Origin of the sequence: Lysinibacillus sp. JK80 (assembly GCF_027557635.1) — a bacterium.
Taxonomy (GTDB): Bacteria; Bacillota; Bacilli; order Bacillales_A; family Planococcaceae; genus Lysinibacillus; species Lysinibacillus capsici.
Window position 1 is genome coordinate 2739690 of record NZ_CP058997.1, and the last position, 115343, is coordinate 2855032.

A 115343-nucleotide genomic window follows, 5' to 3' on the forward strand; every position below is an offset into this window, starting at 1 on the left:
AAACTACAACGAGGTAATATTAATTGGATATAGTGTAGGTGCAACTTTAGCCTGGAGATTAACTACACTCCCCCTACACCGTGTCATTTGTGTATATGGCTCACGGATCCGCCAATACCTTGATAACATTCCATCTTGTCCAACTTTGGTTGTTTTACCTAGCCATGAAGATAGTTTTGATATTCAATCATTGAAGGATACTCTTGTAAACATACCGAATGTTCAAATCAAACAATTTCAAGGCTTACATGGCTTTATGGATGCCTCTAACTCAAACTACTGTCAGTTGAGCCACTCGCAAGCACTCAACGACATTCAATACTTTTTACAAGCTAGCAAGCTATAGGAGGAATAAACGTGGAACAAAATATTGATATTCAGGTTGATCCATATATTGAAGCAGGCAATGTTATTTATCCAAGCTTCCATCTTTCTCTACAACCTGGCACGATTATAGGCATCTATACAGATGTTTCCAAAATACATACATTAATGCAATGGTTTATGAAACGAGATGATACGTATACTTCTTTTCGTGAAAGCTCGTTATATGAGCGACTCACAGCGCGCGAGTATATCCAGTTCATTTTAAAGCTTTTTAACCGCCCAACTAATGAAACAGAGAACATATTGAAGCTTTTTAAACTTACTGAACAAAAAAACAATAGAATTAGTAAGCTTTCTAATAGTGAAAAACAGCGATTAAAACTATTGAATATGTACCTACATCCGGCATCTATTCAAATTTTAGAAGAACCCTTTCAAAATATAGATGAATTTTCAAAGCAAACTATCCAACAGTTATTAAAAAATCTCGCAAAAGAGCATAAAATTATCATTTTGTTATCAAATAATCTAGAAGACTTAATGGTTGCAAGTACAACTATACATCGATTAGATGGGGCAGACTTACATCCTTTAGACGTAAAAGAGGGTAGCCTTGAGCAAGCTCCAAAGCCTCTTGAAGATGCACCAATTCGACTAGATAAAATCCCAACAAAGAAAAATGAAAAGATTATTTTATTTAATCCACCCGAAATTGATTATATTGAAAGTGTTGAAGGAGAAGTATCTATTTATGTAGCAGGTGAAGCTTATCCATGTACTCTATCGCTAAATGAGTTAGAGCAAAAATTGACACCATTCGGCTTTTTTAGAAGCCATCGTTCTTATATTGTGAACCTACAAAAGGTTCGAGAGATTATTACTTGGACACGCAATAGCTATAGCTTAGCACTCAACAGTACAGAAAAGACAGTTGTTCCACTGTCGAAAAATAAATTGGCAACTTTAAAGGAAATACTCGGAATTTAGTAGATTTCCCAGGAAATAATCGACTCCTGTCACCTTTAATAAAATTCCATTGAAGGTTCTTTTTCTGCCTTTCACATGATTTTTACTGTGAGCCTTACCCTTGTTGTTTATAGTGTAGACATCAACAACAAACAGGAGGTTACACATGAACGCAGTGATTGATGTGCAACATTTGAAAAAAATTTTTAATAATGAAACAGCATTACAGGATGTTTCCTTTACCATTAAAAAAGGGGAAATATTCGGCTTTCTTGGCCCAAGTGGTTCTGGTAAAACTACTACAATTAAAATATTAACCGCACAAACAGATAAATCGGCAGGTAATGTTCTATTATTTGGGCAACATGCATCTGAAATGAAGCAAAGTCAAAATCGTAAACGTTTTGGTATTTTAACAGATAATAGTGGCTTGTATACGAGACTATCAATTGAAGAAAATTTAATACTTTATAGTAATTTATATCAGCTATCTCAATCTGCTGTAAAAGAAGCTTTGGACTTTGTCAATTTATATGCAGAACGTAAGAAAAAGATCAGTCAGCTTTCCAAAGGAATGATTCAACGTGTTACACTTGCTCGTGCAATTATGCACAAGCCCGAATTATTATTTTTAGATGAGCCTACTTCTGCTTTGGACCCAGTAAATACACAACATATATATAATGGCTTACGAAAATTAAATGCTATGGGTACAACAATTTTTTTAACAACACACGATATGAGCGAAGCAGAAATACTTTGTGATCGTGTTGCTTTCCTGCATAAAGGGAAAATCCGAGCAATCGGCGCTCCAAAAGATCTAAAAAAAGAATTTGGCTCTGACACTATTACAGTAGAGCTTAAAAATGGTGAACAGGAAATTATAGAAAATGGTTCTCAAGATGCAGAGAAGTTATTTCAATGGATGCAATCCGATCAAGTTACACGTATCTATACAAACGAGCCAACACTAGGTGACATTTTTATGCAAATAACAGGGAGTGATTTAGTATGAATATTTCAATGACACGTATTCAAGCTATATTGATGAAGGATTATAAGGAATTCTCACGTAACTATGCCGTATCAACTATGGTATTACTACCACTTATAATGGCGTTTTTATATAATCAATTAGGTGCAAATACTATTAGCATGTATTTTCTACCAATTAACATGACATTTTCCATAGTGACTACTTACGTACAATGTAGTTTAATTGCAGAAGAAAAGGAAAAAAACACTCTTCGCAGTCTTATGCTCTCCCCTGCCTCACTTGGAGATATTTTAATTGGTAAAAGCCTGTTTGTTCTAATTGTTACAATTGTATCTGTAACAATGGCTATTTTTCTAGTTGGCTACGAACCTGCAAACCTTTTTATCTTAGCAATTGCATTATTGCTTTCTGCTGTGTTTTATATTGCTCTAGGTACAATATGTGGTTTATTTGCTAAATCTATTATGGAAGCATCTATTATTGTGTTGCCTGTAATGGTTATCTTCTCATTTGGTCCTCTGGCCTTAGCTCTATCTTCGGCATACCCAATCTTAAAATTAGCTGAATGGCTACCAAGCTCACAGTTATTACTTTTAGCAGAGGCGTTAGAAGGTAAGTATTCTATGGCAGATGTTCTTATTCCTATGATTACGATAATTGTATGGTCTCTTCTTTCTTGGATTTTCGCAGCAATTATCTATAAAAAAAGAATGGTCGATTAAAGACCATTCTTTTCTTCAGGTAATAATTCCTTCTCCCGTTTTTCAATTTCCTCTAACGTATCTGCATACCATACACCGACAAATCTTGAAGGGACGGACTCCTCAAAATAATCACCATCATAGAAAGATAAAGGAAATAACATACCCTTTTCTATATATTTCTTAATTGTTTGATAGAAATGATCATTCTGTTGTGGGCTTTGTGATGAATAGGAGCTAAATTTATTGATGGGCTTTCCTAAAGCATCATGAAACATCAGCATTGAGGTTGAACCATTTTGGCGGAAATTTAAGTCTATTGCTTGAACATCACCAGCTTCCGTGACAATTAAATCAAAGCCTGCCACACCGACAAAGCCTTCCTCAACGCCACGTTCCATAATATGCTTTCCTACTTCAATTACTTTTTCGGGTACTTTATCTACAATGATATTCCCTTCGTAAATGCCGTTATCATCCGTAATTTGCTGGGAAGCTCCTAAGTATTGAATCCCTAGCTCCTCTGAGTAAACAAATTGACAGCTATAGTTGTCCTTTGTCTGTAAAAGCTCCTCAATAATTATACTTTCAGTTCCTGTCATGCGAAATTGTCGTAAACCTTCCGTTAATTCATCTTTATTATGACAAATGGTAACGCCATATCCTCCCGAGGTTGGCGAATCATCACCAGGCTTTAATACTACAGGGGGCTGCCAATTTTTAATGGCATCTGAAAGTCTATACGTCTCCACATTTAGACGACTTGGCACATATTTACTATCGATTAAATGATCAATATAAGCTTTTGTATTCAACTCATTAAATTTCTCCGCATCCATCCAATAACATTGACGATCCATATGCTCCAGGTCGTGTATATATTGACATACAATGGTCTTCCCTTCCTTACACCATGTTTGGATCTGTGCCAGATATTCCTCTTGAGTCTCATAGCTATAAGGCTGTTCTACCCATGGTAATCCTGCTAATTGATGAAGCTCTTGCGCCTTTTCTGTTTGTGTTGCTCGATGTACTAGCACGGGGATATCAGCAATAGCAACTTCTCTTGAGGTTAAAGCATCTAGCTTATGAGGATCATCCATCATCCACGGATTATCGCTATACGGTGTTCTTGGTGTATACACAGCATTATCACCATAAATTTGTCTTAACGTGTATTTAGGTTTCAAGTAGATTACCCTCTTTCAATTTTTCGGTACTCTACTCTACCCTCCCCTTTATTTTTTGACACTTTTTATAAGAAAAAAGGGTTTTACGGGTTATATAAATCCCTTTTTATACCTATTAACATCCCAATTGCACTAGTAGACTTTCTAAATGCTTTTTCACCTGTGGCCATTCTTCTATTGTAATGCTATACATAACGGTATGCCTAGTTGTCCCATCTTTGCGAATCATATGGTTACGCAATATTCCCTCTTTTGTAGCACCAATTCGCTCAATTGCCTGTTGAGAACGAATATTTTCATGATCCGTTTTTATTTGTACACGTTGTAAATGAAGATGCTCAAAAGAGTATCGTAATAGCAAATACTTACAATTAGTATTAATAGCTGTACGCCAGTATGCGGGTGTTAGCCATGTATAGCCAATTTCTAATCGCTGATGCTTGTCATCAATATCCATAAAACGTGTAGACCCGATAATGTCCCCTGATTGTTTATCCACAATCACAAATGGAAATTCTGTTTTTTCGTTTTTTGCCTTTAATGCGTTTTCCACAAATTTATTCACATCTTCCTTTTTTTCTATGGTTGTGGACATATGTGACCAAATTTCTGGATAACTTCCTGTCTCTAAAATTCCTGGTAAATCGCTCAATTCTAAAGGCTTTAGTTTAACCACTTCATTTTCTAATGTTATAAATTCCATTACACTTCACTCCTTTTTACTTATTTAACGGTAAAATTGATATGATATATATAACCAATTACTAAAAAATCAACCATACCAGAGGAGGAGGAAATTATCTGGAGCTCTCCATTATATTTACAGGCAATCTAGCGAAATACATTCAAATCTATGAAGAAATAAAGCATAAGATTATTACTAAAAAATTACTTGCTCATGAACAACTGCCTTCTAAACGAGCTCTCGCCCTAACATTGAATGTGAGTGTACACACCATAAAGGAAGCCTATGAGCAGTTACTTGCAGAAGGCTATATTTATAGTAAAGAGCGTTCTGGTTATTTTATTGCGCCCTTTGAATTTGATTGGCTACAGCAAGTACCCCGGCATGTATCTGTTCCAAGTAACAATATCCCTAACAATATACAATTTGATTTTACAAATGGACATGTGGATAACGAGGCTTTTCCCTATGCTGCTTGGCACAAGCTTATAAAAAAGCATTTTAATAGTAACAACTTATCAACAAGCCCTTGGGAGGGAGAGACAACTTTACGCACAGAGATTGCCCGCTATGTAGAGCGTTCTCGTGGGGTTAGCTGTGATGCTTCACAGGTATTTATATACAGTGGTACACAAAGCCAGCTTCAGGCTCTTTGTCATTTTCTTGGGTCTGCGATACGCGTTGGGTTAGAGGAGCCAGGATTTAAAAGAGTGCGTGCCGTTTTACAGCAATGTGGATTGTCCACAGAGGCGATTCCTGTGGACTATTCAGGGGTTACACTCCCTGCAACACCAATTCACATGTTATACACAACACCTGCTCATCAATTTCCATTAGGCATGATTATGACCATAGAAAGAAGAGTGGCATTGTTACAATGGGCTAACTCGAACGCGGGGCTTATTATTGAAGATGATTATGATTCCGAATTTCGTTATAAGGGGCTACCAATCCCGTCTTTAGCAAAAATGGATCAGCTTCAGCGTGTCATTTATTTCGGAACATTTTCAAAAACATTGCTTCCATCCTTACGCATTAGTTATATGATCCTTCCAAAGTCTTTAGTAGTGCCGTTTATGACTTTTCATTCTGAGCAAAAATCGGTTGTCTCCAAAGTAGACCAACTTGTCTTAGCAGACTTTCTTGCACAAGGTCTATTCGATAAGCATTTGGCAAAAATGCGAACAATCTATCGTAAAAAACAACAAGCATTATTGACCGCCATCTCTTCACATTTTTCAAATGAATTTCAAGTAATCGGTGAAAAATCCGGACTTCATATAGTCATCAAGCTACCACAACATCTCACCGAGAGTAGAGCGATCCAGCTTGCTCAAGAGGTAGGGGTTCAAGTCTATCCATGCTCTACCTCCTATCAGAATGGAACAAATGAAACCATGATCATTATAGGGTATGGTGGACTGACACTTCAGCAAATAAATGAAGGAATTGCACTCCTTGCGTCCGTTTGGCAATAGCATGTGATTCATTAGTTTGTCGAAATCTCATTTAAATAAAGCGAAACTTTATATAGTTTTTTTCGTATTTAAAGTTAAATGGACACATAAGGGGATAAGACAATAATGGAGAATCGAGAGTTATTAGAGCAGCATTTACAAGAGATTCAAGTGTGGGAAAAAGATCAAAAAGATTTATGGTTTTGGGAGAAATTAGGGAGAATACCATTTAAATTATTAGATAAAATGACACCTGCCTTTCTCCAAAATAAAATTGCTTTATTGGTAGATGAACTAGGCAATTATATTCAGTCCGGTGGAAAGTATTTAATCAATGAAAAAGCCATGATACAAAAAATTCGTGACCATTCTTCCACTCAGCATATTATAACTATATCTGATATTGGTCAGATTCCTTTAGAGGACATGATCTCCCTCAGTGACAAATTACAAAATGAACGTGTGAAATTTGCTACTGTACAAGGAGCCTCTACTGGCTTTGGAGGCATCTTTACTTTAGCTATTGATATTCCAATGATTTTAGGGACTGCACTAAAAACTTTGCAAGAAATAGCAATTATTCATGGCTATGATCCGAACGATAAAATGGAACGTATTTTTATTGTAAAATGTCTACAATTTACCTCTGCTGATATTGTTGGTAAAGAAGCAATCTTACAGGAACTTTCTACTATGAATAGCTCAAAAAAGGCTTCAGATAACATGATTTCTCAGCTTCAAGGATGGCAGGAGGTATTTTACACATACCGTGATCAGCTAGGCTGGAAAAAGCTGTTTCAAATGATCCCTATCGCAGGGATGGTTTTTGGAGCCTATGCTAATAAAGGCATGATTCAGGATGTAGCCGAAACTGGTATTATGCTTTATCGTAAAAGACGTATTTATGAAAAACTTACTGAACTAGATTGTTGATCGACAAAAGATGACACTCCAAATATGGGTGTCATCTTTTTTGTGCTTTATATTTTAATAAGTATTTTTCCTTGGTGCTGACGACTTTCCATAAATTCATGAGCCTTTTTCATTTCCTCTAAGGCAAATATTTTAGCAATTGGCACCTGAAAACTGTCTTCGTTTACTAAAGAGAAAATATCCTGCGCCACCTGTTGTAACAGTTCTGGCTTCAAAGCTCTTGTCGTACCTAAGCTAAATCCTTTTATATTGCGGCAGCTATTGTGTAAATCTGCTGTTTTTATATTTCCTACTCTTCCTCCACTATTCCCGAATTGGACAAGAGTGCCATAAGGCGCTAAACAAGTTAAACTCTCCTCGGTGATAGCTCCTGCAATAGAATCGTACACAATATCAACACCCTGACCCTTTGTAAGTTCATTGACATTTGTACTAAATTGATCATATGTAAGTACATGATCCGCACCAAGCTCATAAACAATTGGGGCTTTTTCTAAATTACTCACCGTACCTATAATCTGTTTAGCTCCGAGCCTTTTGGCCATTTGGACAAGCATTGTCCCTACCCCACCAGAAGCAGCATGAATTAAGACGGCATCCTGCTGACCAATGGCCGCTATTTGATGTGTTAACATATATGATAAAAATAAAACTGTCGGTACAGCTGCTACCTTCTCGATTGGTACCCCACTAGGAATTTTAAAAACTAGTTGTTCCTTTGCTACTACAAATTCTGCATAAGCACCGTTTTTCGGGAATGCGATAACTTGGTCACCCTTTTGAAAACCACTGCTATCATTAAAAACTTCTTCAATTACCCCTGCAACATCTAAACCAAGAACCATCGGAAAATTTGCTTTAGCTTTATTACCTGTGCGATTTTTAATATCTGCAAAATTTACGCTTGTATGGGTTGTCCTTATTAAGACTTCACCCTCAGAAATAGTCGGTTTTGGACAATCAATAAAAGTTAAAACATCCGATGTACCAAATTCATTGATAATAATAGCCTTCATAAATTTCTCCCTCCTTGCTATGGTAAAATTATATACTATATATAGAAATGATGGAGGAATATTCATGAAAATCAAACCTAAGCACGCCATGTACAATGGTATATCCTACAATTTTTTTGATGGAACAAGCGATAAGGTATGTTTTATGCTCTCTGGCACGGGCTATACCTATGATAAACCTATACTTTATTATTCTACGGCATTACTGTTAGAACTTGGCTATGATGTCGTCCAAATCAATTATACATTTGAGCAACAGCAATTCGAACAGGACTCCCAAGCCATATCAAAAATGGTCTATCGTGTTGCCAACCCTATTGTAGAAAATAGCTTGCAATCAAAGCCTTATAGAGAAGTCGTTTATCTAGGAAAATCTTTAGGTACTATGCCTATTGTCGATTATTATATGCAGCAGACTCCTTCTATTCCTGCTCGTTATGTACTTTTCACCCCATTACTTTCTCTTCAACATACAATGACAAATCTATTAGACAAACATGCATTTTTGGCAATTGGTACAGCGGACCCTCATTATTCACAGGAGAAGCTAGCGCAACTTGCTACCCTTCAGCTTGCTGTTTTTGAGGACCTTAATCATTCACTTGAAATTCCTTTGAATGCTGTTTTATCCATACAGCACTGCCAATCGCTGATAACACAATTAAAAATCTTCCTACAAAATAATTAGTAATATTTTTATAGTACTATTTACCAAAATCGTGTACATATGCTACACTAGCAAAAATACATTGAAGAGAAGAGTAAATAAGGCTGTTCTTCCCAGAGAGCTCGGATTGCTGAAAACGAGTAAGAACGAATTATTGAAACAAGCCTCGGAGTAGCGCATTGGATTTTTTTTGAATGATGGTGCGACGGGAACTCCCGTTATAGAGTTACAGTATAAGCATAGGCTCTATGCCGTACTGAAAAGGCTATTATGGTGACATAATAGTGAACTAGGGTGGCACCACGTGAGTATATAAATTCTACAACCTCGTCCCTAAGACTAATCGTCTTGGAGGTGGGGTTTTTTATTTTGCAAATCGTCACTTTGCTTAAGGAGGAATTTATATGAGAAAAGCTTTAGAAAGCTGGCGTTATCCTGCCATCCTATTATGTAGTATTGGTGTTTCAAGTGTTGGCGAATGGATTTATTTTATCGCCTTAAATTTAATTGTGTTAAACCTCACAGAATCTGCTCTGGCTGTCTCTGGATTGTATATTGTAAGAGCGATCTCTTCCTTGTTCACTAATTTTTGGTCAGGAAGCCTAATCGATCGTTTTAATAAGAAAAAGCTAATGATTTTTCTAAATTTGGTTCAATCTATACTCATTGTCATACTCCCCTGCTTTTCTAGCCTCTTGTGGATGTATGTCCTTGTTTTTCTCATTACAGTAGCTAGCTCTATGTATCAGCCGACATCTATGACTTATATCACTAAGTTAATTCCTGTCGAACAAAGGAAACGTTTTAATGCATTACGCAGCTTACTCGACTCTGGTGCATTTCTAACTGGACCAGCAATCGCAGGTTTCTTGTTCACAGTCGGAACACCCTATATGGCCATATATTTAAACGCGATTGCTTTATTTCTATCAGCCTGTATAACGTTCAAAATGCCGAACATTGAAGCCCTTGAAAAATTTATTAATCGTACAGAAAAAGCATCCCTTTTTCGAGTATTGCTTCTGGATTGGCAAATGGTCATACGCTTTAGCTTAAAAAATTCCTATGTTATGGTAGTCTATTTGTTGTTTAGTGCTATCATCATCTTGATGACAGCTACTGATTCTTTGGAGGCTGCCTTTGCAACACAGATATTAGCTTTATCCGAAGGAGAATATGGGATTTTAGTCAGTATCGCAGGGGTAGGTGTTTTATTTGGCTCGCTAACCAACTCTGTTATTGTTGAAAAAATACCAACTTCTTGGTTAATAGGTATGGGGTCTCTCGTAACAGCACTGGGCTATTTAATATTTACCTCATCCTTTTCCTTTCTTATAGCTGCTATAGGTTGCTTTGTATTATCCTTTGCAACTGCCTTTGCGAATACAGGATTTTATACATTTTATCAAAATAATATTCCCTCTGAGAGCATGGGTCGTATAGGAAGTATTTATGGATTTTTTGAAGCACTTTTTATTATTATTTTTACTACTATTTTTGGGATTTTCGCTGAATGGATTACTATACGCTCAGTTGTCATTAGTGCATCCTTTATGATGGCATTTGTAGCTGTCATTCTACTATGGCTAAATATAAAACCTTCGAAAAGCCACTATTATAAAAGGTTGATAAGTAGCAAGCAACAGTAATCTCACTTTTCATATAAAAATTAACCATCTAATGTCTACTAATTACTGACATCAGATGGTTTTTATCGAAATAAGCAATTTTATATATACCCTAATTCAAAGGATAGCTGCTGTGCAGTTTTAAGGACTTCCTGTGTTATACTTTCTAATTTTTCAGCATCTGTATCATATTCAAAGCACTCTGCACTAATGGCTGCAATTATTTGTTTATTTGAATCAAATATAGGTGCTGCTATGGATACTGTCCCCTTTGTTTTTTCTCCAACGCTTATGGCAAAGCCTTTTTCTCTTACCTCATTGAGGCTCTCTATCAATTTTTCTTTCTCAGGCTCCTCAAGTTGTTGGAAAAATTGTTGCTGTACATCGCTTTTAGAAAACGCAAGTAATACTTTATTTGGAGCTCCTATAGGATATGGAATTTTTTCACCAATCATATCAATAATACGGACATTTTTAGGACTATCAATTCGATCAATAATAATGGATGCAAACTGTTTAGCAATACTTAAATAGATTGTTTCTCGAACATTATATGCAAGGTTTTCTAATAGAGGATGCGCTTTTTCTCTAATATCCGTCTCATGATACATTTTCATGCCAAGTTGCAGCCATGTATACCCCAATCGAAATTCTTTTTTATTCTCATTTCTCTCTACTAAATCAAAACTTTCTAATGTATATAATAATCTGTAAATTGTGCTAGTAGGCAAGTCTGTTTCATTAAAAATTTCTTGCACAGTAAAAAAACGCTTCGGATGCTTCGCCAGTATATTTATAACTAACATTGCTCTTTCGATTGATTGAATCATTACAATTACTCCCTTTCATTTCCCCATATGATCACTATCTTAAGGTTTTTATAGATCCATTTAGCTTTTACTAGGATCATTATGAAATTAAAATTCATGCAAATTATCAAATTTTTATGTACCTTCAATTTTTTACATGTAGCCCTGCTTTTAAATGTAGTTTCATTTTATTTTAACTAATTTTTATGCATATAAATAGATGCTACATGAAATATATACATAGTTCCACTCAATTAGCGCAGAAAATTACGAGTATTCATAAAAATCCAAATTGACAATTTGTTGTTTTGCATTTACGATGAATTTATATTCCACTATGTAGATTTAATTTCATATAGTGAAAAATATGTAACAGTAAAAATATGTATTTCTCTACTAATTATCTATTTATATCATCTTGAAAATAAAAAATTTTTCTATAAAAGGAGAAAAAATCATGAATACTTTTATGTGGGATACACCCGAAAAACTACGTGCCCTATTATGTGAACTTGTGAGCTGGGAAAGCCGTACATTAACGGAGGGTGAAAATAAATTTGCCTTTCGACTAAAAGATAAATTGTTAATGCTTCCATATTTTGAAAAGCACCCAGACTTGATTGAATTACATGATGCAGGACTTGGCAGAAATGCAGTGACAGCCTTCTATAAGCATCCAACCGCAACTGAAACCGTTGTGTTAATCAGTCACTTCGATACCGTGCATACAGAGGAATATGGTGAACTAGAGCCGTTAGCCTTTTCTCCAGAAGAACTAACGAAAAAGCTAATGGAACCTAAATACCTAAAAGATTTACCAGAGGCAGCTCGCATTGATTTGGCGTCTGGGAATTATTTATTTGGACGCGGCACAATGGATATGAAAATGGGTCTTGCCTTACACATGCAGTTGATTGAAAAGGCAAGCTTTGAGCAATGGCCGATTAATTTAATTTTAACTACGGTTCCTGATGAGGAAGTCAACTCTGCTGGTATGAGAGCGGCTGTTGTGGAACTGGTGAGACTGCGGGAACAGCATGGCTTAACCTATAAATTATTTTTAAATAGTGAGCCATCGTTTTCACAAGGGCCTTCGGATACGAATGAATATATTTATTCAGGTACAATTGGTAAAATCATGCCTGCTGCTTTGTTCTACGGAAAAGAGACACATGTTGGTGAGCCATTAAAAGGGATGACGGCTCCCTTTATCGCTTCCTATATGACACAGCATATGGAGTGGAATCCCCTTTTCCGTGAAACAGATTTAGGCGAAAGCACACCACTACCCGTCTCTCTACAATTAAAAGATTTAAAAATGGAGTATTCTACACAAACACCATACCGTGCGGCGGCACTTTACAATGTCTTTTTGTTAAAACGTACAGCGGCTGAGGTGATGGCTATTTTTGAGGAAGTTGCGTTACAGGCAATGGCTGCTTGCAATGCGCACTATCAGGACATTTGTACACGCGAAAATGTTCAGGGTGTGGGCAAGGTAAAGGTCTTACGCTACGAGGCATTATTGGAGCATGCGATCCATAAGTTAGGAGCTGAGGAAGTACAAGCGATTAAGCACCAGGTTCAGCAGCATCCTGCATGGGATGATCGTGAAAAATCCATTCGTATTGTGGATCAGCTCATGATTCGCTGTCAGGAATTAGCACCTGCCACAGTTCTGTTATATGCACCACCTTACTATCCAGCCATTAATTCATCCAACCATCCATTAGTGAAACAGTCGATTGAATTAATGAAGCAAACAGCTCAAACATTTGATATTCAGGTGGAGCAGATCCACTACTTTAACGGAATCTGTGATTTAAGCTATGTCAACTATTCAGATGTATCCAATGAGTGGCTAGCATTTGAACGGAACACACCTGTATGGGGCGATACGTATCATATTCCATTCAAAGAGATGGCGGCATTACAAGGTCCTGTCTTAAATGTCGGTCCATTTGGTAAGGATGCCCATCAAAAAACAGAGCGATTGCATGTGGATAGTGCGTTTAAAGAGATGCCTGTTATGATTGATACATTGATTAAAAGTTTATTTTAAATAAAAGAAACTTCATTCAAAATAGCTTTCATATCCTCTCATTTAAATTGTTACCTAATAATCTAAGATGACACAGTACAAAATAGAAAGAGGTTGTTATATGGATTTTGCCGCTTTAACAGGTAAAATAGCAGGGATTATCTGGAGTAACGCATTAGTTTATCTTTGCTTAGGAGCTGGCGTTTACTTTTCGCTTATTATGAGGTTTCCACAGCTGCGTCTCTTCAAAGATATGATTAAACAATTATTTAATAGAAAAACTTCGGCAAATGGCGTTTCATCTTTTCAAAGCTTTGCAATGGCATTGGGTGGACGTGTCGGAATTGGGAATATAGCTGGTGTAGCTACTGCAATTTATTTTGGAGGACCAGGGGCTATCTTTTGGATGTGGGTCATAGCCTTTTTAGGAGCTGGTGCTGCCTATATTGAGTCCTCGTTAGCCCAGGTTTGGAAACAAGAAATCGCAGGAGAGTATCGTGGAGGGCCAGCATACTATATTGAGAAAGGGTTAAAAAATAAGCCATTTGCTATATTATTTGCTATCGCTACAATTATAGCAACTGGTTTCACTGGTTCAGGTGTTCAAGCCTTTAATATTGCTGATTCAACTAAAAATGCCTTCGGGATTTCACCAATGATTACAGGTATTATTGTTTCTGCAATATTTGGATTTGCTATTTTTGGTGGTATTAAAAGGGTTGGAAAAGTTGCTGAATATGCTGTACCGTTTATGGCAACTGCTTACATACTTCTTGCATTCATTATTTTATTGATCAATATAAAAGATGTACCTGCAATATTTGCTTTAATTTTCAGCTCTGCCTTTAATTTAAATGCTGCATTTGGTGCTGTTTTTGGAAATGCAATTATGTGGGGAGTAAAAAGAGGGGCTTATTCAAATGAAGCAGGTCAAGGTACTGGGGCACAGGCAGCTGGTACCGCAGAAGTATCTCATCCTGCTAAACAAGGGCTTGTCCAAGCATTCTCGGTCTATGTAGATACACTACTTGTTTGTACAGCTACAGCCATTATGATCATCTCCACAGGCAGTTACAATATTGCCCATCCTAATGGGGGATTTTTGGTTGAGAATCTACCAGGAGTTGAAGCAGGTACTGCATTTGCACAAGAAGCAATTAACTCATTCATTCCTGGTTTAGGAAGTCCTTTTGTTGCTATCGCAGTATTTTTCTTTGCAATAACTACTATGCTTGCTTTTGGGGTATACACGGAAAGTAATGTTGCTTACTTATTTAGAAACAATAAAAACTTTGCTACTATTGCTATTGTCGTAAAAGTACTACTAGTTATCTCTATCTTTTTTGGAACGATTCGTTCCTCAGCAACTGCTTGGAATCTTGCTGATATTGGTGTAGGTATACTTGCATGGTTAAACCTAATTGCTATTATTTTATTAACAAAGCCAGGTATAGCTACATTAAGAGATTATGAAGAGCAAAAGAAGTTGGGGCTTGACCCAGTCTTTATTCCCGAAAGATGTAGAATTAAAGATGCAGAATTGTGGAATGAAATAACTGAAAAAAACTATCCAGATCAATTAGCCGCATTAAAAGAAAAAGTTGGCGACTTGAAATAATTAAATGAACCCTGTAGTAGTCACTAAGAAGTTGAAAAGTTGCTGCTATGCAGGGTTCTTGCTTTTTAAATTTCCATAGAATGAAGTTAAAATCTCTATCTTTCAGTTGGGAAATGCTTTACTTGATCAACTGCCTCTAATAATTTTTTTGTTACAATTTCTGATTCATCAATATGGCTTGTTAGAACGCGATTTGTTTCATCGAATAAGGCTGTCGTCCTATTAAATTTATGTATAACATCTTCGTTTGATAGCCTCTGATCTTTAATTGAAGCTAATAGCTCATTTATTCCCGTTTGAACATTTGTCATAATGTGCAGTAATTGATCAATTTTTACTGATGTTTTAGCACTTTTATCAATGCCTTCCGTTACTAGCTGCATGTTATTTTTATTATCCTCGTAAGCAAGTCCAATTTGTTCTTCGATTATCTTTGTTAAATTAGCAATATCTTCTGTGCTTGTTTTCGTATTTTCAGCTAATTTGCGAACTTCCTCGGCAACAACCGAAAAGCCTTTACCATGCTCCCCTGCTCTTGCTGCCTCAATAGATGCATTCAAAGCTAGTAAATTGGTTTGATTTGATATTTCTCCAATAACATTTACAATTTCAGCTATTTGCTTTGAGCGCTCACTTAAATTACTCATGCTTAAAGACGTTTTTTGAGACTGCTCTCCCAACGCATCAATCAAATGCTCTACTTCCTGAACAGCCTGCTTGCTTTCAACCGATAATGTCATCATTTGATCCGAGGAAGAGATTAATAAATTTCCTTTATCTAGGGCATTTTCAGAAATTTTATTGGAGTGAATTGTGCTATCCTCAACTTTATTAAACTCTCCTACAATATCTGCGACCATTTCTCCTAAAATAGTATGCTGGTCATTTACCTTGTTATGTTGTTCAATAGTTTCAATGATTTCCTTATGTAACTCATTTAAAAAAATTTGAAATTCATGATCTTTCTTATCCAGCTTTGCATTCAGTTCATCAATTTTAGCCTTAAATTGCTCTATATCTACTTTTTTTGATTGGAACATTGTTAACACAGCCATCACCTCAGAAAATAGAATATTGAATATGTATTTATTTTACTGGATTTAAAGTAATTAATATACATCTTTAGAAAAAAACAAACACTCACTACTAACAACGACATAGCGTGATAGTAGTGAGTGTTTTGTTTTTTAATAGGCTAAACCAAATAAAGCTTTAATATGTGTTAAGTAACGAATATTAGAAGCTTCTTTCATTAATGTTGCAGGAAGGCCTTTAAGCTCTGTGTTGCTCGCACCAATTGTAGCAACAGCATCTTTACGACCTAAGCTTGCAAGTGTGCCAGAGTTTACAGCTGAGAATGCTTTCATGTCTTGGTTTTTGTATTGTGCAAATACATTATAACCAGCACATTCACCCATTTGCCATGCAACTTGTGCTGTTGGAGCGTATAGTGGACGACCTCCATCAGCTGGTAGTGCAACAGATGCATCACCAATAACAAAGACATCTTCGTGAGACGTAGATTGTAAGAATTCATTAATAGTTGCTTTTCCACGATCAGCAGCTAGACCTGATTCGCCTACGATTGGAAGTGGAGCTACCCCACCTGTCCAAACAAGTGTATTTGCAACAATTGGTTCACGGTCTTTTAAAGAAATAACGTTGCCGTCAACACCTGTTACTGGTGTACCTGTAATAAATTCTACGCCACGTTTAGTTAAGCTTTCAGTAGCGCGTTGGATAAGTGTATCTGGAAGAACTGGCAAGATTTTTGGACCAGCTTCAACAAGTTTAATTTTAAGATCAGCAAAATTAACACCATGTTTTGCAGCGATTTTCGGGAAGTTGTCCACGATTTCACCAACAAGCTCAACACCTGTTAAACCGCCACCACCAATAACGATTGTTGCATCTGCTTCATCTTTAGATTGTGCATATGCTTTAATGCGGTCTTCAATATGTTTGTTGATTTTATTGGCATCATTTACTGATTTAAGAACCATAGAGTTTTCTTCTAATCCTGGGATACCAAAGAATCCAGTTTGGCTACCTAAAGATACTACAAGTGTGTCATAAGTTAATGTATAACCATTATCTAAATCAACTTTTTTAGTATCTACATTAAATTTTGATACTTTCGCAATGTGTAGGTCGATATCTAAACCTTTAAAGATTTTTTTAAGTGGTAATGCAACAGCACCTTCTGCAATTGTACCACCAGCTAAACGGTGAAGCTCAGTGATAATTTGGTGTGTTGGGAATTGGTTTACTACAGTAATTTTAGCTTCATCAGCTGATAAATACTTACGTGCTGTTAATGCAGTTAAAACGCCAGCGTAACCTGCACCTAAGATGACGATTTCTTTTGACATGATTAATTAATCCTCCGTCCTTACGAATTGAATTTACCTTGAGTCTTATTTGGCTTTGCGTTCTGAGCTTACTTGTAAGAAAGCATTAACAAAACGGAAAACATTTTGAACTTGAGGGTCTTTTAACATTTTCACAAGACCGAATAAACCAATTACCTCATGGCTTTCAGATGCACGGTCTTTCGCTTCAATTGCAGTTGCTGCAAGGTTTTTCGCAGAGCCCACTACAGGACCAGCGATTTCTGTTACTGCTCCAACAGTATCGTTTTTAAGCACTTCGTCTGTTGCAACAGCTTGAGCAAACTCATATGATTTCGTTAATAATGTCATCATTTCAGTTAACTTTGGTAATTGCTCAACTAAAGTTGTTAGTGATTCTTGAACTTCAGGCTTTAATAATTGATCTAGTACATCTAATTGCTCTTTACTCACAGTTACTTGTTCAGCCTGTGTTTGGTTATTCGTTTCTGACATTTTGAACTCTCCTTTGCCATCACTAGTACTATTTTTTATTGCTTACATGTAAAAAAGACCATTAAGGTAAAACTTAACAGTCGTTACAGCGTATATCTTACACAATCACCAGTCACAAGGGCTGGATAGCGATTCGTATGACTTGTTATTACAATGTTTACTTTAAATCGCAAAAAGCGCATCATAATACCATCCTTATCTTGTCTTGGTGACATTACAACCTTCATTATAAGACTGTTTGTACATTATTTCAATGAGCTATATCACAATTTCGACAATCTTTTCAAAATTCATTGATTTCATCAACTATTAACTGTCTTGCTATAATAAATTTTCCAACGCATCATAATTTTTATTGATAATTCCTTTTCCTGTCATCTCTATATCCCCTTCTCTTTGGAATAAACGACGGCTTTAGGTTTCTCTAGTAATATTCAATAAGGACGCTATATCTTTTTTGTTAGTGTCAATAGAAATGTATCCCTCTTGGCTAACAAAGTAGATTTTAGAATATAGGAGCTTTTTTTATTTTAATTTAATGACAATAACACGAACGTCTGTAACTGCTTCTAAGCTGTGCTTTTCAGATGGTTTTAAAGTTAAAATTGTATCTTGTGTTAAAATTTCTTCCACACCTTCAACAATAAAGCGAACTTCACCAAATTGAACAATAATTAGCACTTCATTGTCCGCACGATGCTCAGGAATTTTTTCACCTGCACGCAATTGAATGTTCAAAATATCTGCACCAGCGATACTCCCTAATTTACCAATATGTTTTGTCTTTTCTTCTAGCATTGCTTGGATTGGTATAATTGTCATTGTCATTCCTCCATTACACTGTTTTTATGCTATTATAGGTTCTTTTGATTTACGATGTTCCACTACTTTTTAGGCCACACCCCCACTATAATGAAGAATCACTCTGATTGTCTGTGACTTACATCACTAAAAAAGAAGTATCCCAAATGAATGAGATAGCTCCTTTTACAAACCTATTTTGTGTTAACGTTTTTCAACAGAAAGCCAGAAGAAATTTGTTACTTCCTTTGCCGTCACATCTACTGAGCCTAGCAAAGTTTTACCATCCCCATCTTTAAAATACCCTACAGTCATCAATGCCATAAAGTTATGAGCGAAAAACTTTGCATTTCCTTTTCGAATTGTGCCCTTTTCCATCTCTTTTTGCATAGCCTGCTCTATTGTTTGATACATACCATTTTCGGATGCTTGAACTTGTCTCAGCTGCGATTCCGATAAATTAATGGTAGCCTCTTTCATAAAATTTTTCATATCAATATCGATAGTGGCTGATAAATGAACCTCAACGAGCTGTTCGAGTCGTTCTTTAAATGGTTTAGGCTGCTCTAAAATTTGTAGAATAGATAGCTTGATACGATCCATCATAGCGATTAAAGCAGATGTATATAAATCCCCTTTAGTTGGGTAGTAGTAATAGACAGTCGCCTTTGTTACGTTACAAGCCTTTGCTACATCATCCATTGAAATATTTTTGTAGCCCTCTTTAATAAAAAGTCTTGTGGCCGTTTCAAGGACAATATCTTTTGTAGGTTTCGCATTTTCATCATGGCGAGGTCTCCCGAGAACACGCGGTGATTGTTTCAACAAGTTCGCCTCCTTAATTAAGCATTCTTTTTACGCATATTATAACATATTAATATTTATGGATTGATTAATTAACCTTCTAGTATATATAATTAAATCACTTACATGAAATGGAGGTCTTTTGATGAAAAAACATCCACTTGAGCAATGGGGCTCAATGGTTGCAAGTAAAAAGGGAAGATTATTAGCACTAGCTTTTTGGGTGCTATTAGTAGTTGTATTCTCATTTGCTTGGCCACAAATCAATAGTATAGAAAGTGAGTCAGGCAAAAACTTACCTAATACCGAAATGTCTGAGCAAGCTGCGTCCATTATTGCAGAGCAATTTCCTAATGATGCTGGAACACCTCTATTGTTGGTGTGGCATCGTGAAAATGGCTTAACACCTGATGATTTTTCGGCTATACAAGGTGTATACAACGAGCTGCAAGCAAAGCCCTTAGCCCATCAAACAATGGTTCCACCATTTGATCAAATGCCACCTCAGGCTTTAATGGCTTCCGCTTCTGAAAATGGTACAACAATTGTTACACCTGTGTTTTTTGAAAAAGGTGTCGCAACAGATATGCTACAGGATAGTTTAGATAAGCTGACAAAAATAATGGAAGGCTATCAAGTCCAATTAGATGATAAATTATCAAGCGATGCACTCCATGTGCGCTATTCTGGACCAGTGGGAATTGCCACTGATGCTGTCAGTTTATTTTCACAAGCAGATGTGAAGCTATTGATCGCAACTGTATTACTCGTTTTAGTATTACTTATTATTATTTATCGTTCTCCATTGCTAGCTATTATTCCTTTAATTGTTGTAGGGCTTGCCTATGGTGTGATTAGCCCGACACTTGGTTTTTTTGCTAAACAGGGATGGATAGATAAAGATTCACAGGCAGTCTCCATTATGACTGTTTTACTATTTGGTGCAGGTACTGACTATTGTTTATTTTTAATTTCAAAATATAGAGAAATACTCTTTGATGTTGAGGATAAGACGGTCGCAATGAAGCTAGCTGTTAAAGAATCGGGTGGTGCTATTTTAATGAGTGCCCTAACAGTAGTTATAGGTTTAGCGACCCTTAGTCTTGCCCATTATGGCGCATTTCAACGCTTTGCCGTACCATTTAGTTTTGGTGTGCTTGTCATGGGGGTCGCAGCACTTGTTGTCCTACCAGCAATTCTTGTCCTTATTGGGCGAGTAGCGTTCTTCCCCTTCACTCCTCGAACGGAGGAAATGGCCAAGAAAAAGGGCAAGAAACAGCATAAGCCTTCACATAAGGTTAGTCATAAAATTGGTCATTTTGTTACCCATAAACCTTGGGTCGTTATCGCTGTAACTGTAATCTTACTTGGAGGGTTGGCGGCATTTGTTCCGCGAATTCAATATACATTTGATTTGCTTTCATCCTTCCCAAAAGATATGCCGTCTAGAGAAGGATTTACATTAATAGAAGAGAATTTTTCGCCTGGAGAACTAGCACCTGTTCAATTAGTAATAGACACAGAAGGTACTGATATTAATATCCAGCAACAACTTGAAGCTATCTCTTATATTGATAGTGTGGCAGATGTACAAATTGGCGAAAAAAATAAGAATATACACTTGTATGAACTCAATTTCGATGCCAACCCTTATGCACAGGAGTCATTAGCTCATATTCCTGAACTACAAAAAGAGGTTATTAAAATACTAGAGGCACAAGGTCTAAACAACGCTGATAAACATGTTTGGCTTGGTGGAGAAACAGCTAGTCAATATGATACACAACAAATAACTAAGCGAGATGAAACAGTAATCATGCCAACCATGATTGCCTTAATCGCATTATTATTATTTGTCTATTTACGTTCTATTACAGCAACTGTTTATCTATTAGCGACTGTTATTATTTCTTATTTTGGGGCATTAGGCGCTGGATGGTTAATCTTACATCATATCATGGGGGCCGAGGCAATTTCTGGAGCTATTCCATTGTATGCTTTTGTGTTCTTAGTTGCTCTCGGAGAGGATTATAATATCTTTATGATTTCAGAGATTTGGAAAAAGCGCAAAACCACTGACCATTTAACAGCTGTAGAAGAAGGTGTTGTCCGAACAGGAAGCGTTATTACATCTGCTGGACTCATCCTAGCAGGTACATTTGCGGTGCTGGCAACATTACCGATTCAAGTGCTTGTTCAATTTGGTGTTGTGACAGCCATTGGTGTATTGCTCGATACATTTATTGTAAGACCATTACTTGTACCAGCCATCACAACAGTACTAGGTAAATATGCTTTCTGGCCAGGTAAGTTATTTAAAAAAGATGCCTAAATAGACAACACGGACATTAGCTAGGTATGATTGTCATACTTGCTCATGTCCGTGTTTTTTTATATTAATACTATAAGCATTTCATCATATAATTATAGTAAATTAACCTTATTACATTAAATAAGGAGTGGCATGTATGGATCTTCAAAAATTACAGCAACGTTTCCCATTATTAAGCCCCTTCTCAGGTAAAACTGATGGAAATTATGTATTTAATTTTGACAATCAGCTTTACGAAATTCCCATACACACAATGACACAAAATGAATATGAGCTATTGCGAATATTCTCAGGCCCCACTGTCTTATACGATAACAATGATATGATTTGGCTTGATTATTTTACAGATAAAACAGATATTGCTCCAACTAATCTTCCTATGCATCGTTTGTTATTTCTTCATTTTGATAAAGACTTTACAACACCTACATTATTGCGTTCAGTCTTCGAAGCTTTACTTGGGAAGGATATTATTCTGCTATCGCTTCAGCCACAATTATTTGTCATAATCGAATGTATCAACTACAATGAGGAGTTTTTAGATTTGACTCATTATGTTAATCCCATAATGGCAGACTTAGAGACTCATTTTAAAATTTTTGTTTCTGATATTATACACAACATCACCACGACCAAGGAACGATTTAACTGGTATGTTCACCTTCTACCATCCATTTGGACTTATACACCAAAGCATGTACTCACACAGCAAGAGCTTTTAGTGCCTTATATAACGCAGCATCTAGCCTATCATGAGAAAGAAATTTTTATCTCCTCTATCCTAAAAAAAGCCACTTCTCAGCCAGAATTACTCCATACAATTAAGAAATTGATTGAATGTGATGGAAACATTACATTAGCCTCTAAAAAAATGTATATGCACCGTAATACCTTACAAAATCGCTTAGAAAAATTTCAACAAATGACGCAAAAGGATATTCGGCAATTTTCCCATCGGCTAGAAGTTTATCTCGCAATTATTTTCTTAGAATCACTTTAAGACCAACTGCACAAATTATGCCTTCAACACTGTGCAAGCTTTCCATATCACTCTATTCTAAAGTCATTTACAATGAAAATATGACTTGTAAAGGGGTGCAGTATGTATGGCTGAATTACGGTTAAAGCATATCTATAAGATTTACGATAAAAATATCCAGGCCGTAACTGATTTTAATTTGCATATCCATGATAAAGAATTCATTGTGTTTGTAGGCCCTTCTGGCTGTGGTAAGACCACAACTTTACGTATGATTGCTGGCTTAGAGGATATATCAAAGGGAGAACTATACATTGACGATGTTTTCATGAATGATGTGGAATCAAAAGATCGTAGCATTGCAATGGTATTTCAAAGCTATGCTTTATATCCACATATGACAGTCTATGATAATATGGCATTTAGCTTAAAGCTACGAAAGGTTGATAAAAAGGAAATAGATCGTCGTGTTAAAGAAGCTGCTAAGATTTTAGGATTAGAGGATTATTTAAAAAGAAAACCAAAAGCTCTATCTGGTGGACAACGTCAGCGTGTAGCACTGGGAAGAGCAATTGTCAGAGATGCTAAGGTATTTTTAATGGATGAGCCTCTTTCTAATTTGGATGCCAAATTACGTGTACAAATGCGAGCAGAAATCCAGAAGCTCCATCAACGAATTCAAACGACAACGATCTATGTCACACATGACCAAACAGAGGCTATGACGATGGCTACCCGTCTGGTAGTGATGAAGGATGGCCTTATACAACAAATTGGGACACCTAAAGAAGTATATAATACACCACTTAACATGTTTGTGGCAGGCTTTATTGGTTCACCATCCATGAACCTCTTCCACTGTCGTCTAACAGATAACGAGATCCTTTTAGGCGAGCAAAGCTTCCCTATCCCATCCATGCATTTACCATTGTTAAAGGAAAAAAATTATTTAGGGAAAGAGATTATTATGGGTATACGACCTGAGGATTTACAAATGACTGATGTTATTTCCCCTTACACTTTCACTGCAACGATTGATGTTGCAGAATTACTAGGAGCAGAAACTTATCTCTATTGTTCTTTAGTAAATCAGAATTTTATTGCTCGAGTACAGGCTGATAACAATTTTCATCCATCCGACAAGGTTTTCCTATTTATGAAGGAAGAAAAGATCCATTTCTTCGACCCTCAAACAGAGGAATGTCTTTAAAGCCTGCTTCGAATCCATGAGTTCGGGAAGAGAAAGCCAGCTGTATATACCATTGATGGCAATCGAATTATGTTCAAACTTCTACATCTGGTAATTTAAATAAGAAATTAATTGATTTCTTCAAACGAATTAAAAGCACGCTAGGCATTATCCACCTAGCGTGCTTATTCTATTAATCTTATTTTGCCGCGGCTTGAATCTCAAAGTAAGCCCAATGCTCTTTAGGTATATCCTTGAAGATTTGTTCTGTGTCCTCAGTTGGTATTGGACGATTAAAGATTCGATTCAGTACCTTTACTGCCTGTGCACGTGTTAGTTTTTCTTCAGGTCTAAATTCACCATTGCCTGAGCCAACCATTATACCTATCGCACTTATGCGATTGATTTCTTTTGCTGCCCAATGTGTGACCGCCACATCACGATATGTTTCTCCACTTGTATTTATTTCGCAATACGAGGTATCTGTAGACCCTTCTACACATTGTTTATCAATCCATCTCACAGCAATAACCGCCATTTGGGCTCTAGTAATCATTTCATTCGGCCCGAATGAACGATCATGACGTCCTTGCATAATTCCTTCTTTACGAATATATTCAATATCGTTTTTTGCCCATGAAGTAGCTGTATCTGCATAAAATAGGTTAGACGCTTCTGGTACATGATTGTCACTTAGGTTTCTTGCCAACATTGCTGCCATTTGGGCACGAGTGACATTTACATTCGGACGGAAAGTGCCATCTGTATAGCCGTGAATATAGGAAGCAAAAGTGCTGTCTACCTCTATTGGTTCTTTCTCTGGTTGCACTTCTTCCTGCGCTTGTTCTACATAAAGTAGAGAAAATGTAGAAAAGTGCTCTACATCAAAGACTATACCTGTTTGCCCTCTCGTAAATTCTGCAAAACGCCCACGTATTATTTCAACTGTTCCATTACTATGCTCTACATAGACCATCATATTTTCTCGTTGAGCTGATGTGAGATTCGCTGGTAATGGTAGTAGCAATGTTACTTGACGGTTTTGTAGATTTGTGTCGATAGATATCGGCTGACCAACGAGTTTTATATTAGCTCCATTACCCTGTTGTAAAACTATTTCAGCTTGTTTAGCCCGATCCTCGATAGCTTTTTGTCGCAATGCATCCTTAATCGGTACAATTCGGAAGAAAATATCTTCATTGAAATCATTCATTGAAGTAAAAGGAACATCTATTTTGACCATTCCCATAGCTATACTAAAATGTGATTTGCCCTCTATTAATCGTTTAGCAGCACCTCTATCAAGTATCACCGTTGTTTCACTTGCTGGAGGTTCCATATTAGGGATCACAAGTCGAGATCTTTTATCTTCCTTATTCCCTAATATCCGAAGAAACTCGTTTGCATTTGCAACTGTAAAGTTTACTGTATCTTGAAAGCTACCGTTACTCAATACACGTGTTAACACGGTTTGGAGGAGCACATCATCTGGCATACTTTGATCTACAACATTTATCTTTAGCTGATTACTTGGTGCAACAGGATCAGGTGTTGGTGTAGGACTAGGCGTTGATGATCCTCCATCTCCTGGTACATTGTTTTTAGACCACAAAGCATACAATATCAAATTCCCTTTCCCCATTTGAATCGTTTGCCCAATTTTATAAGTAACACCTTTTCCATCAGCCTTCGTATTCCATCCTACAAATGTATAGCCTGCTTTCATTAAATTACCTGTATTGCCCAGTACTGTAATAGTGTCCTGGTTTTTATACTGCTTTGAATCTGTTGGTACTATCCCCCCATCAGACCCGTTACTGTCATACGTAACCGTATATGTTTGCAGTGCACTAGTCGTAAAATTCCAGGAAGTATTATTAGTAATACCTTTATACGCATTACCTGCTACATCAGTAAATGCACCTGTGTCAATTTGAATGCTGTAAGTGGTGTTATGGACTAAATCCAATGTAGGATTTACTGTCACAGTTTCATTAGTGATAGAAACATTTGCTTGTGTAACAGCAATTGTTTCGACAATTTGGTTATCTGTAGCATTTCTTATGACAATATTTTTACTAGTTACAGGTAAGACCTTTTCATCAAATGTAAATACAAGATTATCTGCAGGCTGTACATTAATTGCCTGATGCGCTGGGAAATAGGTTGTTATTTCAGGAGAAATTTTATCAAATATCACAATTGTCCCTGATGAAATCTCTGTTACCTGTAAGCCCTCATTCCCTGCTATATCTTGAAAATCAATTGTAAAACTGATAGGTCCATCTGAGTCTGTGGACTTTAACGTATAGCTTGCTTGCCATGTTTTAGCATCCCCATCACCTTTATCATTGACATTTGCTGTTTGTCCTAGGATTGATACATTCGGTGATTGAATGTCCTCACTTGTCTCAAAGTCGATTGTGATTACATCGTCTACCTTAGCAACTGTTGGGTTAGCATTATTTGAAGCCATTGTCACCTTTTTTACTGTTGGCTTTACGCTATCGACAATGACATAGCTTCCATCAGTTACATCCGTTACCTCTATTGCCGAATTACCTAACAGATCTTTAAAGTTAATTGTAAAAGGTGCTGTTCCCTCTAAATCACCATTATCTATAACATATGTTGCCTGCCAGTTTGTGGATGCTCCTGTTACAATAGCAGCTTTCCCCGAAATGGTAATTATAGGTGCTTGTATATTTTTATCTGTTTTCATTGTTAAGGTGATCGTATCTCCTACCTTAGCCTTTGTAGGATCCAGATTATTCGATTTGATCTCCACCTCTACAGCTTTTGGCAGAGCTTTATCAATCACAAATGTAATGGTTGTGGTATTCCCTGCACTATCTGTTGCTACCAAAGTATAATTTCCAGATGTACTTACAGTGGCTCCACTTGAAAAGGTTGCTCCATTCAGGGTAGCAGTTCCTTCATTAAAACTAATCGTTACATCAGTGTTATAAACACCGTTATTTGTAACCCCTGTTATGACTGGTGGAGTTGTATCTAGAACAATTGTATCTGAGAATGTATTTGATATATTGCCAGCAGTATCCCTTAGTTGCATATAAACTGTTTTACTACCTTCTCCATGGGATAAAGTCCAACTTTTCGTAGATATTTTTGACTCCCAACTGGACCAAGTAATACCATCATTCGAAAAGCGCATTTCTATCGCTTCTCCTTCTAAATCTGTTGCCGTCAAATTTAAGGTAACATTTATAGAACTTGTCGAGATTTGTCCACCGTTAACAATGATAGAACCTGATGGTGCATAATTTTTAGTAATCTGGATTGTAAACTCCTTATCCAACGTATTACCAGCCTCATCAGTTACTCTTATCGTAATTTTATAACTATTTTTCGTATCGTATGCAAACATTGCCTTTGTCTTTAATACATTCCCATCAATCGTAAAGAAGCTTGTATCTCCAGACTGTAATGAATACGTGAATGTTTGTGAGCTTCCTGTATCCACTGCCGCCAATGTTCCAACAGTTGTACCAATAGGTTTCTTTTCTTGTACAGTAGTATTATTGAGCTCAATATCAGTAGGTGGTGTACTATCATAGAATATTTGTAATTCATTTGATGCTTTATTTAATGCACCTCCACTAGTTGCAACAACCTTTTCAGGAATTTTGATTTTCACAGCTCCATCTGTAATAGGTGATACTAGGGCTGTATATGTGTTACCAATTCCTGACAGTGCTGTCACATTTCCATTTGTAACCTCTATATCCCCAACCGTAAAGCCTGTTACTGACCCACTGAAAACAATAGCTATAAAAATTGGAAGGCTATTTGTTGGACTAGGTTTATTTGTTGAAATTGTCACTGCTGGACGTGCATTGACGACTAGACTCATCGTATAGACAGTACTAAAATCAATACCATCGCTTACCTTAAATGTAAAAGATGAAGAAGAGCCACTTTCTGTAATATATTTTAAATTACCTGCATCTAAATTAGGCTTACTGATTGTCATACCATTTGTAATAGCTTCCCCACCATCAAATTGCTGATTATTATTGCTATCAAGAAAGAGCTGTCCGCTATTTGGGATAGTAGAGATTTGAATCTGTTGCAAAGTATCTCCTGCATCTTCATCAGAAAATGCGAAGGAAGTACTATTAAATGTATACACTTGACCCTCGTTTACATCTATGGTTCCATTACTGGATGTCGGTGGTTTATTTAAGGCAAGGGTTGTTATCTGCTGCATCGTATATGCACTCTTATTGCCATCGGTATCTTTGACAATGACATTAAAATAATAGGTTGTATTGGCTACAAGACCTGTAACATTAAAGGAGTTACTATCTTTGGTATAGCCGCCTAACGGTGTCCCATTCAATTCTATGGTACTAACCGTATCAATATTGTTACTACTAGATTGATAGACTTGATATTCTAAATCCTCTTGAGCTGTTATATCATCAGATGCTTTAGCCCAGTCCAGTTGTACGCCTGGGGTAGTAATATTTGAAGGAGTTATAGCACCATTTGTAATTGTTGGCGGATTATTATTTGGGATATCAATCGTAAATTGGGTAAACGTTAAATCCCATAGTCCCGCCTGTACAGTAGGTATAAAATTTACACTCGCAGTAATGACAAATGAGTTGATTCCTTCTATATTAATAGGAATATCATAAATAGGCTCATGATTTGCAACTGTCTTAAAAGTTACAGGATTTCCGTTTGGGTTTCCTGCCCCATCATACCCTTGAATTGTTAAGGACAATGCATCGTTTTCAAGATGTTTATTAATCGTATTAATTTTTATTGATTTTAAATCGAAGATCCCGCCTGCAAAGCTTTCCCCAGCAGAAATTCTAATTGATTTTGGTGGTGAATATTCATCTGCATCAAAATAATAACCAGCTGGAAATTGTGATCCATTGCTATACGTGAATAGATCAATACCATTATCACCAGGAATACCGCTTACTACAAAGCCATTATTTGTGTCATCTTTCCACGAAGCTTGACTTAAATCCTGTATACAACTTGGAAAATCTGGCGAATCGCATGCAGCCGCCTCCACTTTTAAAGGTGACACGAACCCTATTCCTACCATTTGACTATATGCGATTAACAGCAAACACAAGGTTATGGTTAATATCTTTTTTCCCATTCTATATTCTCCTTCTTGGTTTCACACCCTTCATTTAATGAATCGTTAACTCTTAGGAGGCCATTCACCATATAAACAAATAATAAAGTTCAGTCCTAAATATGGCTGCATATTATTATGTGGTTGACCTCCTCCAACAGCATTAACGGTCATTAGATTCATTGGTTTATTTACTTGAGGTGTATAAACAGGGATGCTGCCTTTCCCTTGCTGATCTGTCCATATTGCACCAGTTGGATCATTATTAGGGGGTTGAAGATTGTTACAATTTGCTAGATGGTTATGGCTAGGTATCTCATTTTCCAACAGTGTTACAGAGGATGCACCGCCCGTACTGCCTATAATTCTAGGCGTTAATCCTACACCTGTTCCTTGATGAATAGCTGCTCTTCCATTTAAATTTGGTAATGCAAACGTTGTTTTTCCATCTCCCCCATATCTGTTACCCAAAATAGCGTATAGTGCACTATTCGAGGCAATGTTTATTATCTGGCCATCGCACAAAGCCCAGTCTTTTGGTGCAAAATTACCGCCAAATATTCTAATTTCTCCTATATATGCTTCTGACACTTTGCCCACCCCTTTTTTCTAATTTCTTGATGGATAAATTCCTACTAGAGCTATGCAGTAATTAGCGACACTGTATGGCTGCATATTTTGATGTGACTGCGAATTTCCTGATGTTGACAATGCTTGCGTGTTCATATTAGTATTTGGTTGATTGACAGAATAAATATTATTAGCAGATGTACCCCACACATTTCCAGTAGCCACTTTCACCGTAGCACTTTCTGAACTACCATTAACAATATGTGTATGAGTTGGCATCTCATTAATTGTTAATACATGTACCTCTTCTCCTGCTTTTTGTCCACGTGTGATACTACTGCTTACATGAACTGGGACTCTTCCCCTTAAGTCAGGTAATGCAAATGTCGTAGAGCCATTACCACCATAAGTTGCTCCTAAAATTGAATACAGCGCTTGGTTTGTATTAATTTGTAATATTTGTCCATCACATCGCGCCCATCCGCTTGGAACTGTCCCAAAGCTAAATAATCGTATTTCACCTACATATTGTTCACTCATCCTTCAAACCCCCTATTCTGTTGGATACATACCGTAAAGAGCAATAATGTAACTAATTGTTAAAAACGGCATTACATTGTTATGAGAAGCGTTTCCTCCCACACTTGAAACAATGGCGGCATTCATTGTGCCATTTGGTGGTTGTGTCGAATATTGTATATTTTTTGCCCAAACAGCATTTTCTGGACTAGGGGTTGTGCCATCAAGAGAAGAAGCTTTTACCTGATGTGTATGTGCAGGAAGCTGTGACGAGATTAAAGTGACGGTTTCCACCCCTCCCATTTGACCATTGACAAAGGTAGTACCAGTAGTTGGATTCTGTCCTTGATGTACTACAACCCTGCCTTGAAAATTTGGTAATGCAAAGGTTGATTGACCATCTCCCCCATAGGTTGTGCCAATCAAAGAAAAAAGTATTTCATTTTCGGAAATAGATAATAGTTGACCATTACAAAGAGCCCAGCCGTCTGGGGCATAATCGCCAGCAAATAATCGAATTTCTCCAACATATTGTTCCATTCTTAAAACCTCCTTACAAAATATTGCTTTACCTAGCACATTACAATAACAAGGTTAAAATTAGGTTAAAAAATATATTTTTTCCAAAATGGACTAACCCACCTACCATTTAATCCAAAATATCAATACAATGTTGTTGCTTATAAGAAAGATTTAAGAGATAAAAGTGGGTAATGATATTACATCTATAAATATATTAAACTAAATACCTAAAACCAGAATTCGTTTTTATTTCTGAGAATAAAAATGTCAAAAGCTATCGAGAGAAAACTTCTCGATAGCTTTTGTCTACAGTCTGAACATACTAACACTAATATGTTTTTATTTTATTTTTTCTTTTAGCCACTTTTTTATGCAACCTTTGAATAACTGAACGTGTTTCATCTAAATGATCCACTGTTTGCTCATAGGCACTCGTCACTACCCCCATAAATAAAATATCAATGACGAGTAACTGCGCTAGACGTGAGGAAGTGGCACCACTTCTAAAAGTTGCTTCAACATTGGGAGAGATATATAAACAAATGTCTGCTAGGCTAGACACTAGTGAACTACCATAGCGCGTTAAACTGATTGTAGTGGCTGGTGTTTGGCTAGCTATTTCAAGGATTTTAGCCACTTCATGCGTTTCTCCGGAGAAGGAGATACCTACTACCACATCCCCCTTCTGTGTATTGACAACGGCTGTAGCTCCTAAATGCAAATCCACAAATGCCCTACTATTTTTATTGATTCGTAAAAATTTTTGATCTGCATCCATTGCTGCTATACCTGATGCACCCACTCCAAAAAATATAATTTTATCAGCTTGTGATAAGGCCGTTATGGCACGCTCTAATTCAGCAATATTTATTAAATTAGCTGTTTGTGTCAAAATTTCACTACTTTGCATCGTTACCTTCTCTACAATCGATGGCAGCGCTTCATTCGCCTCAATATCTCGATCTTCAACTTTAGCATGTTGTAAATCACCAGCAATGCGCAATTTCAGCTCTTGAACACCACTAATATTTAACGATTTACACAGCCGAATAACTGCGGCACTACTTGTTTGACTTGCCTCTCCTAGTTCAACCGCTGTCATTTTTATAGCCTGTGTTGGGTGTGCTAATATATAGCTTGCCACCTTTTTTTCGGAGAGTGGAAGCTTTTCGCACATTTCAGCAAGCATAATTAAACCCGCATTTATTTTTTCCATTTTTCCAGCTCCATCTCTAGATAAAAGGAAGTTATCCATGTACCTCCTTCATCAATATTTCTTTAGAGACACCGCTCTCCGCACATGCCCTTCTGATTGAGCAAGTAATTCCGTCGCTTCTTCAATCGTTGTATTCGTCAGTAGCACCACAATCGCGAGCTTTACTTGATAATTGTTTTGCTCCAGAACACTTTCAGCCTGATTATAAGAAACTCCCGTTACCTCACAGACGATTTGTTTGGCTCTCTCTCGCAATTTAAAATTACTAGCATGAACGTCCACCATTAAATTTTTATAGACCTTTCCAAGCTTAATCATGGTTGTCGTTGTAATCATATTTAATATTTGTTTATGAGCTGTTGCAGCCTTTAGTCTTGTAGAACCTGTTAAAATTTCTGGTCCTGTAATCACCTCTATTGCAATATCTGCATGCTTACTAATAATAGAATGAGCGTTGCTCACTAAGCTGATTGTTTTTGCCCCTAGTTGTTGAGCATAATTTAATGCTCCTTTGACAAAAGGCGTTCGACCGCTTGCTGCAATCCCTATCACTACATCTCGGTTTGTTAGCTGTTGTTTCTGTAGTTCAACCTCTCCTAATGAAAGATCATCTTCTGCACCTTCTATGGCAATCATTACTGCATCTGCTCCTCCAGCCAATATTGCCTGCACAAGCTTTGGTGATGTACTAAATGTAGGTGGACATTCTACGGCATCTAGCAAACCAATTCGCCCACTTGTCCCTGCACCAACATAAAATAATCTACCGCCTTTCTTTAGTGCATCCACAACAGCTGTGACAGCCTGCTCGATTTCAGGTAAAACCTTTGCTATGGCTAATGGTACTTTTTTATCCTCTTCATTCATCAGCTTTACAATTTCAATAGTGGACATTAAATCTAGATTTGTCGTATCTGGATGATAGCCTTCAGTCGTCAGTTTTGTCATTCGTTCCATTGAAATCAAATCCCTCCACACTATTTTTCATGGATACTCATCCAAGTTCCTTTTACCTTTCGTTGTAAAGCCTCTGTGATTGGAATTCCTTCACTGAGAAGTCCATTAACGAAAGCTCCTATAACAGGTGGCACCTCTGGTTGTATTAGTTGATTAGATATTTTAGCAAGCTGTAATTTTTCTCGAAAGCATTGAACAAAATAAAAATTTTCGAATAAACCTCCACATAGGACAATAGAGTCACCTTTTAGCTGAGGCTCTTTTTTCAACATTATTTGGATGAAATGAGTTAAATGATGAGCAGCGTGTTCAATAATTTTTTGTGCCCTATCATTATTTTGCTCTGCTAAACGCAACACCACACGAGCTACGGAGGCTATGAGTACACGTGGCTGTGGATGCTCATAAACATGCGTAATAATTTCAGTAGGATTCTTTAATGCTAGCTGCTCCATAATAGTCGCTGTAAACAGATCCTCATTCACGCCAATAGCATCATAATGTCGCGTAATCAATCGCAATGCCTCTTGCCCAATATAGTAGCCACTGCCCTCATCTCCTAATAAATAACCCCATCCTCCAACACGACTAACTTGATGATTTTTTCCAACTGCATATACGATGGAACCCGTTCCTGCTATCACAACGAGCCCTTGCTGTGTAAATGTGCCGCTAGTAAGTGCCGCTACCGCATCATTGGTGATGGTTATCTTACAGGAGCTAGCAGGGAAAAGGAAGCTAATCCATTGCTCCCAGCGTTCTTTATCTAACTGGCGATCGCCCCCTGCCACACATAAGAACACCGCAGCAATATCATTATTTGTTGCATCTATCTTTTGTAGTAACGTGGCAAGGAGCTTGATAATATGTAGCCTTACCTCGTCAGGTGGCGTTGATTTTATATTCGTTCCAGCTCCTTCAACAAAAGCCAGCACTTCCCCTTTTCTTGTCCCAATCACTGCACGAGTTCTAGTCCCACCACCATCGACCCCAATAATGTATTCCCTATTTAATGGCACCAGCCGTCAGCCCCTCCATAAATTGCTTTGAGGCAATAAAGAATAATAGGATCATTGGTAATGAAGCTAATGTTAAACCTGCAAAAAGAGAGCCCCAATCTGCCGAATGCTCACCAAAAAGTGACATCATTCCAACAGGTATCGTCCGTTTCATTTTTTCTGTAATAAAAATAAGTGGGAAGAAGAAATCATTCCATGAAGCAATAAAATTTATAATAACCACTGTTCCAAGGGCAGGTCTCATTAACGGTAACATTACATGCCAAAGAACTCTTAAGTTCCCCGCCCCATCTATACGGGCTGCTTCCTCTAATTCATAAGGCATTGTTTTAAAAAAGCCAGTTAAGATCAGCATGGATAATGGAATACCTGTCGCCATGTTCATCAAAATTAAAGACCATAAGGAATTTATCAGTCCTAAATCACGCATTAATATAAAGAGCGGGACAATCCCCAATTTTATAGGAATCATCATGCCTAATAAAAAAATAAAGAACAATGCATGATTCCAAGAAAATTTAAAGCGAGCAATATAAAATGCAGCCATTGAACAAACAACCACTATTAGTATCACAGATACAATACTGACAATTAGACTGTTTAGAAAGTATGTGGTAAATGGAATTTTTGCTAATAATGTACGATAAGTATCTAAGCTAAAGCTAGTCGGTAAACCCAATGGATTTTTATAGATATCCACGCTCTTTTTAAATGAAGATAAAATCATTAACAAAATTGGATATAAACTAATGGTCGCCACCGTAAACACCACAAGATAATAAAATGGTCGAACCCAAATAGCGCCTTGCTTCACTATAATCACCCCTTACATTTGAACATTCTTTTTATTGGCAAAGCGTAAAAATAGCGTGGTACAAACTAATATAAATAAGAATAGTACTGTAGCTAACGCCGAACCCAACCCAATAGCTGTTGCCCCAGAAGCGGTAGAGCTACCAAATGCTAAACGATAGAAAAACACAGCTAACGTATCTGTAGAATAGTATGGCTCTCCCATGGAGCCCTGCATTGCATATACTAATTCAAATGCTTCAAATGACTGGATAAATGTTAAAATGCCCATGATCATAATTGATGGCACCATTAAAGGCAAGTAAATCGTACGCAATAAAGTAAAACCCTTAGCGCCATCTAACTTTGCAGCTTCGACTAACTCACTTGGGATCCCTTGAAAGCCAGCAAGAAAAATTAAGACACCAAAACCTAATCCAAACCAACAATTGACTAAAATAATGGCGATTAACGCCGTGTTGGGATCACCAAGCCAAGCCTTTTGTAAAGTTTCAAGACCTAATTTCTCCAAAATGACATTTAAAGTACCAAAATTCGGATTTAGAATGAGCTTCCATAAGAAACCTACAACAATCACTGATAATAATCGCGGTAGAAAGAAAGCAGCCTTAAAAAACTCTGCACCTTTAATTTTTTGATAAATAATAAAGGCAAGAAAGAAGGCTAATCCATTCATAACAATCATTTGCACAACAAAATAAAGGACATTATGTTTAAAGGCATTCCAAAACATGGAGCCATAGGGTTCTGTCGTAAAAAGAGTCACAAAATTTTGGAAACCAATAAAATCACCACGAGCCATCCCTTTCCATTCAAAAAAACTATAGGATAATGCCGCTATTATCGGATAAAGCACAAACAACCCATAGATTATTAGTGCAGGAATAGGGAAAAGATGGATAGTCCACCTTACTCTCGATTTCCTCCTTCTTACTGATGGAGCTGTATATTCTCTTATCATGAGCAGCCTCCTTTTACTAATCATGAAACAACAAGACCCCTAAACTCCTTATAGCACTTCAGGGGTCTACTGACTTGATACTTTCATTATTTTTGAAATGGCGTAAACCAAGTTTTAGCGTTTTCCTGTACTTTTGTGGCAACCTCTTCAGGCGTTACTTTACCTAAATACATGCCTTGTAGCTCACTTTCAAGCAAGCTCTTTGTTGTTGGGTCCCCACCAGTAAAATTAGTTACCCACATATATGGCGTTGCTTCATTTGCAGTCGAATGACTAATAGCGTTTAACAATGCATCGTCAGAGGTAATACCTGGAATAGCGCTGATCATAGAAAACTCTTTTACAAACAAATCGCCAAACTCCTTAGTTGTTAAAAATTCTAAAAATACCTTAGCTGCTTCTTTATTTTTCGAATTAGCATTAATCGCAAATGAGCCATCTACCCAAGTCGTCACTGTTGTATTACTCTCTTTAGATGGAATAGGAAAATAACCTAAATCTAAATCTGGATTCATTTCTAATACAACAGGAATTTCCCAGCTACCTAACGGAAACATTGCCGCGTCTTCTAGTGCAAACAAAGTACGGATATCATCCATTCCTAAGCCTTCTGAATTGACAGGAAAATACTTTTTCAAGTCATTCATTACTTGAATGGATTCAATAAACTTCGGATCTGTAAAATCCTTTTCTCCTGCGAGCACTGCTTGGTAAAAGTCATTGCCCTCATAAACAGCAGGACCGACAATACCGTGTAGCAACGATAATAGCCAGCCTTCTTTTGTACCCATTGCAATTGGTGTAATACCCTTTTCTAATAATTGGTCATTTAATGCTATGAATTCATCCCATGTAGTAGGAATTTCAAGATTATTATTTTTAAAAATCTTCTTATTATAGAAAAATTGTGTAGAGCTTAAGTTAATTGGTACACCGTACTGATTCCCTTGGTCATCACGAGAAGCCTGTAATGCTTCTTCAGGAAATACATTCAATCCATTTAAACCGTTTATTTTCTCAACATAACCTGCCTCCGCAAGCTTCAATCCAGCTGCATAAGGACGTAAGTGAAAAATATCTGGACCCTCTCCAGCCTGTAATGCCGTATTGAGGACTGTATTATATTCAGTATTTTTAGTTGGGTTAAATGAAACATGTATTTCAGGATGTTGTTCATTGAATAAAGCAATCACTTTTTCATACTTGGCAACATCTTCTGTGCGCCAACTCCCTATTGTTAGCGAAACCTCTTCAGTTTTCGATTTCTCTTCATTATCAGGTGTTGTTGAGGTCGTTATTTTCTCGTTCGTGTTACAGCCTACCAAACCCACAACCAGTAATAAAAGAAGCAACAATAACCATTTACTCTTTTGTCTCATACCAGCAGATCCACCCTTCATATCAGTAATTTTTCATAAATCATCGTATGAAGCTTCTCTCTAATCCTTCCCATGTTTGTATTTCTCCCATAATGCACAGCATTCGTTAGTAAAATGACAAATGCCTTTTTTACAGGGTCCATCCAAATACTCGTGCCTGTAAATCCTGTATGACCAAATGAGCCCTTGCTCCACCTCCTACCAAAACAAAATGATGCTTCATCTCCTCCCCATACTTCAAACCCAAGTCCCCTCGTTTTAAAAGTTTTCGTATAGGCAAGCTCTAACCATTCATATGGAATTACACTTTGTTGCTTGATCCCCAACCAAATTTCCGCATACTTTGCTAAATCCTCTACACATGAAAATAAACCTGCACTACCAGCAATACCATCTAGTAATAAAGCTTTCTCATCATGGACTATTCCCTGTACAAATTGACCTGCCACCATTTCTGTAGATGCTGCAAGCCTTCTTGTATGCACAGGCAGTTGAAAACATGTATGATGCATGCCCCATGGCTTAAAAACCTCTTGCTCTACAAAACTTTTTAATGAAATGCCAGTAACTTCCTCAATCACCTTTCCTATAATAATCATACCTAAATCACTATATTGCACTTGTTCATTTGGCTGCCATACTACATCACTTGCCAGTACCTCCTGCAGGATGTCACGCTTATGATGTCTTTTAACTACAGGTGTTAAATCTGCTGGCAATCCTGAGCAATGCTGCAATAAATGCTGGATTGTAATAAGAGGATAATTAAAATCAGGCAAATAGGTTTGGACTGGATCTGTTATATAAACTTGATTTCGACTCATCAGGAGTAAAATAGCTGGGAGTGTTGCGACAACTTTTGTTAAGGAGGCTAAATCAAACAACGTATTACTTAAAATAGCTTGCTCGCTGCCATCCTCAGCAGTATAGGCTCCATAATTGCATGAAAATAGCCTTCTTTCTTGCTGCTGAACAATTAATACAGCACCTGGAATTTTCTGTTCTTTCACTAAGCCAGTTATATATGCATCTACCAAGGAAGCACCCCACTATTAAATATCTAAATTTTCTGTAAATTAGTATTATCATATAAAATAAAATGATGAAAAATTACACCAATCCTAAAATTTTTTTTCATGTGTACTCAATAAAAAAAGCCCTGGCTAGGGCTACTTTGATTATTTAGTTGGTTTTTTTAAATCCATTGACGCTGCTGCGCTTTCAACTTTTACGCGTTTCAAGAAGAATGCAAGTACCACTGCAATCACTGTTATACCAGCTGCAATTAAGAAGGAATGCGTAATACCATCTAATAAGGCGGTTTGCATAATCTGATCTTGCATTTGTTGCATTTGCTCTGCTGTAGGCGTTGCTCCTGATTGTGCAGCATTCGCTTTGGCTTCTGCAATTAATTCTTCCGCTTTAACTTTTGTACGATTATTCATAAATGTTACAAGGATCGCACTACCGATTGCTCCTGATACCTGCTGTAATGTATTGTTAATCGCTGTACCATGTGGATTCATCATTTGCGGTAGTTGATTTAAACCGTTTGTCATAATAGGCATCATGACCATCGACATACCGAACATACGAATTGTATACATCGATACGATATATGTGTAGCTTGAATCAATTTCTAACTTTGTTAAACCGAAAGTTGCGATTGTTGTAATCGTTAATCCAATAATGGCTAACACACGTGGACCAAATTTATCGAAAAGCTTACCAGTGATTGGTGACATAATCCCCATGACAAGTGCTCCTGGAAGCATCATTAAGCCTGCTTCAAATGGTTCGATACCACGGATAGACTGTACATATGCTGGTGTTAAAATCATCCCTGAGAACATTGCCATAGAGACAATAACTGAGATAACAGACCCTAAAGCAAACATTGGATATTTATAGATACGTAGTTCCAGTAATGGCTCATCCATTTTCAGCTGTTTAACAACGAAAATAATTAAAGCGATGAAGCCAATTGTAATTGTGCCATATACCCATGGACTTGACCAACCTTTATCTCCTGCTGTACTAAAGCCGTATAAAATACCACCAAATGCAACTGTTGATAAAAGTACTGAAAGGAAATCTAAGTGAACTTCACGTGTCTCCATCACGTTTCTTAATTTCCAAACACCAAATAATAAACTAATTAAAGCAAATGGAATAATCATTTGGAAAAGCATACGCCAATCATGATGCTCCACAATATACCCTGATAATGTAGGACCAATTGCTGGCGCCATAATCATAACTAAACCAAAGATCCCCATTGCTGCCCCACGCTTTTCTTTCGGGAAGCTTGTTAGCATAACGTTCATTAAAAGTGGTGACATACTAGAAGCTCCGGCTGCTTGCACCATACGACCTGCTAGCAGCACGCCAAAATTAGGAGCGAAACCTGCCATAATTGTACCAATTGTAAAGATAGACATCGCTGTAATAAATAAATGTCTATTTTTAAAGCGTGTCACAAAGAATGCTGAAGCAGGCACTAGAATACCGCTCACAAGCATATACCCTGTTGCTAACCACTGTACTTTTGAATAGGTGATCCCAAAATCTTTCATGATTGTTGGTAATGCCACATTCAACAATGTGTTATTTAGAAAAGCAACAAAAGCACCCACAAATAGAATAGCTATCATGCCATAAGGGGGCTTTTTCATTGTTTGCTCACTATTCATTTATATCCCTCAATTCTTTCTTGTGTTTTACGATAAAACTTATTTTATACTCGTAGTCTACTTTTTTCAACAAATAAGTTTATATTTTTTATAAACGTTGATATAAAAGCATTCCAAGTGTAGAATAAGAGTATAATATTATAAAAAAGGTGAGGTTATGAACAAAAGAAAAAGACAAATTATAACAGCAGCACGTGAACTTTTTATTGAAAAAGGCTTTCTAGATACATCAATTAATGACATCATCAATGCCGCTAAAATCTCTAAAGGTACATTTTATAATCATTTTACTTCGAAAAATGAATGCTTAATCGCCATCTTAGATGAAGGTCGCGAAGAAGCTAGTAATCGTCGCCATGAGCTCATTTATGGCAAAGACCCTACAGATTTAGAGGTATTGACGCAGCAAGTAGCTGTTCTCATGTATGTCAATCGTGAACATAATTTAGTACAGATATTCGAATCCATCTTCCAATCAAGAGATAAAGAACTAAAAAAAATTATTATTAATTACCATTTACAAGAGCTAGAATGGCTCGCCAATCGTCTAGTACAAGTCTTTGGAGAAGAGATTAGCCCTATTAGCTATGAATGTGCTGTTCAAACACTTGGAATGATTAACCTCACTCTACGCGCTGTCTTTATTGCCGATTATAAATATATCAATCGAGAAGCTATTGTACGTGTAGCATTGCGCAATATTAGCGTAATTATACCCACTATGCTTGAGTCAAAAGAGATTATCGTAAGTGTTGAAATGATCAATACCATTCAAAATGTCGTGAACTATAAAACGGTTACAAAAGGAATGGTTATTGAACAACTACAAGGATTTACAAAGGGATTATCGAATAACGAAACAATGGAAGGTTTGGAGTATGCACAATTCTTATTAGAAGAATTGCAGAAAGAAAAACCAAAGCTTTTTATCATCGAATCACTTCTTACACCTTTCCGTAAGGCTTTCGTCGGCACAGAACATATCGCAGAGGCCCGTGACATCGCCAATAACTTATGGCGTTACGTAAAAATTGAACAGCCCGCTGAACGATGTACGAAAAATAAATAAAAAAAGAGGTATCAAATGAACACTTTGATACCTCTTTACTCTGTTGAATGAAATTAAGTTCTATGACAGACCTTTGTACAGTCTTAAGAAAGCTCAGAGATTCACCTTAATGACATTGAAATTTTAGCACAAAGATTGTCCCATCCTGACCTGAACGGACACTAATTGTTCCATTGTGTAAATCAATGAGCTGCTTCGTTATGGCTAGTCCTAGCCCTGTTCCTGTTATATCGTCTGTTGTATTCGTACCTCGATAATAGCGTTCGAATAGATTATCGAGCTCCTCCTGTGGAATACCGGGTCCTTGATCAGCAATGGTAAGCATTACTTCTTTACCAGTATGTTGTGCTTCCACAATTACCTTCGTGCCTTCAGGAGTATATTTTTTCGCATTGGTAATTAAATTATCCATTATTCGCTTGAGTAAAAGCTCATCCGCTTGTAACAACACATCACCATACACCTTCACACACACCTGTTCGTCTGCAAATTGTGGTAGCCATGTTGCTAGCGGCAGTACCACTTTCTCGAGCTGTATGGCTTTATTTTTTAATTGATACGTATACGTCAAATCCTGAATAAGTGCATCCATATAGGTTGCCTTTTCCTGCATGGTCTGTGCAAAAATACGCATCTCATCCTTTGTCCACTCATAATCCTCCGATGCCAGCATCGTTGAATAACCGTAAATTGAGCTTAACGGGGTCTTTAAATCATGCGATAAACCTGTTATCCACTCCTCCCGTAATTGCTCTGCATGCTTGATTTGCCTTTCATTTGAATCAAGTCGCTCTGATAAGTGATTGAGTGACTCTTCTACAGGTTGGAACAGTTTAAATTTTCTTTTCAACTTACCTGTCTTTTTATGATGGATTTTTTTGTCACTAATCTCACTGTAATCGAATTGGGTAAGTCGCTCAATGCGCGATATCACATAGACAAGTGGTCGCACGAATTGACGTGAAATACTAATAGATAAGAAAATAACGCCCAACAGCAAAATAATATGTCCCCCAAAGAAGATAGAAACAAACAGTACCATTGCCTTATTAAAAGGCTCTTCAAATGGCTTATACGATGGATTAGGCATTCTTACAACAAATGTCCTATCGTTGGCTAAGGCTGTACTTTTCTTCAGCTCCGCATGCTCGAAAATATCGTATTTTTCCTCTAGTAATTGTGGCTTATTTAGCTTCTCATAACGTTCGCCTATGACCTCAATCCGATTCCATTGCTCGTCATAAATTTCAACACTAGCTTTATTTTCTTTTAGACGTTGCCGTGTTACAGCTGAAATGTCCCCTGTCGCTGTCCAGTTTTCAAGCGCATCCTCAAAAAGTGGTTGCACAGGAGTAGTTGGAAGAAATAATAAGTAGTAATTTGGCAATTCCCATGTATGCATGCCTGGTTGCTGCAATGCCAATATTTCACTATCTGACTTTCCACATAGACCACATGTATCTCCTGTATAATCAACAATCTTCATGGTTAGATCAAATAAATAAAGCTGTCCAACATTTTCTTCAGCTCTCTTCACTAAATAATCAGCAATTTTAACTGTCTTCCCTTGCTCTACAACTGCATCATCTTCGATTTCAAAGGAGCTCATCACATGAATGTTGTCACCAACACGGTCATTGATAAAAATAGCAAAAAACACCAAACTCATAATAAAACCTGAAATGATCAATAGATAGAATATGATGAAATACGAAACAAAGCGGAGTGTTAATTTTCCTGCAGGCTTCATGAAGAAATGTCCCCAACAAGCTTATAGCCAATGCCTCTGACAGTAATAATGCATGTCGGTTTTCCAGGATTTTTTTCTATTTTTTCTCGCAGCTTTCTTATATGTACCATCACTGTATTATCATCAAATAAACAATCACCCCATACACGTTCGTATATTTGCTCTTTTGATAACACTTGCCCTGCATTGTCACATAAATATTTTAATAAATGAAACAAGCGACCACTGATTATTTCCTTTACACCGTCTACCTCAATTTCTGCTGCATCAATGTCAAATGTAAAACGGCTGCAAGTAAATATGTGATTTTCTGGTACGCCTTTTTTCTTCATATAACGGACTAGCTGCACCTTTACTCTTGCTACAAGCTCTAAGGGGTTAAATGGTTTTGTAATATAATCATCTGCACCATTCATAAAACCACGAAGCTTATCTGCATCACTACTTTTTGCGGTTAAATAAAAAATAGGGGCATCACTTTTTTCTCGAATACTATTCGCAATATCCAACCCACTTCCATCTGGTAGCATGATATCTAATAGATAAAAATCAAATGTTTTAGTATTCATTTCATCTTTTGCTTCTTCAATTGTATTACATAAGGTAATATTGTTATTTCCTTCTTTTCTTAAAATGATTTCAATCATTTCAGCAATGGCACGTTCATCCTCTAACACTAAAATTGATGCTTCCTGCATTTCCTCACCTACTTTTAAGATTACTTTAAGGTAGTCATTATTTCACCATAAGCTTCCCTATTTATTATATGTATAAGATAACCAATTAAGGAGATAAAACGCAATGACAACTAATCGTGTTACTTTCATTGATACAATGCGTGGATTTAGTTTATTTGGCATCTTAATGGCAAATTTGCTAATCTTCCAATTCGGGATGTATGGCAAAGATGAATTAAAAAATCTTTCTACCTTAGATAACGGGGCTTTATATTTTGTAAAAGTTGTGATTGAAGGCTCGTTCATGCCCATCTTCACTATTTTATTCGGCTTCTCACTTATTAAATTAATTGAATCCATCCGCAGAAAAAAGAATAAAAGCCGTTGGTCTATTTTACGTCGTGCAACAGGATTAATTGCCCTTGGCTTATTACATTCTATTTTATTGTGGGAAGGCGATATTCTATTTTCTTATGGCTGTATGATGTTATTTTTAATCCCATTTATTAATCGTAAACCAAAAACTTTATTTATTTGGGCTGGTATCCTATTTATACTAACTACGGCGTTAACATACGGCTCTATGGAAACGTCTAAAAAAGAACAAAAAGAGATAGACACATACATCGAGCAAGCGGATGATGTTTACGCTAACGGTAGCTACTTAGAAATTTTTGATTTTAGAGCTAATGCCGAAGTACCAGGAATGGATGATTCTTCATTTATTTTCATTATATTAATTTTTGCACCTATGTTCTACGCACCACTATTCCTGTTTGGGATGGCGCTTGCTAAGAAGCAAGCCTTCGTAGAGATGAATAAGGAAATGAAATGGTATAAGCTTGGTGCTCTCCTTGTACCTATAGGACTCGTATGTAAAAGTGTAAGTTTTATAGAAAGTAAAAGTGCATTTTCTTCTATTTTATTAATGGGCGGCTCCCAGTTATTAGCGATTGGCTATGTTTGCCTCGCAGCATACATTTATAACACCCGTCCAGTTCAACTACTGGCTCCTGCATTTGAGAGCGTTGGCAAACTATCACTAACCAATTATTTACTACAAACCATCATTTGTACAACTGTTTTTTATGGCTATGGCCTTGGCTTATATGGCAAATTAGGGGTCTTTGGCGGAATCCTTTTCGGAATCGTTGTTTATAGCCTGCAATGTGTTTTCAGCCTTGCCTATTTAAAGAAATTTAAACGTGGTCCATTTGAAACAATTTTACGAATATGGACAAATTGGTCTTGGACTGGTCAAGTAAAATAAAACCCCTCAAACAAGCAAATTAGAAAGGAATATTTTTTATGAATAGTGACACAAAAGAAGACTTTACAGACTCATGGTGGTTTTTAGGCATTTGTGCAGCTGTAGCAGTAATTTTAACACTATTTGCCTTTTCATAGACAATATCGATTTCATTTGCCTCCTTGCTGTATACTAGTATTACAACTATACAGCCTAGGGGGTATTTTGTTGTTACATCGTATTATGATTACTGGCTATAAACCACATGAGCTTGGTATCTTTAATGACAAACATCCTGGTATTGTCATCATAAAGAAAGCACTGGAAGCTCATCTACGTACACTGCTTGATGAAGGACTCGAATGGGTTATTATCAGCGGTCAGCAGGGCGTAGAAACTTGGAGTGCTGAAGTTGTTTTAATGTTAAAAAAAGAATTCCCACTTTTAAAATACGCCGTGATCACACCTTTTTTAGAGCAAGAGAAAAATTGGCAAGATCATAAAAAAGAAAAGTATCAAGCATTAATTGCCCAAGCTGATTTTGTCACAAGCGTGACCAAAAAACCCTATGAAGCTCCTTGGCAATTTATTGAGAAGGACAAATTTATTATCCAAAATACAGATGGACTTTTATTAATTTATGATGAAGAAAATGAGGGTTCACCCAAATATATCAAACGGCTTGCAGAAAAATATATGGAGTCCCATGATTATAATCTTTTAACAGTAACTGCCTATGACTTACAATTAATAGCTGAAGAAATTCAACAGCAAAACTGGTAGAAAAATATTGATATAATTTTCTGACAATTATATACTAGAAGTAATAAAAGCTGATTGTTCTTATGGTTTTTACCTATAATTTGAAAGGAGCTGTCATCATTTGAATAAACATATTGAAATGATTCTTGAAGCTTCTCCCGTAAATGTGTCACATGATACGTATCGTAGAGAATGTCGGTATACACGGGGAATTCATATTGAAGAACAAGAATTTCTTGCTATTTTAAATACAATGAGTCATGATTCACGCTTATATTTTGATTTCCATAATCCACGTAAAGAGATTAAAAAGGGAACCTATTTGAATGGACACTCCGGTTTAGCCTACAATATTTATGAGTACTATAAACAAAATTATAATATTGAGATATCCGAATTAATCAACGGTAAAGATTTTTATGTAAAAATCGTATAAAGCTGAAGCCCCGTTAAAGTTAAAACTTTAACGGGGCTTTTTTGATCTTATAGGTCTGCTACTTGAGCACCTAATTCTTTATTATTATACATTTCTGTATCTAATTCTTTAGTAATACGCGCTGTTGTAACACCAGCAGTCATTGAACCACTTACATTTAACGCTGTACGACCCATATCAATTAAAGGCTCAACAGAGATTAATACACCTGCTAGAGCAATTGGTAAATCAAGTGCTGATAATACAAGGATAGCTGCAAATGTTGCACCACCACCAACACCAGCTACACCAAATGAGCTAACTGCTACTACTGCAATAACTGTAATAATGAACACAGGGTCAAGTGGATTAATGCCGACTGTTGGTGCAATCATAATGGCTAACATCGCAGGATATACACCTGCACAACCATTTTGACCGATTGATAATCCGAATGAGCCTGAGAAGTTTGCAATCCCCTCAGATACTCCAAGACGACCTGTTTGCGTTTTAATATTCATCGGTAAAGTACCAGCACTAGAACGTGATGTAAAGGCGAATAATAATGTTTCTGCCGATTTTTTCAAATACGTAAATGGATTTAAACCACTTAATGTAATGATTAATAAGTGTACAATTAAAACAATAAATAGAGCTACATAAGAAGCAATAACAAACTTACCTAAATTATAGATAGCTCCAAAATCAGATGTTGCTACCGTACGAGCCATAATCGCTAGAATTCCATATGGCGTTAAGCGTAATACAATTGTTACAACACCCATTACAAGGGCATAGATGGCATCCAAGCCTTTTTTAATTGTAGCTGCTGTTCCCTCATCCTTACGTGCCACACGTAAATAAGCAAAACCAAGGAATGCTGAGAAAATTACAACCGCAATCGTTGAAGTAGAACGAGCACCCGTTAAATCAAGGAACGGATTTGCTGGGAATAACTCAATAATTTGTGTTGGTAAATCAGGAGCTGCTAAGCCCGTTGTTTTTTCTTCAAGGTATTGACCACGTGCAGTTTCTGCGTCACCTTGTAAAATTTGTGTTGCATCTAAATCAAAGACTGTTGCAGAAAGAATACCTACAGCTGCCGAAACGGCTGTTGTACCGATTAAAATGGCTAAAATAAGTGCTGCCATTTTTCCGAAATTTTTACCAATCTTCATTTTAGTAAATGCAATTAAAATGGAGATAAATACTAATGGCATTGCTACCATTTGGAGCAATTTCACATACCCAGTACCGATAATATTGTACCAAGATGTTGTTTTGGCTAATACTTCAGAATCGAGACCATAAATAAAATGAAGTCCAAGACCAAGTACAATCCCTAAGCCTAAACCGGCAAAAACACGATTAGAAAACTTAACGTGCTTTTTATTCATAACATATAAAATTCCAACGAACACAAGTAACACTGCTACGTTAAGAATGATTTGTAAATTCGACAATGGAATGCCTCCTAAGATGTTTTATAATAATGTAATCGAATTATATACCCATAATCCCTATAATTCAAGTATGTTTTATTAAGATTAATAAATTCCTATAACAAAATGCTTTCTTGCTAAGGATTATACCCCGAAAAATGGAGTAACAATCATCCTCTGGCAATGGATTAATCACGGAAAAGCTCATAAAAAATGTTTGTAAATGTATAGCTAGTTTAATCAATGCCACTACATTTGGTGACAAATGAGTAACTGCCCCTATACTGTTAGTTTTTAACAGTGCAGGGGCAGCCTTTTAAGCATTATTTCTAATTACAAATCTTGGTTCGTAGTCACTAATGATGTCAAACACACCGTCATTATAGCAGTAGATATGATGTTCTACGGTAAGAATTTCTTTGCTTCCAATCCACGGGAGTTGATCAAACCATTCTATATAATCTGAATTGCTCATTTTATAAAACCATTCTGCTGAAGAATTTTTAGATTGTTCTTGGGTCATGGCTTCAGTGACCATGTCTACTAAATCAGATCGTGGGATTTCTCCAGTATAGCGAAAAGACCAAACATAATTTTGAATTAGGTGACATTTTATCGCATTGTTTCGATCTATTAATGTTAAGCATAGTCCTCAATCTGTATAATTCAATGTGGCATTAACGATTTGGGCTCTTTTTAAGCAAGTGACAGGTTGCCAAATGTGCAGTCTTCTTGAATCCATCTAAACCTCCTGTAACCAAAATATATATCAATTTTATTTAAATTTTCATATATTTTACATATTAGTTCCACAAATCTAACATAGTTTGCTAATGAACAAAATAATTTTGTTGTTTATTAATGAGGTAACAACTACCAGCTATTTTTTTACACTGCTTTTTTACATGTGTTACCGCATTGGATAATTGTTCCACAGAGTCAAAATACTGATATTCATTCGTAATAACGGCAATAGATAAAGATGTGCATGTTAAAGGTTCCAGTTCGCCAGATCTATTAGCTACCTGAACATATGCTAGATCCTCTAACTCGTAAAAACTAAGTATGTTGGCATCAAAGTCATCAATAATTTTTTGACACATCTTTTCTACCTCGTAATAAGGTAGAATGGCTACAAAATCATCTCCACCAATATGTCCTAAAAAATCCTCTACGCCGCAGATATGTCTTTTTAGTATTTCTGTTAAATACCGTAAAATTTTATCGCCTTTATTAAAGCCATATGTGTCATTGTAGGATTTAAAGTGATCTAAATCAAAATAGATTAAACTATATTGCGATAGCTGTAATGCTTCTTCTAATTTTTCATCGATTAATTTATTGCCTGGAAGACTACTTAATGGATTCAGGAAGCTTGCAATGGCTACTTGTGTATCAACAAGCTTTAACAATAACTCTCGAATACTAACCATGCCATAATAAAGATTGTTTTTCGTGACGATGACATCATCATATAAATCCTCAGGAGGTCTAGCCATAGCTAATGTACTAACCTCTGTGATCGGTGTATTACGATCAACGATTAAAGGGTTTTTCTTTATCATCAGCTGATTTTGACGTTCCATTAATAAATGATAGCCATACCGAGTACCGATTTTTTGATAGAAATGTGTGCGTGTAATATGTCCAATTGGTTTTTCATCACGCACAACAACAACGCTACGCAACGATGGATTACTTGTAAAAAGTACATCTACTTCTTTATTTTTCACAAATTCATCAATACATGGAACTTTCTCAATGACTTCCCCTATCTTCATGGTCACCCACCCTTGTTTTCCCCATATATATTTCCTTTGCAGGCTTTCCTATCGCATATCCCTGTGCATAATGAATGCCAATACGATGGAGATAATCAAGCTCTTCTTGTCTTTCAATCCCTTCAGCGATGATTTTAGTATTGGCTTGTTCAGCATATTTCATTAACAATGTGACAAGCTGCTGTTGTTCACTATTTTGGTCTATGAATTGAATTAATGAACGGTCTAGCTTAATAAATTCCGGCTTTAAATAGATGAGCGTTTTTAAACTATTATAACCTGATCCTACATCATCTACGGCAATGCGATAGCCCTGTGATCGATAATGCGATAATACACGTTCAAACTCCACAAAATCTATTACTGCACTTCGCTCAGTTAGTTCAAAAACCACTTGCTGAGGCTTGATTCCAAGCTCCTTCAATAATTGTAGTGTTTCGCCACTGTGATATTTTTTATCTAATAAAACATTCGGATGTATATTAAGGAACACTAAAAAGTTTTTATTCACCAAGTCTTTGTGTAAACGTTCCTTGAAACGTTTCAAGGAAAGATTTCTACAAAAACATTCAAATAAAAAAACGCAATCTGTTTGTCCTACAAACTCGTAAAACTGGTCCACACTGTTAAATAATGTTGAGGGTAATGGTCGATTTAAGGCTTCAAATCCTATTGTTTGCTGTGACTGTAAATCTACAATAGGTTGAAAGTATGTATGTAAATCGTTATGTTGAATAATTTGTTTCAATGCCTTTAAACGTTTCATATATAACGAACTACTTTGATGCTGACCATATAAATATTTAAAAAAAGAAAATATATTACTTGTTTTTATACTTTGTCCCACTACAGACTCCATCCCTGCACCTCTTCAATTGGTTATTATGGTTCATTGTACGCTTTGATTGTAAACAGACTGTGAATCGAATGTAAAAAGAGCAAGTTCCAGCAATAGGTTTTAACAAAACTCTTTTCTAGTTAATATTTCACAATATTAAAACTATTACAAATAATTTATTTGATATAAAATGATATTAGTGTATGATTGTAATAATAGGTTTATATTACCTATTATATTTTTTTGTGTTTTTACTGTATTGGTCTTAATAGGGAAACCTATTTAGATAAAAATTATTCAAGGGAGGATCCTGTTAATGAGCTTGTCTATTCAACAATTATTGGAGAACAAAGGAATTACACCGAAACCTGAACACCTTGAACTATTAAAAACACGCTGGGAAGGTATGCAGTCACTTCGCAGCAATTTAGAAGGTATTGCGATCGATGATGCAGACATCGCCGTACGTAGTATTCCTGGAGGTGATCACATTGACAACTGATTTACATTTAAAATCTGTTGAAGAGTTGGCACCTTTACTTGCATCAAAGTCGCTATCTCCCGTGGAATTAACGAAAGCTATTTTAGATTTTGCTGAGGAAAGTCAGCCTAAAATTAATTCCTATATGGCTTTTTATCGGGAAGAAGCCTTAGCAAGGGCAAAAGAAGTTGAACAGGAGATTCTCCAAGGTCATTATAAGGGTATGTATCATGGGATACCTATGGCCTTAAAGGACAACTTGTATTTTAAAGATAAAATAACAACGATGTCCTCAAAAATTCATAAGGACTTCGTTTCTGATTATGATGCGACAGTGGTTGAAAAGCTACGTGATGCTGGTGTTATTTTCACTGGGAAATTAAGTATGCATGAATATGCATGGGGAATTACCAATAACAACCCTCATTACGGCCCTGTTCGTAACCCATGGGACTTAGATAAAATTCCTGGTGGTTCAAGTGGAGGCTCTGGTGCGGCTGTTGCAGCTGGAGCAAGTGTTGCTTCACTAGGGACAGATACAGCAGGCTCTATTCGAATTCCATCGTCTGCTTGCGGCATTGTAGGTTTAAAACCTACACACGGTCGTGTAAGTAAAAACGGCTGCTACCCGCTAGCATGGAGCTTAGACCACATTGGTCCTATGACAAAGACAGTTAAGGATGCAGCGGGCTTGCTCGAAGTCATTGCTGGTTTTGATCATCGAGACCCTACTTGCGTGAATGTTCCAGTAGACAACTATGAGAAGCAGCTTACTGGCAATATCAAAGATCTAGTGATTGGTATCAATGAAGAATATTTCTTTAATAATGTTGATGCTGATGTAGAGAAGGCTGTTAGAGCAAGTATTCAAAGCTTAGTGGATTCAGGCGCTAAAGTAGAAGTGGTGCGTATTCCTTCCCTACAATATGCAGAATGGGCAGAGCTTGTGACGTCTCTTTCAGAGGCAGCAGCTATACACCATTCAGATTTACAAAAGAGACCACAAGATTTTGGTGACGATATTCGTCTGCTATTTGAGCTTGGTGAGTTGCCTTCTGCAGTCGATTACTTGCAGGCTCAGCAGGTACGTCGTCAAATCAAGCAGGAGTTTACAGAGATTTTTAATAAGGTAGATGTGCTCATTTCCCCTACCCTACCTGTTGTAGCTAGTACAATTGGGGATGATTTTGCAGAGTTAAACGGTCAAAAAGTAGATTTAATTGATAATATTATCCGCTTTACAGGCCCTAGTAACTTAACAGGCTTACCTGCCCTCTCGGTTCCTTGTGGCTTTAAAGGAAACTTACCAATAGGTCTACAAATTATTGGCCCAGCCTTTAAAGAAGGACGCATTTTAAATGTAGGCTATGCTGTTGAGCAAGCAAATCCACAGAGAAATAGAAAACCAAATATTTTTGCTAATATCTAAACGATAAGCACTAGAAATCTGCTCACTTCACGGTATACCACTGAATGAGCAGATTTTTTTGTGGGGGAAACCTGCTAGCATTCATAGTAATGGTTTTTTATGAACAAGTAATTTTATAATAGAAGCTAGAAGCTTACTACAGGAAAGGCAATGATCCATTCATGAATGTAGAAAAATTTTTACAACTACCTATTACAAAAGACTTCACTGTTATTGCTGGTCACAACGGCTTAAATAAAGCTGTTCAAAATGTAGAAATATTAGACTTTGAATTTTCACCTGATATCCACCATGTCAGGGATACTATCTTTACCCCCAACAGTGTTGTGTTAAGTAGTTTATTATTTGCAAAGCAAAAGCCTGAGTATTTATTCAATGCTGTTAAAAATCTAATTGAGCTTGGGGCGAGTGCTTTAGCCTATAAGCCTGTTATTTTTAAGGAATTACCTGAAGAAGTTTTGTCGTATGCAGAGCAGCATAATTTCCCTATATTGTGCTTTGGTGGAGATGAGTTTTTTGAAAAAATCATTTTAGAAACAATGGCTTATGCTAAGACACAGGATTATTCCTACTTTTTAGAGACGATTTTACGAAGGTTAATGGAGGAAGATGTAACACAGGAGCAAATCAAATCCATTTTACAACAGCTAAATAAGCCCTTTGAAAAATATGTATTTATAGCAAATTTACGAGCTGGTGACACAATCCATCCGAACTGGATGCAGCCCTTTTACTCGTTGGAGCCACTATTAAAATCGGGTATGATTTGTTCTTATAAAAAAAGTCTATTTATCATCATGACACATCCATCTCAGCAATTCCAATTTGAAAGGGTTTTACATGAATGGCTAGCATTATATGCCATACCCACTGATACAATCACTTTCGGCTATAGCAGTTGTAATGATACCCAGACTGGATTCCCAATGGCATTACGCGAAGCTTTTTTTGCCAATATTTTCGCTGAAATCGATATGCTCCCTAGCTGTCATTATAAGAATCTCGCGTCTGATTGTTTATTAATCGAGTTATACCGTAAAGATGCAACATTCGCTATGGACTATGTTACCTCCTTTTTAGCCCCTCTACTTGATGATAAGGCTGATCCAGACTTAATGGAGACCGCCATAACTTATATCATTAAAAAAGGAAATATTAAGGAAGTTGCTGTAGCACAATTCTGTCATCCAAATACAATTCGCTATCGTATGGCTAAAATACGTCAGCTAGTAGCACCCATAGATAATGATTATGTTTTTTATGAACGCCTAGCTGCAGCCGTTAAATTGTACTTATTACATAGCAAAATGACCAGTGACTAATCGCTTTGGAATAAGTACAAAAAAACGCCTGAATATTTAGAAATAAAATCAAATTCTTTTCTTCTCTCTTATGCTATTCTATTGAAGTTAGGAGGAAGAACACATGAAAACTTACATAGCTGATGGCATGTTATTAGTTACTGCAATCGTGTGGGGTAGTGGATTTGTTGTAACGGCCATTGCTCTAGAATATTTAACAGCTTATCAAGTAATGGCTGGCAGATTTTTATTAGCTTCAATCATATTAACCGTTTTATTTGGCGCCCGCTTAAAAAAGGCTTCGAGATCAGTGATTTGGAAGGGAGCTTTATTAGGTACGATTTTGTATATAGCGTTTGCCCTTCAAACAGTCGGACTGCAATATACAACACCATCTAAAAATGCCTTTTTAACCGCAGTTAATGTCATTATTGTTCCTTTAATAGCATATGCCGTTTATAAACGGCGTATTGATGGCTACGAAATCATTGGTTCGATAATGGCAATTGTGGGCATTGGCTTTTTATCATTACAAGGCTCATTGACAATGAATATAGGTGATGCCCTATCATTAGCTTGTGCTGTTGCTTTTGCCTTTGATATCTTTTGTACAAACCTTTTTGTTCAAAAAGAAGATGCCATTGCTCTAACTATTATTCAGTTTCTCACAGCATCCTTTATAGGTGTTATCGTTGTCATTAGTCAAGGTGAAATTCCTACGTCGCTTGAAAAAGAGGCAATTTACTCGCTTGTTTATTTAGGGATTTTTTCTACGACAATAGCTTATCTTTTCCAGAATGTGGCCAATCAATATACAACTGCCACAAAGGCTGCGATTATACTATCAACGGAATCTTTTTTCGGCATGGTTTTATCCGTTATCTTTTTGCATGAAATGCTAACAAGCCGTATGGTCGTTGGTGCCGTCCTTATTTTACTAGCTATACTAATTGCCGAAGTGAAACCCGCACATCCAAAAAAGAAGCTAATGAAAGCACTCGATAATCAGACCCCCAAATAGTTTCAGTTTATACTGGAACTTTTTTTATGTTTATTAAACTCGACTAGTAATAATGCTTGTCGTAATCCCCACAACTAGCACTGTAATTATAGATAATAGCAAGGTCGAGGTGGATAGGAGGAAGCCGCCTATAACAATCACGATGGAATCAATAAAAAATATTAATATCCCAACATTGATACCCGTTTTATCACAGATAAATTGTGCTATCAAGTCAGTCCCCCCTGTGCTTGTCTGAAATCGCAGCATTAGACCAATACCAAAGCCTACAAGTATTCCTCCAAAAATGGCACTATAGAGCGCATCAATTTGCACAAGATTGCGGACAGGCTTTAAAAAATCGATAATGAAGGAAGACGTTAGTAAGCCATGTATACTATTGTAAAAATAGGTTTTATATTTAAACCACGCAATAATAAAAATTGGAATACTAATGATAATAATCATTAAACCAATTTGGAGCTTATATAAATAATGTAAAATTAGCGCTAACCCTACTACTCCCCCATCTAAAATTTCATAGGGCGTTAAAAATAAGTTTATTCCTAACGACAATGAAATACTTCCTATTATAATGACTAGACTTTTTGTAAAGAAATACATACAACCCCCCTCCGTGTCTATGCATGTCTTATAGTATGAAAATAGGTTATTGAACATGTTATGAAATAACCTTAGATGATTAGCCATTTTTATCGAGTGCATTTGCTAAATTTCTTCGAAACTTATTCAATTTATTTCCGTATATACAGATAAATTTTAAATTAACAAAGGGGATTATGATATGGAGCATGCTTTATTGGAACAAGTTAAACATACGAGAACTTTTTTAAGACAAGAACAATTGGAAACAATCTTTGAAGAGTTTGATGGTCAACGAATGCACTTAACAGAGGTACAGCGCTTGGAGAAATACCGTAAAATGCTTGAAAGTCCTTTTCGCTTTTTCCGTGGAAGTGCCTATCTCTTTTATTTTGATATGACAAAATCCGCTTCAATCTTCCATACTCCTGATAGAAAACCGACTTGGATTCAAGGTGACATGCATATGGATAACTTCGGTGCTTTTCAAAATGAAGCTGGCTCCATTGTTTTTGATGTCAATGATTTCGATGAGGGCTATGTCGGTTCATATTTATACGATATTATTCGTATGAGTATTAGTATTGCACTTTATTTAGAAGAACAAGGCTTACATAAGACAACCCAAGAAACGGCTATTCAACATTTTCTTAATAGTTATATCAATCAACTAAAACGATTTGAGCGTAAACAGGATGATCCTCTAACACTCATTTTCACAAAGAACAATACCAAGGGACCCGCAAAGAGGTTATTGAAAAAGCTTGAGAAACGCCAACGATCCCATTTTTTACAGGATATTACGTATCTCAATGAAGACGGCGAGCGCGCTTTCTTATGGAATGAAGAAATTCAACCAGTCACTGCTGAGGAATACAGTGCCATTTCAAACGCACTTTCTACATATAAAATTAGAGACATAGCTTATAAGTATGGATCTGGTACAGCTTCAATCGGTTTAAAACGTTACTATATTTTAGTGGAAGATGAAAAGGGTGCATCAGGGGTTGAAAATTTAGTGTTAGAAATGAAAGAAGTACGCACAGCCATTCCTGCCTACTTTCTTCCCTATCAGGATCTATTTTGGGCTCATTATGAGCACCAAGGAGCACGAGTAGTTGGAACTCAAAAAGCCATGCACCACTTAGAGGATCCACATTTAGCCTTTATTACAATGAATGGTCAGGAATTTTATATTCGAGAACGTTCTCCTTATAAAAAGAAGATTAAGCCTAAAAACTATAAGGATGTAGAGGATTACTTTACAACAACATCACTTATGGGGAAAATTGCCGCTAAAATACATGCACGAGCTGACATCGATTATTCTCATGTTTTTACCTATCACAGCGAGGAGGAGATTTTAAAAGCAATCGGTAAAGAACAGAATGTATTTATAGAACATACAATTTTACAAGCAATGAGCTACAAAGAAACCGTCTATACAGATTATGACTTATTCAAAAACTGGGTTGAAACAAAAATGTAAAAAGGGACCTTCGCTTTTAGCGAAGGTCCTCTCATATTGAATATTATTTTTGCTTGGCCTTCATACGAGCAAGTAAAAAGCCGCCCTTAAATGATTTAGGCTCATACGAGATAATAAACGCATTCGGCTCAAATTGCTCTACTATTTGAAAGAGCTCTCCTTCACGATTCCTCTTCGTTAAGATCTCATATTTATAGCGGTTACTATCTCGCCCTTCTCCTATATAAATCGTGACTGCAAACCCTTCGTGGCGAAGAAATTTCACAAGCTCTTCATTCTTATTTTGCGTATTAATGGTTGTATAAACATAGCCTATCGCTAGCTTTCGTTCTATTTTTGCTCCTAAAAATATACCTAATCCAAACCCAACTGCATAGACAACCATAGATAACATACTTTGCTTCCCACTGAAAACGAGTGAAAGGCCAAATACATACACCAACATCTCCAGCATACCAAATATCGCTGCAAGGAATGTGATATTCTTTACCAAAAATATTGTTCGTAATGTTAAAAAAGGTACATATACTAATTGTAGGATTAAAATTAAAACAATACTTTGCATTTGTGCTAGACCTTTCTGAGAGTAGTTTTATATAAGTATATGTTGAAAGAGAGAGTTACATGCGATTTCAACAACTCTATTTTAAATTCCCTTTTAATCTAATGTTAAACATTCCATATGACTGTCTAAAGTTATTTTTAAAAAACAAATTTCAACTAATATCATAATCAATAGTTAAAAACATACAATTTTACTTAAGGGGTGACTATTATGAAAAAAACCTTAATTGGTTTTATTACTGCCACTATAATTACAGCCATTGTCATAACGACAAATCTAGATAAATCAAAGTCTGCTCATTCTGAAGAAAAATTGGAAATGGCTTTAGTTAAAAGCATGAAGGAAACTAAAAGGGAATATGAAAGGATTAACGAGGTATTAAGAAAAATTTCCCAGGAGTTTAATAAAAATGGATTCGATCAAATAGGATTTGGTTTTACCCATGATGACCGTGTATTTACTATTCAAGCTAAAGATAAGGATTTTATAGAAAGGAATAAGAGTACTATTGAAAATATCGTCTTAAATATTGCAAAAGAGACGGATTTCAATAACTTCAAAGTGGATTATATTATATTGGATAGTTACGAATTAAATGAGGAAGAAGGTAAGCTAAATGAAGTACTAAAAATAACTTCAGATTTATTAAAAGCGAATGGCTATGATAAAACAAATTATTCATTAACTATTGACCCGGGTAAGGGAATCATTATTGAGGTAACGAACAGGGAATTGATAAATAAGAATGAATTAGAAAAGCTTATCGCCAATTCAGTTTTTTCTAATACCAGTATGAACTTTAAGGTTTTTATTACAGAAAAAAGCAAAAGTAAAATCAAAGACCAAGAATGGCAACCTGTATTTAGTGCAATAAGAGATGAAACTAAAAAAGAATTCAAAGAATATAGTGGATTCGCCTATTCATTTCATCCTGAACCCTTACAAATTATTATTAAAACGGACTTAGAAAAACCAAAAGGGTTTTGGCAATCTAACAAAAAGGTTAAGCAGCTAATGTATTATGTGGATAAGATAATAGAATTGAAAAGAGAAGAACTATCCATCGAGGAAATTCCATATGAAATTATTATACGTGACAAAAATAATAAGAAACTAAACTAAATATTTCTCTACATACTATATTTTAGATTGTCTCCAAAATTTCTTTTGCAATTTCATTCATTTCTTCTGCAAGTTCATTCTGTGTAGGTGTTTCAGCCACTCTTGTTAAATAATCTTTAAACTGAACTCTTGACTCTACTGGTAATTCAATAACTAAATAGTTTAAAATAAACCATTTCCAGTTATCATCATCTGAAGATAAGACTTCTTGCACATGTGGCACAATTTCTTCTGGAAAAGTTAAAAGTAACTCTAATACACTTGGGGCCACTGGCCAATTCATATCTTGAACCCATTCAAGGAGGCTAGGTAGTAAAGGCATTATTTTATCTCTTTCCATTTTCTTAATCATTTCTACTCTCGCATTATCAGATTTATGTCTTGGCAAAAGATCTTCAAAATTTTCCATCTGCATCTCTCCTTTATTTAATTATACATGACAATCTTTTCGTTTAAGCAAGTAAGTACGCCCATTATCCCACTTTAAAATACATCATCATTAAATAGCCCTTCAAAAAAAATGCCACCTCCTCAAATCTATAGCAATAGATAAAAGCAGGTGACAATATTGTTTTAATTAGAAATGGAGCACTTAGATAATTTTTAATATTTTTCTTTACACTTCCCCGTGCATCGGGTCTTTTTTATGCTTAGGCCCAATCATGTTGAATAAAATATTTAGGATAATCGCTGTGACTGAACCACAAACAATACCATTTGACGTTAAGATTGAAACGCTTGTTGGCAGTGCATCAAAAATGCCAGGAACCACTGATACACCGACACCTAAACTTACTGCAATCGCTGCAATCATTGCGTTTTCCGCTGATTCATTCATAACAGGTACAAGCATTCCCATACCTTGTGTAATCACCATACCGAACATCGCAAGCATTGCCGCACCTAGTACAGACGTTGGAATAATCGTTGTTAATGCTGCGATTTTTGGTAGGAAGCCAAGTGCTACTAGTAAACCACCTGTGATGTAAATGACTTTACGGTCTTTTACGCCAGACATACGCGTTAATCCCACGTTTTGTGAGAATGTTGTGTATGGGAAGGCATTGAAAATACCACCGATTACTGAAGCTAGACCTTCTGAACGGTAGCCACGAGCCAAATCTTTTGAATCTATTTTTTTATTACAAATATCACTTAGCGCAAAATAGACACCAGATGATTCTACTAAAGATACCATTGCTACAAGTGTCATGGTAATAATCGCCGTTACATCAAATGTTGGCATGCCAAAGTAGAAAGGTTGTACCATGTGAAATACATTAGCATCTGCAACTGGGGTGAAATCCACCTTGTCCATGAAAGCACCTAAAACAGTACCTACTACTAATCCTATTAAAATTGAAATAGCACGAACAAAGCCCGTAGAAAAGCGATAAACGACTAAAATGATAACCAATGTAATAAAGGCTAAAGCTACATTAGAAGCAGAGGCAAAATCCTCAGCACCTTGTCCACCTGCCATATTGTTTAATGCTACTGGTAATAAGGAAATACCGATAATTGAAACAACTGACCCTGTTACGACTGGTGGGAAGAATTTCACAAGCTTGCCGAAGAAGCCCGCAATTATCATTACAATTACACCAGAGGCAATAATAGAACCATAAATGTCCGTAATACCCTGCTCTGGGTTTGTACCAATCGCAATAATTGGACTTACCGCTGTGAATGTACAGCCAAGTACTACAGGTAAGCCAATACCAATGAATTTACCTGAATAAACCTGTAAAAGTGTAGCGATCCCGCACATCATAATATCAATCGCTACTAAATACGTCATTTGTGTTGAATCGAAGCCAATTGCCCCACCGATAATCAGTGGCACTAAGATGGCTCCAGCATACATAGCAAGTAAATGTTGAATCGCTAGCGCAGTCGATTTAAAGGTATTCATTACGCGCGAGCCTCCGTAGCAAATGTTACTTTGCCATCTTCAAGAGAATCTACAATTGCTAATGACTCAACGCGAACACCTTGCTCACGCAATAATTTTCCGCCATCTTGGAAGCCCTTTTCAATAACAATTCCAACTCCCACAACATTCGCACCCGCTTGTGCAGCAATATCAAGTAAGCCTTTGACAGCCTCACCATTGGCTAAGAAATCATCTACAATTAAAATATTGTCATCTTCGCTTAAGAAATTACGTGAGACAGAGATCTCATTTGTTTCATTTTTTGTGAATGAATGTACCTTTGAAGAATAAAGGTTATCTGAAAGAGTTAATGATTTACGTTTACGAGCAAATACGACAGGCGCGCCAATTTCTAAGCCTAACATCACGGATGGGGCAATACCTGAAGATTCTATTGTTAAAATCTTTGTAATCACTTGATCAGAAAAACGATTTGCAAATTCATGACCAATTTCCTTCATTAGCATCGGATCAATTTGATGGTTTAAAAATGAATCAACTTTTAATACGGATGAAGATAATACTTTACCCTCTTGCATAATTTTGTCTTGTAATAACTTCATTTCTTTCATATCCTTCTTTCGTAAAAAATTATAAAAAAACGCTGAATACTTTGATTCCATTCTGCTACGAGTGGAGCAAAGCATTCAGCGCAAAAACGTCGAAATGAATAGAAAACATCATTAAAATTGAAGTTCTCTAAAAGCATTGCTACCCATAGTCGATTCATTTACGGTAAATCGGTAGAAACTTGCGAGCCCTATTCTCGCTATTATATGAGTGGATTTGTATGAAACTATCAGAATAACCAATTTATCACTTTATTCGGTAAGGGCTACTATCTCTCACCAAAAAAAGTTTGATTTTTCGGAATTTAATGGTATTCTGGAACTTTTTAATTGTAAACGTTCGTGTTTTCAATCAACGTACTGATTATAACAGACTATTTTCTAGCTTGCTAGCATTATTTTGATAAATGGAACGGTACTGTCATAATGACGACATTTCTGTGAAATAACAGTGATGTACGAATGAGAAGACTCGATTGGTTGTGTAGCATATGATGCCACCCTTTTTTCGGTAAGAATTGAGGGATAACAACTGTAACTTTATGACCTGTCTTCGTACATTGATGTTCTACTTTATCAATAAATTTAATTAATGGCTGTGTAATGCTGCGATATGGTGAATAGTAGGTAACTAATCGTACATCAGGTTGCCAGGCGTTCCACTTCTCTTCAAAAGCTTTTGCATCTGCTTGATCGAAAGCTACGTAAAAGGCTATCACTTTATCAACCTTAAGTGATTTGGCATAATGTAGGGAGTTTTCAACCACCTTTGTTATACCAGCTACTGGCACAATGAAAACATTCCCCTCAATAGTAGCCAGTTCTTCATGATTTAATCTTAACTGTTCTCCAACAGCTTGATAATGTTGCTTAATGCGATGGAATACAAAAATAATAATTGGTAAAAAGATAAACACTGGCCATACTTGAGGCATTTTTGTCACAAAAAACATCATTGCCACGATGAAAGAGATAACAGCCCCAATTGTATTGATTGTAAATCTTGCTACCCAGCCTTTAGGTTTTTCGCGCCACCATTTTCTCATCATTCCCGTTTGCGCTAATGTAAAGGGAATAAATACGCCTACTGCATAGAGCGGAATTAAATGCTCTGTGGCCCCGTCAAAAAGTATAATTAAAAAAATGGCTGCAATCCCTAGCATTAAAATACCATTTGAATAGCCAAGACGATCCCCACGAATTTGGAAGATTCTTGGGATAAAACCATCCTTCGATAAATTCACAGCAAGCAAGGGAAAAGCTGAATATCCTGTATTTGCGGCAAGTACTAAAATCATTGCCGTTGTCCCCTGGACAATATAATAAAGAAAATCCCGACCAACACTAGCTTCTGCTAGTTGGGAAACGACTGTTGCTTCTGCTGTTGGTGCAACGCCATAAAAATAAGCTAGACTAACAATCCCGATGAATAAAACGGCTAAAATGGCACCCATTGCTAAAAGCGTTTTAGCAGCATTATTTGGAGCAGGATTTCTAAAATTAGGTATGGCGTTAGAAATAGCCTCTACTCCTGTTAACGCTGAGCTTCCTGAAGCAAATGCCTTTAATAAAATAAATAGGCTAATCCCTGCCACTGGTGTGCCAATCTTTGGATGTAGCTCTGCAGGCACCTGTCCAGTTGCCACATTATAGAGCCCAATCCCGATTAGCAACAGCATAACGCCTACAAATAGATAAACTGGGTACGCCAAGATAGAGGCTGACTCTGTTACACCTCTCAAGTTTAAAATCGTTAAGAAAATCACAAATATAATAGCAATGGGTACATTATAAGCATGAAGACTTGGAAATGCAGATGTAATGGCATCTGTCCCGGCCGACACACTTACTGCTACCGTTAAAATATAATCAACAAGCAAAGAACCCCCTGCAACAAGACCTGCATTCACGCCTAAATTTTCTCGTGATACGACATAGGCGCCTCCTCCATGTGGATAGGCGAAGATAACTTGACGATAGGATAAAATCAGTGCCACGAGTAGAATAACCACTCCAGCGGCAATAGGTAAAGAATACCAAAACGCCATTGTACCTACCGTCATTAGGACAATTAAAATTTGTTCTGGTCCATAGGCTACTGATGACAATGCATCTGATGATAATATGGCCAGTGCCTTTGTTTTACTTAGCTTTTGTTCCCCTAACGCATCGGATCTTAATGGTTTGCCGATTACATAACGTTTGAATGAGGATTTCATTGATAAACACCTTCTAGTTTCATAGAATGTGTTTCGCCTTTCTAAATTACATCAAAAAACGCCTACAAGTCATCACTAAATAAGACTTGTAGACGCTCATCCGTCTGCCAAGCTCCACTTTTCTGCTCTTAACGCTTACGAGGTTAGCTGTCGGATTCGGGCCTGAGTAGCCCTACTCCTCCACAAGGAAGAGATTCACCCCAAGAATGGCTATGCCATCCATCAAAATTGGTTCCCCCGCGTTTAGTTGCTTCAGCGATTTAGAAATTTGAAACTTTTATAATGATGTCATATTACGCCTGCTAATTGAAAAAGTAAAGAAGAAAATTTTTCTCTTTTTTGAGTAAAAGCATAGGCTTTTTTTGAACATATAAATAACCGCTTCTTAAAGAAAATTTCCTGAATACCTAGTCAATACCCACAATATAAACAATAAAAACTGCCTTAAAGGTATATTCTACCTTCAAGACAGCTTATTATATTAGTCATCAAAGCCTTGTTCAAAGTCGATAATGTTCCCAGAGACTGCATCCACATCTACTTCGTATTCATATTGACCGTCTTTCAGTTCAATTTCATATACACCATCATCAAGCTTAATTTTTGTCACTTTACCCTTTGCTTTTGTTTGGGCTGTCTTGATAGCCTGCTCTTTTGTAATTATTTTTGTTGTAGCAGTCGTAGCAGGAATATGATCATCCCAATCATCGTCATCTAGACGTTCCTTTTTCTGCTTGAGCAATTTTCCACTATAAGCATCAAATTTTAAATCATATTCTTCTGTATCTGTATACACCTCTACTTCATAATTAGAGCTAAACTGATTTTGGTCAAATTCGATATTGGCAACTGTACCATCCACTACCGCTAGAGCCTTCTTCTCAATTTCCTGCATGGATAAGACCTTTTTTTCTTGGGCATTTCCTGATAATAAAGTCGTCGAGCCAATCGCTGCACCCACTCCCAGTGTAATTACTAGTGCTGGAATCATGATCATTTTTTTCATGTTCATCTCTCCTTTGGTTTATCTAAACTTAGCTTACCAATTGAAGATGATAGAACTATAAGAGAAACATTAGAATTTCATGAGAATGATTTAATGATCGTCATCCCATGTTACAGACAGTACTTTTCCTGAAACAGCATGAATTTGAAATGTAGCTTCGTCCTCCTGCGTTTCAATCTCAACTAAATAGTAACCACCCTCTGGGGTTTCTTCAAAATCAACTGAATCCACTTCACCCTTTAATTGCTTAAGAGCTATTTGAATGGCCTGTTGCTCAGTAATAATAGGCTCTTCGATAGGTTGTTCTTGTGGCTCAACCTTTTTCTCAGCCAGTAGTTCGCCAGTATAACCATCAAACGTTAAATCCTTTTGAATTTCCTCATTTTCAACACGTACAGTGTAAATGGAGTCTGTAAGCATAACGCTTTCTATATCTCCATATTCCTTTTTAACCATTTGTCTGATCTGCTTTTCTGTTAAAAGTAATTTACTATGTCCTTCTTTCAGGATTAGATCAGTCACCTGTTGTGTCGTAACATCGAGTATAGCTGCATACTTGACATCGTCACGCGTAAAAAGCATTTCAAAGTTATTTCCTTGTTTTTCAACCTGTGTAACATGACCATTGTAGATAGTCTCAATATGCCGAATAGCCTGCGCTTCACTAAGAGGTTGAACGTAAAAATAACGATGTTGAACAAACCAAATTACTCCACTACAAAGAAGGATAATAACAACAATTACTAACATCCACTTTTTCATTGCTGTCCCTCCTTTGGTATACATAAAGTAAAGCTTGAGCCTTCCCCTAGCTTACTTTTCACATCTATCGTTATACCTAATTGTTGTGCCAGTTCGTGTGCTATTGCTAGCCCTAGCCCTGAACCACCTGTTTTACGATTACGATCCTCTGTTACACGATAGAAACGCTCAAACAAATGAGGAATATGCTCGACTGGAATACCAATACCAAAATCTTGGATGGTAATACGTACATGGTTGGTTGTTTCAGTGGCTTGAATACGTACTTCATCCTCACTATATTTCCTAGCATTATCCAGCAAAATAAAAAGTAGTTGCTTCAATATTTTTTCATCACTATAAATAAATTTTGGTATCTGCGCATCAATTCTAAATGTTCGATGATAAGCCTGTTCCATTTGTGAAGCTACTTTATTTAAGAAAGGGGCAAGCTCTAGTTGTTCGAAATGAACGTCCAATTGCTCTTTGTTTTTAGCTAGCTCTAGCAATTGCAACACCATTTCATGCATACGAGATGATTCATTGGCAATGGCCTGTAAGGATTCCTGAGCAACCTCACGATTATCAAAACCCCTTCTTAGAAGTAGTTTTGCATAACTTTCAATGACAGTTATAGGAGTTTTTAACTCATGAGAGGCATTTGATACAAATTCTTGTTGCTTTTGATAATGTTGTTCAAGCTTCTCCATCATTATATTAAAAGTGCGGTTAATGTTTATTAACTCGTCCCCTCCTTTTTCTGTAGTATCTATTTTTTCATATTTCCCAGTAGATGCACTTTTGCGCATGGTCTCATTTAAACGTTCTAGCGGTAATAAAATAAGTCGCCCAAGTACCAAGCTCGCTAGGAAAATTGGAATCGTTGCAACAACAGATACAACAACTAAGATGACCTTTAACAAATCTAATGTCCGTTCTACTTCTTCCATAGATTGCTGTAATGTTATGTCCACTACCGTTCCGTCGATCCAAATAGCAGGCATAGTGTAGGTAATGGCAGGGACTTCTTGCATTTCAAGGGTAGCTTGAACCTTTGTTTTCAAGCGTTCACCATCATAAATATAAACAGCACCATCCGTTGGCATATAAGCTCTTAATACTTGCTGTAGGTTGGTTTGTGCATTTAACTGACTCAGTGTAGAGCTTAAATCATTTGCTCGTGACTGGAGCTGATTATATTCCGTATCATAGGCAAATTTCTCATACAACAAATAAATTCCACTATTTGTTGCCACTATAATAACTAGCATAAGCAATGTTGTTAGTAGATGAATTTTTGTTTTAAGTCTCATAACTATGTTCCTTTAGCACATATCCAACACCTCGAATTGTTTGGATAAGAGGTGCTGGATTAGCAGCCTCAAGCTTTTGCCGTACATAACGTATATAAACATCCACAACATTTGTATCCCCATAATAATCATAGCCCCACACAGCCTCTAATATTTGCTCCCTTGTCAGTACTTGTTTAGGATGCTTTAGTAAATAGAACAACAAATCATACTCACGAGGTGTCAGCTGAATTTCCTTATCAAAATACACAACTTCCCTTGTTTGCTCGTTTATCGATAAATGGCCAAATGTAAGTGCAACTTGCTTTGGATTTACCTTCTGCGAAAACCGTAGTGCATTGCGAATTCGTGCCAGTAGCTCCTCAATTTCAAAAGGCTTTGTCACGTAATCATTGGCTCCTAAATCCAAGCCCTTTACCTTATCCTCTACTTCACTTTTAGCAGTTAGCATGATAACAGGTGTTTGGGATTCTGTTGCACGAATACGCTTTAGCACATCAATACCGCTCATCTCAGGTAGCATGATATCAAGTAAAATTAAATCCCATTGCTGCTCACGGTATTGTAGTAAGCCCTCTGCTCCTGTATGAGCCATTGCTGCCTCATATCCTTCAAATTGAAGCTCCAGTTGTAGCACTCTCGCAATATTCTCTTCATCTTCTATAATTAAAATTCGATGTGTCATGTCGAATCCGTCCTTCGCCTTTTCTTTTCATCGTATACGATACAAGTGGTGAAAGTCTAATTAGAAAATGATGAGAAAGACAATACATTTCTTTTTTTGACACAGGGTACGTCTTTAACTAATAAACTTTCGGTAAAAAGCTGTAAATATCCCTTTTCTCAAAAATTCCTGAGCTTACTTTAGCAACTTTTTTGCCATTTAAACGGCTTGGAAAGGGAAACTCAATATGTGGACCATTATAATGAATAATTGTCACTGTACCATCAGAGTTATTACGCCAATCATAATTCCTTTCATCCGTTTTAATTGAAAGTTTAATCGATACAAAAGCTAAACTTAAGAATAATATGAAGAAGGTAAGACGAACGATTTTCAATAGAAACACTTCCTTTTCTATTAGCATAATAATTTACATCCTTACGCACTATTGAGTAATGTTAATAATTTGAACAAAAAAATCTCACCAAAAGCTTTATGGATAGCCATTGGTGAGGTTTTTAATTATTGATGCAAAGCTCTAGACAAAAATGTTACAAACTCCGCACGTGTTACAGGATCATTTGGTCTAAAGTTGCCATTATCTCCAATTGTGATCCCATTTCCTGCAAGTATAGCGATAAAGTTATGTGCCCAGTGTGTTTTTGGCACATCCTCGAAAGTATCTTTATTCGATGAAGTTAAATTAAAGGCAAGAACTAATACTTTTGCCATTTGAGCGCGTGTCAAATTCGTAGTTGGCTGGAAGTTCCCATCTATGCCTTCAAACAGACCTGCTTGTTGCACCTGATCGATTACCCCAAAATAGAGATGGTCTTTAGGTATATCGTTAAATTCTCGCGCATCTTTTTTCGGTTCTAGCGCTAATGCTCTTGTTAATATCAGGGCAGCATGCTGGCGCTGAATTGGTGCATTTGGTTTGAAGGTGCCATCTTGATAGCCTGTAATAATGCCCTGCTTTGCCATCTCCTGAATCATCGCCCAGGCCCAATGTCCTTGAGAAATATCTGAGAAGATGATATCTGGCTCTGTTGGTTGTGGATCAATTGGTTCTTCAGGTTTAGGTTTTTGTTCTTCAGGTTTTTGTTCTTGTTTTTCAGGTATGTTTGGCCCTGGTTTTGGGGATGGATTCGGAGATATACTTCCTCCACCACCCGATGAACCGTCTTTTACCCAATGGGCATATAAGGTGATATTGGACTTCACTAAATCTTTAGAAAAATTCCAAGGTATCGTCAGTTCAATATCCTTATACCAGCCTGTAAATGTATAGCCTGCCTTTGTTGGATTTACTGGATTTGTTGCTAAGGTATCTTTAGTTACCTTCTGTGATGCTACTGCACTTCCTCCATTTGTTTCGAAATCCACCGTATACTGTGCGACGACGTTTTCCCATTTTGCATACAAGGTCGTATTTTGGGTTATTATATCCGTTGTAAAATTCCATGGTGTGGTGAATTGAGCATCCTTATACCAGCCTAAAAATGTATACCCTGGTTTTATAGGGATTACTGGTTTACTTACTAGTGCCTCATAAATTACTGTAATAGGATTGATTGCTGTCCCCCCATTTGTATTAAATGTGACAACATATGAATTTGCTTTCCATTTCGCATACAAGGCAAGATCTGATTCTTCAATATCAACAATGCTATTGACTGTATAATCTATACCATCTCCCACGTTAGTGCTGTTCCAACCATCAAATGTATAGCCAGTTTTTTCTAAAGATCCTATATTATCTAAGATCGTTGCTGGAGTATTTCTTGGATACATATTCATATCTACTGGTGGATTTCCTTGTTCAGAGCCATTTCCATGATAGATAATTCGATAAGTAAGTAACTCGAACTGGTGATTATTTTGATTGGCATAGGCTTGAGCAGTCGATGCATCATGACCATAAATAATTAAATTACTTGGATTTGCATTAAAAATATCTTCTAAAAGAATCGTTGCATCCGATAATATTTTCACTTGTTTAAGATTATTGTCATTAAAGGCATTATCCTCTACAGTCATTACATTTTTAGGAATTTCAATGCTACTAAGTCTATTCTTCCCAAAGGCCCATCTACCAATATTCGTTACACTACTAGGAATCTCTATACTTGTAAGCTGATTATCGAGAAATACACTTTCCGCTATACTTGTTATACTTGAGGGAATCGTTACATTTGAAAGTTCATTGGTAGCAAATGCATACGCTCCTATACTTACGACACTAGTAGGTATTACTAAAGAGGTTATGTGATTATCTGAAAACGCCCATTCTCCTATAGTCTCCAAAGTTGCTGGTAACTCAATGTTTGTTAATTGGTTCTCCATAAATGCGAAATCCCCAATTGTCTTAAGTTGATTTGGCAGCTTAACTGTAGCAAGTGCATTATCTAAAAATGCATATGAGCCAATTTGAGTAACTTGATCTGGTATTTCTATAGCAGTAAGTTTATTTGTAAAGAATACACCTTCACCTATCTTTTTAAGGTTATTTGGTAGTTTCACATACGTTAATTGATTTTCTGCAAATGCCACATCTCCAATGCTTGTTACACTGTCTGGTATAATTACCTGCGTAAGACCTTTTTCACCAAATGCTCCACTACCTATTGCTGTTACTACCCTGCCATCTAGCTGACTTGGAATGGTTATTGCCATATCAGTACCTATGTAATCTCTAATCGTTACTGACCCATCCCTATTTTTTGTCCACTCATAATCCGCTTCATTGACAGGATCTGGAGAATTTATACCTTGAAAGTTTATATTCAACCTATCTGCATACTCTTTTGCAGAAGAATTCTCTGGAGCATAAATAACAAGGTTAGGACTATGCCCTATAAAAGCATCATCACCTATTTCTACATCTTTAGAATATATAATGATTTCCTTTAGGTAATTATTTGAAAAGGCTTCATCTCCAATGCTTTTCACACTTTCTGGTATCTCTAAACTTTCAATATCATTCCTTGCAAATGCATTTGACCCTATTATTTTTACACCCTCTGGGATTTTCACATTGACAATATCATTCGTTGAAAATGCATGATCTCCTATACTAATAACACTTTTAGGTATATCTACGCTTTCTAGCAAATTTCCGGAAAATGCATAATTTCCGATACTACTTAGATTATTTGGAAGTATCACATTTGTTAGTTGGTTTAAGGAAAATACACCATCACTAATGTTCGTTAGATTACTTGGCAGTGTCACACTTGTTAACTGATTTTGATAAAAAGCATAAGCACCAATTGTTGTTATTGTTTCTGGTATCGTGAGGCTTGTCAGATTTTTATTAGTAAACACCCAAGCGTCTATCCCTGTTACGATTTTCCCTTGTATTTGATGAGGAATTACCATGTCTCCGCCAATACCTGTGTATGTCTTTATAGTTATCGATCCATCAGGGCTATCTTCCACATCATAATCAGCTTCATTAGCAAAAGTATAAGGGATTTTCAATAAAATCATGAAGATAAATAGTGTAAACCATATTCCATATCTAACACTTTTTGCTTTCATATAGTCTCTCCTTTCTTTAAAAATGAAATAATTCTTCTTCATCTTAAAGGTAATTATTTACTCCCACTATTGAGGAATGTTAATTATTTTTAGGTAAATACAAAAATCCCATCATTGGTAGTCTTATCACACCAGTGATGGGATTTATTCTTATTGAGAGAGGGCTCTATATAAAAAGATTGCGAATTCTGCCCTTGTAACAGCATCATTAGGTCTAAAATTACCTTGATCACCTATTGTGATACCGTTTGACGCAAGAATAGCAATATAATTGTATGCCCAATGAGCTGCAGATACATCATTAAATGTTTCTTTCTTATGGGCAGTTAAGTTTAAAGCCTCTACCAATACTTTTGCCATTTGTGAACGTGTCATATTAGATTTTGGTTGGAAATTTCCATCTATGCCATCAAACAGTCCTGCTTGTTGCACTTGCTTAATTTCCTCAAAATAGAGATGACTTTCAGGAATATCCTCAAATATAAACGCCTCTTTTTTCGGTTCTAGCTCTAATGCTCTGGTTAACATCAGGGCAACATGCTGGCGCTGAATTGGTGCATTTGGCTTGAAGGTGCCGTCTTGATAGCCTGTAATAATGCCCTGCCTTGCCATCTCCTGAATCATTGTCCAGCCCCAATGTCCTTTAGAAATATCTGAGAAGATGATATCTGGCTCTGGTTGGGGTGTTGTCTCTGTTGGTTGTGGATCAATTGGTTCTTCAGGTCTAGGTTCTTGTTTTTCAGGTATGGCTGGCTCTGGTATCGGGGTTGGATTCGGAGATATACTTCCTCCACCACCCGATGAACCGTCTGTTACCCAATGAGCATATAATGTGATATTGGACTTCACTACATCTTTAGAAAAATTCCATGGTATCGTCAGTTCAATATCCTTATACCAGCCTGTAAATAAATAACCTGCCTTTGTTGGATCTACTGGCTTTGTTGCTAAGGTATCTTTAATCACCTTCTGTGATGTTACTGCACTTCCTCCATTTGTTTCGAAAACCACCGTATATTGTGTGATGACCTTTTCCCATTTTGCATATAAAGTTGTATTTTCGGTTACCTTATCCGTTGTAAAATTCCATGGTGTACTGAATACAGCATCTGTATACCAACCTGCAAACTCATATCCAGCTTTTGTTGGGTCTGCTGGCTTTATTGCTAAGGTGTCTTCAGTTACCTTCTGTGATACTACTGTGCTACCTCCATTTGTTTCGAAAACCACCGTATATTGTGGGATGACCTTTTCCCATTTTGCATATAAAGTTGTATTTTCGGTTACCACGTCTATATCAAATTCCCATGGGATACTCAACGTTTTATCTTTATACCACCCTATCAATATATGACCTGCCTTTGTAGTATCTGCTGGCTTAGTCACTTTAGCTTTGTCAGTAACTTTTTGAGACGGAATCGCACTTCCGCCGTTCGTTTCAAAATTCACCGTATACTGTACGACTACCTTTTTCCATTTAGCATATAAAGTTGTATTTTCGGTTACCTTATCCGTTGTAAAATTCCATGGTGTACTGAATACAGCATCTGTATACCAACCTGCAAACTCATATCCAGCTTTTGTTGGGTCTGCTGGCTTTATTGCTAAGGTGTCTTCAGTTACCTTCTGTGATACTACTGTGCTACCTCCATTTGTTTCGAAATCCACCGTATATTGTGGGATGACCTTTTCCCATTTTGCATATAAAATTGTATTTTCGGTTACCTTATCCGTTGTAAAATTCCATGGTGTACTGAATACAGCATCTGTATACCAACCTGCAAACTCATATCCAGCTTTTGTTGGGTCTGCTGGCTTTATTGCTAAGGTGTCTTCAGTTACCTTCTGTGATACTACTGTGCTACCTCCATTTGTTTCGAAATCCACCGTATATTGTGGGATGACCTTTTCCCATTTTGCATATAAAGTTGTATCCTCCGTCACCCTATCTATCTCAAAATTCCATAGACTATGGAGTTCTGCGTCTTTATACCAATCTACAAATAGATGCCCCGTTTTTGTTGGATTAATTGGTTTAGTAGCCTTCATAGGAGAAGTAAAAGTTTGACTTGGAACTGAACTTCCACCATTTGACTCAAATTTAAGCTCATATTGCTGTACTAAATCCCATTTCGCATATAAGGTTATATTTTCTGTCACTTTATCTATTTCAAATTCCCATAGGGTTGTGAATTTTTTATCCTTATACCAGCCTGCAAATGTATATCCAACTTTTACGGGATTTTCTGGTTTAGTAGCCGTCATATAAGAATTTATAGTTTGGCTAGGTAACGGACTTCCACCATTTGACTCAAATTGAACCACATACTGTTGTTGCACTATATCCCATTTTGCATATAAAGTTGTGTGCTCTGTGACCACATCTGTTGCGAAGTCCCATAGTTTAGTTAAAGCAGGGTTTTTATACCAGCCCGCAAATATTTGTCCTGCTAAGATTGGCGGTTCTGGCTCTTCCAACTTATCTCCATATTCTGCGACAATTATTATAGGGGTAGTACTATTTCCTGCTTCAAATCTGACACCATATACATTTTTCAACCACACAGCATATAAATCTATATCAAACGTTACCCTAAATGTGTCGAAGTTCCATTCTGTAGTACGTTCTTCATTAAACCAGCCAATAAATTTATGTCCTTCTTTTATTGGAATACTCGGTTTGCTGAGTAGCGCTCCTTCTGGTACTTCGACAGTTGTAATGTCTGTATCAGAGTGAAATGTGACAGTATGCGAATTCTTTAACCATTTTGCATACAAGATTTTATTTTCTGTTATCACATCTGTATTAAAATTCCAGGGTTTATTCAATTCTTCATCCTTATACCAACCATCAAATGTAAAACCTGCTTTCACTGGAACATCGGGTTCTACCACCTTTTCCCCAGACAATACTTTCTGTTCTTCTATGGTAGTACTATCACTATTTGTTTCAAATGTAACTGTGTACTGTTGGACATTCCCCTTGGCATAAATTCTCAAGGGTTGTGTTACATTTACATCCCATTTTGTTACCCATGATAAATCTTGGTACCAACCGTCAAAAGTACTACCTTGGCTGTTAAATGCATTTACTCCCAACATTAATGGGCTATTAAATTGAACCCATTGTAACCGATTATATTCAAATGCCCTATCCCCAATGCTCGTTAAACTGTTTGGGAACGATACAGTCGAAAATTGATTATCATAAAATGCCAGATTTCCTATACTAAGAAGACTATTAGGAAGTTGTATAGATGTTAGTTGATTTTGACCAAATCCCCAATCACCTATACTTATAACATTATTAGGAACGACTATAGTTTTTAACTTATTACCAAAAAACGCGAGATTCCCTATACTAAGAAGACTAGTTGAAAGTTCTACATTCGTTAAGTAATTAGCTTGGAATGCTCCTATCCCTATACTAGTAACACTATTGGGAATATTTACAGTTGTTAACCTATTACTATCAAATACATAATTTCCTATACTTGTTATACTGTTTGGAAGTTCGACATTAATTAACTGATTATAGCCAAAAGCCTCATCTCCTATGCTTGTTACACTATTTGGAATCTTTATATTTGTTATCCGATTGTTTGTAAAAGCTTGGGCTCCTATTATTGTTACACTATCAGGAATATTTACAGTTGTTAATCGATTTCCAAAGAAAGCCTGATAATCTATAGCCGTAACACCATCAGGGATGTCCACATGTACTAACTGATTACCATAAAATGCTTGAGCTCCTATGGTGGTGAGGTTTTTTGAAATGGTTACGCTTGTTAATTTACTATTTTGGAATGTCCAACGTCCTATATCCTCCACACTATCGGGAATCACAATCGTGCTTAGTTGAGTGTTGGCAAAAGCCCAATCGCCTATCGTTATTACACTTTCAGGAATCACTATTTCTGTTAGGTTAGATTCATAAAACGCGAGATTTCCTATTATTGTTACGGGTTTCCCTTCAATGGTTTCAGGAACAACCACTGATCCCCCCGCACCTAAATATTTTACAATCGTTACACCTGCGCTATTTGGTTGTATCTCAAATTCGCTTGTATTGAAATTGGTTAAATCACGATCGTTATCTATTTGCTCATGAACATCAACCTCACTCTTATTATCTACTTCATTTCCCCCTGCTTCTTTAGCTTTTTCTTCTATGTCATTTTGTTCATTCGCATAGGTCAGGGATTGTCCCCATTGGAAAAAGAGCAGTAATACAATAAGCATAATGGTAATGTTTTTCTTCATTCATCCTCTCTCCTTCTGTAAATTTTCAGCTTCAAATAGCCCCTTTCCTTTGTTTCCATACATTTATCCTTATAAAGAAAAACACTCTTCTTTATCTTAAAAAAATCAATTTACTTCTACTATTGAGGAATGTTAATTTTTCACTAACTAAAAATAAACCGCTATCAATAAATTGATAGCGGTTTGTTTTATTTGGATTGTTTTAATAACAATGCTTGGGCTCTATTTTTTACTCCTAGCTTATTGTAAATTCCTGAAAGATACACGCGTATGGTCCCTTCAGATAAAAATAGTTGCTCTGCTATTTCCTTATTTGAAGCACCTTCTGAAAGTAGTGAAAATATTTCTTGTTCACGAGTAGAAAGAACTTCTAATACAGGTATTAGTTCTTGAACATAATTCAGTAATCGATAGACATAGCTAATGATTACTTCATCCCAGTCTTCTTTAGCATGCTTCTGGCAAACATCAATATAGTCCCTCATAAGGGGAATAATTTTATTCTCATCTAAAAAAGTTCTTATATAGTTATAAGGTTCAGCTAATTTCAATGCTTGGTGTAACGTTTCTAACGCCTCATCTGCTTGTCCTTGCTCAACCAAACATATGGCTAATAATATTGTGGCTTCTATACGAGTGGATAGCTGTTCTTGTTGTTGTGCCTGCGATTGTACCTGTCTAATCAATTGCTGTGCTGCTAGTGGATGTCCTTTCATGAGTAAATAACGTGCTTTTACTAGCAAATAAAATGTAAAATCCTTATCTACTTTGACCTTAGCTAACTCCTGTTCTGCTTGGACAACATTATCTTCACGTAAAAATAAAAGTGCCTTCATTACTCTTATACTATCAATCCAATGGCGTTCATTGACAGCTTCAATTGCATGATCTAAAACGCCTTGAGCAACTATATATTGCTCTTCTAACACGGCTATTTTACTTTTAAGAATATACATCGGTACTAACAATCCTGCATCTTGAAATTGATGTCCAGAACGTATAGCTTCCTCTAATTCTATTGATAGCTCAGCAAATTGGTTCCACTCATATAATTTTTCTGCACGCACGCCATAGCTATAGCCCGTCATACTTAAGTTTTTAAATTTCCCTGTTCTAAACTTAGCAAAATAAGACATAGCCTGTTCATCTGAAAGTAACTTTCCTCGAGATCCGATATTTGTTCTAAACAACATAGGCTCTGTTTGATTATATTGTATAAATATTGCGTCCCATTTGGAATCAACTGGATTTCTCTCCAGTCTTTGTCGAATATATTCTCCAGCTTGAGAAAGATCTCCGTTTTTCATGACAAAGACATAGGCTTTCACACCTAGAAAATCATCGACAGCAGATGCATACTCACTTTTATTCATCCAGTGATTAGACCTATGCTTTTGTTCTAGGTCTAGGATCGTCCGATAAGCATCTTCTAAATTGTGTAATGCTGCGAGTGTATATGCATACATTACCATCAACTCTGGGTGTACCTCATAGCCATTAGACAAAAATGTATCAATCCATTTTACATAAGATGTTGAATGTCCACAGGAAAGAAATGTTACAAGATGCTCCTGAATCCATTGTTCAGCATACATAAATACGTTGCCGCTTAAAGCAAGCTCTATAGCAGATAAAAAATTTCCATTATTATATAAAGCTACAGCTGCCTTTTCATATAAATACAAAATATCCTGCTGAGTAAAACGATTGCTCAATTCTTGGCGCAATGCTTCTCTAAATAAATTGTGATATCGAAAAACCTGCTCTTTTGCTTCTACTCTACTAATAAATAATCCTTGTTGATCAAGCTCTAATAAGACTAGTTGAGCATCAGTACGGTTTGTTAGGACATTACATGTATCAGCGGTTAATTGTTCCAAAAGTGAAGTATAAAGAAGAAAAATTTGGAGGGATGGTGCTAGTTTGGAAAAAACCTCACTCATTAAATATTGGAACACATATAAATTACTTTCTTTTAACTCTTTTTCTACATTATGAAAATCCGCTAAATTAGTTAATTGCAACCCTGTTGGCCAGCCCTCTGTTATCTCAAAAACCTTTTGAAATACCTTTACATCCAGCTTTTTATTTAAATTTTTATAAAATTCTTTTGTCTCTTCATACGTAAAAAGAAGTTGCTCTAAACCAATTTCAAGCAAGCAATGGTTTAATCTCCACTTTGCAATAGGTAATGAAATAGTTGATCTACTAGTCAAATAAATAAAGCAATTTTCAGGTAAGAAATCAATTAGTCGAGTCATCGCTTGATGGATAGCAATATTATGAATATGATGATAATCATCAATCATAATATGAATCTTTTTAGTAGATAGCGATAATTCATATAAGAGAGAGTCCACTAAAAACTCTAATGGTAACTGTGGTTGTGCATGGAGTATAGAATTAATCCGAGAGGCAGCTTCTGGCTGTAATGAGTGACCAATAGCATGAATTAAATACTTCCAATAGCGATTTAGATCATTGTCTGTTTGGTCCACCGTATACCATGCAACTGCCGTCTCAAGTTGCTGAAACCAACAACTTAGAAAAGTGGTTTTACCATACCCTGCTGGTGCTTGTACTACTATAAGTTTTGCTGTTGACTGGAGTAGAATGGCATTTAATCGTTCTCGCTCAATAATTTGCTTGCCCGTTTGAGGGACTGTTGTTTTTGAGGCTAATAAAATATTTGGCACATGCAGACCTCCTTTCTCTTTAACAACTTTAAAAGCCTAGCCATTCTTTTGCCCATAAAATGGCCTTCGTGCGAGATTTCACACTTATTTTACTGTAAATTCCTGTTAAATATATACGAATTGTTCCCTCTGTCAGCTGCAATTGTTGTGCAATCTCCTTATTAGAAGCACCTTCTGCGAGTAATTGCAGAACATCTTTTTCTCTTGCAGTAAAGTTAGTGAAAAACTCATCTTCTGTGCTGTCATTTAGTAATAGTTTATTTACATAGGCTAACGGCACTGACTTAAATGTATCTCCCTTATTATGCTGACGTAGACGCCAGTATTTATTAAGTAATGGCCAGATAGAATCCTCCTCTATAAATGTACGGTAATACCCATAGGACACTCCATGTTCAAGAGCATCATGTAATACTGTTAAAGCGAAATCCTCTTTACCAAGTGAAAAATGACAAATGGCTTCTAGCAAGCCCGCTTCAATAAGCGTAACGATTTGCTTTTCCTGAGTTGCTCCTTCTTTTAAACGAATAGCAATTTGCAATGCTTCCTCCAGTTGATTTTTAGCATATAGAATTTTACCTTGAACTAATAAATAAAATGGATTTTTTGATGCAATTCTATAATTGATAAAATCCGTCACTCTAAAAAATTCCTGTTGTGCATATGAAATATTTCCTTCCAATAAATAAGATTGTGCTTTCATAATATAGAGCATTCCGATCCAATAAGGTTTATCGGTTTCCTTCATAGCTTCAATCAATAACAGATGTGCTTCTTCGAATTGTTTTTTAGTCATATAAATACGTGCCTTTAATAAGTACATTGGCATAAATAATCCTGGATCTTGAAAATGCAAACCATATTGTAAACCGATTTCTAACTCTTTACTTGCCCTATCTAAATCATTTATTTCATACAAAATTTCAGCTAGTAATCCATAGGTAACGCCTGTAATATTTCGCTCCCTTATTTCACTTTCATTCAACACGCTAATCAGTTCATCCATTTTTTCTACTGGTAAGAATTTTCCTTTTGCACCTATAAAAGTACGTAAAATTCTAGGTTCAAATTGATTATATTTTAATGAAATATCATATAAAGATGACTTATTCTTTCTTACATTTACACGTGTTTGTAAGCCTACTTTTGCCCTTTCAATGTCTCCATCTTCCATATAACCAATATAAGCATTCAAAATTTCAAAGATTTTTGAGACAGCAATAAATTGAAAACCATCCATCCATTTCAATTTATTTTGTTTTAAAAGTAGTTCCTCTATGATTTTATTCGCCTGATCAATTTCATGGGTTGAAAACAGAGTAGTAATATATAAGACAAGCATATTAATATCTACTGGAAACTGCGCATTCCTTAATTTCTGTATCCACTGCCCGAATAATAGAGTATGTCCCTCGGCAAATATTTCGACTAAATATTTTTGAATCCATTCATGTGCAAGCTTGTATAATTCGCCATTTAAAGCAAGCTCAATTGCCGCTACATAGTCTTCTCCTTGGCATAAATTAGTGGCTGCTTCGTAATAAATAGAGGTAATCATTTCATAGGAATATTGCCTTTGAAATTCTACCTGTAGGGCATGCCTAAATAAAGTTTGGTAACGATAAACGGGTGGATGAGCTTGTACTTGTTCGATAAACAAACAATTTTTCTCCAGCTCTGAGAATGTAGTTAAACTATCTAATCCGTTCGTGATGGATGTACAAACACTCGGATCTAAGTAGTTTAAAATGGAAGTTCTTAGTAGAAAATCTTGCAATTCTTGAGGTAATATTAAAAGAATTTCTTGCATGAAGTACTCATGTATATATGAACTAGCTTTGGCTAAAATTTCTTCACTACTAAGATTACCTATCATTCCACCTGTTGATAGCTTTATCAGTTGGATACCTGCTATCCAGCCCCCTGTAGTATTTAATAAAGGCTTCAGCGCATCCTTCTGTTCATCATTAGTAACAGAATTAAAGAAAGATTGTAGCTCTTCTAAATCAAAACATAATTGACCCGTCCCGACTTCTAGTATCCAACCTTTTACACGCCATTTTGCTAGTGAAAGTTCTAAATTAGTTCGTGTGGTTATATAGATCCGTGCATTGGCTGGTAAATATTCAATAAGTCGATTGATAATTTGATGAATTTGAGGGTTGTGGATTTCTTGAAAATTATCAAAAACAATATGAATATTTTCTTTATATGTATTCAAATCGTTTAACAGTGTATCTATAATTATTTCAAAAGGTGGTGTTTCATCTAGTATATTGTTTAACTTTTGTTCTACATTCAATATGCTAAAAGATAATGTATGTATTAAGTACTTTAAAAATTTCACAGGATCATTGTCATTCTGATCGATAGTAAACCATGCTACCGATTCATCAATATGCTTCAACCACAGACTTAAAAGAGTCGTCTTTCCGTATCCTGCGGCTGACCGTATAATGGTTAGTTTCTTCATTCGATTGTTAGATAAAATAGAAAATAATTTCTTCCTCTCTAATACATTTGGCACTGTACGTGGAATTGTTACTTTTGATTTTACCCATACCATATCCATCACCCTGTCTCCCTTCTTCATTTCATTAGTTCTATAAATTTCGAATTTTTCCTGCAATTTAATTTTTCTACTCATTCACTTCATCCAAAAGAGCATACTTATTTTAGAAGGATAAAGCAAACTACTTCACTTTTTTTATTCCTAGCGTTAGAATACTAATATCTAATTTTCCTATAGGAAACTTTATTTCACTAATGATACTTTTTGAAACGAGGGAACAATATGGTTTACAAACGAGTCACAAAATCGTCTGCAGAGGCGGTTTTAGATGGAGATATAAAAGGTTGGCGAAGATTTTTGCCATTTTTAGGACCTGCTTTCATTGCAGCAGTCGCCTATATTGATCCTGGCAATTTTGCTACAAATATTACAGCAGGCTCTCAATACGGCTACCTGCTACTTTGGGTTATAGCCTTTTCTAATTTAATGGCCGTGTTAATTCAGTCCCTGTCTGCCAAACTTGGGATTGCCACAGGAAAAAATTTACCTGAAGTCGCACGCGAGCATTTTTCTAAAAAAACATCTATCTTTTTATGGATACAGGCGGAATTGGTCATCATTGCCACAGACCTCGCGGAATTTATCGGAGCAGCACTAGGGCTTTATTTACTTTTTAATATCCCAATGCTTCCCGCCGCATTGATTACAGCAGTGGGTTCATTCGCTATTTTAGAGTTGCAAAGAAGAGGATTTAGAGCCTTTGAAGCAGGTATTTCTGGCATGGTTTTAATTGTTGTATTGGCGTTTGCCTTCCAAACATTTTTAGCGCAGCCAGCATGGGGTGATGTAGCGATTGGCATGTTCACGCCACACTTTGAAGGTGTAGATTCACTATTATTAGCAACAGGTATTTTAGGTGCAACCGTTATGCCTCATGCTATTTACTTACATTCCTCTTTAACACAAAGCCGTATTATTGGTCGTAATGAAGAAGAAAAAAGACGCATTTTTCGATTTGAATTTATCGATATTATCATCGCTATGATTATTGCTGGTGCCATCAATATGAGCATGCTCATAATTGCCGCAGCAGTATTCCATACCCAAGGCGTTGTAGTTGTAGATTTAGATGTTGCCTACAATGGCTTAAAAGAGGCGCTCGGCCCAATGGCTGCCATTTCCTTTGGTCTTGGTTTACTTATTGCAGGGCTTGCTAGCTCCTCTGTAGGGACTTTAGCAGGTGATGTTGTCATGCAGGGCTTCATTCAAAGAAAAATACCTCTTTATTTACGTAGAGCGATTACCATGGTGCCACCACTTGCAATCATTGCCTCTGGTGTGAATGCTACCTATGCTCTCGTTCTTAGTCAAGTTGTTTTATCATTTGGTATTTCCTTTGCACTTGTCCCTCTTGTTATGTTTACAAGTAAACGAGACATTATGGGAAGCCTAGTTAATCACCGTATTACAACTGTTTTAGGTTGGTTTGTCGTAGTCGTTGTTGTTACGTTAAATATTTACTTACTGTGGGAAACAATTTTTGGATAACAAAAAGCCAGGTACTCTATAGTAATGAGCACCTGGTATCTTTTTGATTAAACATCCACCTTTTCGATATTTCTAATGGCTAAATAAGCAATACCAAGACCCACGATTGCTAAAGTAATTGGAATAATAATTATATCGTTTAAAGTAAAGTTACCTGAATTTGACGAAGTTACAGACACAATTATAATAGATGAAATAATAGTTGTCGGTATAGAGTATTTTCTCATCCCGAAATACAATGGGATTAAAGCTATACCTGAGGCAGCAATCGCATTCATCAATACAGAAGGTATTTGCTGGATAATTAAAGAACTAGATAGTACATCAGGAATTAATTCATATCGATCGCTTATGATACAAAAAATGGTTGTAATAAGAGCATTGGAGATAATGATCATACTGAAAGTAAATAGCATGACAATAGCAAGCTTTGCGACCATTAATTTCTTTCTACTTATAGGATACATAAAGGCTAATGTAATGGTTTTAAATTTATATTCTCCGATGATTAACTTAGCTATTAACGTAGAAGCAAAAATCATAAAAACTGCTCTTACAAATGAATCAATAACACTGAATGCAACCTCATAATTTTCAAGCCCTGGGTCTCCTTCCACTTTAGAAATAAATAAAATCATAAACAAAAAACCAAGAATAACAAAATTAGCGATAATGGCTCCTTTAACATATGAACCTAAATGAAATTTTTTCATTTCTAAACGCATTAAATTAAGCATGGACAACACCTCCATTGATTAGCTTTAAGAAATAATCCTCTAATGAACTAGTTTTTTTACTAATCTCTTCAATCTCAACGTCATGTTCAATTAATGCTCTCGATAGGCTTTGTTGGGATACTGTTGAGTCGTATATACGTATAGAGTTATCATCCATCAGCTTAAAATTCGTAATGTTTAATTCGCTTTCAATAATAAACGCTGCCTTTTTCCCATCACTTACGATCACTTCAGTATAATTGACCTGATCACGATTAATAGTATCCATTGCTACCTCAGTGATGAGCCTTCCATTCTTAATAACACCTATTGTATCGACCAATTGTTCTATTTCAGCTAGAATATGACTAGAGATAATAATGGTTATGCCGTACTCCTTACAAAGCATCTTGAAAAGCTCTCTTAACTCCTTTATCCCTACTGGGTCCAATCCATTAATTGGTTCGTCTAATATAAGTAACTCTGGCTTTGTAATAATGGCCCTTGCGATGCCTAATCTTTGCTTCATCCCCAGAGAAAAATCTTTAACCTGCTTATTCTCTGTATTCGATAACTTTACTAAATTAAGAACATGTGCAATTTCTTTCTTATCATAATAACCCATGTATTCACAATGTAATTCCAGGGTCTCTCTAGCCGTTAATTTTTCATAAAAAATAGGATATTCAATAATTGTCCCCATTCTTTTTAGTATTTCATAGGATTTGTCCGTCAATTTCGCCCCCAAAATTTCTACATCCCCACTTGTAGGTTTCGTAAGATTAGTTAGCATCTTCATAACAGTCGTTTTACCCGCACCATTAGGACCTAAAAATCCATAAATCTCACCTTTCTTAACGTTCATATTGACAGCAGAAACAACTTCCTTTCCATCGTACACTTTCGTAAGCTGATTTGTTTTTACAATGTATGTCATGTAATTCTCTCCCTCAATTGTGACTAGCTTCATTATAAAAAATGAAACTCTCTATTTTATTACTGCATTCTTACATATTTCTTAAGTAAAAAAGCCTGCAAAGCATTAAAGCTCTACAAGCATAATCGATTTAATACATCATTCGCTTTAACGAAATCGTAAAAATAGTTCTTTCATAGGGAATACTCGATAAACGGATGGAGCCATTCATTATTTCTACTAGTCTCTTTGTAATCGTTAGTCCCAAACCGCTACCTTGGAAAGATTTATTTCGAGAATCCTCAAGCGTATACATTCTTTCAAAAACGCGATCGATATGATATTCATCAATGCCCCTGCCACAATCCCACACATCAATATCAATATTGACTTCATCATTTCTTATGGTAATTCCAATTACATTGCCATCTGCTCCATATGCAATAGCATTAGACAGTAGATTGTTTAACACTCTATTTAATGCTTCTTCATTACCAAGTGCATATATGGAGCTTTCTGGGATATCAATTTTAATATCTAATCCCAGTGAAGTAACCAAATCGTAAAAAGACAAAACATTTTTTCGGCATATTTCACTGACATTGATTTTAGTGATTGGATAATCTGTGTCCCCAGCCTCTAATTTTGCCAAGTCAAAAAATGTATGAATAATTTTTAATACTTCTAATGTTTTAGCATGTACACCCTTAAGTAAACGTTGCTGTTCCTCGTCACTAATCCCATTTTGAAGTTGAAGCATTTCAATATAGCCAAGTACAACGGTTAAAGGCGTTTTAAGATCATGTGAAATATTGGCCAACATCTTTTTCATGGAATTTTCCATTTTACGATGCGTAGCCTGAATTTTTCGATGTTGATCTAGCAAAGTATTCAGTGTAATAAGTAACTGTTGAATTTCTGAATTTGTAGTTGTTACTAGAATCTTTTCATACGTCTGTTCATTCACAATTACGTGTAGTTTTCGATGAATATATTGGATAGCACGTTCTTGTTCCTTCTTGATTTTCCATTGAAAAATAAGAATGCCGATTAGCAATACAATGATTAATAATAATAGAAATATCATATAGTTTTACCCTTCAAATTTATAGCCGATTCCCCATAGGGTTTTAATATATTGAGGATGTGACGGATCATCTTCTATTTTTTCACGTAGTCTTCTGATATGTACATTTATAATATTTTCATCTCCGTAATAGGCATCTTTCCATATCGTCTGATAAATTTGCTCTTTGGTAAAAACTCTGTGGCGATTTGTCACAAACAATTTTAAAATGGAAAATTCCTTTGATGTCAGCTTTATCTCTTGTCCGCTCTTTGTTATTGAAAAATTAACAATATCTATCTTTAAATTATCAATTTCTAGGACCTCTTGCTTTTGTTCAGCTTGACTAGAGTATTTCGTAGCTCTTCTGATAACAGCCTTTACACGTGCTGAAAATTCCAGCATAGAAAAGGGTTTAGCAATATAATCATCTGCCCCTAATCCTAAGCCCAATGCTTTATCAACATCACTGTCTTTTGCAGACATAATAATGATAGGAAGTGCTGCCTGCTCTCTAATAATCTTTAATACTTCCAATCCATTTAATTTAGGAATCATAATATCTAAGATGACTAAGTCAAAGGTTTTTTGCAAACAATTTTGTAATGCCTCTTCGCCATTAGTCACTGTTGTGACATGGAAACCTTCCATCGTTAAGTAATTAGAAACCATTTCACGAATGGCTTCATCGTCTTCTACAAGTAAAATATGCTTTTGCACTATGATGCACCTCTCCTATCAAAACCCAATTTCCATATGTATATTACATTACCATATTTATGATGTTTGATTAGTGATTTGTTTATGAGTGTTGAAAAAAGAGCTGCTCCATAAACCATCACTCTTTGGTTTATAGAACAGCTCTATTATCTAATCTTCAACTTTTAAATCACAATCTTTAAGTGGAAGCATTTTTGTTTTGTGCTTTATTTTATAGCCAAACCATAATGCTAAAAATAATGGAATCCCAATATACGAAACAAGGATACCGTACCAATCAATCTTATCGCCTGTAAAGGCTGTATAATTTTGTCCAATGACTACAATCATACAAACTGTAAAAGCAAATAATGGTCCAAACGGAAATAATTTGGCTTTATAAGGTAATAACTTTGGATCTAAGCCCTGTGCATCAAACGCTCGGCGGAAACGATAATGACTAAACGCAATACCTAGCCATGCAATAAACCCAGACATTCCAGAAGCATTTAATAACCAGATATAAACCACTCCATCGCCAAAGAAGGATGCCAAAAATGCTAAACAGCCTACAGCTAATGTTGCCATAAGTGCATAAATCGGAATACCTCTACGACTTAGCTTTGCAAAAAATTTAGGTGCATGTCCATCCACTGCTAATTGCCATAACATACGAGAAGATGCATATAGTCCTGAATTTCCTGCTGACAGCATAGCCGTTAAAATAATGGCATTCATTAATGAAGCAGCAAAGGCAATACCTAGGCGGTCAAACACTAGTGTAAACGGTGATACTGCGATATCTTCTGATAATAAACGTTCGTCTGTAAATGGAATTAACATCCCAATTGCACCAATCGCTAAAATATAAAACAAAAGAATACGCCAAAATACAGATTTAACAGCCTTCGGAATATTTTTACCAGGATCATCTGTTTCACCAGCTGTAATTCCTAGTAATTCTGTTCCTTGGAATGAAAATCCTGCAGCTAGGAAAATACCAAATGTAGCAAGGAAGCCACCATGGAATGGCCCATCACTAACAAAGAAATTAGTGAAACCTACAGGAGCCTGCCCACCTAAAATACCAAAAATCATTAGTAAGCTAATGATAATAAAAACAATAACCGTTGCTACTTTAATCATGGCAAACCAATATTCACTTTCACCATAACTTTTTACGGATAGTAAATTAAACGTCAATACAACAGCAATAAATAATACTGTCCAAAGTGCTGATGAGCTATCTGGGAACCAATATTTCATAATTAATGACACAGCAGCAATTTCGGCAGCAATGGTGATTGCCCAGTTATACCAGTAGTTCCAGCCTAATGCAAAGCCCAAAGCAGGATCTACAAATTTGGTTGCATACGTACTAAATGAACCTGAGGATGGCATATAGGCAGCCATTTCCCCTAAGCTTGTCATTAAAAAATACACCATAATACCAATTAAAGCATAGGCAAGCAATGCTCCTCCAGGACCTGCCTGAGCAATTGCTCCTCCACTGGCTAAAAATAGTCCCGTACCAATTGTACCGCCTAAAGAAATCATTGTAATATGACGGCTTTTTAATTCTTTTTTCAGCTTCGGTGCTTTATGTCCGAGCTGATTTACTTTTATTTCACTCACGATATAGCTTCCTTCCTATTTATGAGGCAAAAAAATGCCATCACATATACACTGTGATGGCTACATTAATCCTCAGTTTTTCCTACATGATAGCTCAACACGTTGTGCAAACGTGACAGTTCTGTTCCTTTCGGAGACAGCCCCAGCATGAGGTTTTCAAGTCCCCTCACACTTCGGCAATATTTCCTTTCAACTAATTTCATCAATGCTTGTCATTTCAATTAGCATACTTATAAATATCGCGACCTCTACCTCAATACAAACATGAGGCATATAATTATTAAATTTATGATGTTTATTATACTAACATAAGACCATAGACATTTCAATACAACAACAAATGTTCTGTATTTTATGAATCTTCTACTATTTTTAATAGTGTGATAAAGTGTTATAGTAGTTCAATTAGAATGGTTATTATTAGGGGGGATTTTATTTTGACTACAAATGATCATTCCACTAGTTTTCCAAGTAAAAAAATTAGCTGGAAAGGAACAACCTTACTTTTAGTCTTTGGAGTTATCTTTATAGCCTCTACATTACGAATGCCACTAACTGTTGTTGGCCCAATTATATCCTTTATCCGTGAAGATCTTGGAATATCTAATGTTTTGGCAGGCTTTCTAACAACGATACCATTGCTGGCTTTTGCTGTTATATCTCCATTTGCACCAGTTGTAGCACGCAAACTAGGGCTTGAGCTAACATTATTTTTATCCACTTTTCTCTTGGCTTTAGGAATTGTCCTACGTTCACTTGGTACTACAGAATTACTTCTATTGGGTACTGTGCTAATTGGCGTAGCCATTTCTTTTGGAAATGTACTAATTCCAGGATTATTGAAGTTGAAATTTCCCTATCATGTGGGTTTATTAATGGCCTTTTTCACCATGTCCATGAATTTTACTGCTGGCCTTGGTGCTGGTATTAGCTATCCGATAGCTAATTCATCGTTAGGCTGGCAAGGTGCACTTTCCATTGCACTCATACTCGTTCTAATTACAATCTTAATTTGGATACCTCAACTAAAATCAAATAAACCAGAACCAGTTACTACATCTAAGAAGACCAGTACACCTTTATGGAAATCACCTGTTACTTGGGCTGTCACAGGGGCAATGGGTTTACAGTCTTTATTATTCTACACAACAGCAGCTTGGATACCTGAGATCTATATTGCTCAAGGTTTAGCACCTGATAAAGCTGGCTGGATGTTTTCAATCATGCAATTCTCACAAGTACCAATGGCCTTAGCAGTGCCTATTATTGCTGGTAAAATGACTTCTCAACGCCCACTTGTATTGATGTTTACATCCTTCTATTTAGTAGGCTTTGTTGGGGTTGTCATGGAATGGACAAGTCTTGGGGTACTGTGGATGGTTCTTCTAGGGTTAGCAGGTGGTTCTTCATTCGCCCTAGCAATGATGTTCTTCACTCTCCGTACTCGTACTGCATTTGAAGCAGCAGATTTATCAGGCTTTGCGCAATCTTTGGGTTATTTATTTGCCGCAATTGGTCCTATTCTTTTTGGCTACTTGCATGATTTATTTGGCGGCTGGAATATTGCGGGATGGCTCTTTGTCGTTGTAGCAATGTTACTCTTCTTTTGCTCAATGAGAGCCTCTAAGGATGAATATGTGCATTAAAATTAAATAAAGCAGGTGGATTAGATTCCTCCATCTGCTCTATTTCTATATAGTGTTTACACATTACTTAATTGTCGGATTGCGGAGTAATGTTAGCAATTCAGCAAGGCATTCTGATGCTTCATTATTATGAGCTGTTATAGTAGAAAAAATAGGAACAGCCTCTTGTAAAAGCATATAACTATAATAGTAATAGCCTACAAAAGCTTGCTCCTCATAGCCCTTTGGCGTTTCTTTCTCCCACTCCTGCTCATCATTATCCTCATTTTCTATCCACAAATAGTTGACGTCTAATAGCTCCTGCATATTTTTAACAGTATTGACTGGGTCGAGATAATCCTTGGTAATAGCATGTGCCACAGCTAAATATAACTGTACCTCTTGTAAGGAGACAGCCTCTAATTTTTTACGAGTAAGCTTTTTTAGCAGGACAAGCAAAACCCATGGTGTCACCTGCCACAGTGTACCTTGATGTTCAATTAATTCAGCTAGTTGTGTGTATTGCTCCTGTTCTATCAGCTTAGGAATGGCTGTACCTCTACCATAAGGTGTCGTCAATTGTCTCCATGGGATATTGGGAATTTGCTGATTTAACATAGTAAGCGCCCTCTCTCATCAAAAGTATTGAAAGTAAACAATTCCTTTACACTAATAGCATGGTTTTTTGTAAAAATAATTTGGTGTATGATAAATATTTACATAGGGTTTATGGAATATATGAGTTGTGGCAGGGGAAAGTGGTGGGATTAACCATGTCCAGTTGCCTGTAACTTCTCTTCCTGTTGATTTTTCTGCCTCCTCAAACAATTTAAACTGCTGAGCTGCTGTATGATGATCAACAATGCTCACACCATCTTCTTTAAATGAGTGAAGAACAGCAATATTAAGTTCTACTAAAGCACGATCACGCCAAAGAGACGCATGTTTGGTTGTATCAAGATTAAAAATCTCTGCAATTGCAGGTAACATATTATAACGATCATGATCTGCTAAATTTCGTGCACCAATCTCTGTTCCCATATACCAGCCGTTAAATGGAGCTGCTTGAAAATCAATTCCAGCCATTTGAAAACGCATACTCGAAATAATAGGTACGGCATACCACTTCATTCCTAATTTCTCCACATCGATTGACTCTGGATGACGGATTGAGACCTCTACTATATTTTCTTCAGGAATTACAAACATTTGAGGAGCACGATTATCCACCTGTATAACGAGTGGTAGTACATCAAAATCAGTTCCTTTACCCCTCCATCCTAACGACTCACACACTTTTGTAAATTTAATGGACTGTGAATCTCCAATAATGCCTGCATCTGTTTCATAGCCTGCATAACGAATTAGTTGATGATTCCAAATCCGTACTCTATCTGAAGCAAACACTGTTATAGTTGGACGAATTTTCCCATGATTTGTCGCATAATCAATATGTTCTAGTAATTTTTGAAAAATAGCCTTTTCATCTAAAACATCACGTGCATCCACCACATGCAGTGACTGCCAAAACAGACGTCCAATACACTTATTGCTATTTCGCCATGCCACCCGTGCGCCAAAAACTAGCTCCTCTGTTGTTGGGTGATATTCACCTGCATCCTTAACTGCCTGTAATCTATTCTTTAACCAAAGTTCTGATTCATTTTGTTCTGTCTGATATAGACTTAAAAATTGCTGTATCTCCTGTATATTCATATCGATTCCTCCACTTATCCTCATATTAGAGGAACAAAACAACAAGCACCATGAAAATAGTAATTGAAAAAACATACATATTTTATATATGAAATAGTTTGTTCATATTTACTCTATAGACTCTCTTTGTAAGAGAATGTAAGGGAGAAAGATTTTAATTAATATAAAAAGGCTACAGTAGTCATGTAGCCTTTTTCAGGGGGTTGTAGAACAAAGAAATCAATAGAATTTTTGTAAATGGTGAAAAAGCTATACGTTCTGGGCTACTTACTTGCTGCTGTTGCTTCGCTTTCGCATAGAGCAGAACCAGTTTCACAAATTCTCTGGCCAGGATTTCGCCTGTATCGCTATACTAGAGAAGTCAAGCAGCCTTCACAAAAGTATTGACCATGGAAGTGTACGTGGTAAGTGAAACGGCTTATAGGAGCCCATAGTAAGATGCTAAGGGAATTAAATTCAGTCCCTCACCTTGCAAATAGGTCTTTTTCTGCTATTGCATTATCTTTTATCGTTTAAAGAACAGGAGAATAGAAAAAAGCATGTAACACACATCTGTGCTACATGCTTGATGACCCGTACGGGATTCGAACCCGTGTTACCGCCGTGAAAGGGCGGTGTCTTAACCACTTGACCAACGGGCCGTGGCTCCGAAGGCAGGACTCGAACCTGCGACAACCTGATTAACAGTCAGGTGCTACTACCAACTGAGCTACTTCGGAATAATATGGGCCTAAATGGACTCGAACCATCGACCTCACGCTTATCAGGCGTGCGCTCTAACCAGCTGAGCTATAGGCCCATTTTGGAGCGGGTGATGAGAATCGAACTCACGACATCAGCTTGGAAGGCTGAGGTTTTACCATTAAACTACACCCGCAATAATGGTGGGTCAGGACGGAATCGAACCGCCGACACTTAGAGCTTCAATCTAATGCTCTACCAACTGAGCTACTGACCCGAAAAATGGAGGAGGTAGAGGGATTCGAACCCCCGCGCGGTGTTACCCGCCTGTCGGTTTTCAAGACCGATCCCTTCAGCCAGACTTGGGTATACCTCCAAAAATATTACAATGGTGGAGCCTAGCGGGATCGAACCGCTGACCTCCTGCGTGCAAGGCAGGCGCTCTCCCAGCTGAGCTAAGGCCCCATTTATCATGAAAGATGGTCGGAATGACAGGATTCGAACCTACGACCCCTTGGTCCCAAACCAAGTGCTCTACCAAGCTGAGCTACATTCCGTAAACATGATTTTATTGGCGCGCCCGACAGGAGTCGAACCCATAACCTTCTGATCCGTAGTCAGACGCTCTATCCAATTGAGCTACGGGCGCATGTTAATTAAAAAATGATGAGCCATGAAGGACTCGAACCTTCGACCCTCTGATTAAAAGTCAGATGCTCTACCAACTGAGCTAATGGCTCGTGAAATTAAAAATGGCTGGGGTACTAGGATTCGAACCTAGGCATGACGGAATCAAAATCCGTTGCCTTACCGCTTGGCTATACCCCAATTTTAAAATGGGGCGACTGATGGGAATCGAACCCACGAATGTCGGAACCACAATCCGATGCGTTAACCACTTCGCCACAATCGCCACTATATAGATTATATTAGCTGTATTATGAACGAGTACCTCAATACCTGGCAGGGGCAGTAGGAATCGAACCCACACCAAAGGTTTTGGAGACCTCTATTCTACCGTTGAACTATGCCCCTAAAATGGTGGAGGGGGACGGATTCGAACCGCCGAACCCTAAGGAGCGGATTTACAGTCCGCCGCGTTTAGCCACTTCGCTACCCCTCCAAGGGAATGGTGCCGGCGATAGGAGTCGAACCCACGACCTACTGATTACAAGTCAGTTGCTCTACCAACTGAGCTACACCGGCAATAATAATGGCGGTCCCGACCGGGATCGAACCGGCGATCTCCTGCGTGACAGGCAGGCATGTTAACCGCTACACCACGGGACCAAAATGGTGGAGGATGACGGGCTCGAACCGCCGACCCCCTGCTTGTAAGGCAGGTGCTCTCCCAGCTGAGCTAATCCTCCACAAAAAATAAGCGAAGCGACGTCCTACTCTCACAGGGGGAAGCCCCCAACTACCATCGGCGCTAAAGAGCTTAACTTCCGTGTTCGGTATGGGAACGGGTGTGACCTCTTTGCCATCATCACTTCACTTATTCAGCTGAAAGACTTATTCTTTCAAAACTAGATAAACGATACATTGAAAGTTTCAAACTTTTTTGGTTAAGTCCTCGATCGATTAGTATTCGTCAGCTCCATGTGTCACCACACTTCCACCTCGAACCTATCTACCTCATCGTCTTTGAGGGATCTTACTTACTTGCGTAATGGGAAATCTCATCTTGAGGGGGGCTTCATGCTTAGATGCTTTCAGCACTTATCCCGTCCACACATAGCTACCCAGCGATGCCTTTGGCAAGACAACTGGTACACCAGCGGTGTGTCCATCCCGGTCCTCTCGTACTAAGGACAGCTCCTCTCAAATTTCCTACGCCCACGACGGATAGGGACCGAACTGTCTCACGACGTTCTGAACCCAGCTCGCGTACCGCTTTAATGGGCGAACAGCCCAACCCTTGGGACCGACTACAGCCCCAGGATGCGATGAGCCGACATCGAGGTGCCAAACCTCCCCGTCGATGTGGACTCTTGGGGGAGATAAGCCTGTTATCCCCGGGGTAGCTTTTATCCGTTGAGCGATGGCCCTTCCATGCGGAACCACCGGATCACTAAGCCCGTCTTTCGACCCTGCTCGACTTGTAGGTCTCGCAGTCAAGCTCCCTTGTGCCTTTACACTCTACGAATGATTTCCAACCATTCTGAGGGAACCTTTGGGCGCCTCCGTTACCTTTTAGGAGGCGACCGCCCCAGTCAAACTGTCCGCCTGACACTGTCTCCTGCCCCGCTAAGGGGCATGGGTTAGAATTTCAATACAACCAGGGTAGTATCCCACCGACGCCTCCTTCGAAGCTGGCGCTCCGAGATCTCTGGCTCCTACCTATCCTGTACAAGTTGTACCAAAATTCAATATCAGGCTACAGTAAAGCTCCACGGGGTCTTTCCGTCCTGTCGCGGGTAACCTGCATCTTCACAGGTACTATAATTTCACCGAGTCTCTCGTTGAGACAGTGCCCAGATCGTTACGCCTTTCGTGCGGGTCGGAACTTACCCGACAAGGAATTTCGCTACCTTAGGACCGTTATAGTTACGGCCGCCGTTTACTGGGGCTTCAATTCGCAGCTTCGCTTGCGCTAACCACTCCTCTTAACCTTCCAGCACCGGGCAGGCGTCAGCCCCTATACGTCACCTTACGGTTTTGCAGAGACCTGTGTTTTTGCTAAACAGTCGCCTGGGCCTATTCACTGCGGCTCTCATGCGCTTGCACGCTCAAGAGCACCCCTTCTCCCGAAGTTACGGGGTCATTTTGCCGAGTTCCTTAACGAGAGTTCTCTCGCACACCTTAGGATTCTCTCCTCGACTACCTGTGTCGGTTTGCGGTACGGGCACCTCTCACCTCGATAGAGGCTTTTCTTGGCAGTGTGAAATCAGGAACTTCGTCCATACGGACTCGCCATCACAGCTCAACGTTACAGTGTGCGGATTTGCCTACACACACGCCTTACTGCTTGGACGCGCACAACCAACGGCGCGCTTACCCTATCCTACTGCGTCCCCCCATTTCTCAAACGGTGAGGAGGTGGTACAGGAATATCAACCTGTTGTCCATCGCCTACGCCTATCGGCCTCGGCTTAGGTCCCGACTAACCCTGAGCGGACGAGCCTTCCTCAGGAAACCTTAGTCATACGGTGGACGGGATTCTCACCCGTCTTTCGCTACTCATACCGGCATTCTCACTTCTAAGCGCTCCACCAGTCCTTCCGATCTGACTTCAACGCACTTAGAACGCTCTCCTACCACTGACATCGTAGATGTCAATCCACAGCTTCGGTGAATCGTTTAGCCCCGATACATTTTCGGCGCAGCGTCACTCGACCAGTGAGCTATTACGCACTCTTTAAATGATGGCTGCTTCTAAGCCAACATCCTGGTTGTCTGTGCAACGCCACATCCTTTTCCACTTAACGATTACTTTGGGACCTTAGCTGGTGGTCTGGGCTGTTTCCCTTTTGACTACGGATCTTATCACTCGCAGTCTGACTCCCGTGTATAAATATCTGGCATTCGGAGTTTGTCTGAATTCGGTAAACCGGGATGGCCCCCTAGTCCAAACAGTGCTCTACCTCCAGTATTCTCATCACGAGGCTAGCCCTAAAGCTATTTCGGAGAGAACCAGCTATCTCCAAGTTCGATTGGAATTTCTCCGCTACCCACACCTCATCCCCGCACTTTTCAACGTGCGTGGGTTCGGGCCTCCAGTAAGTGTTACCTCACCTTCACCCTGGACATGGGTAGATCACCTGGTTTCGGGTCTACGACCACGTACTACTTCGCCCTATTCAGACTCGCTTTCGCTGCGGCTCCGCCTTCTAAAGCTTAACCTTGCACGTAATCGTAACTCGCCGGTTCATTCTACAAAAGGCACGCTATCACCCATTAACGGGCTCTAACTACTTGTAGGCACACGGTTTCAGGATCTCTTTCACTCCCCTTCCGGGGTGCTTTTCACCTTTCCCTCACGGTACTGGTTCACTATCGGTCACTAGGTAGTATTTAGCCTTGGGAGATGGTCCTCCCGGATTCCGACGGAATTTCACGTGTTCCGCCGTACTCAGGATCCACTCAGGAGAGAACGAACTTTCGACTACAGGGCTTTTACCTGCTCTGGCGGACCTTTCCAAGTCGCTTCATCTAACTCGCTCTTTTGTAACTCCGTATAGAGTGTCCTACAACCCCAAGAGGCAAGCCTCTTGGTTTGGGCTCTTCCCGTTTCGCTCGCCGCTACTCAGGGAATCGATTTTTCTTTCTCTTCCTCCAGGTACTTAGATGTTTCAGTTCCCTGGGTCTGCCTTCAAGACGCTATGTATTCACGTCAAGATACTACGCGATTAAACGTAGTGGGTTCCCCCATTCGGAAATCTCCGGATCAAAGCTCACTTACAGCTCCCCGAAGCATATCGGTGTTAGTGCCGTCCTTCTTCGGCTCCTAGTGCCAAGGCATTCGCCGTGCGCCCTTAATAACTTAACCAAGTTATTAAGCCTATAAAAAACTTAAAAAAATAAATGTGTTTGTTACAATTTCAATGTCGTTTTATCCAGTTTTCAAAGAACAAGTTTTGAAGTGTTTCATTCAGATAGAATGAACCTTCAAAACTGAACGCAAAACGTAATCTTACAAACCCAAGGTTTGTATTCCGAAATAATCCTTAGAAAGGAGGTGATCCAGCCGCACCTTCCGATACGGCTACCTTGTTACGACTTCACCCCAATCATCTATCCCACCTTCGGCGGCTGGCTCCAAAAGGTTACCTCACCGACTTCGGGTGTTACAAACTCTCGTGGTGTGACGGGCGGTGTGTACAAGGCCCGGGAACGTATTCACCGCGGCATGCTGATCCGCGATTACTAGCGATTCCGGCTTCATGTAGGCGAGTTGCAGCCTACAATCCGAACTGAGAACGACTTTATCGGATTAGCTCCCTCTCGCGAGTTGGCAACCGTTTGTATCGTCCATTGTAGCACGTGTGTAGCCCAGGTCATAAGGGGCATGATGATTTGACGTCATCCCCACCTTCCTCCGGTTTGTCACCGGCAGTCACCTTAGAGTGCCCAACTAAATGATGGCAACTAAGATCAAGGGTTGCGCTCGTTGCGGGACTTAACCCAACATCTCACGACACGAGCTGACGACAACCATGCACCACCTGTCACCGTTGCCCCCGAAGGGGAAACTATATCTCTACAGTGGTCAACGGGATGTCAAGACCTGGTAAGGTTCTTCGCGTTGCTTCGAATTAAACCACATGCTCCACCGCTTGTGCGGGCCCCCGTCAATTCCTTTGAGTTTCAGTCTTGCGACCGTACTCCCCAGGCGGAGTGCTTAATGCGTTAGCTGCAGCACTAAGGGGCGGAAACCCCCTAACACTTAGCACTCATCGTTTACGGCGTGGACTACCAGGGTATCTAATCCTGTTTGCTCCCCACGCTTTCGCGCCTCAGCGTCAGTTACAGACCAGAAAGTCGCCTTCGCCACTGGTGTTCCTCCAAATCTCTACGCATTTCACCGCTACACTTGGAATTCCACTTTCCTCTTCTGCACTCAAGTCCCCCAGTTTCCAATGACCCTCCACGGTTGAGCCGTGGGCTTTCACATCAGACTTAAAGGACCGCCTGCGCGCGCTTTACGCCCAATAATTCCGGACAACGCTTGCCACCTACGTATTACCGCGGCTGCTGGCACGTAGTTAGCCGTGGCTTTCTAATAAGGTACCGTCAAGGTACAGCCAGTTACTACTGTACTTGTTCTTCCCTTACAACAGAGTTTTACGATCCGAAAACCTTCTTCACTCACGCGGCGTTGCTCCATCAGGCTTTCGCCCATTGTGGAAGATTCCCTACTGCTGCCTCCCGTAGGAGTCTGGGCCGTGTCTCAGTCCCAGTGTGGCCGATCACCCTCTCAGGTCGGCTACGCATCGTCGCCTTGGTGAGCCGTTACCTCACCAACTAGCTAATGCGCCGCGGGCCCATCCTATAGCGACAGCCGAAACCGTCTTTCAGTCTTTCACCATGAAGCAAAAGAGATTATTCGGTATTAGCCCCGGTTTCCCGGAGTTATCCCAAACTATAGGGTAGGTTGCCCACGTGTTACTCACCCGTCCGCCGCTAACGTCAAAGGAGCAAGCTCCTTTTCTGTTCGCTCGACTTGCATGTATTAGGCACGCCGCCAGCGTTCGTCCTGAGCCAGGATCAAACTCTCCATAAAAGAAATTTGATTAGCTCAAATTTTGCTGGCATCATGTTTGATGTCCAAAATTTTTGTTTTGTTCACTAGCAAAACTAGCTACTTAAAACTTTATTGATTACGTTTTGCTTGTTCAGTTTTCAAGGTTCATGTTTTGCTTTATTTTAGCGTGTCACCCTGGCGACTTGTATAATACTACACCCTTATTTTTAAAAGGTCAACACTTTTTAATAAAAAACTTTATTATTTTTATTACCAAAGTAAAACTTCCTATATTAGTAACTATAAAATCTATTCACAAGCTAGTTCAATATTAGACCATGAACTAGAAAATAATTTTATCATAATTTCCTACAAAAAAATAATAGATCTTTAAAAAAACAAAAAACTCGGTAAAGAAACCGAGTTTTTAAAATGGGAAAAAGAACGGGATGGCTATCATCATCACAATAAACATAACAAGCTGTAACGGAACCCCTATTCTTACGAAATCCATAAATTTATAGCCCCCCGCCGTCATTACCAGTGCATTCGTAGGGGAAGCAATTGGCGTAGCAAATGCCATACTTGCTGCAACTGCGACTGCAATCATAAATGTTGCGGGACTAACCTCCATTGCAATGGCTGCACTCATGGCAATGGGTGCAAACAATACAGCAGTTGCCGTATTACTAATAAATTGACCGAAAATAGCTGTCAAAATATAAACTCCTATGAGTACACCGTATGGTCCGAAACCACCTAAAGCATTAATAATACCATCAGATAAAATGGTCATGCCCCCTGTTTTTTCTAACGCTGTCGCCATTGGTAACATGGCAGCCACTAACACAATACTTTCAAAATTCATATTGCTATAGGCATCTTCCATGTTTCTCAAGCAGCCTGTTAAAATCATAAGTACAGCACCAATCATCACAGAAATGACAGCAGGGAAAACTTCAAATGCCATCAAAATAATCATGAATAACATAATAATCCCCGCAATTCCAGCTTTGCCTGTAGCTGCTGCCACACTTGCGTGTTCTTTCGGCTGTCCTACAACCACGACATCTTGCGTTTCTCTTGCTAACAAAAGAATTTCATCCCATGCTCCCTGTACTAATATTGCGTCCCCAAATTTTAATTTGTGAGACACCATATCCTGAAGCTTGTAACCACCCTTACGATTAATACCAATGATATTTAGATTGTATTTTTCCCGGAACCCAAGGGAACTAACCGTTTCATTGATAAAGCTCGAATTTGGGGTAAGCAATACCTCTGCAATACCCAGATGCTTCGATACCAATTCATCGGCTTCTCCTTCAACTAATCCTTGCATCTCAAGATGATAATCCTCAACAAAACGCCGAATATCCTCTATTTCTCCTTGAACATATAACTCATCCTTGGCATGAATGACACTAGTTGGTCCTGCCATTTCTTGATAAGTCATCGGTAGTAAATTAATGCCCTCCTGTGATTTCCGATGAATTTTCATCATACAAAGCATATACTTAGCTGGTAGTTTTAATTCCGCTAACGATGTTTCAATAATAGGTGACTCCTCAGGAACGGAGATTTTAAATAGACGATTATTTAAATCATATTGTTTAATAATTTTTTTCGGCGAAAGTTTATAGCCTTCATTGGTCTGTGTACGGTTTTGATCCTTTGGTAATAAAATATTTCTTACAAGTACTAAATAGGAAATGCCAGCAATCATCCCCACGATACCAATAGGAGTTACTTCAAAAAAGCCAAGTTTGTTATAGCCTCGATCAACCAATAACTGACTGACAATTAAATTGGTTGGGGACGCAATCAGTGTCATCAGACCAGAAAGACTTGCTACATAGGAGAGTGGTAGTAGAAATTTAGAAGGGCTGACTTTCATACTTATTGCTATACTTACAACGATTGGCATCATTAAGGCGACAGTACCCGTATTACTCATAAATGCACCAACCGACCCTACAATAATAAGCAGTAGCACAAATAACTTCAGCTCACTATTGCCTGACCATTTTAGTAAGAGTTGCCCCGCCATGCCTGCCAGGCCCGTACGTAAAATCCCTGCACCCACGACAAATAACCCTGCAATCATTAAAACTACAGAGTTTGAAAAACCAGCTAATGCCTCCGCGGGCGTCAAAATATCCATAATGACAAATGCTAATAGTGACACAATTGCTACAAGATCTGCTCGTATTTTATTGGTCACAAATGCGAAAATTGTTGCTCCTAAAATAAGAAATGTTAATGTAAGCTGCACATTCATGAATTCCTTTCTAACATTAATCATTATTAAAAATTGACAGCAAAAAATTGTACTTCATTACTATTTTTATTATAGCTTACCCTGAGCTCTATATGATAAAATTCACCATCTTTTCAAAATTAAAATAAGTGTGGTAGTCATCCACACTTATAATGATAGCTTCACTATTTTATTTTTGGTAAAGATGATGTTCTTTAATATAGTTGTAACAAGCAGTAGGCAAGAGGTATCTCGGTTCTCCTCCCATTGCGAATTCTTCTCGAATATAGGTAGAGCTAATTTCCATCGCTAGCCCTTTATCTATAAGATGAAATCTTCCATCATCATTATTTCTTAAAATCGGAGAACGACTAATGGTTGATAGCATATCAATGCCATGTCGTGCCATTACAATAAATTTATTCTCCGCTACTAATGCGTCGCCCTTTTTCCATAAACCTGCACCAATATCCACTAGTAAATCAGCACCCATAATAAAATGCACCTCATCCTCTGGGTTCTTTTCTCTAAAGTATTTCATAGTGTCATATGTGTAGATATTCCAGCCTTCTTGATCCATCTCATAGGAATCTGCGATAAAACGATCATCCTTAGCAATAGCTAACTGAAGCATATTCCAACGATGTGTATCAGCTGTTTTGATGGTTTTATCTTTGCGTTTATTTGAACAAGGCAAAAAAATAACCTTATCTAACTTACACCGATGTGCTACAGTGCTTGCTGTCCAAAGATGGACATTGGTAATGGGATCAAATGATGAACCATAAATACCTATTCTCGCCATCGTCTCTACCTCCTAGCAGTTACTTTTAAATACGTTGTGAAACCTTTTCTTTTATTGCCTGTATGCTTGCCATTTTATTGTCCCAACATACTTGACTTAAATCGACTGGATATTCTTCAGGATTCATTGTTCGTTTATACTCACACCACAATAAATGTAAGTTTTCCTGTACATATTTTTGTATTTCTTGAATAGTTGGCTCCTCATAAACAATATTTCCATTTTCTATAATACTTTCATGTAACTCTTTCGCCGTAAAATTTGTAACAAATTTACTAATATACGTATGAATAGGGTGGAACATTTTCAATCTTTCTTCTTGCTGTATGTTTTCATTATCTAACGCAATATAATCTCCTTCAGCATGACCATTCTCCGCATTAATAATACGGTAAACACGTTTACGTCCAGGTGTAGTCACTTTCTCAGGATTTGCTGAAATTTTAATGGTATCAACTAGTTCTCCACTTTCGTTTTCTATCGAAACTAATTTGTATACTCCACCAAGAGCTGCTTGATCATAGGCTGTAATCAGCTTAGTTCCGATTCCCCAAGCATCAATTTGCGCCCCTTGTGACTTTAAATGCATAATTGTATATTCATCCAAATCATTCGAAGCCATAATTTTAGTTGCAGTAAATCCTGCATCATCTAGCATTTTCCTTGCCTGTTTTGAGAGATAGGCTAAATCTCCACTGTCTAAACGGATACCAATAAAATTAATTTGATTCCCTAGCTCCTTCGCTACGCGGATAGCATTAGGAACACCAGAACGTAGTGTGTCATAAGTATCTACTAGGAAAACACAGTCTTTATGGGCTGCTGCGTATTTTTTAAACGCAGTATATTCATCTCGATAGGTTTGAATCATCGCATGGGCATGTGTTCCTGACACAGGAATACCAAATAATTTTCCTGCTCTTACATTGCTTGTTGCAGAGAATCCACCTATATAAGCAGCACGAGTTCCCCAAATAGCAGCATCAAATTCATGTGCGCGGCGGGTTCCAAATTCCATTACAACATCCTCACCCGTCACTTGTTTGATACGTGAAGCTTTTGTCGCAATCAGTGTTTGGTAATTAACGATATTTAACAACGGCGTTTCAATTAATTGAGCCTCTGCTAATGGTGCTTCAATTCGCAGGATAGGCTCGTTTGCAAAGACCAGTTCTCCCTCTCTCATCCCCTTAATTGTCCCTGTAAATTTAAGTTCTTTTAGGTATTCAAGAAATTCCTCGGGATACTTCCCCTCTTCTCGTAAATATTGAATATCGCTTTGAGAGAAACCAAAGTTATTAATAAACTCAATCACTTTTTTCAATCCAGCGAAAACTCCATAGCCATTGCCAAATGGAAGCTTTCTAAAATATAGTTCGAAAACAGCTTTACGTTGATGAACACCATCTTGCCAATAAGTTTGAACCATATTAATTTGGTATAGATCCGTGTGTAACATGAAACTATCATCTACATATTTCATATTTTCCCCTCCATTCATGTCAAATAATAGTGGCACCTAGAGTATGCTCGAAATGATTTAACGCCCACTCATGTCCAGCTTCATTAAAGGAGGCGACAGCATTTTTATGAATGACGATATCGAACCCTTTATTATAAGCGTCTACTGCTGTATGAAGAACACAAATATCTGTACAAACGCCGATTAAATGCAGCTCAGCAATTCCTCTTTCACGCAATTTCAATTCTAAATCTGTTCCTGCAAAAGCAGAATAACGCGTTTTATCAATGTAATAGACGAAATCTTGGTCTTTATTTTCTTCATATAATGAGTTTAATGCACCATATAACTCTCTACCTTCTGTATGACGAATATTATGAGGTGGGAATAGCTTTGTTTCTGGATGATAAACATCTCCCTTTTCATGAACATCTATCGCAAATACTGTAAAATCCCCCCTCTTAATAAACTCCTTTGTTAAATCAACATTTGCACGTTCGAGCAATTGCCCAGGCTCTCCGCAAGTAAGAGCCCCATCCGTCGCTACGAAATCCACTGTATAATCAATATTAATTAATGCACGCTTTTTCATCATTTCATCACTCCAGTTTTTAATTAGTAATACTTAAATTACAAATTACTTTCTTTAAAATAATCAGGAAAGACGGATCTTTCCTAATGATATATAGACTCTACCATTTCGAAATCATTAAATGTATAGAGCTGGGAAGGCCGGAACGAATTTCTTTTTGTTTTCTTTGGTTTTCCTTCTTCATCCAATGCTTTTTCGATAAATGGTAATTTAGGTGCTTTTGTAAAGAATACGGAATCGTTAGAGATTCGTGGATCTTCTCCAACTGTTAGAAGTACTCGTTGCAATTCTGATAATGTAAACTCTTGTGGTAAAAAGTTTTTAGCAACAGTTGTCTGAATCATATCCCTTTTAATAAAATGCAACGCATCGGAAATGATTTTTCGGTGATCGAAAGCTAATGGAAGCGTAAATACACTTTCTATATCAAACAGTTCTACATCGTCTGCATCATCATTCGCTTGACGTTGCTCAATATATGTCTCAGGAACAATGGCATAAAATGCATTTGAAATCATCCAACCACGTGGATCTCGATCGATCTCATCATAAACACCAAAATGTTGAACATGTAAACCTTCTACATTTGTTTCTTCTTTTAATTCTCTCTTTGCTGCGATAAAGGCAGTTTCTTTTTGATTTGCATCTACAAAGCCCCCAGGAAGTGCCCATTTTCCTCCTTCAATATTGGGATTTCCTTCAGCATCCCTAGTAGCACGCTTAATTAACATAATCTTTAGCGTCATGTTTGGCGGTGCTTTTTCCTCTGTTTTCTCTGAGGTAATTGTAAAAATAGCAATATCTGCGGTATATCCATCGGGTGTTTGATATTTTGAAGAATCATAATGTGCAAGCACTTCTTCTTCGGTACGAAATTTTGTCATTGTATAACCCCTTCTATAATTACAAGGTTCAGGTAATTTGTAATTCGTTAATTACTATTTATTAGAATTATAATCTTTCATCAAAGCATTTGCAACTAATTTATAAAAAAAGCATAAATAAAGCTACTCCGCCTTATTTATGCCCATTATTATTATTGATCTTTCAGCAGAATTCCGTTTTGTACAACAACTTGCCCATTTTTGATTACTGTATGTGTATGATTCATGCCGTAGAAATATTGCAGTTGCTTGTAATTAGCAACATCAAGGATAAGTACGTCAGCTTTTTTATGTGCTTCAAGGGAACCAATTTGCTCGCCTCGATTTAGGGCATATGCTGCATTAATTGTTGTTGCCGTTAATACTTCCTCCAATGTCATACCCATATGCATGCAAGCTAAATTCATAATGAAGGGTAGGCTCATTGTTGGGGATGACCCAGGGTTAAAGTCTGTTGATATCGCCACAGGCACTCCCTCGTCAATCATTAGACGCCCTCTTGCAAAAGGTGCACGTAAAAAGAATGCAGTACCTGGCAGCAATACAGCAATTGTACCCGCTTCAGCCATTTTTCGAATTCCCTTATCAGAAGCAACTAACAAATGCTCCGCAGAAATGGCCTCTACTTCCGCAGCCAGCTCGGCGCCTTGATAAGGTTCGATTTCATCCGCATGTATTTTTGGCGTTAAGCCTAGTGCTTTTCCAGCCTCTAAAATGCGTCGGGATTGTTCGGGTGTAAAGACGCCTTTTTCACAAAATACATCATTAAATTCAGCCAACTCTAGTTCTGCTACTTTTGGCAGCATCTCATGGACCACCACATCCACAAATTCATCCTCACGCCCCTTATAATCACGAGGAACTGCATGGGCTCCCATAAACGTGCTAATGACATCAATGTGATGTGCAGCTTGTAATTCTTTTGCGACCTCTAGCTGTTTCTTTTCCGTTTCCCAGTCCAAGCCATACCCTGATTTTGCTTCAACTGTTGTTACGCCATGCTTTAAAAATACATCTAAATGCTGCATCGTTTTTTCATATAATTCATCAAAGCTTGTTTCTCGTGTATGCTTTGTTGTAGCATGAATGCCACCGCCTGCATTCATGATTTCCATATAGGTAGAACCATTTAATCTCATATTAAACTCTTGCTCGCGTGTTCCACCATGCACTAAATGTGTATGACAATCCACTAAGCCAGGCATAACAATCTTACCAGTAGCATCAATCGTTTCTGCCTTCTTTATTAATTCTGGGAAGTCAGCTTCTAATTGCTCATACGCTCCTACTGCTACAATACGCTCTTCTTCAATTAGAACACTGCCATATTCTATTACTGCAATTTCCTGCATTTGTTCTTTTGTACGTGGTCCTTGTACATTACTTTTCAAGGTAATTACTTCATTTGCATTTTTTATTAGAATGGTCACTTCACATCACCCTTTAACATTGGTATATGGACACCTTTGTTTTTTGCTGTATTGATAGCAATATCGTAGCCTGCATCAGCATGACGAGCAACGCCCATTCCAGGGTCTGAAACCAATACACGTGCAATTTTTTCAGCGGCAAGCTCTGATCCATCTGCTACTAAGACTTGACCTGCATGCTGTGAATAACCCATTCCTACACCACCACCATGGTGTACGCTTACCCAGCTTGCACCACTCGCAGTATTAACAAGAGCATTTAAAATTGGCCAATCCGATACCGCATCCGAACCATCTAGCATTCCTTCTGTTTCACGATTTGGTGATGCTACAGAACCTGAATCTAAGTGATCGCGACCAAAGACAATTGGTGCTGATAATTCACCATTTGCAACCATTTCATTGACCTTTAATGCAAAACGATGACGATCACCATAACCCAACCAGCAAATGCGTGCAGGTAGCCCTTGCCATTTCACCATTTTTTGTGCCATATCAATCCAATTGACTAGACCCTCATCTTCAGCAAACATCTCTTTTGCCAGTGCATCTGTTTTATATATATCCTCAGGGTTTCCTGAAAGCGCCGCCCAACGGAATGGGCCCTTTCCTTCACAGAATAACGGACGAATATACGCTGGTACAAAGCCTGGGAAATCAAAGGCATTTGTCACACCCATTTCTTTGGCATAGGCACGAATGTTATTCCCATAATCAAATACTTCTGCGCCTGCCTCTTGGAACTCTAGCATTGTACGAACATGCTCTGCCATTGTTTCTTTTGCTTTACGCTCATATGTTTTTACATCCTCTTTGCGAAGTTTTAGCGCTTCTTCAAAGGTCATGCCATTAGGTACATAACCATTAATCGGATCATGTGCAGATGTTTGGTCTGTCACAAAATCTGGAATAATTCCACGATTCAACAACTCACGATTAACATCAGCACAGTTACCAACAAGGCCAATGGATGCTGGCTCATTTTGGTCACGTAATTTATTAACTAATGCAATTGCTTCATCTACAGTTTCTACAATATAATCACAGTAACCTTCTTTGATTTTACGTTCAATGCGAGCACGTTCAACTTCAACAACTAAGATTACAGCCCCAGCCATTTTCCCTGCTAATGGCTGTGCACCACTCATACCGCCCATACCACCTGTAAGGATGAATTTACCACGTAAATCAGCAGTGCCAAATACCTTTTTGCCTGCTTCTACAAAGGACAGATAAGTTCCTTGTAAAATTCCTTGAGCACCAATATAAATCCAACTCCCAGCAGTCATTTGGCCATACATCATTAAGTCTCTTTCTTCTAATTCATAAAAGTGATCCCAATTTGCCCATGCTGGTACAAGGTTTGAGTTGGCAATCAACACTCGAGGGGAATGCTCATGTGTACGGAATACAGCTACTGGCTTTCCAGATTGGATTAATAGAGTCTCATCATTCTCTAATTCTTTCAAAGATGCAATGATTTGTTCATAGCTTTCCCAGTTACGAGCAGCCTTACCAATACCCCCATAAACTATCAGTTCATCTGGATTCTCTGCTACCTCTGGGTCAAGATTGTTCATTAACATACGCATTGCTGCTTCCTGTGTCCATCCCTTACATGTTAGTTCATTTCCACGTGGTGCACGAATATCTGTCTTAAATACCATTAAAAACACGCTCCTTTTCCTATTAAAAAAATGTGAATGTTGCTGTCTAAAGCTATTAATAACTGAATATTCAGACTTAAATACATATAAATATTTTCAAAGCAGAGGCTACTCGGTGTATAACCGAGCGACGCCTTTGCTCTTTCATATCAAAATTTAAACTAATTTACACATACTCATTTACTAAATCATTACTTGATAGTAAATATTTCGCCAATGCTTCAATTTCATCGCCAATTGGTTGATCGGCTAATAATGGTGGGCAAAATTCTCGCACTTTCTTTAAGAATTTACTTGTAGTAGGAGATAATTGCTCTTCTGCCTTGTCTAAATGAATAGCCTGTGATGCACAAATCAATTCGATAGCTATAACGCGAGCAGCGTTGTGAACAATCTGACGTACTTGACGTGCCGAAGTTGTTCCCATACTTACATGATCCTCTTGGTTACCTGATGTAGGAATAGAATCCACACTCGAAGGATGTGCTAAAACTTTATTTTCTGAGACAATAGAGGCTGCTGTATATTGAGCAATCATAAGCCCACATTCAATCCCAGGGTTTGTTGCTAGAAACGGTGGCAGCCCTTCATTAAGTTGAGGGTTTACCATACGTTCTGTACGTCGTTCTGAAATATTGGCCCACTCACATACACCTATTTTCAAAAAGTCCATTGCCAAGGCTATTGGCTGTCCATGGAAATGCCCACCCGATAAAACCTCCCCGCTTTCTAAAACGATTGGATTATCAGTTGTTGCATTCATTTCAGTTTGAACACGGTCCTGTGCGTAGAAAAATGACTGCCAAGAAGCACCATGTACTTGCGGTATACAACGTAGTGAATAAGCATCCTGCATGCGAATTTCACCCTGCTTTGTCACACGTTTACTGCCATCGAGCCACTTACGAATACGCCCGCCCACTAGTTCTAACTCTGGATGTGGTCTTACTGCTAAAAGTGCTGGATCAAATGCCGAGGTAATGCCCTTTAAAGCTTCCAGTGTTAAGCTAGCAGCCATATCCGCTGCAAGACCGATTCGTTCAGCTTCATTGACCGTTAATACACCTATACCCGTCATAGCTTGTGTACCGTTAACTAATGCTAGCCCCTCTTTAGCTTGAAGTCTAACAGGGGTTAATCCTGCTTGCTTTAGCGCGTCACTACCACTCATGATTTCTCCGTTAAACTCAGCCTTTCCTTCTCCCACTAACACTAATGCCAAATGTGATAAAGGCGCTAAATCACCACTTGCTCCTACTGAACCTTGTGACGGAACAATTGGATGAACACCTTTATTAATAAGATTCAACAATAGTTGGACAGTTTCCTCACGAATGCCAGAAAATCCTCTGGCCAAAGCATTGGCACGTAACACCATCATTGCACGTACAACATCTGTTGGGAATGGTTCACCAACACCGGTTGCATCTGATCGTAATAAATTTAGCTGCAATAGCTCAATGTCTTCTTCTTCAATTTTTATATTGCTGAGTTTACCAAACCCTGTATTCACACCATAAATTGTTTGGCCTTCAGCTAAACGCTTTTCGATACGCTCTCTACTTAAACGAATACGTTCCAAACTCTCTGTAGCAAGCGCAACTGTTGCTTGCCCCTTCACGATTTCCTCTATTTGTTGTCTTGTTAATGTATTGCCATCAAGCTCGATGATTGACTTCACATGACATCCCCCTATTCCCTATATGGCTATGTAAATAAAAATTATCTTCATTCATATTTTCGTAATATGAAAACATCAGTCTCAAATTTTTTAAGCGTTTTCATAACAAAAGTTGGCTTCTGCTGATGATCAATTACTCTATTTACATTGTACTAACTACCTTTTTCAGAATATAGAGAATTTTAATAGAGAAAACAAGACTTTTTTCAGATTAATATGTTATTTTTATTAATATAACCGTACTTTTATATGAAACTAGAATATTTTAAGAAGGGCTGATGGTATGAAGCTGTTATTAATTGATCGCGATCCAACCGACCTAGCAGGAATAAAGTGGTTTTTACATACATATTTCCCTGGAGATGTTTTTATTGAAATGTGCACAAGTATTTCAGAGGTGTCTCATAGCATTAAACAATTTGAACCTGATGCCATACTGTTAAATATCGATATATTCCCTAATAATCGCTTAGCAGCTCTTTATCGCGATATACAAAAGCTTTCTGGTGCCATTTTAGCAATGACAACTGAGCCATTATTTAAAAATGCTTTGAAGGCAATTGATTTACAAGTTGCTCATCTTTTTGTGAAGCCTATTGATTTAGAGCTATTAAAGAAAAAACTCACAACCATTTCTCTTCGCACACCACAGATTACAGAAGATGCTCAAGAGACTACAAACGATTCCTTTTATAATCAATTATTTTTAGATAATAAATCAAGTTCAATTGAGACAACATTACATTTCACAATGATTGAACCCGAGCATACTGAAACCTTCAATAAGCTTTACAATTGGCTTCAACAAACACCGATTCACTTTCATATGAAAACCTATCCTCTATCTAATAGAATCGTATGTCTTTTTCAAACAAATGATATAAGGATTGTGGAAAAAGATGTACGTACACTTATGAAGGAATGGCGTTTGATTAGTAATAGTTCTTTAAATATCGGCATATATGATGGAACACCTACAACCATTAAAACTATGTATACATTAACAAAGCGTGCACTACATCAAAGTTTTTATGAGGGCTTTGGCCATATTTTTTATGCGAGCAAACAATATGAAACTCAGCCCTTTGATCCCTTATTGACACCAGAAGAGCAACAATTACTAATAAGTAGTTTGGAAGATGGAAACCTAGAGGCCGTTAAAACATTTTTATATCGGCTTTCTAATGAAGGCATATATTATGAGCAAGACGATTTACGCATTCATTTGACGAGTGTCTTAGCACAAATTAGACGCTTTATGCTGAAATATAAATTACATGAAAAAGCGGTTATCGAACAACACTACCGTCAGCTATTTCATTTAATCATTGAGCATCCTATATTTTATACGATACTCAATGGGATTATTTCTTTCACGCAGACATTAATTGAGTTAGCAAGGGAAGCTCGAATAGAGAAACGAGCTGATTATGTTGAACTAGCTATAGAAATAATTGATCAACAATTTAAAGATAGCGCACTGTCTCTTCCCTTTGTCGCTCATAAGCTTGGAATAAGCCCCAATTATTTAAGTACAATTTTCTCAAGAAAACAAGGCTTGCCATTTAAGCGCTATTTACAGCAAGTAAGAATTCATCATGCCACAAAAATGCTGCGAGAAACAGATTTTGCTATTAGCGAAATCGCTCATTTAAACGGTTTTGATGATCCAAATTATTTCATAAAATTATTTAAGCAACAAATTGGTATTACGCCTAACCGATATAGAAAAAATTAAAAGATTAATTTTCAATTAGTTGATTTTATTTTCAATAAAGATTTTATCATGATGTCATTATCTTGATCTTAATATGACAATTATCTATAAAATTGAGATTAAATAAAATAAATTTAAGTTAAAAACTATGTATAAACCCTATGTCTAGCGCATATATTTATAGTTTATACTTAAATATAAAAATTCTTTAACGATAATTATTATAATGTACTAGCAATTCTATTTTATATTTGTTATAGTTATAGACGAAGAGTTTGACTCACATTTTTTTCAGGAGGTAAACTAATATGACAAACGCAAATGATCGTAGCCGTCGCTTTACAACAGCAGGTGGTGCTCCAGTAGTAAGTAACCATGACTCTATGTCAGCAGGTCCACGTGGCCCTCTTTTACTTCAGGATGTATGGTTAGTTGAAAAACTAGCAAATTTCAACCGTGAAGTAATTCCAGAACGTCGTATGCACGCAAAGGGCTCAGGTGCATTTGGTACTTTTACTGTAACGCATGATATTTCACAATATACTAAAGCGAAAATCTTCTCAGAGATCGGCAAGAAAACTGAAATGTTCGCACGTTTCTCTACAGTAGCGGGTGAGCGTGGTGCAGCAGATGCAGAGCGAGATATTCGTGGCTTCGCCCTTAAATTCTATACAGAAGATGGAAACTGGGATTTAGTAGGGAACAATACACCTGTATTCTTCTTCCGTGACCCGTTACACTTTACAGATTTAAACCATGTGGTAAAACGGGACCCACGTACAAATATGAAAAATGTCAACTCTAACTGGGATTTCTGGACTTCATTACCTGAAGCACTTCACCAAGTGACAATTGTTATGTCTGACCGTGGTATTCCAGCTGGTTACCGTAATATGCACGGATTTGGTTCTCATACGTATAGCTTTATCAATACTAATAATGAACGTGTTTGGGTTAAATTCCACTTCCGTACAGAGCAAGGCATTAAGAACTTAACTGGTGCCGAGGCTAATGAGATTATTGGTCAAGACCGCGAATCTTCACAACGTGATTTATATGAAGCAATTGAAAAAGGCGATTTCCCTAAATGGAAAATGTACATTCAGGTAATGACAGAGGAACAAGCTCGTGAGCTACCATACAACCCATTTGATTTAACAAAGGTATGGTATAAAAAAGACTTCCCATTAATTCCTGTAGGTGAATTCGAGTTAAACAAAAATCCAGACAACTACTTTGCAGAAGTTGAACAAGCTGCATTCGCACCATCTAACATTGTTCCTGGCATCAGCTTCTCACCAGATAAAATGTTACAAGGTCGTATCTTTGCATATGCGGATGCCCAACGCTATCGTCTTGGTGTAAACCACTATATGCTTCCTGTCAACGCACCAAAATGTCCATTCCGTACTTTCCACCGAGATGGAGCAATGCGCTTTGATGGCAATCTTGGTTCGACATTAAGCTATGAACCAAATAGCTATGGTGAGTGGGAGCATAATTTAGACCATAAAGAGCCTGAATTACGTATTGATGGTCATGCAGGTATTCATGATTTCCGTGAAGACGATAATAATTACTTTGAACAACCAGGTAAACTATTCCGTCTATTGACTTCGGAAGAGCAGCAACGCTTATTTGAAAATACCGCGAACGATATGGCTTCTGTTGAAGAATTCATCAAACGCCGTCACATCCTTCACTGCTATCTAGCTGACCCAGCATATGGTGAAGGTGTCGCTAAAGCGATGGGTCTTTCCTTAGAAGGTATGGACCTTACAAATCCATATGTAAAACAACCAACAAACGTTTAATATTCCACTTTATTATTGATATCCAAATCCAACTTTCACTCCATGTGAATCCACTATTCACATGGAGTTTTTTTATTAAGAAAAGGCCTATGTCTATTTTTTTGACATAAGCCTTTTCTTTCATTATTGGTAAATTTGACTGCCTGCTTTTTTAAACTCCTCAGCCTTTTCTTTCATACCTTGATGGATCGCTTCAGTCGTATTCAAATCCTTATCTTTCGCATAATTACGAATATCCTGTGAAATTCTCATGCTACAGAATTTAGGTCCACACATAGAACAAAAGTGTGCTGTTTTTGCTCCCTCTGCTGGCAGTGTCTCATCATGATATTCCACTGCACGCTCGGGATCTAGTGACAGATTGAATTGATCACGCCAACGGAACTCAAAGCGCGCTTTAGACAGTGCATCGTCTCGTTGTTGTGCACCTGGATGACCTTTTGCTAAATCAGCAGCATGTGCAGCAATTTTATAAGTGATAACGCCCACACGAACGTCCTCGCGATTCGGTAAACCAAGATGCTCTTTCGGTGTCACATAACAAAGCATCGCTGTACCAAACCAGCCAATCATGGCTGCCCCAATGGCTGATGTAATGTGGTCATAACCTGGAGCAATATCTGTTGTGAGTGGTCCTAATGTATAGAAGGGAGCTTCCTTACAAACCTCTAATTGCTTGTCCATGTTTTCTTTAATCAAATGCATTGGTACATGACCTGGTCCCTCAACCATTACCTGAACATCATGCTGCCAAGCAATCTGTGTTAGCTCGCCTAGTGTTTCAAGCTCTGCAAATTGTGCCTCATCATTGGCATCTGCAATTGAGCCTGGGCGTAAACCATCACCTAAGGAAAAAGCAACATCATAGGCTTTCATAATTTCACAGATTTCCTCAAAGTGTGTATACAGGAAATTCTCTTGATGATGATATAAACACCACTGTGCCATTATAGAGCCACCTCGAGATACAATACCTGTCACACGATTTGCTGTTAGTGGTACATAGCGTAAAAGGACACCTGCATGAATGGTGAAGTAATCCACACCCTGCTCAGCTTGTTCAATGAGAGTATCACGATAAACCTCCCACGTTAAATCCTCTGCTACACCATTTACCTTTTCTAAAGCCTGATAAATTGGCACTGTTCCCACTGGCACTGCCGCATTTCGAATAATCCATTCTCTAGTTGTATGAATATGTTTACCAGTCGATAAATCCATAATATTATCTGCGCCCCATCGAGTTGCCCAGGTCATTTTCTCAACTTCTTCTGCAATGGAAGAAGATACAGCAGAATTCCCGATATTCGCATTGATCTTTACATGAAAATTACGCCCAATAATCATTGGCTCTGCCTCAGGGTGATTAATATTAGAAGGCATTATAGCACGCCCAGCTGCAATTTCTGAACGTACAAATTCAGGATCCATATTTTCACGAATCGCTACAAACTCCATTTCAGGCGTTATAATTCCCTTTCGTGCATAGTGAAGCTGTGTCACATTTTTACCTTTTTTAGCACGCAAAGGCTTTCTCGCCAACTCAGGGAAGACATTTTCTTGAATACGCGGGTCATCAACATGACGAAAGCCATTATCCTCCGGTTTAATGGAGCGTCCCTCATATGCTTCTACATCCCCTCGCTCTTGAATCCATGCATTTCGTAAGGCAGGTAAACCTTTCGTAATATCTACTTGGTAGGCTGGATCTGTATAGGGCCCACTCGTATCATATACTCGAATAGGAGCATTTTCTTCATTTCCAAAACTGCCTGTTGTCGGACTTAATGCAATTTCTCGCATAGGTACTAGAATATCTGGGCGTGATCCTTCCACATATACTTTTTTGCTTCCTTCAAAGCTGGACATAATGGTAATATTCTTTTCACTAATTGCTGACATGAGCTACTTCTCTCCCTTAAATTTATTTTGATATAAGGACCGATTCTAGCTCACCCCAACAATCCAAAAAATAAAGGCCGAATCCAAAATAATTATTTGGATCCGGCCACGAATGTAAAGGTCTATTGATTGCATACTCTGCAATAGCTTCTTAACTTTCCCACGCTGGTATGAGCCAGATCAGGTCCAAAGGGTCAAGAAACTTCGTAGCGTTTCCCTCTCAGCCTGACTCATCAGACTCCCCTAGTTAATACTATTTAGTTTGATGCTAGTGTAGCAGATAATACTAAGAGATGGAAGCTATTTTTTATCTTACTAGGTAAATAATACTTCTGCAAAATAGATCACAATGGTTACAGTTATACAGCTTACAATGGTTGAAAATAAAACAGCTTGCGCGGCTGTTGCTGATTCTACATCATATTCCAATGCTAGACTAGAACTATTGCGGGATGTTGGAAAAGCACTAGCTATAAACAGTGATTGTGCGACGACTCCATCTAATCCCAATATATAAATAATGGCCAATGCAACAGATGGTCCAATAATTAATCGCGTCAAACAGCTGATAAAGACGGTTTTATTAAACATTGATTTCATCTCTAATTGTGATAATTGCGCACCTAAAGTAATTAGAGCCACAGCAATAAATCCATCTGCCACATGTTCTACTGGTATTTTGATAAACTGTGGAATACCGATATCAAAATAATTCATAGCGACACCTATAATAAGCGCATGAATAATAGGCATTTTAAAGAAATCCTTGATGATTGTCATACCTGACTTTGTAGAAGAAATTAAATTGTATAAACCATATGTATACGTAGTCATATTTTGAAAGATTACGAGCATGACCTGAATGGCTACTCCAATAGGTTGCGTGGCAAATATCATTTGAGCCACTGGAATACCGTAATTACCCGAGTTAATGAGCACAACACTATTTTTAAAGACAGCTGCCTCTGTTCTAGCTAAACCTAACCCTTTTGCCATAAAGTGACTGAGTATCATTTGACTACCGATAAAGAGTACAATAAATAATCCGACCTCTCCCAGTACAGTTAATTCCACATGTGTTTCATATAAATTTACAAAAACAGCTGCTGGCATAAAGCAATATGTAATAAGCTGAGACAATGCTTTTAAATTAAAGCGAAATTTCTTTTGTAGTATAGCGCCTATTACAAGTAACACTAAAATAGGTACAACAATTTGAAAGAAAATCATTCCGAGATATATCATATCAATGTCCCCCTTCCAGTGTTAATAGTAGTGTTGAATTCCTTCTAGGTCAATTTCTCCGGCTTTCACCATAAAGAAGACTGCCTCTATATTGAAGGCAGCCTTTCTTTTTAAGCAAGCTTAAATCGGTTTACAACTTCTTGTAGCTCGTTTGAAATATCGTTCATATTTTGAATAGACTCTGCTACTTTTTGTAATTCTACTTGTTGATCCATTGCAGAAGCACTTACTTGTTCCGCAGAGGCTGCTGTTTGCTCTGAAATAGCCGAAATACTTTGGATAGCCATGATTGCCTGATTTTTATGCTCTAACATGCTAGATAGTTTATTCATTAAATCACTAATAGAATTTGCAATTGAACCCGACAAATCACTGCTATCTTTAAATGCTAGTTGCGTGCTTTGTACGGACTCATTTTGAGATTGCATTAAATCTGCATTAGATGCAATCACAGCAACCGTCTGCTGAGAATTTTCAAGAATACTTTCTACTGTACTCTTAATAATTTCTGTTTCATTCTTAGATTGTTCTGCTAGCTTTCTAACTTCCTCTGCAACTACAGCAAATCCTTTACCATGTTCACCAGCACGTGCAGCCTCAATACTTGCATTTAAAGCTAGCAGATTAGTCTGCTCGGTAATGCTTTGAATCGAAGCAATAATCTGATTAATATTGGCAATATTAGAAGCTAATGATTCCATTTGCTGCTGGATACGCCCATTCATTTCATTTGTCTCCATATTACGTTCTCTTAAACTTTCAACCTCATGCAATCCTTTTTCCGTTGTTACACCTGTTTTATGAGATAGCTCATCCATTTCATTAGAAAGAGCCGTAATAGCATCAATCTGATCTGATAAATCCATCATTCGATAATTTGTTTCTTCTGTATCCTCTGATTGCTTCGAAGCTCCTTGTGCAATCTCGTTGATAGCTACGGAAACCTCCTGACTAGAAGCAACTACCTCATTAAATGCCTCATTTACCTGATTAGAAGATTGGTTCAATAACCTCGCGGAATTTAGTACAGTTTGAATCGCACTATTGGTTTTATCTAACATATTATTATAGGCCACAGCAACTGCACCAATTTCATCAGGCTTAATATATCGCTCTTCTACCTTTTGTGTTAAATCCCCTTCGGCTGCAGTTTCAATCGATGCACGTAAAAATTTAAGTGGTTTTAATTGTTTATAGATGAATAACACACTTGCAGCTGTCATCAAAACCACCATAATAATGGAAGCAATAATCGTAAATACAAATACATGATTATATGTTTCTAGAATCTTTGATTCAGCTAACACGACTTGAACAGTCCATGTTTCGTCAATACCCTCTAAAATCATTGGAGCAAAAACATTATAGGCCTTTTCCTTCAGTTGATTAGAGTCAACGTACATACTTGTTAGTTCACCATTTTCCATTGTCTTACTAATACTTGTCCAAGTAGGATCCTCTTGCATATTGCGCCCAACTAGCTCATCACCAAAACTGTTAGCTGTTAGCACACCTTTATTCGTAATAATTGCCGCATAACCGCCTTCTGGGGCATTCGATTTTGTTAAATCATTTAAAAAATCTATTGATACATCGGCAGTCAATACACCGAAAAATGTCCCGGAAGCATTGATTAATGGCACTGAAATGGTTGTCATTAATACGGATTGGCCGTTTACATTATAATCATAGGGCTCTGTCAAAACTGCACGTCTCTCTTCTTTTGGTACCCAATACCATTCAGAAATACTCTTATCATCAATACCTTCGATTAGAGCAGTCGAGATATCATTTCCGTTCTTACTTAAATAAGGGATAAAACGTTTTTTAGTATCTACTAAAGCAGCTTCAGTTGGTTCTAAAATAATAGAATCTTGCTCAAAGATTGCTCCTACTCCAA

The 115343-nt window shown here is 37.5% G+C and carries 87 protein-coding genes, 17 tRNA genes, 3 rRNA genes, 4 riboswitches and 1 other annotated feature (2 of these 112 cut by a window edge); of the genes, 27 read left to right on the forward strand and 80 right to left on the reverse strand.

Features of this window, described 5'->3' with window-relative positions; genetic code table 11:
- The 4 genes from HXV90_RS13825 to HXV90_RS13840 all read left to right on the forward strand — a co-directional run.
- On the forward strand, nucleotides 1-346 hold the 3' portion of the coding sequence (locus HXV90_RS13825) for a dienelactone hydrolase family protein (RefSeq protein WP_054549041.1). 233 nt of this gene lie to the left of the window's left edge; only the last 346 of its 579 coding nucleotides appear in the window; its start codon lies off the left edge, out of view; its stop codon occupies nucleotides 344-346.
- An 11-nt stretch (nucleotides 347-357) separates the two neighbouring features.
- A complete protein-coding gene (locus HXV90_RS13830; protein WP_066038407.1) occupies nucleotides 358-1314 on the forward strand; it encodes a LytTR family transcriptional regulator DNA-binding domain-containing protein in 957 nt (318 codons plus the stop codon).
- 145 nt (nucleotides 1315-1459) lie between these two features.
- Nucleotides 1460-2308: an ABC transporter ATP-binding protein gene (locus HXV90_RS13835; protein WP_269897440.1), complete on the forward strand. Its 849-nt coding sequence runs from the start codon at nucleotides 1460-1462 to the stop codon at nucleotides 2306-2308.
- The gene (locus HXV90_RS13840; RefSeq protein WP_048393188.1) at nucleotides 2305-3012 is read left to right on the forward strand and encodes an ABC transporter permease; all 708 of its coding nucleotides are present in this window, start codon (nucleotides 2305-2307) and stop codon (nucleotides 3010-3012) included. Before HXV90_RS13835 ends, HXV90_RS13840 begins: the two co-directional genes overlap by 4 nt.
- Here HXV90_RS13840 and ldmS read toward each other — a convergent pair.
- Together ldmS and HXV90_RS13850 are read right to left on the reverse strand one after the other, a co-directional pair.
- The gene (gene ldmS, locus HXV90_RS13845; RefSeq protein WP_016991600.1) at nucleotides 3009-4181 is read right to left on the reverse strand and encodes an L-aspartate--L-methionine ligase LdmS; all 1173 of its coding nucleotides are present in this window, start codon (nucleotides 4179-4181) and stop codon (nucleotides 3009-3011) included. The genes HXV90_RS13840 and ldmS overlap by 4 nt on opposite strands.
- Nucleotides 4182-4296: 115 nt before the next feature.
- The gene (locus HXV90_RS13850; protein WP_066038404.1) at nucleotides 4297-4884 is read right to left on the reverse strand and encodes a GNAT family N-acetyltransferase; all 588 of its coding nucleotides are present in this window, start codon (nucleotides 4882-4884) and stop codon (nucleotides 4297-4299) included.
- Between the two features lie 98 nt (nucleotides 4885-4982).
- On the opposite strand from HXV90_RS13850, the gene pdxR reads away from it, so the two are divergent.
- Nucleotides 4983-6344 carry a MocR-like pyridoxine biosynthesis transcription factor PdxR gene (pdxR, locus tag HXV90_RS13855; RefSeq protein ID WP_048393185.1) on the forward strand — a complete coding sequence of 454 codons (1362 nt, stop codon included), beginning with the start codon at nucleotides 4983-4985 and terminating at the stop codon, nucleotides 6342-6344.
- Nucleotides 6345-6449: 105 nt separating this feature from the next.
- A complete protein-coding gene (locus tag HXV90_RS13860) occupies nucleotides 6450-7256 on the forward strand; it encodes an EcsC family protein (protein ID WP_257961707.1) in 807 nt (268 codons plus the stop codon).
- A 47-nt stretch (nucleotides 7257-7303) separates the two neighbouring features.
- On the opposite strand, the gene HXV90_RS13865 is transcribed toward HXV90_RS13860, so the two are convergent.
- Nucleotides 7304-8272, reverse strand: a complete 969-nt coding sequence (locus HXV90_RS13865; protein ID WP_269897441.1) for a quinone oxidoreductase family protein — start codon at nucleotides 8270-8272, stop codon at nucleotides 7304-7306.
- Nucleotides 8273-8336: 64 nt separating this feature from the next.
- On the opposite strand from HXV90_RS13865, the gene HXV90_RS13870 reads away from it, so the two are divergent.
- Together HXV90_RS13870 and HXV90_RS13875 are read left to right on the forward strand one after the other, a co-directional pair.
- Complete coding sequence (locus HXV90_RS13870) at nucleotides 8337-8960, forward strand: alpha/beta hydrolase (protein ID WP_048393179.1); 624 nt, start codon at nucleotides 8337-8339, stop codon at nucleotides 8958-8960.
- A gap of 52 nt (nucleotides 8961-9012) precedes the next feature.
- Nucleotides 9013-9277, forward strand: a binding site (T-box leader).
- A gap of 66 nt (nucleotides 9278-9343) precedes the next feature.
- Nucleotides 9344-10588, forward strand: coding sequence for an MFS transporter (locus HXV90_RS13875; RefSeq protein WP_048393177.1), 1245 nt, complete (start codon nucleotides 9344-9346; stop codon nucleotides 10586-10588).
- An 80-nt stretch (nucleotides 10589-10668) separates the two neighbouring features.
- On the opposite strand, the gene HXV90_RS13880 is transcribed toward HXV90_RS13875, so the two are convergent.
- The gene (locus HXV90_RS13880; protein WP_054549035.1) at nucleotides 10669-11397 is read right to left on the reverse strand and encodes an IclR family transcriptional regulator; all 729 of its coding nucleotides are present in this window, start codon (nucleotides 11395-11397) and stop codon (nucleotides 10669-10671) included.
- Nucleotides 11398-11833: 436 nt separating this feature from the next.
- On the opposite strand from HXV90_RS13880, the gene HXV90_RS13885 reads away from it, so the two are divergent.
- The gene (locus tag HXV90_RS13885; protein ID WP_269897442.1) at nucleotides 11834-13438 is read left to right on the forward strand and encodes a M20/M25/M40 family metallo-hydrolase; all 1605 of its coding nucleotides are present in this window, start codon (nucleotides 11834-11836) and stop codon (nucleotides 13436-13438) included.
- A gap of 100 nt (nucleotides 13439-13538) precedes the next feature.
- Nucleotides 13539-15035: an alanine/glycine:cation symporter family protein gene (locus HXV90_RS13890; protein WP_269897443.1), complete on the forward strand. Its 1497-nt coding sequence runs from the start codon at nucleotides 13539-13541 to the stop codon at nucleotides 15033-15035.
- Between the two features lie 95 nt (nucleotides 15036-15130).
- Here HXV90_RS13890 and HXV90_RS13895 read toward each other — a convergent pair whose 3' ends face one another.
- From HXV90_RS13895 to HXV90_RS13920, 6 genes are all read right to left on the reverse strand, one after another.
- Nucleotides 15131-16090 carry a methyl-accepting chemotaxis protein gene (locus HXV90_RS13895; RefSeq protein ID WP_269897444.1) on the reverse strand — a complete coding sequence of 320 codons (960 nt, stop codon included), beginning with the start codon at nucleotides 16088-16090 and terminating at the stop codon, nucleotides 15131-15133.
- A gap of 132 nt (nucleotides 16091-16222) precedes the next feature.
- Nucleotides 16223-17407 carry an NAD(P)/FAD-dependent oxidoreductase gene (locus HXV90_RS13900; protein ID WP_004227760.1) on the reverse strand — a complete coding sequence of 395 codons (1185 nt, stop codon included), beginning with the start codon at nucleotides 17405-17407 and terminating at the stop codon, nucleotides 16223-16225.
- 45 nt (nucleotides 17408-17452) lie between these two features.
- A complete protein-coding gene (locus HXV90_RS13905; protein WP_004227758.1) occupies nucleotides 17453-17881 on the reverse strand; it encodes a helical membrane plugin domain-containing protein in 429 nt (142 codons plus the stop codon).
- An 83-nt stretch (nucleotides 17882-17964) separates the two neighbouring features.
- Nucleotides 17965-18096 (reverse strand): hypothetical protein, encoded by a 132-nt coding sequence (locus HXV90_RS13910; RefSeq protein ID WP_255349861.1) that lies wholly within the window; start codon nucleotides 18094-18096, stop codon nucleotides 17965-17967.
- Nucleotides 18097-18406: 310 nt separating this feature from the next.
- Entirely contained in the window at nucleotides 18407-18703 is a 297-nt protein-coding gene (locus HXV90_RS13915) for a cupin domain-containing protein (RefSeq protein WP_048391859.1), read from the reverse strand.
- A gap of 183 nt (nucleotides 18704-18886) precedes the next feature.
- Nucleotides 18887-19507: a TetR/AcrR family transcriptional regulator gene (locus tag HXV90_RS13920; RefSeq protein ID WP_016993441.1), complete on the reverse strand. Its 621-nt coding sequence runs from the start codon at nucleotides 19505-19507 to the stop codon at nucleotides 18887-18889.
- A 124-nt stretch (nucleotides 19508-19631) separates the two neighbouring features.
- Here HXV90_RS13920 and HXV90_RS13925 point away from each other — a divergent pair, with 124 nt between their 5' ends.
- The 3 genes from HXV90_RS13925 to HXV90_RS13935 all read left to right on the forward strand — a co-directional run bounded on the left by HXV90_RS13925 (nucleotide 19632) and on the right by HXV90_RS13935 (nucleotide 24007).
- On the forward strand, nucleotides 19632-21818 hold the full coding sequence (locus HXV90_RS13925; RefSeq protein WP_269897445.1) for an MMPL family transporter: 2187 nt from the start codon (nucleotides 19632-19634) through the stop codon (nucleotides 21816-21818).
- A gap of 136 nt (nucleotides 21819-21954) precedes the next feature.
- A complete protein-coding gene (locus HXV90_RS13930) occupies nucleotides 21955-22818 on the forward strand; it encodes a PucR family transcriptional regulator (protein WP_269897446.1) in 864 nt (287 codons plus the stop codon).
- Nucleotides 22819-22924: 106 nt separating this feature from the next.
- On the forward strand, nucleotides 22925-24007 hold the full coding sequence (locus HXV90_RS13935; protein WP_269897447.1) for an ABC transporter ATP-binding protein: 1083 nt from the start codon (nucleotides 22925-22927) through the stop codon (nucleotides 24005-24007).
- Nucleotides 24008-24185: 178 nt separating this feature from the next.
- Here HXV90_RS13935 and HXV90_RS13940 read toward each other — a convergent pair whose 3' ends face one another.
- The 12 genes from HXV90_RS13940 to HXV90_RS13995 form a co-directional block, all read right to left on the reverse strand.
- Nucleotides 24186-29132 carry an S-layer homology domain-containing protein gene (locus HXV90_RS13940; protein ID WP_269897448.1) on the reverse strand — a complete coding sequence of 1649 codons (4947 nt, stop codon included), beginning with the start codon at nucleotides 29130-29132 and terminating at the stop codon, nucleotides 24186-24188.
- Between the two features lie 45 nt (nucleotides 29133-29177).
- Nucleotides 29178-29702: a phage tail protein gene (locus tag HXV90_RS13945; protein ID WP_048391869.1), complete on the reverse strand. Its 525-nt coding sequence runs from the start codon at nucleotides 29700-29702 to the stop codon at nucleotides 29178-29180.
- A gap of 18 nt (nucleotides 29703-29720) precedes the next feature.
- Nucleotides 29721-30221: a phage tail protein gene (locus HXV90_RS13950; RefSeq protein ID WP_269897449.1), complete on the reverse strand. Its 501-nt coding sequence runs from the start codon at nucleotides 30219-30221 to the stop codon at nucleotides 29721-29723.
- Nucleotides 30222-30233: 12 nt separating this feature from the next.
- Nucleotides 30234-30740, reverse strand: coding sequence for a phage tail protein (locus HXV90_RS13955; protein ID WP_054548699.1), 507 nt, complete (start codon nucleotides 30738-30740; stop codon nucleotides 30234-30236).
- 310 nt (nucleotides 30741-31050) lie between these two features.
- On the reverse strand, nucleotides 31051-31938 hold the full coding sequence (locus HXV90_RS13960) for a MurR/RpiR family transcriptional regulator (protein ID WP_269897450.1): 888 nt from the start codon (nucleotides 31936-31938) through the stop codon (nucleotides 31051-31053).
- A gap of 51 nt (nucleotides 31939-31989) precedes the next feature.
- Nucleotides 31990-32895 carry an N-acetylmuramic acid 6-phosphate etherase gene (murQ, locus tag HXV90_RS13965; protein ID WP_103117332.1) on the reverse strand — a complete coding sequence of 302 codons (906 nt, stop codon included), beginning with the start codon at nucleotides 32893-32895 and terminating at the stop codon, nucleotides 31990-31992.
- Between the two features lie 20 nt (nucleotides 32896-32915).
- Entirely contained in the window at nucleotides 32916-33914 is a 999-nt protein-coding gene (locus tag HXV90_RS13970; RefSeq protein ID WP_269897451.1) for an N-acetylglucosamine kinase, read from the reverse strand.
- Nucleotides 33901-34728 (reverse strand): carbohydrate ABC transporter permease, encoded by an 828-nt coding sequence (locus HXV90_RS13975; protein ID WP_269897452.1) that lies wholly within the window; start codon nucleotides 34726-34728, stop codon nucleotides 33901-33903. The genes HXV90_RS13970 and HXV90_RS13975 overlap by 14 nt, the downstream gene beginning before the upstream one ends.
- A 12-nt stretch (nucleotides 34729-34740) precedes the next feature.
- A complete protein-coding gene (locus tag HXV90_RS13980; RefSeq protein WP_103117330.1) occupies nucleotides 34741-35688 on the reverse strand; it encodes a carbohydrate ABC transporter permease in 948 nt (315 codons plus the stop codon).
- An 86-nt stretch (nucleotides 35689-35774) separates the two neighbouring features.
- Nucleotides 35775-37088 (reverse strand): ABC transporter substrate-binding protein, encoded by a 1314-nt coding sequence (locus tag HXV90_RS13985; RefSeq protein WP_199768287.1) that lies wholly within the window; start codon nucleotides 37086-37088, stop codon nucleotides 35775-35777.
- The gene (locus tag HXV90_RS13990; RefSeq protein ID WP_048391885.1) at nucleotides 37085-38104 is read right to left on the reverse strand and encodes a serine hydrolase domain-containing protein; all 1020 of its coding nucleotides are present in this window, start codon (nucleotides 38102-38104) and stop codon (nucleotides 37085-37087) included. The genes HXV90_RS13985 and HXV90_RS13990 overlap by 4 nt, the downstream gene beginning before the upstream one ends.
- A gap of 141 nt (nucleotides 38105-38245) precedes the next feature.
- The gene (locus tag HXV90_RS13995) at nucleotides 38246-39760 is read right to left on the reverse strand and encodes a DHA2 family efflux MFS transporter permease subunit (protein ID WP_103117329.1); all 1515 of its coding nucleotides are present in this window, start codon (nucleotides 39758-39760) and stop codon (nucleotides 38246-38248) included.
- Nucleotides 39761-39917: 157 nt separating this feature from the next.
- Here HXV90_RS13995 and HXV90_RS14000 point away from each other — a divergent pair, with 157 nt between their 5' ends.
- Nucleotides 39918-40829: a TetR/AcrR family transcriptional regulator gene (locus HXV90_RS14000; RefSeq protein ID WP_066038385.1), complete on the forward strand. Its 912-nt coding sequence runs from the start codon at nucleotides 39918-39920 to the stop codon at nucleotides 40827-40829.
- Between the two features lie 106 nt (nucleotides 40830-40935).
- Here HXV90_RS14000 and HXV90_RS14005 read toward each other — a convergent pair whose 3' ends face one another.
- Nucleotides 40936-42579, reverse strand: coding sequence for a sensor histidine kinase (locus HXV90_RS14005; protein ID WP_269897453.1), 1644 nt, complete (start codon nucleotides 42577-42579; stop codon nucleotides 40936-40938).
- Nucleotides 42576-43277 (reverse strand): response regulator transcription factor, encoded by a 702-nt coding sequence (locus HXV90_RS14010; RefSeq protein ID WP_269897454.1) that lies wholly within the window; start codon nucleotides 43275-43277, stop codon nucleotides 42576-42578. The genes HXV90_RS14005 and HXV90_RS14010 overlap by 4 nt, the downstream gene beginning before the upstream one ends.
- A gap of 103 nt (nucleotides 43278-43380) precedes the next feature.
- Here HXV90_RS14010 and HXV90_RS14015 point away from each other — a divergent pair, with 103 nt between their 5' ends.
- The 3 genes from HXV90_RS14015 (at nucleotide 43381) to HXV90_RS14025 (ending at nucleotide 45703) form a co-directional block, all read left to right on the forward strand.
- Nucleotides 43381-44526, forward strand: a complete 1146-nt coding sequence (locus HXV90_RS14015; protein WP_269897455.1) for a DUF418 domain-containing protein — start codon at nucleotides 43381-43383, stop codon at nucleotides 44524-44526.
- 222 nt (nucleotides 44527-44748) lie between these two features.
- Nucleotides 44749-45288: an SLOG family protein gene (locus HXV90_RS14020; protein ID WP_369700611.1), complete on the forward strand. Its 540-nt coding sequence runs from the start codon at nucleotides 44749-44751 to the stop codon at nucleotides 45286-45288.
- Between the two features lie 100 nt (nucleotides 45289-45388).
- Entirely contained in the window at nucleotides 45389-45703 is a 315-nt protein-coding gene (locus tag HXV90_RS14025) for a hypothetical protein (protein ID WP_112117099.1), read from the forward strand.
- A 47-nt stretch (nucleotides 45704-45750) separates the two neighbouring features.
- Here HXV90_RS14025 and HXV90_RS14030 read toward each other — a convergent pair whose 3' ends face one another.
- From HXV90_RS14030 to HXV90_RS14040, 3 genes are all read right to left on the reverse strand, one after another.
- Nucleotides 45751-47145 carry an L-cystine transporter gene (locus HXV90_RS14030; protein WP_004227708.1) on the reverse strand — a complete coding sequence of 465 codons (1395 nt, stop codon included), beginning with the start codon at nucleotides 47143-47145 and terminating at the stop codon, nucleotides 45751-45753.
- 809 nt (nucleotides 47146-47954) lie between these two features.
- Nucleotides 47955-48905, reverse strand: a complete 951-nt coding sequence (locus HXV90_RS14035; protein ID WP_221683366.1) for a GGDEF domain-containing protein — start codon at nucleotides 48903-48905, stop codon at nucleotides 47955-47957.
- Complete coding sequence (locus HXV90_RS14040; protein ID WP_269897456.1) at nucleotides 48883-49764, reverse strand: EAL domain-containing protein; 882 nt, start codon at nucleotides 49762-49764, stop codon at nucleotides 48883-48885. The genes HXV90_RS14035 and HXV90_RS14040 overlap by 23 nt, the downstream gene beginning before the upstream one ends.
- Nucleotides 49765-50059: 295 nt before the next feature.
- Here HXV90_RS14040 and HXV90_RS14045 point away from each other — a divergent pair, with 295 nt between their 5' ends.
- The 4 genes from HXV90_RS14045 to HXV90_RS14060 all read left to right on the forward strand — a co-directional run bounded on the left by HXV90_RS14045 (nucleotide 50060) and on the right by HXV90_RS14060 (nucleotide 53975).
- Entirely contained in the window at nucleotides 50060-50245 is a 186-nt protein-coding gene (locus HXV90_RS14045) for a hypothetical protein (protein WP_009373346.1), read from the forward strand.
- The gene (locus HXV90_RS14050) at nucleotides 50235-51653 is read left to right on the forward strand and encodes an amidase (protein ID WP_112117097.1); all 1419 of its coding nucleotides are present in this window, start codon (nucleotides 50235-50237) and stop codon (nucleotides 51651-51653) included. Before HXV90_RS14045 ends, HXV90_RS14050 begins: the two co-directional genes overlap by 11 nt.
- A 161-nt stretch (nucleotides 51654-51814) precedes the next feature.
- Nucleotides 51815-52975 (forward strand): PucR family transcriptional regulator, encoded by a 1161-nt coding sequence (locus HXV90_RS14055; RefSeq protein WP_269897457.1) that lies wholly within the window; start codon nucleotides 51815-51817, stop codon nucleotides 52973-52975.
- A gap of 103 nt (nucleotides 52976-53078) precedes the next feature.
- Nucleotides 53079-53975 (forward strand): DMT family transporter, encoded by an 897-nt coding sequence (locus tag HXV90_RS14060; protein ID WP_048391909.1) that lies wholly within the window; start codon nucleotides 53079-53081, stop codon nucleotides 53973-53975.
- Nucleotides 53976-54008: 33 nt separating this feature from the next.
- Here HXV90_RS14060 and HXV90_RS14065 read toward each other — a convergent pair whose 3' ends face one another.
- Nucleotides 54009-54578: a YitT family protein gene (locus HXV90_RS14065; protein ID WP_269897458.1), complete on the reverse strand. Its 570-nt coding sequence runs from the start codon at nucleotides 54576-54578 to the stop codon at nucleotides 54009-54011.
- A 181-nt stretch (nucleotides 54579-54759) separates the two neighbouring features.
- Between HXV90_RS14065 and HXV90_RS14070 the strand changes: the two genes are divergently transcribed.
- The gene (locus tag HXV90_RS14070; RefSeq protein ID WP_269897459.1) at nucleotides 54760-56046 is read left to right on the forward strand and encodes a DUF2252 domain-containing protein; all 1287 of its coding nucleotides are present in this window, start codon (nucleotides 54760-54762) and stop codon (nucleotides 56044-56046) included.
- Nucleotides 56047-56089: 43 nt separating this feature from the next.
- Here the strand turns inward: HXV90_RS14070 and HXV90_RS14075 are convergent, their stop codons facing one another.
- Nucleotides 56090-56611 carry a DUF2179 domain-containing protein gene (locus HXV90_RS14075; RefSeq protein WP_048391915.1) on the reverse strand — a complete coding sequence of 174 codons (522 nt, stop codon included), beginning with the start codon at nucleotides 56609-56611 and terminating at the stop codon, nucleotides 56090-56092.
- Nucleotides 56612-56821: 210 nt separating this feature from the next.
- Here HXV90_RS14075 and HXV90_RS14080 point away from each other — a divergent pair, with 210 nt between their 5' ends.
- A complete protein-coding gene (locus tag HXV90_RS14080; protein WP_269897460.1) occupies nucleotides 56822-57733 on the forward strand; it encodes a hypothetical protein in 912 nt (303 codons plus the stop codon).
- Between the two features lie 22 nt (nucleotides 57734-57755).
- Here the strand turns inward: HXV90_RS14080 and HXV90_RS14085 are convergent, their stop codons facing one another.
- The 13 genes from HXV90_RS14085 to HXV90_RS14145 form a co-directional block, all read right to left on the reverse strand.
- Nucleotides 57756-58142, reverse strand: a complete 387-nt coding sequence (locus HXV90_RS14085; RefSeq protein WP_269897461.1) for a DUF5071 domain-containing protein — start codon at nucleotides 58140-58142, stop codon at nucleotides 57756-57758.
- Nucleotides 58143-58349: 207 nt separating this feature from the next.
- Nucleotides 58350-59648, reverse strand: coding sequence for a nucleobase:cation symporter-2 family protein (locus HXV90_RS14090; RefSeq protein WP_048391916.1), 1299 nt, complete (start codon nucleotides 59646-59648; stop codon nucleotides 58350-58352).
- A complete protein-coding gene (locus tag HXV90_RS14095) occupies nucleotides 59648-60232 on the reverse strand; it encodes a xanthine phosphoribosyltransferase (protein WP_048391917.1) in 585 nt (194 codons plus the stop codon). The genes HXV90_RS14090 and HXV90_RS14095 overlap by 1 nt, the downstream gene beginning before the upstream one ends.
- Before the next feature lie 135 nt (nucleotides 60233-60367).
- Nucleotides 60368-60469, reverse strand: a riboswitch (purine riboswitch).
- A 164-nt stretch (nucleotides 60470-60633) separates the two neighbouring features.
- Entirely contained in the window at nucleotides 60634-62457 is a 1824-nt protein-coding gene (locus HXV90_RS14100) for an APC family permease (RefSeq protein ID WP_269897462.1), read from the reverse strand.
- A 118-nt stretch (nucleotides 62458-62575) separates the two neighbouring features.
- Nucleotides 62576-62725: riboswitch (cyclic di-AMP (ydaO/yuaA leader) on the reverse strand.
- Nucleotides 62726-62938: 213 nt separating this feature from the next.
- Nucleotides 62939-63463 carry a PepSY domain-containing protein gene (locus HXV90_RS14105; RefSeq protein ID WP_259951195.1) on the reverse strand — a complete coding sequence of 175 codons (525 nt, stop codon included), beginning with the start codon at nucleotides 63461-63463 and terminating at the stop codon, nucleotides 62939-62941.
- A 90-nt stretch (nucleotides 63464-63553) separates the two neighbouring features.
- On the reverse strand, nucleotides 63554-64225 hold the full coding sequence (locus HXV90_RS14110) for a PepSY domain-containing protein (protein ID WP_066038373.1): 672 nt from the start codon (nucleotides 64223-64225) through the stop codon (nucleotides 63554-63556).
- The gene (locus HXV90_RS14115; RefSeq protein WP_103117317.1) at nucleotides 64222-65517 is read right to left on the reverse strand and encodes a HAMP domain-containing sensor histidine kinase; all 1296 of its coding nucleotides are present in this window, start codon (nucleotides 65515-65517) and stop codon (nucleotides 64222-64224) included. The genes HXV90_RS14110 and HXV90_RS14115 overlap by 4 nt, the downstream gene beginning before the upstream one ends.
- The gene (locus HXV90_RS14120) at nucleotides 65507-66202 is read right to left on the reverse strand and encodes a response regulator transcription factor (protein ID WP_048391922.1); all 696 of its coding nucleotides are present in this window, start codon (nucleotides 66200-66202) and stop codon (nucleotides 65507-65509) included. Before HXV90_RS14120 ends, HXV90_RS14115 begins: the two co-directional genes overlap by 11 nt.
- Nucleotides 66203-66320: 118 nt before the next feature.
- Entirely contained in the window at nucleotides 66321-66605 is a 285-nt protein-coding gene (locus tag HXV90_RS14125) for a hypothetical protein (RefSeq protein ID WP_269897463.1), read from the reverse strand.
- 98 nt (nucleotides 66606-66703) lie between these two features.
- A complete protein-coding gene (locus HXV90_RS14130; protein WP_269897464.1) occupies nucleotides 66704-69724 on the reverse strand; it encodes a leucine-rich repeat protein in 3021 nt (1006 codons plus the stop codon).
- 150 nt (nucleotides 69725-69874) lie between these two features.
- Nucleotides 69875-73987 carry an InlB B-repeat-containing protein gene (locus HXV90_RS14135; protein WP_269897465.1) on the reverse strand — a complete coding sequence of 1371 codons (4113 nt, stop codon included), beginning with the start codon at nucleotides 73985-73987 and terminating at the stop codon, nucleotides 69875-69877.
- A 188-nt stretch (nucleotides 73988-74175) separates the two neighbouring features.
- Nucleotides 74176-76683, reverse strand: coding sequence for a winged helix-turn-helix domain-containing protein (locus HXV90_RS14140; protein WP_269897466.1), 2508 nt, complete (start codon nucleotides 76681-76683; stop codon nucleotides 74176-74178).
- 28 nt (nucleotides 76684-76711) lie between these two features.
- Nucleotides 76712-79255, reverse strand: a complete 2544-nt coding sequence (locus tag HXV90_RS14145; protein ID WP_269897467.1) for a winged helix-turn-helix domain-containing protein — start codon at nucleotides 79253-79255, stop codon at nucleotides 76712-76714.
- A gap of 222 nt (nucleotides 79256-79477) precedes the next feature.
- On the opposite strand from HXV90_RS14145, the gene HXV90_RS14150 reads away from it, so the two are divergent.
- Nucleotides 79478-80743 carry an Nramp family divalent metal transporter gene (locus tag HXV90_RS14150; RefSeq protein WP_269897468.1) on the forward strand — a complete coding sequence of 422 codons (1266 nt, stop codon included), beginning with the start codon at nucleotides 79478-79480 and terminating at the stop codon, nucleotides 80741-80743.
- 47 nt (nucleotides 80744-80790) lie between these two features.
- Here HXV90_RS14150 and HXV90_RS14155 read toward each other — a convergent pair whose 3' ends face one another.
- The 5 genes from HXV90_RS14155 to HXV90_RS14175 all read right to left on the reverse strand — a co-directional run bounded on the left by HXV90_RS14155 (nucleotide 80791) and on the right by HXV90_RS14175 (nucleotide 85775).
- On the reverse strand, nucleotides 80791-81480 hold the full coding sequence (locus tag HXV90_RS14155) for an ABC transporter permease (protein ID WP_048391929.1): 690 nt from the start codon (nucleotides 81478-81480) through the stop codon (nucleotides 80791-80793).
- A complete protein-coding gene (locus tag HXV90_RS14160; RefSeq protein WP_103117310.1) occupies nucleotides 81473-82396 on the reverse strand; it encodes an ABC transporter ATP-binding protein in 924 nt (307 codons plus the stop codon). Before HXV90_RS14160 ends, HXV90_RS14155 begins: the two co-directional genes overlap by 8 nt.
- A 130-nt stretch (nucleotides 82397-82526) precedes the next feature.
- The gene (locus tag HXV90_RS14165) at nucleotides 82527-83462 is read right to left on the reverse strand and encodes a sensor histidine kinase (RefSeq protein WP_269897469.1); all 936 of its coding nucleotides are present in this window, start codon (nucleotides 83460-83462) and stop codon (nucleotides 82527-82529) included.
- 6 nt (nucleotides 83463-83468) lie between these two features.
- Nucleotides 83469-84161, reverse strand: a complete 693-nt coding sequence (locus HXV90_RS14170) for a response regulator transcription factor (RefSeq protein WP_131522381.1) — start codon at nucleotides 84159-84161, stop codon at nucleotides 83469-83471.
- A gap of 150 nt (nucleotides 84162-84311) precedes the next feature.
- Nucleotides 84312-85775, reverse strand: a complete 1464-nt coding sequence (locus HXV90_RS14175) for an amino acid permease (protein ID WP_259951188.1) — start codon at nucleotides 85773-85775, stop codon at nucleotides 84312-84314.
- Nucleotides 85776-85857: 82 nt separating this feature from the next.
- A riboswitch (Lysine riboswitch) is annotated at nucleotides 85858-86034 on the reverse strand.
- A gap of 178 nt (nucleotides 86035-86212) precedes the next feature.
- Here HXV90_RS14175 and HXV90_RS14180 point away from each other — a divergent pair.
- Entirely contained in the window at nucleotides 86213-87421 is a 1209-nt protein-coding gene (locus HXV90_RS14180) for a CynX/NimT family MFS transporter (protein ID WP_048391934.1), read from the forward strand.
- Between the two features lie 63 nt (nucleotides 87422-87484).
- On the opposite strand, the gene HXV90_RS14185 is transcribed toward HXV90_RS14180, so the two are convergent.
- The 30 genes from HXV90_RS14185 to hutH all read right to left on the reverse strand — a co-directional run bounded on the left by HXV90_RS14185 (nucleotide 87485) and on the right by hutH (nucleotide 106765).
- Nucleotides 87485-88018: a hypothetical protein gene (locus HXV90_RS14185; RefSeq protein WP_269897470.1), complete on the reverse strand. Its 534-nt coding sequence runs from the start codon at nucleotides 88016-88018 to the stop codon at nucleotides 87485-87487.
- A gap of 51 nt (nucleotides 88019-88069) precedes the next feature.
- The gene (locus tag HXV90_RS14190) at nucleotides 88070-89116 is read right to left on the reverse strand and encodes a nitric oxide synthase oxygenase (RefSeq protein ID WP_269897471.1); all 1047 of its coding nucleotides are present in this window, start codon (nucleotides 89114-89116) and stop codon (nucleotides 88070-88072) included.
- Between the two features lie 569 nt (nucleotides 89117-89685).
- Nucleotides 89686-89757: transfer RNA gene (locus tag HXV90_RS14195), tRNA-Glu, on the reverse strand.
- Between the two features lies 1 nt (nucleotide 89758).
- Nucleotides 89759-89835 (reverse strand) — tRNA-Asn (locus HXV90_RS14200).
- Between the two features lie 6 nt (nucleotides 89836-89841).
- Nucleotides 89842-89915, reverse strand: a tRNA-Ile gene (locus HXV90_RS14205).
- A 4-nt stretch (nucleotides 89916-89919) separates the two neighbouring features.
- Nucleotides 89920-89993 (reverse strand) — tRNA-Gly (locus HXV90_RS14210).
- Between the two features lie 5 nt (nucleotides 89994-89998).
- A tRNA-Phe gene (locus HXV90_RS14215) sits at nucleotides 89999-90074 on the reverse strand.
- Nucleotides 90075-90080: 6 nt separating this feature from the next.
- Nucleotides 90081-90173 (reverse strand) — tRNA-Ser (locus HXV90_RS14220).
- Between the two features lie 13 nt (nucleotides 90174-90186).
- A tRNA-Ala gene (locus HXV90_RS14225) sits at nucleotides 90187-90262 on the reverse strand.
- Nucleotides 90263-90277: 15 nt separating this feature from the next.
- Nucleotides 90278-90354: transfer RNA gene (locus tag HXV90_RS14230), tRNA-Pro, on the reverse strand.
- A gap of 15 nt (nucleotides 90355-90369) precedes the next feature.
- Nucleotides 90370-90446 (reverse strand) — tRNA-Arg (locus HXV90_RS14235).
- An 18-nt stretch (nucleotides 90447-90464) separates the two neighbouring features.
- Nucleotides 90465-90537 (reverse strand) — tRNA-Lys (locus HXV90_RS14240).
- Between the two features lie 13 nt (nucleotides 90538-90550).
- A tRNA-Gln gene (locus HXV90_RS14245) sits at nucleotides 90551-90625 on the reverse strand.
- A gap of 9 nt (nucleotides 90626-90634) precedes the next feature.
- Nucleotides 90635-90710: transfer RNA gene (locus tag HXV90_RS14250), tRNA-His, on the reverse strand.
- 48 nt (nucleotides 90711-90758) lie between these two features.
- Nucleotides 90759-90832 (reverse strand) — tRNA-Trp (locus tag HXV90_RS14255).
- A 4-nt stretch (nucleotides 90833-90836) separates the two neighbouring features.
- Nucleotides 90837-90920 (reverse strand) — tRNA-Tyr (locus tag HXV90_RS14260).
- A gap of 7 nt (nucleotides 90921-90927) precedes the next feature.
- Nucleotides 90928-91003 (reverse strand) — tRNA-Thr (locus HXV90_RS14265).
- 8 nt (nucleotides 91004-91011) lie between these two features.
- Nucleotides 91012-91087 (reverse strand) — tRNA-Asp (locus tag HXV90_RS14270).
- 4 nt (nucleotides 91088-91091) lie between these two features.
- Nucleotides 91092-91167 (reverse strand) — tRNA-Val (locus tag HXV90_RS14275).
- A gap of 11 nt (nucleotides 91168-91178) precedes the next feature.
- Nucleotides 91179-91294 (reverse strand): 5S ribosomal RNA (gene rrf / locus HXV90_RS14280).
- A gap of 67 nt (nucleotides 91295-91361) precedes the next feature.
- Nucleotides 91362-94289 (reverse strand): 23S ribosomal RNA (locus HXV90_RS14285).
- 182 nt (nucleotides 94290-94471) lie between these two features.
- Nucleotides 94472-96023: ribosomal RNA gene (locus HXV90_RS14290) — 16S ribosomal RNA — on the reverse strand.
- The 16S, 23S and 5S rRNA genes sit together here with 17 tRNA genes alongside, the layout of an rRNA operon.
- Before the next feature lie 388 nt (nucleotides 96024-96411).
- Complete coding sequence (locus HXV90_RS14295; RefSeq protein WP_269897472.1) at nucleotides 96412-98265, reverse strand: SLC13 family permease; 1854 nt, start codon at nucleotides 98263-98265, stop codon at nucleotides 96412-96414.
- Nucleotides 98266-98434: 169 nt separating this feature from the next.
- On the reverse strand, nucleotides 98435-99049 hold the full coding sequence (nadD, locus tag HXV90_RS14300) for a nicotinate-nucleotide adenylyltransferase (RefSeq protein ID WP_048390705.1): 615 nt from the start codon (nucleotides 99047-99049) through the stop codon (nucleotides 98435-98437).
- A gap of 25 nt (nucleotides 99050-99074) precedes the next feature.
- Entirely contained in the window at nucleotides 99075-100532 is a 1458-nt protein-coding gene (locus HXV90_RS14305) for a nicotinate phosphoribosyltransferase (RefSeq protein WP_048390708.1), read from the reverse strand.
- Between the two features lie 19 nt (nucleotides 100533-100551).
- The gene (locus tag HXV90_RS14310) at nucleotides 100552-101106 is read right to left on the reverse strand and encodes a cysteine hydrolase family protein (protein WP_066038077.1); all 555 of its coding nucleotides are present in this window, start codon (nucleotides 101104-101106) and stop codon (nucleotides 100552-100554) included.
- Between the two features lie 80 nt (nucleotides 101107-101186).
- Nucleotides 101187-101987 carry an NUDIX domain-containing protein gene (locus HXV90_RS14315; protein ID WP_048390712.1) on the reverse strand — a complete coding sequence of 267 codons (801 nt, stop codon included), beginning with the start codon at nucleotides 101985-101987 and terminating at the stop codon, nucleotides 101187-101189.
- A gap of 152 nt (nucleotides 101988-102139) precedes the next feature.
- A complete protein-coding gene (gene hutI / locus HXV90_RS14320; RefSeq protein WP_048390714.1) occupies nucleotides 102140-103417 on the reverse strand; it encodes an imidazolonepropionase in 1278 nt (425 codons plus the stop codon).
- On the reverse strand, nucleotides 103414-105084 hold the full coding sequence (hutU, locus tag HXV90_RS14325) for a urocanate hydratase (protein ID WP_004233805.1): 1671 nt from the start codon (nucleotides 105082-105084) through the stop codon (nucleotides 103414-103416). Before hutU ends, hutI begins: the two co-directional genes overlap by 4 nt.
- A 166-nt stretch (nucleotides 105085-105250) precedes the next feature.
- Nucleotides 105251-106765, reverse strand: coding sequence for a histidine ammonia-lyase (hutH, locus tag HXV90_RS14330; protein WP_269897473.1), 1515 nt, complete (start codon nucleotides 106763-106765; stop codon nucleotides 105251-105253).
- 283 nt (nucleotides 106766-107048) lie between these two features.
- On the opposite strand from hutH, the gene HXV90_RS14335 reads away from it, so the two are divergent.
- Together HXV90_RS14335 and HXV90_RS14340 are read left to right on the forward strand one after the other, a co-directional pair.
- Complete coding sequence (locus HXV90_RS14335) at nucleotides 107049-108503, forward strand: response regulator transcription factor (protein WP_054548936.1); 1455 nt, start codon at nucleotides 107049-107051, stop codon at nucleotides 108501-108503.
- A 287-nt stretch (nucleotides 108504-108790) separates the two neighbouring features.
- A complete protein-coding gene (locus HXV90_RS14340; RefSeq protein WP_269897474.1) occupies nucleotides 108791-110296 on the forward strand; it encodes a catalase in 1506 nt (501 codons plus the stop codon).
- Between the two features lie 123 nt (nucleotides 110297-110419).
- Here the strand turns inward: HXV90_RS14340 and thiC are convergent, their stop codons facing one another.
- The 3 genes from thiC to HXV90_RS14355 all read right to left on the reverse strand — a co-directional run.
- A complete protein-coding gene (gene thiC, locus HXV90_RS14345; protein ID WP_048390718.1) occupies nucleotides 110420-112198 on the reverse strand; it encodes a phosphomethylpyrimidine synthase ThiC in 1779 nt (592 codons plus the stop codon).
- Nucleotides 112199-112338: 140 nt separating this feature from the next.
- Nucleotides 112339-112453, reverse strand: a riboswitch (TPP riboswitch).
- A gap of 60 nt (nucleotides 112454-112513) precedes the next feature.
- A complete protein-coding gene (locus HXV90_RS14350) occupies nucleotides 112514-113443 on the reverse strand; it encodes an AEC family transporter (RefSeq protein ID WP_115673045.1) in 930 nt (309 codons plus the stop codon).
- A gap of 110 nt (nucleotides 113444-113553) precedes the next feature.
- A protein-coding gene (locus HXV90_RS14355; RefSeq protein WP_115673046.1) for a methyl-accepting chemotaxis protein crosses the window boundary here: on the reverse strand, nucleotides 113554-115343 show its 3' portion. 310 nt of this gene lie beyond the right edge of the window; the window shows 1790 of its 2100 coding nt (coding positions 311-2100); the start codon falls outside the window, past its right edge — the gene reads right to left on this strand; its stop codon occupies nucleotides 113554-113556.

Bases quoted from the DNA above. Each gene is read 5' to 3' on its own strand.
- HXV90_RS14315 (WP_048390712.1), bottom strand. From the start codon at position 101,987: ATGACAAAATTTCGTACCGAAGAAGAAGTGCTTGCACATTATGATTCT.
- HXV90_RS14005 (WP_269897453.1), bottom strand. From the start codon at position 42,579: ATGAAGCCTGCAGGAAAATTAACACTCCGCTTTGTTTCGTATTTCATC.
- HXV90_RS13840 (WP_048393188.1), top strand. From the start codon at position 2,305: ATGAATATTTCAATGACACGTATTCAAGCTATATTGATGAAGGATTAT.
- HXV90_RS14015 (WP_269897455.1), top strand. From the start codon at position 43,381: ATGACAACTAATCGTGTTACTTTCATTGATACAATGCGTGGATTTAGT.
- HXV90_RS13995 (WP_103117329.1), bottom strand. From the start codon at position 39,760: ATGAATAGTGAGCAAACAATGAAAAAGCCCCCTTATGGCATGATAGCT.
- HXV90_RS14040 (WP_269897456.1), bottom strand. From the start codon at position 49,764: ATGGAGTCTGTAGTGGGACAAAGTATAAAAACAAGTAATATATTTTCT.
- HXV90_RS14120 (WP_048391922.1), bottom strand. From the start codon at position 66,202: ATGACACATCGAATTTTAATTATAGAAGATGAAGAGAATATTGCGAGA.
- HXV90_RS13915 (WP_048391859.1), bottom strand. From the start codon at position 18,703: ATGACAATTATACCAATCCAAGCAATGCTAGAAGAAAAGACAAAACAT.
- nadD (WP_048390705.1), bottom strand. From the start codon at position 99,049: ATGGCGAGAATAGGTATTTATGGTTCATCATTTGATCCCATTACCAAT.
- HXV90_RS14060 (WP_048391909.1), top strand. From the start codon at position 53,079: ATGAAAACTTACATAGCTGATGGCATGTTATTAGTTACTGCAATCGTG.
- HXV90_RS14080 (WP_269897460.1), top strand. From the start codon at position 56,822: ATGAAAAAAACCTTAATTGGTTTTATTACTGCCACTATAATTACAGCC.
- HXV90_RS14185 (WP_269897470.1), bottom strand. From the start codon at position 88,018: ATGTTAAATCAGCAAATTCCCAATATCCCATGGAGACAATTGACGACA.
- HXV90_RS13925 (WP_269897445.1), top strand. From the start codon at position 19,632: ATGAAAAAACATCCACTTGAGCAATGGGGCTCAATGGTTGCAAGTAAA.
- HXV90_RS13985 (WP_199768287.1), bottom strand. From the start codon at position 37,088: ATGAAGGGTGGATCTGCTGGTATGAGACAAAAGAGTAAATGGTTATTG.
- HXV90_RS13950 (WP_269897449.1), bottom strand. From the start codon at position 30,221: ATGAGTGAACAATATGTAGGTGAAATACGATTATTTAGCTTTGGGACA.
- HXV90_RS13935 (WP_269897447.1), top strand. From the start codon at position 22,925: ATGGCTGAATTACGGTTAAAGCATATCTATAAGATTTACGATAAAAAT.
- HXV90_RS13870 (WP_048393179.1), top strand. From the start codon at position 8,337: ATGAAAATCAAACCTAAGCACGCCATGTACAATGGTATATCCTACAAT.
- HXV90_RS14130 (WP_269897464.1), bottom strand. From the start codon at position 69,724: ATGAAAGCAAAAAGTGTTAGATATGGAATATGGTTTACACTATTTATC.
- HXV90_RS14165 (WP_269897469.1), bottom strand. From the start codon at position 83,462: ATGATATTTCTATTATTATTAATCATTGTATTGCTAATCGGCATTCTT.
- HXV90_RS13910 (WP_255349861.1), bottom strand. From the start codon at position 18,096: ATGTCACCAAGACAAGATAAGGATGGTATTATGATGCGCTTTTTGCGA.
- HXV90_RS14100 (WP_269897462.1), bottom strand. From the start codon at position 62,457: ATGAAATCCTCATTCAAACGTTATGTAATCGGCAAACCATTAAGATCC.
- HXV90_RS14110 (WP_066038373.1), bottom strand. From the start codon at position 64,225: ATGAAAAAGTGGATGTTAGTAATTGTTGTTATTATCCTTCTTTGTAGT.
- HXV90_RS14350 (WP_115673045.1), bottom strand. From the start codon at position 113,443: ATGATATATCTCGGAATGATTTTCTTTCAAATTGTTGTACCTATTTTA.
- HXV90_RS14075 (WP_048391915.1), bottom strand. From the start codon at position 56,611: ATGCAAAGTATTGTTTTAATTTTAATCCTACAATTAGTATATGTACCT.
- HXV90_RS14020 (WP_369700611.1), top strand. From the start codon at position 44,749: ATGATTACTGGCTATAAACCACATGAGCTTGGTATCTTTAATGACAAA.
- HXV90_RS14125 (WP_269897463.1), bottom strand. From the start codon at position 66,605: ATGCTAATAGAAAAGGAAGTGTTTCTATTGAAAATCGTTCGTCTTACC.
- HXV90_RS14055 (WP_269897457.1), top strand. From the start codon at position 51,815: ATGAATGTAGAAAAATTTTTACAACTACCTATTACAAAAGACTTCACT.
- HXV90_RS14035 (WP_221683366.1), bottom strand. From the start codon at position 48,905: ATGAAGATAGGGGAAGTCATTGAGAAAGTTCCATGTATTGATGAATTT.
- HXV90_RS13980 (WP_103117330.1), bottom strand. From the start codon at position 35,688: ATGATAAGAGAATATACAGCTCCATCAGTAAGAAGGAGGAAATCGAGA.
- HXV90_RS14010 (WP_269897454.1), bottom strand. From the start codon at position 43,277: ATGCAGGAAGCATCAATTTTAGTGTTAGAGGATGAACGTGCCATTGCT.
- HXV90_RS14145 (WP_269897467.1), bottom strand. From the start codon at position 79,255: ATGGATATGGTATGGGTAAAATCAAAAGTAACAATTCCACGTACAGTG.
- HXV90_RS14070 (WP_269897459.1), top strand. From the start codon at position 54,760: ATGGAGCATGCTTTATTGGAACAAGTTAAACATACGAGAACTTTTTTA.
- HXV90_RS13860 (WP_257961707.1), top strand. From the start codon at position 6,450: ATGGAGAATCGAGAGTTATTAGAGCAGCATTTACAAGAGATTCAAGTG.
- hutU (WP_004233805.1), bottom strand. From the start codon at position 105,084: ATGGTATTTAAGACAGATATTCGTGCACCACGTGGAAATGAACTAACA.
- HXV90_RS13895 (WP_269897444.1), bottom strand. From the start codon at position 16,090: ATGGCTGTGTTAACAATGTTCCAATCAAAAAAAGTAGATATAGAGCAA.
- HXV90_RS13930 (WP_269897446.1), top strand. From the start codon at position 21,955: ATGGATCTTCAAAAATTACAGCAACGTTTCCCATTATTAAGCCCCTTC.
- HXV90_RS13905 (WP_004227758.1), bottom strand. From the start codon at position 17,881: ATGTCAGAAACGAATAACCAAACACAGGCTGAACAAGTAACTGTGAGT.
- HXV90_RS13890 (WP_269897443.1), top strand. From the start codon at position 13,539: ATGGATTTTGCCGCTTTAACAGGTAAAATAGCAGGGATTATCTGGAGT.
- HXV90_RS14105 (WP_259951195.1), bottom strand. From the start codon at position 63,463: ATGAAAAAAATGATCATGATTCCAGCACTAGTAATTACACTGGGAGTG.
- HXV90_RS13875 (WP_048393177.1), top strand. From the start codon at position 9,344: ATGAGAAAAGCTTTAGAAAGCTGGCGTTATCCTGCCATCCTATTATGT.
- HXV90_RS13900 (WP_004227760.1), bottom strand. From the start codon at position 17,407: ATGTCAAAAGAAATCGTCATCTTAGGTGCAGGTTACGCTGGCGTTTTA.
- HXV90_RS13885 (WP_269897442.1), top strand. From the start codon at position 11,834: ATGAATACTTTTATGTGGGATACACCCGAAAAACTACGTGCCCTATTA.
- HXV90_RS13880 (WP_054549035.1), bottom strand. From the start codon at position 11,397: ATGATTCAATCAATCGAAAGAGCAATGTTAGTTATAAATATACTGGCG.
- HXV90_RS13940 (WP_269897448.1), bottom strand. From the start codon at position 29,132: ATGGGAAAAAAGATATTAACCATAACCTTGTGTTTGCTGTTAATCGCA.
- HXV90_RS14160 (WP_103117310.1), bottom strand. From the start codon at position 82,396: ATGACATACATTGTAAAAACAAATCAGCTTACGAAAGTGTACGATGGA.
- HXV90_RS14150 (WP_269897468.1), top strand. From the start codon at position 79,478: ATGGTTTACAAACGAGTCACAAAATCGTCTGCAGAGGCGGTTTTAGAT.
- HXV90_RS14095 (WP_048391917.1), bottom strand. From the start codon at position 60,232: ATGAAGTTATTACAAGACAAAATTATGCAAGAGGGTAAAGTATTATCT.
- HXV90_RS14090 (WP_048391916.1), bottom strand. From the start codon at position 59,648: ATGAATACCTTTAAATCGACTGCGCTAGCGATTCAACATTTACTTGCT.
- HXV90_RS14155 (WP_048391929.1), bottom strand. From the start codon at position 81,480: ATGCTTAATTTAATGCGTTTAGAAATGAAAAAATTTCATTTAGGTTCA.
- HXV90_RS13850 (WP_066038404.1), bottom strand. From the start codon at position 4,884: ATGGAATTTATAACATTAGAAAATGAAGTGGTTAAACTAAAGCCTTTA.
- HXV90_RS13960 (WP_269897450.1), bottom strand. From the start codon at position 31,938: ATGGAAAAAATAAATGCGGGTTTAATTATGCTTGCTGAAATGTGCGAA.
- HXV90_RS13835 (WP_269897440.1), top strand. From the start codon at position 1,460: ATGAACGCAGTGATTGATGTGCAACATTTGAAAAAAATTTTTAATAAT.
- HXV90_RS14065 (WP_269897458.1), bottom strand. From the start codon at position 54,578: ATGTATTTCTTTACAAAAAGTCTAGTCATTATAATAGGAAGTATTTCA.
- HXV90_RS14310 (WP_066038077.1), bottom strand. From the start codon at position 101,106: ATGATGAAAAAGCGTGCATTAATTAATATTGATTATACAGTGGATTTC.
- HXV90_RS14335 (WP_054548936.1), top strand. From the start codon at position 107,049: ATGAAGCTGTTATTAATTGATCGCGATCCAACCGACCTAGCAGGAATA.
- HXV90_RS13865 (WP_269897441.1), bottom strand. From the start codon at position 8,272: ATGAAGGCTATTATTATCAATGAATTTGGTACATCGGATGTTTTAACT.
- HXV90_RS14295 (WP_269897472.1), bottom strand. From the start codon at position 98,265: ATGAATGTGCAGCTTACATTAACATTTCTTATTTTAGGAGCAACAATT.
- thiC (WP_048390718.1), bottom strand. From the start codon at position 112,198: ATGTCAGCAATTAGTGAAAAGAATATTACCATTATGTCCAGCTTTGAA.
- HXV90_RS14045 (WP_009373346.1), top strand. From the start codon at position 50,060: ATGAGCTTGTCTATTCAACAATTATTGGAGAACAAAGGAATTACACCG.
- HXV90_RS14115 (WP_103117317.1), bottom strand. From the start codon at position 65,517: ATGAGACTTAAAACAAAAATTCATCTACTAACAACATTGCTTATGCTA.
- HXV90_RS14000 (WP_066038385.1), top strand. From the start codon at position 39,918: ATGAACAAAAGAAAAAGACAAATTATAACAGCAGCACGTGAACTTTTT.
- HXV90_RS14340 (WP_269897474.1), top strand. From the start codon at position 108,791: ATGACAAACGCAAATGATCGTAGCCGTCGCTTTACAACAGCAGGTGGT.
- HXV90_RS14190 (WP_269897471.1), bottom strand. From the start codon at position 89,116: ATGAATATACAGGAGATACAGCAATTTTTAAGTCTATATCAGACAGAA.
- HXV90_RS14305 (WP_048390708.1), bottom strand. From the start codon at position 100,532: ATGAAATATGTAGATGATAGTTTCATGTTACACACGGATCTATACCAA.
- HXV90_RS13955 (WP_054548699.1), bottom strand. From the start codon at position 30,740: ATGGAACAATATGTTGGAGAAATTCGATTATTTGCTGGCGATTATGCC.
- HXV90_RS14135 (WP_269897465.1), bottom strand. From the start codon at position 73,987: ATGAAGAAAAACATTACCATTATGCTTATTGTATTACTGCTCTTTTTC.
- HXV90_RS14085 (WP_269897461.1), bottom strand. From the start codon at position 58,142: ATGGAAAATTTTGAAGATCTTTTGCCAAGACATAAATCTGATAATGCG.
- murQ (WP_103117332.1), bottom strand. From the start codon at position 32,895: ATGGAACGAATGACAAAACTGACGACTGAAGGCTATCATCCAGATACG.